The following is a 110,181-nucleotide window of genomic DNA, read 5'->3' as shown; positions in this document are numbered from 1 at the left end:
ATCACCTAAAGATCTTCCCGCCAGATAGGGTGAATGGGCCTTAAAGAAACGAAAAAGACGCGAAAACGCGCATTTTTATGACGCAGTACACAATTTTCAATTTCGCTATTTCTCGTTTATGCTCGTTAACGATAAATTCACATCAACCCTACATTAAAAGCTGGGCGACTCATGGATGAGAACAAAAACTGATAAAATTTAACCTCGCTTCAGGAATGCCATTATGAGTCAAACAACTAACACACTAACAGGTCAGTGCATCGCCGAATTTATTGGCACCGGTTTGATCATCTTTTTTGGTGCAGGCTGCGTTGCCGCACTGAAATTGGCCGGTGCTGCGTTCGGTCAGTGGGAAATTTGTATTATCTGGGGCTTAGCAGTATCCATGGCGGTCTATCTGAGCGCCGGTGTCTCAGGCGGGCATCTTAACCCAGCCGTCACCATCGCGCTGTGCCTGTTCGCAAACTTTGAAGGTCGTAAAGTTGTCCCGTACATCCTGGCGCAGGTTGCCGGCGCCTTCTGCGCTGCCGCGTTGGTTTACGGTCTTTACTACAATTTGTTCGTGGATTTTGAAACCAGCCACCAGATGGTACGCGGTAGCGTCGAAAGCCTCGATTTGGCCGGTATCTTCTCTACCTATCCGAACCCGCACATCAGTGTTGGTCAGGCGTTCCTGGTGGAGATGGTGATTACTGCAGTACTGATGGGCGTGATTATGGCGCTCACCGATGACGGCAACGGTGTTCCACGTGGTCCGCTGGCCCCACTGTTGATTGGTCTGCTGGTGGCCATTATCGGTGGTGCCATGGGTCCACTGACCGGCTTCGCACTGAATCCAGCGCGTGACTTCGGTCCGAAACTGTTCGCCTTCTTCGCCGGCTGGGGCAACGTCGCATTCACCGGTGGCAAAGATATTCCTTACTTCCTGGTTCCGATTTTTGGCCCGCTGATCGGTGCCTGCCTCGGAGCCTTCGGTTATCGCTCACTGATTGGTCGTCACCTGCCAGTTAACGTTGCGGAAGCCAGCACAGCAGAAAAACCGGTTGCACGCGCTCAGCAGCGTAAAGCCTAAGTTTCATTGATACATCATCAGGAAAGCATAATGACTACTGATAAAAAATATATCGTTGCACTCGATCAGGGCACAACCAGCTCACGCGCCGTGGTGCTCGATCATGATGCCAACATCGTTGCGGTTTCCCAGCGCGAATTTACTCAGATCTACCCGAAGGCGGGTTGGGTTGAACATGATCCAATGGATATCTGGGCGTCACAAAGTTCAACGCTGGTGGAAGTGCTGGCCCATGCGGACATTAACTCTGACCAGATCGCGGCAATCGGTATCACCAACCAGCGTGAAACCGCCATCGTGTGGGATAAAGAGAGCGGCAAACCTGTCTACAACGCCATCGTTTGGCAGGATCCACGCACCGCCGATTACTGTAACAAGCTGAAGAAAGAGGGCCTGGAAGAGTACATCCAGCACACCACCGGTTTGGTGATCAACCCTTACTTCTCTGGCACCAAAGTGAAGTGGATTCTCGATAACGTTGAAGGCGCACGTGAGCGTGCTAAACGCGGCGAGCTACTGTTTGGCACCGTTGATACCTGGCTTATCTGGAAAATGACGCAAGGGCGCGTGCACGTTACCGATCACACCAACGCCTCGCGTACCATGATGTACAACATCCACAAGCTGGAGTGGGATGAGCGCATGCTGGAGATCCTCGATATCCCGCGTGAAATGCTGCCAGAAGTGAAAGGTTCTTCAGAAGTGTACGGCCAGACCAACATTGGTGGTAAGGGCGGTACGCGTATTCCTATCGCCGGTATCGCCGGTGACCAGCAGGCGGCGCTGTATGGCCAGCTGTGTGTACAACCGGGTATGGCGAAAAATACCTACGGCACCGGTTGCTTCATGTTGATGAACACCGGTACTGAAGCGGTAACGTCAACACACGGTCTGCTGACCACCATCGCCTGCGGTCCGCGTGGTGAAGTGAACTATGCGCTGGAAGGTGCGGTGTTTATTGGTGGTGCGTCAATTCAGTGGCTGCGTGATGAAATGAAGCTGATCAGCGATTCGACGGACTCTGAATACTTTGCGCTGAAAGTGAAGGACACCAACGGTGTTTACATGGTGCCCGCCTTCACCGGTTTGGGTGCGCCTTATTGGGACCCGTATGCACGCGGTGCAATCTTCGGTCTGACGCGCGGTGCCAACGCCAACCACATCATTCGCGCCACGCTGGAATCGATTGCTTACCAGACGCGTGACGTGCTGGAAGCAATGCAAAACGATGCCGGCACCCGCCTGCAATCGTTGCGCGTGGATGGCGGTGCGGTTGCCAACAACTTCCTGATGCAGTTCCAGTCAGACATTCTCGGCACGCGCGTTGAGCGTCCGGAAGTGCGTGAAGTGACTGCGCTGGGTGCGGCTTATCTTGCTGGCCTGGCGGTCGGCTTCTGGGGCGATCTGGAAGAAGTGCGTGCTAAAGCGGTGATTGAACGCGAGTTCCGTCCAAGCATCGAAACCACCGAACGTAACGTGCGTTACGCCGGTTGGAAGAAAGCCGTTGCCCGTGCGAAAGCATGGGAAGACGAAGAGTAAAATCCTGCTGACCCGCGGCGCCCTGCCGCGGGTTTTTCCCCCGTCACTCTTCCCCGCTGTGGTAAACTGCCCGCCTGTTTTTTGTCAGGTGCAACCATGAAACGAGAACTCGCGATTGAATTTTCCCGCGTGACCGAAGCCGCCGCTCTGGCGGGCTATCACTGGTTAGGACGCGGCGATAAAAATGCGGCCGACGGCGCAGCCGTTCATGCCATGCGCATTATGCTCAACACTATTGATATCGACGGCCAGATTGTGATTGGCGAGGGCGAAATCGACGAAGCGCCGATGCTGTATATCGGTGAGAAAGTCGGTACCGGTCACGGCGACGCGGTGGATATCGCCGTTGATCCCATTGAAGGCACGCGCATGACGGCAATGGGCCAGGCCAACGCGCTGGCGGTGCTGGCGGTGGGCGATAAAGGCAGCTTCCTGCACGCACCTGATATGTACATGGAGAAGCTGATTGTCGGACCAGGCGCACGCGGCGCCATCGACCTCCATCTGCCGCTCGATATCAATCTGAAAAATATCGCGCTGGCGCTCGGCAAACCACTTAGCCAATTAACCGTTTCGATTCTGGCTAAACCGCGCCACGATGCGGTGATTGCTCAGCTGCAGCAGCTCGGCGTGCGCGTGTTCACCTTCCCGGATGGGGATGTTGCAGCCTCGATCCTCACCTGTATGCCGGATAGCGAAGTGGATGTGATGTACGGCATCGGCGGCGCGCCAGAAGGCGTGGTATCAGCGGCGGTCATTCGTGCAATGGATGGCGATATGCAGGCGCGCCTGCTGGCGCGGCATGTGGTAAAAGGCGACAGCGAAGAGAATCGCCGCCTGGGTGAAAATGAACTACAACGCTGCGCCGAAATGGGCATTGAAGCGGATCAGGTGCTGAAGCTGGATCAGATGGCGCGTAACGATAACGTGCTCTTCGCCGCCACCGGCATCACCACCGGCGATTTGCTGAAAGGCATCACGCGTAACGGCAACATCGCCACCAGCGAAACCCTGCTGGTACGCGGCAAATCGCGCACCATTCGCCGCATCCAGTCAATCCACTATCTGGACCGCAAAGACGCGGCGCTGCATCAATTTATCCTGTAATCGCCTGCTTGCCGCTCTCCGGATGACGCGAGAGCGGCCACCAGCACAGCAGCATCACCAGCGATGTCACAAACATCAGCATGCCGAGACTGGATTGATCGTGCTGCGGCAGCAGAGCTGACAGCCACGCAACCACGCCAGAACCGAGGTTCTGCAAGCCACCAATCAATGCACCGGCACTGCCCGCCAGCCACGCGTACGGCTCCATCGCCCCCGACGTTGCCAATGGGAACAGCATGCCCGCGCCAAAGAAGAACAGCGCAGCCGGCACCAGCAGCGTCCAGATATTCATCACGCCAAACCAGGCGGGAACCCACATCAATAAACCCGCCAGCAGGCAGCTGTTCACGCCGTACCACATCAGCGTGTGCCAGGATTTCTGCTCGCGTCCGGCAAACCACGCCCCAAAGAATGCCGCCGGAATCGGCAGGATAAACAGGACGCTGACGGTCAAACCATCCAGCCCCAATACGCCGCCCATCAGCACGCCGCAGCTGGCTTCGAATACCGCGATGCCCGCCAGCGCGCCAATCAGCAGCAGCAGATAACGCACGAAATTGCCGTCGCTGAGCAACGTGGCATAACGCTTCAGGAACGGCGTCGCAGGCGTATCCACTGGACGGGTTTCCGGCAGCCAGCGCGCCATCGACGCGGTAACGCCGAGGCACAGCAGCAGCAGGAAGGCGAAACAGGCGTGCCAGCCAAACAGATGCGTCAGCAGCGCGCCAATCACCGGTGCCAGCAGCGGGCTAACCAGAATGCCCATATTGAGTAAGCTGTTCGCCTGGCGCAGTGCGATGCCAGAGTAAAGGTCACGCGGCATGGTACGCGCCATCACGCCTGCCACGCCGGTACCTAAACCTTGCACTGCGCTGCCCAGCACCAGAATATCCAGCGAGGGCGCGAACATGGCGATCAACGCACCGCTAGCAAAGATCGTCATGCCGATAAGGATCACCGGACGTCGGCCAACGCTGTCCGAAAGTGGACCATAGATCAGCTGCGATCCGCCGTAGGTCATCAGATAGGCGGCCATCACCTGCTGAATGGCGCCGCTGTGCACATTGAGCGTCTCAGCCATATTGGCCATCGCCGGAACATAGATGGTTTGCGCCATCTGCCCCACCGCCACCAGCACGATCAGCATGAATAATAGAAAGCGATTTTGCGTTTTACTTATCAACATGGAACAAAATGTCTGCCTGAGAAACAAAGATTAAGCAGCACAAAACAGGCCGCTTCGGATTGATGGCGGCAAAAATATCAGGATTCAGTGACAAATCGAGAGGCAGCGTCAAAGCTGTAAGTCTTAAGCCGTCAAGCTGGTTATCCAGATTGTAAACTGCCCGCTACAGTTGCTGATCTGTGCGCTGCGTTTGTCGCTAAGAGCCCTTTGCTGGACGCGAGGGTGGTAATCCGTGAGATCAATAGCGATCATATAGCCTAAATAATTCGAGTTGCAGGAAGGCGGCAAGTGTGTGAATTCCCGGGAGCTTACATGAGTAAGTGACTGGGGTGAGCACACGTAGCCAACGCGGCTGCAGCTTGAGGTATGACGGGTAATCAACACTAAGGAGCCAACATGGCAGAGTGGATCAATGCTGAAGTGAAAGAAGTAAAAAACTGGACCGATGCACTGTTCAGTCTGCGCGTCGAAGCGCCCATTGATACCTTTACCGCAGGTCAGTTTGCCAAGCTGGCACTGGAAATTGACGGCGAGCGTGTGCAGCGCGCCTACTCTTACGTCAACGCACCGCAGGATCCGCTGCTGGAGTTTTATCTGGTCACCGTGCCGGAAGGCAAACTGAGTCCACGTTTGCAGGCATTGCAGCCCGGCGAACAGGTGATGATTACCAAAGAAGCCGCCGGGTTCTTTGTGCTCGACGAAATTCCTGACTGCCAAACGCTGTGGATGCTGGCGACCGGCACGGCGATCGGTCCCTATTTATCGATTCTGCAACAGGGCGAAGATCTGGAACGCTTTGAGAACATTGTGCTGGTACACGCCGCGCGCTTCGCCGATGACCTGAGCTTTCTGCCCTTAATGCAGCAGCTGCTGCAGCGTTATCAGGGAAAACTGCATATCCAAACGGTGGTGAGCCGCGAAGAGATCGCCGGTTCGCTGCACGGTCGTGTACCGCAACTGATTGAGAGCGGCGAACTGGAGCGTGCGGTCGGCCTGCCGCTCACCGCAGAAACCAGCCATGTGATGCTGTGCGGAAATCCGCAAATGGTGCGCGATACCCAACAGTTGCTGAAAGATACCCGTGAGATGCGTAAGCATTTCAAACGCAAACCCGGCCATATGACCAGCGAGCATTACTGGTGATACGTGCGAGGCGAAGAATGTCAGATTTTTCCCAATGTGGGTTTTGACTTTCCCCGGTAAAAACCGTTCTAATCGTGGGCTAAGTGAATGATTTAGGGCCGAAGCAATGAACAACCTGCCAGTCGCGCTGCTGCTTGGCCTCGCACTGACATTTCCCGCCTGGGCGGAGGATGCACCTGCATTGGATCGTAGCGATCATCTGCCTGCTGCGCCCTATCTGCTGGCGGGTGCGCCGACGTTCGATATGACCGTTGCGCAGTTTCGTGAAAAGTACAATGCCGCCAATCCCAATGAACCGCTGCAGGAATATCGCGCCATTGATAATCGCGGCGATAAAAGCAATCTGACGCGTGCTGCCAGCAAAATCAGCGAAACGCTGTACGCGTCTACGGCTTTGGAACAAGGCACCGGCAAGATCAAAACCTTGCAAATCACCTGGCTGCCCGTTCCTGGCCCCGATATGAAAGCCGCGCAGGCGCGCGCCATGGATTATATGACCGCCCTACTGCGCTTCTTCATCCCTGGCTTGTCGGCCGAGGATGGGCGCAAAAAGCTCGATTCTCTGCTGAGTGCGGGTAAAGGTGCACGTTATTTTTCCCGCACCGAAGGCGCACTGCGTTTCGTGGTCGCGGACAACGGCGACAAGGGTTTAACCTTTGCCGTTGAGCCGATAAAACTGGCGCTCGCGACCCCCTGATCACACCGGCAAAAATGACGAAAAGCAAAGCCAGCAACCCATTTGATCTCTATACTGTCTCGCAGACATCGCTGCCCGATGGCAGCGCTATTTCATGAATCGCGTTATGCGGAGGAAAGAATGCGACATCCACTGGTTATGGGTAACTGGAAACTGAACGGTAGCAAGCAGATCACTAAAGAGCTGATTGAAGGCCTGCGCAAAGAGCTGTCTGGTGTTGATGGTTGTGGCGTAGCGATTGCCCCGCCGGCTATCTATCTGGACCTGGCGAAACACGCCATTTCCGGTAGCCACATCGCTCTGGGTGCTCAGAACGTCGACGTGAATCTGTCTGGCGCATTCACTGGCGAAACGTCTGCAGACATGCTGAAAGACGTCGGCGCGAAATACATCATCATCGGCCACTCTGAGCGCCGCACCTACCATAAAGAAAGCGACGAGTTCATCGCGAAGAAATTTGCCGTGGTGAAAGAAGCTGGCCTGGTGCCGGTTCTGTGCATCGGTGAAACCGACGCAGAAAACGAAGCAGGCAAAACTGAAGAAGTGTGCGCACGTCAGATCGATGCCGTGCTGGAAACGCAGGGCGCAGCAGCGTTCGAAGGCGCAGTCATCGCTTACGAGCCAGTTTGGGCCATCGGTACCGGTAAATCCGCTACCCCAGCGCAGGCTCAGGCCGTGCACAAATTCATTCGTGACCACATCGCGAAGAAAGATGCCGCTATCGCACAGCAAGTGATCATTCAGTACGGCGGCTCAGTGAACGACAAAAATGCCGCTGAGCTGTTCACCCAGCCCGATATCGATGGCGCGCTGGTTGGCGGTGCATCCCTGAAAGCGGATGCTTTCGCCGTGATCGTGAAAGCCGCAGCAGCAGCGAAAAACGCATAATCTTTCGTTGTTGATGCAGAAAAGGCGGCTGATTAGCCGCCTTTTTTATGGGTCGCCATCAATGCCGCCCCTACAAGATCCTGCATTGATGATCCTGCAACTCTTCCGCTGAACCGCGGTTCAACTTCAACCAGTTACGTTCCAGTGCCAGCAGCGCTAAGCGCCCATCCGGCAGTTGTGCCAGCGCCATGCCATATTTGCCCATTTCCCTACGTGCGTTAGGCACTTCATCCGCCAGACGAATAAAAGCACTTTGCTGCGCCAACTCCGCCGTAGAAAGCGTTCGCACCCAATAGCGATGTTTCAGCAGCGTTTCGTTCTGCCACTGCGCATTAAGTCTTGGGGCCAGTGTATCCAGCTGCTGACGGACATCCGGTCGCAGGCAGGAAATATGAATATGCAGCTGATTCTGCGTGCGCCCATATTGCGCATTGATCGCCAGCGACAGCGCGCTGTCAGCAATGGGTGCGCCGCGCTTCTGCGCGAGCAAAACACGCTGTTGCCAGGCATCGGCAAACAGATTCGGCGTTGCGGGATTGAGAATGATGGGGCTTTCCATGCCGGTGATTTTTTCTATCGGCATCAGCAGATACTGCAATGGACCATTGAGATCTTTCAGCGTGACGTAACCCTGGGCGGTATTCACCTGTTGGCAAGGCGCAGGTTTGCCGCTGGCTGCCATATTCGGCACGCATTTCTCGCTAATGATCTGCCATAAGGCATCGCTGTTTTTCTGTAGGTGAAGGGCACCGCCGATCAGTCCAACAATCAACAGCACCAATAATGCGGTAAGCAACTTCAGGGTACGATGACTGCCCTGCATAGCCCGATTCCTCTGTTCATCATCTGCCAGCATCCTCGCCTGGCAGATGATGAAAGTCACGGACTAATCCTCAGCGCCTGTCTTCAGACATAAAAAAACGGCCAGCATTATCGCTGGCCGTTTTTGGATTTGTTAAGGCTTCATCACCTGGTCGTAACTGCCGCCATCGGCGAAATGGGTTTTCTGGGCTTGCGTCCAGCCACCAAACTTGCTGTCGATCGTGAACAGTTTCACCGGCGCGAATTTATCAGCAAACTTCTTCGCCACGGCTGCATCACGTGGACGGTAGAAATTCTCGGCGGCAATGGTCTGGCCTTCTGGTGAATAGAGATACTTGAGATAGTCTTCAGCCACTTTACGCGTGCCTTGCTCATCTACCACTTTATCCACCACGGAAACCGTCGGTTCAGCCAGGATCGATTCGCTTGGCGTGACGATTTCAAACTTGTCTTTGCCCAGTTTATTGACCGCCAGATACGCTTCGTTCTCCCACGCAATCAGCACGTCGCCGATACCGCGCTCAACGAAGGTATTGGTCGCACCACGTGCGCCAGAATCCTGTACTTCAACGTTCTTAAACAGCGACTTCACGTAAGCCTGCGCTTTGGCCTGATCGCCATGGTTCTGATCCAGCGCCCAACCCCATGCAGCCAGATAGTTCCAGCGTGCCCCACCCGAGGTTTTCGGGTTTGGTGTGATAACGGAAACGCCCGGTTTGATCAGATCTGGCCAATCATGAATGCCCTTCGGGTTGCCTTTGCGGACCAGGAACACGATGGTTGAGGTGTAAGGGGCGGAGTTATCCGGCAGGCGTTTGATCCAATCTTTATTAATACGACCACGGTCAGCAATAGCATCCACATCGGATTGCAGCGCCAGCGTAACCACATCAGCACGAATGCCATTGATCACGGAAGTCGCTTGTTTACCTGAACCACCGTGCGACTGGCGAATAACCACGTTGTCGCCGGTTTCCTGCTTGTAATGTGCGCTAAACGCTTTGTTGTACTGTTCGTACAGCTCACGGGTAGGATCGTATGAGACGTTTAACAGCTGAATATCCTTTGCCAGAACACTGGTTGAGGCCAGTAACAAGGTGACACCAATACTCCACTTATTCATTGCTTGCTCTCCCGAGGTCGTTATAGAACAAGACTGACACAAAGTTATCCACGGATTAAAGAATTAAAAATAAGCTGTTATAACCGGACGGTATATGAGCAGGCATAAAAAAGGCGCGATTTACGTCGCGCCTTAATGCTGAAGAATCAGTAGAGTTTTTTCGCGGTATCCAGCCAGTCGCGTTTGAATGGACGCTTCATGTTTTCAATTGCGTCGATGATATCGTGATGCACCATCTTTTCGTTCTGAATACCCACGCAACGACCGCCGTAACCCTGCAACAGCAGTTCAATAGAGTATGAACCCATGCGGGACGCGAGGATGCGGTCATACGCGCAAGGCGCACCGCCACGCTGGATGTGGCCAAGCACAGTAGCGCGGGTTTCGCGTTTGGTTTCTGCTTCGATGAAGTGCGCAAGATCGTCGATGTCACAGATGTGCTCGGTGATCGCGACGATGGCGTGCTTTTTACCTTTGGCAATGCCAGCCTTGATTTCGGCAACCAGCTCTTCACGGGTATACGGAATTTCCGGCAGAACAATGAACTCACAGCCACCCGCGATGGCCGCCGCCAGCGTCAAATCGCCGCAATAACGACCCATCACTTCCACGATAGAGATACGCTGGTGGGAAGAAGAGGTATCACGCAGACGGTCAATCGCTTCCACCACGGTTTCCAGCGCAGTGAAGTAGCCGATGGTGTAATCAGTGCCCGCTACATCATTATCAATGGTGCCCGGTAAGCCGATGCATGGGAAACCCATTTCGGTCAGGCGCTTAGCCCCCATGTAGGAACCATCACCGCCGATAACCACCAGCGCATCAATGCCGCGCTTTTTCATGTTATCGATCGCGGTCTGACGTACTTCGTCATTACGGAATTCTGGGAAACGTGCGGAGCCAAGGAAGGTGCCGCCGCGGTTGATCATGTCAGACACGCTGTAGCGGTCGAGATTGATCATGCGATCTTCATACAAGCCCAGATAGCCGTCGTAAACACCAAAAACTTCCAGTCCTTCACTCAGCGCGGAACGTACAACTCCGCGAATGGCTGCGTTCATGCCTGGGGCGTCACCGCCGCTGGTCAGTACTCCGATTTTTTTGATCATGACAACCTCTGGATTGTTCAAAACTAAGGATTATTCCTGTCATGTGCCCGGCGTAGACCAGCTCGCGATCGCATGACTTAATAGTTGCAGAATAGTATATCAAAGGCCTGAAGCTGAATTGATTCAGGTCAGACAACTTTTCGCTAATTTTTTACAGAGTTGTTAGCGCTACGTCACTTTTTTTGTGTAATCGCATGATTTTAAAACGCTAACCTTGAAAAAATCCGTGTTGGTTTCCTGGCACAACAGAACAGGGATCTTGATGGATAATCACATCCGAGCCGGGAAACTTCTTCAGTAATGCTTGCTCAATTTCATCGGCTACCTGATGCGCTTGCACCAGAGGTAGCTGATCTTCCATCTCCAGATGCAATTGAATAAAACGCGTGGGGCCAGATTGCCGCGTGCGTAGAGCATGGGCACCACGAACCCCAGGCCAGCCGGTCACTACGTGAATAATCTCCAGCGTTTCATGCTCTGGCAAGGCACGATCTAATAGCGCCTGTACCGCATCATACCCCATCCGCAACGCGTTATAGAGAATGTAAATGCCGATGCCGAGCGCAAACAAAGCATCCGCCCGCACAAAACCATAGCTGCTTAAGCCGAGAGCCACCAGGATTGCGCCGTTCATTACGACATCCGATTGATAGTGCAGCATGTCAGCACGAATCGCCTGACTCCGCGTGCGCCGCACCACCCACCGTTGAAAGGTCACCAGAACCAGGGTTGAAAACAGTGCCACCACCGTCACCACAATACCTACCAGCGGCGCGTTTAAGGTCGCTGGTGATGCCAAATGCTGAATGCCCGTCAGGAAAAGAAATAGCGCTGAGCCAGAAATAAACATGCTCTGCGCCAGTGCAGCCAGCGACTCTGCTTTACCGTGACCAAAAGTATGATCGTCATCGGCCGGCTGGAGCGAATAGCGCACTACCAGCAAGTTAGTCAGGGATGCCGCAATATCCACCAAAGAATCCACCAATGCCGCCAACATACTGACCGAACCGGTATGCCACCAGGCAAAAATTTTAACAATCAGCAGCAACGTTGCCAGCGTAGTTGCCGCCACAGCGGCCCGGTTAACTAATTTTGCATAGGAAGAATCCATGCTTTGCCTCGCCAGATGGCCCACACCCAAAATGCAGCCTGATGGTCTCAAGATGGCTAAAGTTTATCACTGGAAGGAATATGCTGTGAAAAATCAATATTAAGTTAAGAGCGTGAGGAGAAAATAACAGGCAAAAAAAACCCCCGCATCATGCGGGGGAAGACAGGGATGGTGTCCATTTAATTATTATATTCACATGAAATAAAAGGATTTATTTCTCGCAGTGTCCACCTATTGACCACGTCATAAAAAACCCCGCTTATCTGGCGGGGTATGCTTTAGCTAATTAACCATACTTTCTGGCGAAGTCTTCGTCAGAAGAGCACAGGTATAGAATGAATTCGACAAAGGCAATAATTGCTGGAATAAACGTCCAGCAGAAAATGAGATAAAGCAGCCCCTGACCAACTCGACCTAAATAAAATTTATGAACTCCAAACCCTCCAAGGAAAAATGCCAGCAGCGCTGCTGCAATACGGCTCTTATTTCCCTGTGTTTGAGTTGATTGAGTTGCACCGCAGTGTGGGCAAGCCTTTGCAGACTCGTGAATTTCCTTACCGCAACCACGGCAAAAAACCATTCCAGACATAATCACTCCATAATTAATTTGTTTTAAGTCATCCGATTATCGGCAGGCATGCGCCAAACCTTTACTCAAAAAAAAACGCCCCTCTTAAGGGGCTGGGTTTACTTCAAAGAGTCAAACTCAACTGGTTTTCACCGTAGTTAGAACGCGGAAAAGCACCTGCGGGAATAATGTGTGCCTTGGCGGAAGGGGTTACATTGTTGAGGTAATTTTCTACGCTCTCCAGAGTAGTGAATGACTGCCCGCACAGCATGTTCGTGCACTGGTGATAGCTGCGACGTGTTTCTCTGCTGAGCATCAGGCTGGTACGGGTTCTTGCGGCGGCGTTACACTTTGGGCAGGTGAACATAAGACCTCACCACTTCTGATTAAACTCGCCGCATAGTTTAGGAGATGTCCGATTTATAATCTATTCAGAATTTTCATCAGACTGCTCAGCATCCCAGTCGGTAATCCGCACTTCCAGTTCTAGCCCGGTTATAAAGCCGTTTTCATCGATAGTGTTATTCACCCGTTTTATCACCCAGTCAGCGGCATCAATCGTAGGTTTAAAACCTGACACGTTGGCGTGCAGCTCGGGAAACAGATCCGCGCGCCCGCGTGCCAGGGTGATATTAAATTCCGCCGCACCTCTCTGAAGCTCATTCCATTTTGCCGCAGCTGCGCGCCGGGCAGCCCGTTCGGTTTTATACGTCTGGCGCATCACGAACACGTTACCTTCAGCACCCTCGACATAGTCACCCTCTTTCTTGCTGGAAGCGGGCGCGGTCTGCACCTTTTTCTTTTTACGCCGGCGCTTAACCGTAGTGGGCTTTTTCTGCCCGAAATTGAGATCAAGCCAGTAAGCCTGCACGCCGGTATAAGCATCCCTGTCTGCCACCCGGAATGAATGACTGTCACCGCTGGCGCGGTTAATGGTAATGGCCGGCAGCACGCGCCCGCTGGCGGATACTCCCTTACCCGGCACGATAAATAACAATGCGCCGTTTTTTACAGTGGCAACCGCACCCAGCATTTGCGCCATACGCGTGAGAAAACTGATATCTGACTCACTGGTCTGGTCAGCGTGGTCAATAGCAATATCCTTGAGCGTCACGCTCACAGCCGGCTTCAGCCCATAACGCCCGGCGATGGCGGAGACCACATCACCCACACTCACGTTGTGCCAGCTGTACTCACGCTTAACGTTAAAATCATCGCGAAAATCTGCGCTGCGTGCAGTGACGATCAGCCGGTCAGGCGGCCCTTGATGCGACACTTCATCAACGACAAACTCCCCTTTGCTGACCAGCGCCTGACCCTGCCAGCCAAATGCTACTGAGACCTTTGCACCTCGCGCCGGCATCGATACCAGACCGTCAGAATCATCAATGGTCAGTTCAACGCGATCAGCTTCAAACCCTCGGTTATCGGTGTGCGTCAGCGACATCAGACGCGCATCAAGATTCGCGGACACTTCGCCATCAATCGTCAGCCGGTAAGCAGGTCGCGGTGTTAAATCGTCATCCAGAATATTCAGCATAATTTCCCCCTGTCGCATCCTCCCGCGTGCGCGAGAGTTACGCCAGCCAGCACCGGTTGTAAGGAGTATGTGACAACCGCCTGCGCGTGAAATCAGGGGGGCAGAAGTTGATGATTAATTCACTCATCAACGAGAGGCAATGAGACCATGAGCGACACTTATCACCACGGCGTGAAGACGACGGAAACCACCGACCTCAGCACGCTAATCCGTGATATCGACACATCAACCATTGGTGTGGTCTGTATCGCGGATGACGCAGACGCGACAACGTTCCCGCTTAACACGCCGGTTCTTGTTACCCGCGTGAGCAGCGTACTCGGCAAAGCCGGAAAAAAAGGCACGCTGTATACCACCCTGAAAGCCATTTCTGACCAGGCGAGCCCGAAGGTTATCGTTATCCGCGTGCCGGATGCTACAACCTATGTGCCGGCTGATGGCGAAGCTGCACCTACGCAGGAACAGCTGATCATCGGCGGTGTTAACGCTGCTGGCCGCTATGAAGGCATGTTTGCGCTGCTTTCTGCACCGGCAAGCGTTGGCGAAACGCCGCGCGTGCTGGCCGTTCCGGGACTGGATTCCGAAGCGGTTGCCGCACAGCTGGGCGTCATTGCGGAAAAGCTCCGCGCGTTCGCCTATGTCAGCGCTTACAACTGCAACACCATCGCCGAAGCAAAAGCCTATCGTGAGACATTTGCGCAGCGTGAACTGATGATCATCTGGCCGTCATTCATCGCTTATAACTCTGCGAGCGCCAAAAACGAAACCATTCCCGCCACCGCATACGCTATCGGCCTGCGCGCAAAAATTGACGCTGAGCAGGGCTGGCACAAGACAATTTCTAACGTGGTTGTGAATAACGTGCTGGGTATTTCCGCTGATGTGTACTGGTCGCTTCAGGGCACAGACACGGATGCAGACGAACTTAACAGCAACGGCATCACCACGCTGATTAAGCGCGGCGGGTTCCGCTTCTGGGGTTCGCGTACCTGTGACGCCGAAACCTACACGTTTGAAAGCTATACCCGCACCGCGCAGATCATGGCCGACATGATTGCTGAAGCGCACTTTGGCTACATCGATAAGCCGCTTACGCCATCACTGGTGAAAGACATTATCGACGGCATCAATCAGAAAGGTTCAGCGCTGGTTACTGCGGGGCGCTTGCTGGGCTTCAGCTGCTGGTATGACAAAAACGATAACGCCACGGGCGATCTGCGCGATGGCAAGCTGAAGATTCGCTACAAATATACGCCGGTTCCGCCGCTTGAGCAGCTGGGTCTGGTACAGGAATTCACCGATGAATACTTTGCGGTATTCGATCAGCTTGCGGCGTAACGGGAGCCATCAATGTCATTACCCAAAAAACTATTTCTGTTTAACACCTTCCTGAACGGCCTGAGCTTTCTCGGCCAGGCTGAAGAGCTGAGCACACCAAAGCTCACACGCAAGATGGAGGAATATCAGGGCGGCGGCATGGTTGGCGCAGCGTCTGTATTCCTTGGCTTTGAAGCCGGCGCACTGGATATGGAACTCACCATGGGCGGCCTCTCAATCGAGGTGCTGAAAACCTACGGTGCCAACATCGACGGGACACAGCTGCGATTTGCCGGCTCGTACTCCGATGACGCCACCGGTGAGACCGTCGCCTGTGAAATTCAGACACGCGGGCGCGTGACTGAAATGGACTGGGGATCAGCCAAGCAGGGTGATAACACTCAGCACAAATACACGCTGAAAAACACCTACTGCAAGATAACCGTAGGCGGCGATGAATTGTTTGAAATCGACCTACTTAACATGATCTGGAAGGTTGACGGCACTGACATGCTGGCTGAGCACCGCGCCAATATCGGTCTTTGATTTACCCCTGATTAATTAACTCTCCGGCAGCACTGCTGCCGGTCAAAAAAAAGGATATCTGCCATGGGCAAGGTTGTTCTGATTACCCCGATTATCCGCAAAAGCGGCGATGTTAAAGAAGTCTCTGTCACCGAAACCATGAAACACGCGGGCTCACTGCGAGGCCTGAAGCTGTATGACGTGATGATGAGTGACGTTGACTCCCTCATTAAACTGCTGCCACGCGTGACCAGCCCGGCGTTGACTGAAGCCGAAGTGACCATGATGGACGTACGCGACTTTGGTGCCCTGGCGAAAGAGGTTGCTGATTTTTTAGCGCCGTCCTCGGAGACGAACACGACCGAAGCGGCAGACGCGTAATTAAGTGCCCGGCGGTTCTGACCGATGAACTGATCGCAGATATCGCCGTTATCTTTCACTGGCCACCGTCCGCATTTGATGCCATGCCTGTGAATGAGCTTATGGAATGGCATTCGCGTGCGGTAGCCCGTAGCGGAAGCGAAGAATGACAGACCGTAACCTAAATATCCGCGTTGCCTTTGGCGCGGTAAACAAACTTACCAGCCCGGCCAGCGCTGCGCAGAAAAGCGCGGCTGCGCTGGCCTCCCAGATTCGTGACACTCAATCCTCACTGAAAGGCATGGAGCGCAACGCTTCAAGCTTTGACCGCCTGTCCCGCGCCGCGCAGAAGACCACACAACAGCTGGCTGAAGCCAAGAACAAAGCTAAAGAGCTGCGTGACAGCTACGGCCCAGCCAAACAGCGCACCGATGAACAGACCGCCGCACTCAAGCAGCAATCTGAAGCCATTCGCCAGCTGACGCGTGCGCAGAATGAAGAGCAGGCAAAGCTGGGCGCCCTCAGTTCTTCCATGGTTCGCCATGGCATCGTGCTGAAAACGGGTGCCAGCGCCACCGATCAAATCAGCCGTCGAACGGGTGAGTACAACCGACAGCTTTCCGAGCAGCAGCGCCGCCTGGCTGCGGTCAGCCGTGCCCAGGCTAATTACGATCGCGCCAAAGAGCGCCGCGACAGCCTGACCGGTGGCGGCATTAAAGCCATCGCCGCCGGCACAGTGGCTATTGCGCCTGAAGTCAAAGTGCTGATGAATTACGCCAGCATGGAAGACGCCATGAAGGATGTCGCCAAACAGGTTAATGACCTGCGGGACGGCAACGGCCAGCGCACGGCGCAATACTACGACCTGCAAAAAGCCATTAAGGCGGCCAGTGAGCAGCTTCCCCTTCAAAACGGTGCAGAAGACTACGCTGCGTTAGTGGCAGGTGGCGCACGTATGGGCGTATCGAACGGCGATGACCCATGGGCAAAACAAAAAGCAGACCTGATGAGCTTTGCCACAACCGCAGCCATGGCGGCAACTTCATTTGACCTCCCTGCCGGTGAGCTTGCGGAAAACCTCGGGAAAATAGCTGGCCTCTATAAAATCCCCACGCAAAACATTGAGCAGCTTGGCGATGCCCTGAACTACCTGGACGATAATGCCAAGTCTAAGGGTGCAGACATAATTGACGTTTTGAAACGCGTGGGCGGCATTGCCGACAAACTGGACTATAGAAAAGCCGCAGCACTGGGTTCTACTTTCCTGACGCTCGGTGCCGAGCCCGAAATTGCCGCCAGTGCAACAAATGCAATGGTGCGAGAACTTTCGATCGCCAAAATGCAGGGCGGCGATTTTATGGCAGGCCTCAATGCTTTGGGTCTGAGTGCAGATAAAATTCAGAAAGCGATGCCGGTTGATGCCATGGGCACAATCATCACCGTGCTTGAAGCGGCCAATAAGCTAAAAGACTCTGACCGTACATCTGTGCTTACTCAGATTTTTGGTAAGGAGTTCGGCAAAAACGCATCCACGTTAGCCAACCAACTCCCGGAGCTTTATAGGCAGCTTGCGCTGGTGAATGGAGAAGCCGCAAAAGGTTCAATGCGCCGCGAATCCGACATCAACAAAGATTCGATTTCAGCGCAGTATCTGATTGCTAAAGCGGCGATGAATAACAGCTTTAGCAGCCTGGGGGAAACCTTACGCGGCCCCGCACTGGGCATCATCAATTACGTTACCAAAGTCACGCAAAGCTTCCGCGCATGGGTTGAAGCTAACCCTGCGGTAGTCGCTGTACTCATGAAAACCGCAGCGATCATTGGCGTCATCATTGCCACCCTCGGCGCTCTTGCGCTGGCAGTGGGATCGGTCATCGTGCCGATTGCGGCGATGCGACTCAGCCTGACGCTGCTTAGCGGTGCCGGAGGATTCAGCGGGCTTGCTAAACTTGCCGGCGGCGCATTCCGCTTGATGTCTGGCGGCTTCACTGGCCTCGTGACAATGGCACGCGGATCACTCAGCCTCATCAGTGGTGGATTCAGCGGATTGGGTGCCGTGGTTAAAGCATCCGTCACCGCGATGGCCGGCGACTTTTCCGGCTTCGCCGCGATTGGGCGCGGTGCGATCAGCCTCCTGAGCGGTGGCTTTACCATGCTGCTTAGCCCCATCGGCCTGATTGCTGCCGCTATCGTGGGCGCTGGCCTGCTCATCTGGAAATACTGGGAGCCGATCAAAGCCTTCTTTGGCGGCTTCTTTGATGGCCTGCTGGCCGGGCTTGCGCCGGTGCGACAGTCATTCGCGGCGCTGGCCCCGATTTTTGACGGCATCGGCACGGCGATTTCCGGCGTGTGGAGCTGGTTTAAAAGCCTGTTTGAACCGGTCAACGCCTCAGCCGAAACCCTGAAGAAATGCACCGAAGCCGGCCAGACGTTTGGCGTGGTTGTGGGCACGGCGGTTTCCGGCGTGCTCAGTGTGATCCTGAAGGTGGCGGAAGGCATCGGCTGGCTGTTGAAAAAACTGGGCGCCATTCCTGAAGCGGCCAACGCTGCCCAGGAGGTTGCCAACACCATGAATGCTGTCGCGCCGGCACAGCCGAAAGCGCCAGTAGTTTACGTGTGGGACGCCAAGCAGAAAAAGATGGTCGCGCAGGAGTGGAAGCCAGAACCACCGCCGGCAGTAATTTCCGCAGGCCAGTCTGCGCCGCAAAACGGCCCTGCCGTTACGCCACCGGCTAAGCCACCGATCCCCGCGCCTGCCACACCGCCGGGTGCCGTAATTGCGCCACCTCCCGGCAAGGTCACTTACGACTCATTGAAGGGCACCAACCCCGGCAAAAAGAAAAAGAGCGCAGCCGACAGCGCCACGGAAGTCAGCGCAGCCGCCCGCGATCCCAACAAGCTCGGTGACATCGTCTTTAAAGACCATCCGCCGGTGATGCCGGTTGTGGGCGACTGGCGGGAGCCGACAGTAAACGCCGGCGCATCGAGCATGGCCGGAATTACCCAGCGCGTAGGCGATATGGTGCGCGGCATTGCGACATGGCCAACACGGGCACTTTCAGCCGCGATGCCCGTTCCGATCACACCTGCAGCAAGGTCAAAACCGGGCGGCTTTAACTCGGCAGCCATCAACGCGGCAGCTGGCGGCGATGTCTTCAACCTGACCATGAATTTTTACGAAAGCGCCAGGATGGATGAAAAGAGCCTGGCAACAACCCTCCGCCGCGAGCTGGATAACCTGCTGCGCGAGCGTGACAACCGCCGCCGCTCCCAGCTGCGTGACAGAGAATAGGTGATTTTATGATGATGATTTATGGCATGTTCGTTTTCATGCGCCAGACCGCGCCTTATCAGTCGCTGGAACAGCAGACCGAATTCCGCCACGTTAAAAATGACCGGGTCGGTAAATCGGCAAAATGGCAGTACATCGGGGCGGGGGAGGATACGATCACGCTCACCGGTACGCTGTACCCTGAAATTACCGGCGGTGATGTTTCACTCGCCGCACTTCGTACGATGGCATATGGCGGCAAAGCATGGCCCCTGATAGAAGGAACCGGCACAATTTACGGCATGTTCGCTATTACCAGCATCCGGGAGAACCGCACGGAATTTATGCAAGACGGCAAAGCACAGAAAATTGAATTTACGCTGACGCTGAAAAAGCAGAGCGAGGATATTCGTGAAGGGCTAGGAAGCATAACGATCAGTGACGTATTGTCGATGGTGAATCCCTGATAAAATAAAGCCCGCTACCTACGGGCTTTTATCATTCTCACTACATACTTTGAAGCTCTCGCCGCCGAGCTGCTGGAATGTACTTGTAAAGTGTTTTAACTGAAACATCTAAAACCAGTGCAACCTGATGCAATGTTGCTCCCTTTATCAGCATTCTTTCCGCCCTGGCAATTACTTCTTCAGTCATTACTCTTTTTCTGCCGCCAATACGCCCTTTTAAGCGCGCCGCAGCCAATCCGGCGCGCGTTCTCTCAACAATCAATTCGCGCTCCATTTCAGCAAGCGCGCCCATGACGTGGAAAAAGAATCGCCCCATGGGCGTGATGGTATCAATGCTATCGGTCAGGCTGCGAAAGTTAACGCCTCGTGTGCGCAACTCCTCGGTAAGCATAACCAGATGCTGCATACTGCGCCCCAGCCGGTCAAGCTTCCACACAACGAGAGTGTCTCCCTGCCCGAGCGTGTGCAGCGCCTTTTTGAGTCCCGGTCTGTCACGGGATTTCCCGCTAATTTTATCCTCCAGAATCAGGTCGCAATTTGCGCTCTTCAGCGCGTTACGCTGTAAATCCGTATTCTGTTCATTTGTTGACACCCTGATATAGCCAATAAGCATGGACTCATCCCGTTAAAAGCCTCGAAGTGTGCCAGCGGGCCGCCAATCAGTACCAGGAGTATCTTTCTCAAAAACCTTGGTTTAAGCGAAGGCTCACCCGTAATAGGTTCGCCGTTTCCCTGGCCCCATACGAAAATGCCCAATGAGCTGTTTGCATCCATGTCTGGCATGGTATTTCTGAAAAGCAACGGAGCAAGTTTCAGCGGCACGTTATATCCAAAACTGGCTCTGGCTTATCCGGGGCTGACATTGACCGATCTTCGCGGCGAGTTTATTCGCGGCTGGGATGATGGACGCGGCGTCGACTCAGGGCGTGCGCTTCTTTCTCAACAGGGCGACGCGATTCGAAACATAACCGGCAAGTTCTTGGGTTACGACTATGGTGGGGATTCAAAAGCAGCGTGGGGTGGCGCTTTCACGTACATCAATACGGCGGGTAGCACGAGTGCTGCGGGGACAGCAGGAGGAGAAGTTAATACCACTTTCGATGCATCTCTCGTAGTACCTACTGCCGTTGAGAACCGCCCGCGTAACGTGGCGTTTAACTACATTGTGAGGGCTGCATAATGGCCGCAATAAAAAAAGTAACACTGGATAATGACGGGCTGGCGAAATCATCCGGGCTGATGACGATTTATAACTTTAATCCTGAAAGCGGGCTTTTTACAGGCTCGTCTGACGAGTATCTTCCTCAGGGAGTAGGCATTCCGGCTAACTCTACGAGCGATGCGCCGCCTGCAAACGTTGCGGGCATGGTCAGCGTGTATTCAGGCGTGGGCTGGCAGCAGGTTGCCGATCATCGCGGTGAAATGGTTTACCGCACGGCAACGGGGGAAAAGGTTGTGGTTACTCAGCCCGGCGACTACCCGGAAGGCACGACGTCCATTCCACCTGCGACAGCATTTGACGTCTGGAACGGGGAAGCATGGATAACTGACGTACAGGCGCAGCAGGCGGCGGCTATCATCGCGGCGCAGGCAGAGAAGTCAGCCCGTATTAGTGAGGCCAGCAGCTTGACGCAGGCATGGCAGACACAGTTGCTGCTGGGCCTAATCACTGACGGTGATAAGGCATCACTGACAAAATGGATGCAGTACATTCAGGCCGTACAGGCAATAAATATTCATGGCGCAACCGATATCAGCTGGCCGCAAAAACCTCTTTAAAAAAAGCCCGCGATAGTGCGGGCTTTGTTCTTATGCAGGCTTTTCAGGCCAGTCAATATCAGGTGCTTTAGTTGTGTCAACCCGGCTCAGTGCCACCCGGTATCGTTTCCACTCAGCAAGGCGCGCCGTCTCTTCGACTGTCGCTATGCTTATGTCCACTGCATCCTGCAACGGTGCAATTGTCCGGTTAGCTTCGTCCATTTCAGCTGCAAGTCGGCTGTTAGCAATAAATACGGCGTCTTCTGTTTCAATGACAGGCGCGGTAAATACGCCGTCGCTGTAGAGGTAGTTCAAGTCTGGTTGCTCAGCCAGTGCGGTAATGTCCACCCATACCAACGATGGGTGATAGAGCTTTTCAGGCTTCACGTCGAGAGAAACGATTTCCGCGACGCGCTGCTCCTCAATACGGGCATAAGTTTTCATCAGGTGTACTCCTCAATATAAATCACGCCGTGGGAGCCGAAGTTTCCGATAAAGGGATTATCTCGAGTACTGCCGCCCCCGCCTGCACCAAAAGTTACCTGGCGGCCAAGCGTTGCATTTTCAGTACTGCGCATACTTCCGCCCCAGTAGCTCACGCCACCATCACCTGAGCCACCACGATACACGTTTGTTGTTGTGCTGATGAGACCGGGTGAATCACTGCCGTCACCACCCTGAAGATTGATGTCTCCGCCTACGGCGACGCCACCACGTCCGCCGTCACCGCCAGTTGCAGGGACGGCACCGTTTGCAGCCGTCAGCACGCCATTAAATGTGCTGCTGGTTGGGGTCACTGTATCGTCACCGCCTCGACCCACCACGCCCGGATACGTTTTGGTATCGTCAACATCCAGCCATGCAATAGCTGTCGCGCCCGCACCACCACCGGCACCACGCGCACGATAATCCGAACCCCATCCAAGGAAACCATAACCGCGCGCACCGCCGCCGGTTATGATGATCTTGATTCGTTTTGTTCCTGCCGTGGGTTTGTAGTTAATTGCGCCGGGTGTGGTAAAAATCTGCCGGTTGATAAATCGGCCGGAGAACCTTTCGCTAATACCAAGGTTTTTGAGAACGGTGGCAATCAGGCCTGCATCATCTTTAATTTCACTCAGTGCATTCGCTATTTGCAGATACTGACTGTGCGGGTTAGACGCATCGACGTGGTTTTTGATTACGTTGTCGGTGTAGCCCTTAACCTCAATCACTGCATCATCTACATATTTTCGCGTCGCCAGCACCACAGACGGATCAATTTTCAGCGTTACGCTTTCAGTACTGCTGACGATGATAATCATGCGTACAGTCTGCGTACGCCCGGACCCCTCAGCAAGAAGCGGCTTATATGTTTCCGGGCAGTTAGCGACCGCAATCAGTGTATCCGTATCATCATAAAGGCCTATTTCACGAATGAACCAGCCGCCCTCACTCTCCGGGATTATCTGCTCAGCAATTATCTGATTACCGTTATCAGGGTCGATACTGAGTGAATTAAGTGCAGCCCGGCGCACCTCCCGCATAAGCGCATTTTTTGCGGGGTCTGGCGTTGGTAAAACCCCATTACCATCACCAACGCCCATTTTTGTAATTTTTACCTGAGTGCCAAGCGCAGCTGCGTTGGCAAGTTTTGCCGCGCCTGCATTGGTCAGAATTGCAAAATACTTTGCTGTCATGCGTTCACCTTAACTTCATCGATAATGTGGACAGTGCCGCCCTGCCAAGCCGTCCCGCCCACAGAAATTAATTCCGGCGTATACGGGTAAACCGTCACGCTGTCGCCGCTGTAGCTCGCCACCGATACAGGCAGCGATCCTGTTACCTGAAGATTGATAGACATTCCCAGCAGGTGTCGGCTGCACGGCTTCGCGTCACTGATAAGCCGTTCAAGCTCCTGATAGGTCTCTTCAGTGATGCCCTGCTCTTCAACGCCGATGTCCAGCCTGAACGTGCCCGGCTCATCGTCCGTCAGCCACCATTCCTTAACCCGGATCAGAAAGCCGAAAGGCTCAACAACCCGGCGGATGGCGCTGATGGTTCCCTTGAAGCGGTGGACAAAAAACGCATCGATTACGACCTGACGCTTTACAGCTTCAGTCCAGCCTTCATCCCAGCGATCAACCGATCGTGACCACGCCAGATAGGGAAGTAATGAGACGTGGCAGGTGTAAGGATTCCAGATATCGCGCAGCGGCACTTTCAGCGCACTCAGCCCGCTACGCGCTTCCGCCAGGCGGATTTCAGTCTCAGTCGCAGTCGGTGGCAGCAGGCCGCTTATCAGGCTCATGTGATCACCTCATCCGCTGCCAGTTCGATGGAAACCGCCGTGCAGTTCCCGGACTGCGTACGGTCAAAAATGAGATCCTCAGCTGGCTCGGCAAGCTCAACCCAGTCCACACCGGCCACGCGCATCACGGCGCTATAGGAATCCCGGCGCACGCTGCGCCCCAGCTTTCTCTGCTCAACCAGATACGCCGCCAGTGCTGCCTTCGAAGCTGCAAGGCAGGGGGCACTTGCCACGTTGTCAAACAGATGCAGCTTGGCTTTTACCTGATAGCTCTGAATACCCGCGCTCTGTACTTCCAGACGATCAGCCACGGGGCGCACCTCTTCACCGTTCAGTGCAACGTTCACTGCACTCAGCAAATCATCCGGTGCTGTGCCATCGCCTTCACGGTTCAGCACAGTGATCACGACCACCGCAGGGCTCGGGCTTGTCGCCGAGATGTCCAGCACGCGGCCATCGACGCTGCGTCCGTGGAATTCATAGGCCGCAGTCGGCCCCGCAACTGACAGGCCTTCAAACGCTGCCGGCACGCGCGGGCGCAGATCACTGTCACCCTCAAGCACTGCCTCAACCGGCGGCACTGCCGTTTCATCTGCCGGCGTAATCACCAGTCGCTTCACGTTGTTGTTAGCGGCCAGATTGTCCAGGTCAGCACCCGCAGAAAAAGCCACCATGCCTGCCACTGCCGCCTCATTGATGCGCTGGCACAGCAGAATTTCCCGATAGCACCCTTCCTGTAACAGCTTCGCTGCCGGCTCCGATTCCAGCTCCAGCGTTTGCGCCACGGCCGTCTGCCGATCGGCTGGAAAGAGCGAGACGTAATAGGCTTTGCGCTCAGCCAGCAGCGCCTCATAATCCGGCACCTCAACGACATCCGGCACCGGCAATTGTGATAGGTCGATAACTCCGCTCATGAGCCCTCCCTCAGCGTGATATCAGTTGAAATAGTTGATGCGGCCTTGGTCTCCGCCTTGAGTTTGTTGTTCTGGATGCCACGAAAACGGTTTTTATCGATGCGCAGGCGATGAAGCATCTGCTCATAGGCCGTAAGGTCTGCCAGCGTGTTTGCGGCAGTGCCGCGGTTCTGCGCCATTACCGATTCAAAATGGCGGCGTGCAGGTGTCAGCATGTTTCCCCCAGTCCGCCGGGGTTCGCCCGGCGGCTCAACGTGGTTTACGCGCCACCTGCGGCAGCTTCTGCCCAGGTGATGTTTTCGATCAGGCAGCCGTAGCCGTAGTCTTCGATCACGTAGGCATCATTCGATGACTCATAGGTCGAAATACGGTTGAACTCAGGCTCTTCTTTCAACATCCGGCGCTGCTTTTCTTCCTGCCAGTAAATCGACAGGTTACGCAGAGAGGTCACGAGCATGGCGTGCTCAGGGAAGAACGGCGCAATCAGGGTTGGCAGGTTGTTAATCGACTTGCGCGACACAATCAGCTGACCGGCCAGCGCTTCGCTGTTCGGGTTGTTATCGCTGATGCCGTTAATCAGCGGGTACTCACGCGCCGTCATGATATTGCGGCCGGTAATGACCACCAGATCAGGCGCGGTTTTGTACCACTCATCCAGCAGTGACGTGGTGGCGTCATAAACCAGCGCATCAAGGTTGCTATAGTCACCTTTGCCGATGATTTTGTTTGACTCATCGCGGCTGGTCAGCGTGACGCCAGACATCACGCGCTGCGGCGCGTTGGCGCGGTATTTCTGTAGCCAGCCGATGTTCACATCCTGCAATAGCGGGTTAGCCGTCAGGTCTGATTTATCTGCATGTCTCGTACCGTTGAAGCCGACCATGATGCGATCCAGCGCACGGCGGTTAACCAGCTGATTGGTAATGCGCTGCTGGAAGTCAGGAAACTTGGCCCACATATCCAGCTGCGCGTAAGAAATGTAGGTGTCAAAGTTGGTCTGCTCGCAGCGGTATTTATCGCTGTCCAGCGTCTGAACTGAGCGCGGATCACGGCGCACGGTGCTGCCGGCATTGGTGCTGGATACCGGGCCACCCACGCCTAACCCTAACTTTTCGCCTTCCTGCTCAGGCACAGGGTAAATACCAATCTGTTTCAGAAACTCACTGGATTCCTGCACCTTATTTTCCAGCGTCTGCGATACGCTCGGTGCAATCGCAAAGTGGGTGTTTACATGGTGAATCGGTACGCCGTTAAGCTCAGCCTGACGCTGGCTGTAGCCATCCCACAGCTTGCGGGTTTCTAATTTCATCTCACTATTCCTTAATCGTTTTTTCGGTTTTACCTGGCTGCCGGATTAGCAGTCAGCCAGTTGCGATGCATCCACGCCGTTACCGCCTGAAGACGGAGGACGCTGGCTGAAACTGCCATCCTGAGACGACAGCTGCGTTTTCAGCTCGGCCAGTTCACTGGTCAGCTTTGCAACATCGGCCGCCTTTGCCATGCCGCCCTGCTGCTGGCTCAGCGCTTCGACGCGGTCAAGCACCTGCCCCTGTGACTCAGCAACGATCTCTACCGCCTCGCGGATCACGCCAGCTTCTGCGGAGAAACGGCGCTCGCCACCGGTGATAAGGTCTTTAATTCTGGAGAAGAACTTCTTCCCGCCGTCTGTCTCCGAAACTTCAGCTTCGAACTCAATCGCGGTTTCGTACGCTTCGCTGAAGAAGCAGTTTTTGTTGGTTTTGCGGTTAGCCAGCGGATTGACTGCGGCCTTTGAGGAGAACTGAAGCATTTCAGTGCCCAGGCTTGCCGGGCTGTCAGTGAAGGCCAGCCCCATCAAGTAGGCTTTGCCGCTGTCAGCAAAATTCGGATCAAACTCAATGCTGCTGTAAACCTTCTGGCGGGACTTATTGAGGGTGACCAGATCATCAGTGCCGTCGTTCAGGGCATACAGGCCAAGCTTGCCGGCAAGCGGCCCCTCTTTAATTTCGATGGCCTGAACGCTATCGACATCACCGTAGATGCGGAATGTGCTGTCAGGGCTGAGGCTTTTCAGGTGCTCAAGATTGATGCGCGCACCGTAAACCTGCGGGTTGTAGGTATCTGCGATTTGCTGAATGTGCTGGCGTTCCAGCTGGCGCCCATCGCATGTCGCACCCTCGACGGCTACGCGGAATAATTTCGACTTCGGCATTCTCTTTGCTCCGGTTGATTAAGGTGCTTTCACCCTGTGCCCCTATCTTCCGAAACCGGGCAAAGCCGCGCCACATAAGGGAATTGTGAGGCGCCTGTGACAACCGCCGGCGATATTCGACCTCGCGCGGGCGCGATAGCCTGTACCCATGAAAACAGCACTCGATCCCCGCACAGAAGCCAAAGCCCTCTACTGGCAGGCATACAGCATCCCGCAAATCGCCCAGCGACTTGGGGTGAAGGCGAACACGCTTTATTCCTGGCGCCGCCGCGATGAATGGGACAAATCAACGCCCATCCAGCGGGCGCTTGAGCGTACCGATGTCCGCTATCTGCGGCTGATTGAGAAAGAGGATTTATCCGCCCACGACTTCAAGACGATTGACCTGCTTGGGCGACAGCTGGCACGCCTTGCGCGGGATGAAAGGAAGGAACAGGACAAGGAGCAGAAGAAAAAGACGCCGAAGAACCACTTCACGGCGGAGCAGATCACAGAGCTGCGCACTCTGGTGCTGGAATCGCTGTTTGAGCATCAGAAACGCTGGTACAAGCAGCGCAATCTGCGTAACCGCTTCATCCTTAAGAGCCGCCAGATAGGCGCAAGCTGGTACTTTGCCCGCGAAGCGCTGTTGCGTGCGCTGGAGACGGGTACGAACCAGATTTTCCTGTCTGCATCGCGTGCGCAGGCGTTCCAGTTTAAAAAATTCATTATTTTCCTGGCTCGCAGCATCGGCGTTGAGCTGAAGGGTGGCGATGCGATCATTCTGTCCAACGGCGCAACGCTTTATTTCTTGGGCACCTCAGCGGCAACCGCGCAGTCTTACACCGGTGACCTGTATTTTGATGAGGCGTTCTGGGTCGCCAACTTCCTCAACCTGCGTAAAGTCGCCGCCGGTATGGCAACGCAGGTTGGCCTGCGCCGTACCTACTTTTCCACGCCGTCCGGAGAAGAGCACGAAGCCTATAAATTCTGGAACGGTGACCTTTACAACAAGGGCAAGCCAAAGAGCAAGCAGGCGCAGATAGACCTGTCACACAAGGCGCTGAAGAATGGCGTGCTGTGCGGTGACAATATCTGGCGTCAGATTGTCACCGTGCAGGACGTTATCGATCAGGGCTTCCCGCTCATCGACCTGGAAGAGATCCGCAGCGAAAACAGCGATGAGGATTTCGACAACCTCTACATGTGTAAATTCGTCGTCGCCGGCGAACGTGCGTTTAACTACAACGCCCTGATTGGCTGCGGCGTGGATGGATACAGTGGTATCTGGCCTGACTGGAACCCCTACGCCCCGCGACCCCTCGCCAGCCGCCCGGTATGGATTGGGTACGATCCCAACGGCAATAGTGACAAAGGCGACAGCGCCGGCCTTGTCGTACTCTCGCCACCACTGGTTCCCGGAGGCAAATTCCGTGTGATTGAGCGTCACCAGCTGCGCGGCATGGAGTTTGAAGAGCAGGCAGCATTTATTGAGCGCCTCACCCGCATGTACAACGTGCAGCACATCGACATCGACGGCACCGGCATTGGCGCAGCGGTACATCAGCTTGTGCTGAAGTTCTTCCCTGCTGCGCAGATGCACCTGTATACCCCGGCGGTTAAACGCCAGCTGGTACTCAAAGCGCAGATGGTTATCCGCGCCGGCCGCTTTGAATATGACGCCGGCATGATGGATATCGTCAGCAGCTTCATGACCATCCGCAAATTCATCACGCTGAGCGGCCAGACCTCTTACGCATCTGACCGCACACGCGGCAGCAGCCACGGCGACTTAGCCTGGGCAACGATGCACGCACTTATGAATGAACCGCTGGGCAATGACGCCGGTAGCGGCACAGACAGCTTTGTTGAGGAATTTTGACCATGAGCCGCAGGAATAAAAAAACGTTCAGCACAACCACCACGCCAGCAAACAGCCAGCCTGCCGCTGAGATGGTTGAGCCGATTGAGGGGATTGAATCTTTCAGCTTTGGCGAACCTACGTCGATCATGGACAAGCGCGACCTTCAGGACTGTATGGAGTGCGCCAGCAATGGTCGCTGGTATGAACCGCCGATCAGCCCTTACGGACTTGCCCGCCTGCTGGCCGGCGCGGTTCACCATGAATCGCCGCTGGTCTTTAAACGCAATGTGATTATGTCGTGCTTTAAACCGCATCCGATGCTTTCACGTCAGGACGCGAGCGCATTCGTTATGGATTATCTGGTGTTCGGCGATGCCTATCTTGAGCGGCGCGATAACCGTCTAGGTCAGCCGCTGAAGCTGAAGCACACGCTGGCGAAGTATACCCGGCGCGGCGTGGATCTCGATCAGTACTGGTTTGTGACTTACTACCAGGAGGATTACGCCTTTGAGCCCGGCAAGGTATTCCATCTGCGAAACGCCAGCATCCACCAGGAGATTTACGGCGCACCGGAGTACATGTCTGCACTTCAGTCCATCATGCTGAACGGCGAGGCCACGCTGTTCCGCCGCAATTACTACATCAACGGCAGCCATGCTGGCGTGATTGTGTACCTCACCGATCCCGTGGCAAACACCGCAGACGTTGAAAAGCTTAAGCGCTCACTGAAAGACGCGCGCGGCGGTGGCGCGTTTAAGAACCTGTTTGTTTACGCCGCCGGAGGCAAGAAGGACGGCTTACAAATCCTGCCGTTCAGCCAGATTGCAGCTAAAGATGAGTTCACCGGCATCAAGGACGCCACGCGTGATGACATGCTGGCCATCCACCGCGTACCGCCTCAGCTGATGGGCGTCATGCCTAACAATACCAGCGGGCTCGGTGACATCGTGAAGGCTGCCAGGGTGTTTGCGATTAACGAACTCTACCCGATCATGGAATCACTAAAAGCAGTCAACGACTGGCTCGGCGTTGAGGTGTTCCAGTTCAACCCTTACGCCCTGGCTGAAGAGAAAGCCGGCGACTGACGCCCGATCCCGCCACCGCAGATCACACCCCATCTCACCAGAGCCCCTCAGCTCCACGCTGCGGGGCTCTTTGTTTTTCCCCCGTCTCGCTACGCCAGACGCCTGCGCGCGTCAGGGCGCTCCGTTTTTCGCCCGAATTTCAACGAATAAAAGGGGTATACCTACCCCCTTGAGAGCGCGACTGCTCCCCCGCCTCGCCCGCGCACAAAAATAGTGCCTTTTTTTGCACTTTTGCAGTCAACCTAATACCGCGCCGGTGTAGGTCTCACACGGATTTGGAAAGCCACTAGAATCTGTGCATTTAAATGCAATTTTTTGCAGCGAATTCACTTGTTTTCAAGGTAAGCCTTCTTGGAGTCAGCTTTTACCTTTTTAATGAACTCCTCAGTTGTAGCACCTGTGAACAAAGGCTGTTGGGGCCATGGCATGTCTCTCATGCTTTGGAGTGCGCTTAATGCCACCCCTCTTACCAACCTTAATTCCTCAGCGGTTTCAGCTTTCTCAAGGGGTTTCAATCCATTAATAATCTGGCCCAAATCCTTTTCAAGTTGGGTTCTTAATGAAAGTATCTCTTTGTTTTCCTCAGCAATCCGAGCTGATTCTTTCTGAATTTCTAAGGCTTCGGTAACAATCATTTGCGTGTTAGCTTCAATTCTCTTTCTGCGTGCATCCTGAATGGCCTGTCTGGTTTTCTGCCTTAAATCCTCCAGATTATCTTCATTTCTGAGTACCACTCTGTCCTTGACTAACTGACGCTCTGACTGAATCCGTCGTTGAGCAGTATTTGTTGCATTTTTATCCTTAGCCCTGAGAGCGCGATTATGGACCCACTGTAATCCGAGATGTAGATAAGGGGACACAGATGCCAGCGCCACGCCCAGCATTAAGGGCAGCCAAAAATGCCAGCTAAGGTCTGGTGATTCATCAATAAACTTAATTTTCTCGACTACTGGCCTTTTATCAAACCCCAGCACAGCAAGTGCTCTCCAGTTGAATCCAACCCATGAAAAAAACAGGTAACCGAATAAAGGACCCGATAATCTGTCTTCAAAATATTTTTTAAGCGACTCTTTTAAATCATCCATGTGAAGAACCTGCACTAAGTTAAGAATCAAATAACCAGCAGTTCTTCTATATAAAATTCGCTCAAAATAAAAGCCCCTGATTAGGGGCTTTCTTGTTTTAATGTAGGACTCTGCTCAAAGCTGCTTTATCAGCGCTGCTATCGGTAAATCTCACTGCGAGTTTCGACTCGTCACTTTGTGATTTGGGGATCACCCGGATAAGCACCGTGTCCACTTCATCAGCGCATTCAGATATCTGACTGATAACAACTGTATATGTATCCTGCACAACACCTTTGAACATGCAGCTGATACGAAGGTGATCACCTAGTTCGGGCTTCAGGTAACCCTCGTATGTCAGAAACATCTCGGTAATCAGACCCATACGGATTCGACCGAATGTGTCAGGGCCATAATACGTATCGTAGATTTTCATGGGGATTTCGCCGGGGGGCGGATTGGACTCAGCTACGGTATAACGGGGAATCAAAAAACGTTCAACCTTGCCAGCCTACAAGCGAAGCCATTTAGGAATATTCCTGAAACTCCAGTACCACTCGCACCACTATGTGCCAGCCGTTCCCTTCCGCTTCCTCGCCCGACAGACTCGCAAAGCTCGCTAATCGGCGCTGCGGGGAGCGGTCACATCATCGACACAAACCCGCGCCGGAACCATCTATGTAATCTGGCCTCGCGGCGAAAAATGGGACTTACGTTACAAGCGTCATAAAGGCTGGGAAGAAATTCATAATGCGATGTTTGATACCGAAAATGAGGCGTTTCTATTCGCACATCAACATTTTATTGATGATGGTAAACCGCGCCATTCTGTCCGCCGTTCCGTGCCAATCTAGAGGAGGCGTAATTCACTACACCCTGTTAATCCGTGCAGCTACACGCTTTTACTTTTTCGCGCCATCACCAAACAGCCGATCCCACGCGCATGGATCTACCTGCTTGAGCATTTGTGCGTAACTACCTACAGGGTCATTTCTGATACCGTCACTATCGATTCCATGCTGAGATTTCATATGCTTCCAGATTCCTGCGGCTTTCACTCCAGCAGTATCATCTTTGCGGCGCTTCAATTCACCCTGGTTTGTTGCAGAAACTATGTACCCATCAATTCTCATCTCTGCCCCACCCAACATTAGTCGCAACTGGCTATCACTCATGTCCATCCCAACTGATTTTGCAAAATCACCCAGCTGCTGAACCCTCGGGTCAGTTTTAGCCTGGCGGATTGGAGCAGCACGGCGTTCTCTATCGGCATTTCTTTCTTCACGAACTTCAGAAAGCAGCCTTCGATTTAGATCCCTGCGCTCTTTGCGACTGAGTTTTTCGAAGTTAATAGCCACCACTTCACTAACCGGCGCATTTACCAGCGCACTATCACCCACAGAATCATGAATTACCGCCTTTGAAATAGGCGATTTTTCTTCCTGTATCGGCTCCCGCGTACAGTTATTGACAGAACTCCGAGGGGCGGCGATGCCGCCTGAAACGTCAAAAGCCTCATCCGTGCCGGTTTTTAATTTCGCCACGATTTTGTATTCAGTGGTGCGGGTGTAGATGATGTGAAGAGGGGCGAAGGGCGAATAAACCCCGGAAACCCGGCTGACGTGATCACCGTAGTCATTACCGTTTTCGGTTGTTTCATAATTCAGGCGTACGCGAAGATCCTCGCGCGATACAAGAGGGCCACCCTGCGCCATGGTGTAACCCGGCCAGTCATATGCGCCCGCAGCTTCCTGAGCAGGTTTAATTTCCGGGTGCAGCACCAGCTCACGATCACGCAGTCGTCCCAGCTCACGATAAACCGTGACAGGCGCGCCGCCGATTTGCTGAAACTGACGGATACGCCAGCGTGAAGCCCATGCACAAACGCGCTTCGCCATATCCCGGATATCTTCGCCAGTCTCATCATCCGTCTCACCGTCCATCCCGTGACCGTCGATATTTTTTGAGATGTATTTAGCGATATAACCGGTTGCTGAACCGAACTGCTCATCCATAGGCACCACAGTAAAGCGAGCCTCTTTAGCACCTTTCTCATGTCCATCTTCAACAAGGGCATATTCGCGGAAAATCGCACGAGCTTCAGCTATGCGGTCAGGCTGGAAAAATAAAAGTAAATGCCAGTGCGGCGTGCCATCGTGGTGCGGTTCTGTGACACGGAATCCAAAAGCGCGTATACCCTTGCGCGCCCATGCCGCACGCACTTTTGACCAGACGTTACAAAGATAACGCTGGGTGTCACGCGGGCTTGCTGACTTGTATTTGTTGTTACGCTTACCAGACATCTGCATAGAGTGATATTTGGATGGCGCTGTGAGGGTATAGAAATCACCCGCCAGCCCGTCAGCTTTAGCCATATCTTCAAAGCCACGCATACGATTCATCAACTCAGCACGGCGAACAGCTGGGTTAGCGACACTGCCATTTACTTTTTCAGCTAGCGACGAGCGTTCTCCAGTAGCCTGGTCTTCGAGATCTCTGGAATTTATAAACTCACGGTTTGCGCGCTTTTGTGCGACCCATTCATTGAGAGCAGGATCACTGCAGTACGGAGCCGCTTTTTTATGGACATATCCTGAAGCGATCATCAGATGCTCACGCCACTGGTCATGCATTTTGCGCAGCCGGCGCATCCACCATGAAGGCGACTCAATACGCGCAGCTGAGCAAAGCGCTTCTTCTGCGGTTAACTCTTCTGCGCAATAACGCTGCCAGCCGGGCGCGGTCATGTTGAGGTGAGTTATCAGCCAGCCAGCACGGCCATAGCCAGAGATAATGGAAAACTCTGCGTCACCGGTTTGTTCCATCTGATAATTAGTTTCGCGCATCAGCTCGTTAGTCAAAGCATCAGCCAGGCGGTAAGAAAGCTTTTTCAGCTCACGCTTTCCTGCCCATGGTATGCGGTGAAAATCATCGCGAAATACCATGAGCACCGCCGGCATATTACTGTCTGGCTGATACTGCTCGTTTACTGAATCAACGCGAGGAAGAACAAAGCGGCCGAAAGAGCCTTTCAGCCATTCAGCCGCTTTTTTATTACCCTGTTGTTCCTGAATTTCGGTCAGACGCTGCGCGTAGTAACGGCGTATATATTGCGGCAGAGACTCCAAGCGCCGGCGTAGTAATCTCTCTTCAGGATCACGCACACTGCGTTGACCAAACAGGTCGAACACATCAACCGAACGAGACTTACCTTCATGACGGTAGCGAATTACGCCCGGAGCGCGGTCAACCTCAAATTGGGCTGAATCTCTGGCAGCATTCCATGCATAAGCCCCGGCAGGCTCAGGCGCTTTGCCGGGGAAGGATGGCGGAGGTGTTGGGGCGGTTCTGCCGCGTGCTGCCTCACTCATAAAGCGATGACATCACCGGGCTTAACGCTTCTCGCTAACTCTTCGGTTTCTTTTAAAAGCTCCGTAGTTTCAAGCCGCCCATATGCATTGGCTTCGACTTCAACTAACCAGAAATGACGATAAGGTCTGATATCAATAACTCTGGTGATCACTGCATCAACGAGATTCATGCTGCAACCTCGCCTAAATTAGCCTGGCGACTAACCGCGATAATCTCATTCGCTTTTTTACCCTTGCCAGCTGCAACACCGATGCTGCGAGACGCGGTTATGAAGTGATGATCAAATTCGGCATAAATGTCCTTAATCAGGGTGGTTTCGCTATTTGAAGCAACAACATTCACGCCTGCATTTGCCAATTTGTTCAGCTTCTGTGCCAGTTGGCGCTGCTGAATTTCGGCGAAAGCATTGGTGTGATATTGGGTGAACGTGCCGTCATAAGGGGGATCGCAATAAACGACATCACCGGCTTCGACCTGCGCCAGCGTTTCGGTGAAATCGGCGCAAATGAACGTGGCGCGTTTCGCCTTAATCGCAAACGCCTGAATTTCTTCAACCGGGAAGAATGGCTTAGCCTGTTTTTCGTAAGGTGTGTTGAAGCCACCGCGCTGGTTAAAACGACAAAGCCCGCGGTAAGCGTGGCGAGTCAGATACAGAAAGTATGCGGCGCGGTAAATCAGAGTCATGCCGGCGTCATCGTTGAATGACTTGCGGATACTGTAATAACTCTCTTCATCGGCGTTCTGAGCAAATACGCTGGCGGCCAATGCGGTGAACGGCTTTTCAAACTCCTGAATCTGGCGATAAAGATTGATGAGATCAGGATTGATATCAGCAACGAGGTAGGCCGGATAATCCGTATTCATCATCACGGCACAGGATCCCGCGAACGGCTCAACCAGACGTTTACCAGCTGGCAGGTGCTTATTTAGTTCACCCATCACCTTGGCCTTGCTGCCTGGCCATTTCAGAATGGTTTTATTCATGAGCGGCCACCCTGACGCATACCGGTGACCTTAGCGCGGTGTTCAATTACTTCCTGACAGGTAGCGCAGGTTGAAACGCCAATAACCGCACGGCGGCGTGCTTCCGGGATAGGCGCATCACATGACTCACAAAAAGTGCTACTTACAGCGGCTGACTTTGGCCTTGCTGCAGCAATCTGAAGCGCCAGCATTTCTGCGGCGTGCTCTTGCGCAATATCAATGATGTCCGGCATCACAACCCCCCTACAGCCTGAGCTTCATACTTCGCGGCTTCTTTCATCAGAAGCTCAGAAGTTGCAGCGGGGCTAAGCTGGTTTTTAACGATGATGATCGCCAGTGCATTGAGGCGGATTGAAACGGAGTAGGCCTTATCCTGCTGGCCCTCCTGATTGGCTTGGGAAAGCATGGAGGTCATGACGTTTTCACAGTTCGTCACTTTCGCCCGAGGTATTGATTGCATGTAGTCACCTTTTTTCAGGTTGCACGAAGCCCGGCGAGTAATTCGCCTAATTAAAAAATGAGTGTTTATTTAATTCAGAAGCCGAGAACGTTCAGATGTATATCCGGCGGTTCAGTAACGTTGGTAACACAGGAAATCGGCACCTCTTCGGGCTCTTCTCCTTCTCTGCCGTCATGCTCCGTAAGCCTTGCGGCACCTTCTTCACCGGGCCGGCTATATGGAATCTTGTCGGACAATTCCTTCAGGGATTTCATGCCGGAAATTAGCGTTAATTTTTCCTGCTCTGAAAACTGACTGTATTCAAATTCAATCTGGTTATGTCCAAGCTTCGCCATTTTCCCCGGCCATATTTCCGCTTTGGCATTTCCAAGCACAAACACGGCCTTTTTTTCTGGTGCTGACAACTTATTAAAAGCTCGCTCTAGAGGCGTTCCCGCGCATTTCTCAACTCTCGTTTTATGAAATTTGCGGAGGTATGGGGCAGCTATCGCGGCATAAGGGTTTGCCGCCCCTTCTCCATTTTCGATATCAGCCATACTCACCTCACTAAGACTTATCAGGCGCACCGCTCGCAAACGATGCCTCGGATAAGCACCGGCTTTTTAACCATGCCCGGCCCATGGTGTGTTATGTTTTCTCTTGCTGCACCTACATGCCCTGCGGGTGCAAGAGACTACACACACGGAGAGTACATAATGAAAAAACCACTAAGTCACTACGAGTTATTTCTCTGCTTAGAAGAATCCATCTTGAAAGCCCACTCGTTAGATGAATACGGCATTAATAGCTTTCAACGCCAGCACATTAAACATCGCGCTTTCTTCCTAATGAAATTCGATGTACTGCTGGACCTCTACAGAAAAAGCAATAATTCAAAAGCAGATCACCTTCATGGAAAAAATGCTGCAATCGTTATGTGTTGCGAAAAGCTGAGAATTTCACCTATTGAAGCCAAAAAGTTTTCTTTAGATGACATCATTACAACTCTTCACACAGACATTAATAATTTAAATCTGGCTTCGGAAGTAATGGACGACATCCGAAACCCTTACCAAAGTGATATTCCTGAAATGGAATATTCACAGCATCAACTTGGTTCATTCATTGATGCTGAATGGGATCCTGAACTTCGTTACAGATTGACTTCTCGCGCATCATATTAAGCTCAGCTAATTTCTCCTGAGTCTGGTTTAAAGACTGCTGCTGCTGCGCAGCAGCCTTTTCAAGTTGCTCAGGCATTTCCAGCGCTAAAACTAATTTGTTAAGCCATGAAATCAATTGCATGTCTGAATAGTCGCCGCGAAATAACCTTGGCTCCCGTTGTAAATTTTTTTCAGTCATAAATTCTCCGTTACTCATCAGCCGCATCACTCTAAAATGATGCCCCTGATAAGCCCGGCGCACCGCGCCGGATTATCACGCAATGGCCGGCAGTGGAATTTCACCGCGACTGCACTGAGCAACAACCTTTTCCAGCTCATCAGCAGATTCCGCATCACCCGAGGCGTTTGCGACAGTTACCAGACCTTCCAGACCGATACTCAAGCGGAAAGCGTGATCAGCGATGGAGTTCTCACGCACCTGCGGCGCAACAGCAGTGGCAGCTTTGAGCACCATCACTTTGTTGTGGTAGGAGTTGAGAAGGTTGTTTTTTAATACCTGGTATTCATTACGCATTTGCTTTGATTCCCTTTTTACTTGACTTGTAGCGCTTTGCTCGTTGTCGCCGGCAGATGTCCTGAATGATCAGCTGCATCGACTCAATTAATCCCCACGCCAGAACTGTGAGGTAAACCGCTAATTGCCATTCATCGGCTCTGAACAATTCGTCACCTCGCCAACCACTACCGAAACCCCGAGACGCTCACACCAGACTTCATGATCATGATGCAGGCCATCAATGGTGCGTATCGCTTCGGCCTGGGCGAATTCTTGCCCGTAATACATCCCATCTTTTGTCACCTGATAACGGTGATTCTTATCAACCGCGCTGCGCGGCAAACGCTGAATTGTGAAACCGCGATACAGGCTGACGTGCTTATTTACTTCAACCACCTGATGCGCCGCTGACATTTAAAGACCCAGCCATAGCAACCAGGCATCGCGTTGTTCAGTCGGACGGGAGTAATATGCATCGCGCATAGCACGATTAAATTCAGGCAGATACACCATTTTTTCACCAGCTCGGCCGGTAGGGTTTTCCGGGTTACGCCATTCAATCAGCGGCAGCTTATTGTTCTCAGCCATCGCTTTAATTGCGCTGGCCGGCTTTCCGATCATCTCGCCAAACTTCTGGTACGTAACTGCGTCAGCGAGGCTTTTGACCTCCAAACCATCACTCATCGTGCTCATGTGATAATCTCCTGTTTTTGGGTTCCAGCTGCTTCTAACTGCTTCCTACGGCTTATATTGGCGACTGGCTATTGCTTAACTTTCATAATCTCCTTTTGGAGATGATGAGTAATCTAATCTCCAAGAGGAGATCATGTCAACAACGTACAGTGAAAAATTAAGATTAATCCGTATTGCCGAGGGGCTTACTCAAACGCAACTTCGTGATTTAACAGGGCTTGGCCTTAGCACCATTAGAAATTATGAAACGCACTTAAAAGAGCCTGGACTGAAGGTTGTAGACAAATTTCTATCAATCGATTTATTCCAGAAGTACACCCTTTGGCTCATGACAAATCGGGTCGCGCCTGAAGCAGGACAGATAGCCCCTAAAGGTGCTGAAGATTTAGACGACGAAGGCGATAACGCCGATGCTGCTAATCAGTAGCCTCGTTAATAAATCCGGTACTTTTGGGAGTTCAAATGACTCAGGACTATGGAAATAAAATACGCGCCATCAGGATGGCAGAAGGGATCACTCAAACCGCGATGGCTAAGGAATGCGGCATCGCTTTAAGCCGCTTGAGAAATATTGAATCAGGTGGTGATGGTGTTGGCCTGAAGACGATTGAGAGGATTGTCAGCACAGCAAGACTCGAGAAATACACGTTATGGATGATGATCGGCAAAACCACTGAAGCAGCCGGCCAGATTTCGCCGGCTCTCTCACACAGTGGGCCAGAAAAAACAGAGTAACGCCAATTAACAGGCTGGGATGGTTAGCTGTACATTCCGCCTGGCTGCTGAGCCACACCGGCCCGGCAAACGACGAAGCAACACCATCAATCAGGAGGGCTCAGCCATGAGCATTAAACCAACTGATGATGGTCAATGGATGGTGGACATCCGCCCTACCGGTAAAGCAGGAAAGCGATACCGGAAGAAATTCAGCAGGAAATCAGACGCGAAGGCGTATGAACTTTGGGTAATGAGCAAGGCCAGCGAGCCGGAGGAATGGTCTAAACAACCTTCAGACCGCCGGCGTATCTCTGAGCTACTGGCTAACTGGTGGGAAGTACACGGTATTACGCTGAAGAATGGGAAAATTGAGAGGATGCACCTGCTCAAGACCATTGCGCATATTGGTGATATGCCGGCTAGCGCGCTCAGCAAAAAGAATCTGCTTCAGCTGAGAACGTCCAGGCTTGCAGATGGGATTTCGCCAGCCACGATAAACCGTGATGTTTATCGCCTTTCCGGCATGTTCACGACTCTCATTAAGCTCGGTGAGTATCGCCAGCCTAACCCGGTTCAGAAGCTGCCTCCGTTAAAACAGGCAGACCCTGAAGTCATTTTCCTGATGCCGGATCAGATCACTGCACTGCTGGCCGTTCTGGAAGGGGATGAAAGAAAGGTTGCACTGGTTTGCCTGAGCACAGGTGCACGATGGAGTGAAGCGGCAGAACTGGATGCAATGCGCGTGCGTATGGGACGCATCCACTTTTTTGCCACGAAGAACGGCAAAAACAGGGTTATCCCGATTTCTGATGAGCTGGAAAAACTCATCGGCTCGCGTAGAAGTGGCAAGCTGTTCAAAGTGGATTACGAGAGTTTCAGGGAAAAGCTGAGAACCGCCGTACCGGAGTTACCGCGCGGCCAGGCAACACACGTTCTCAGGCATACGTTCGCGAGTCATTTTATGATGAACGGCGGAAACATCATTACCCTGCGTGACATCCTCGGACATGCAAAAATTGAGCAGACGATGATTTACGCCCACTTTGCGCCAGACTTCCTCCAGCACGCTGTGACGCTCAATCCGCTGGGCGGAGGACTGGAGGCGATTGAGATAGGGAAAAGCCGTCAGGAAGCCGCTGAGCCGGCCATAAGTTGAGATGCGCGGGTCATTCACGAAAGCGTGTCCACCTTGTGTCCACCAGTGACCACAATGCGACCCTTTTCCAGTTGCTTTGAACTGGTTCCTGTTGGTTAATAACTCAAACTAACTGACTGTTTTAGCGTGGTTTTGTTGGTAAGTTATTGATAAAAAAAACCCCCGCATCATGCGGGGGAAGACAGGGATGGTGTCTATGGCAAGGAAAACAGGGATACTATGTTACTGGTTACTGCTGGTACTACTCACTGCTTGCAGCGGTGATGATGGCTGCAATCCTGAGAGCCGACGCATTTCTGCAAGTCGTCGCTCATAATTCTTCTGCAATTTCGCTTGCTGTGCAGGCGTTAGCAGGTGATACATCTGATTGCGAACCCGGGCCATCTCAACTTGCTGTTCGATTGCTGCGCGGGCCTGTTTTTCAGCCTGCTCTCGGATAGCCGGTTCGTTAAATTTGTCAGCAATGACAAGGTCATGCATAGTTTCGATATCTTGAACGCTGAGTGTTGGGCGTTCGTGGCGCGCTTGCTGCATTAGATCTCGCATCTGTTGCCGCTGTTGTTCAGTCAGCTCAATGCCATCGAACATGTAGCTTTGCGGATTTTGCGTCATACTGCCTGTCGCTAATACGCCGTTCGGATGCATCTCGTCAATCGTCGTCGTGTCTGCTGCTTCTGCGCTGGCGTGACTGAGAACCATCGCTGAGGCAATGACGACGGCGGTTAAGTAGCGCATCGTTAACTCCCAGTTCGTTCCGTTTTGCGATTCAACGAGAGCCAGTGTACGGCGGTGGCTGCAAACATCCGTCAGGGGGTGTAAAACTACGTAAAGCGTTGGATTGCAAGTCAAGGAACACGGTATTTTGCCTGCGGAGGGCAATAAAAAATGAATAAAATCCTGTTGGTTGATGACGACCGCGAATTAACTTCGCTGCTTAAAGAACTGCTTGAGATGGAAGGTTTTGAAGTCATTGTGGCAAGCGATGGTGAGCAGGCACTAAACCTGTTAGACAACACCGTGGACTTGCTTTTGCTGGATGTGATGATGCCGAAAAAGAACGGTATCGACACATTGAAAGAACTACGCCAACAGCACCAAACGCCGGTCATCATGCTGACCGCGCGTGGCAGTGAACTGGACCGTGTTTTGGGCCTTGAGTTAGGTGCAGACGATTATCTGCCTAAACCCTTTAACGATCGCGAACTGGTGGCGCGTATCCGTGCCATTTTGCGCCGTTCAAACTGGAGCGAGCAGCAACAACAGCACGATAACAGCTCACCAACGCTGGAAGTGGATTGCCTGCGCCTGAACCCTGGTCGCCAGGAAGCGAGCTTTGATAACGAAACGCTGGATCTTACCGGCACCGAATTCACTCTGCTCTATTTGCTGGCGCAGCATCTGGGCCAGGTGGTTTCACGTGAGCATTTGAGTCAGGAAGTGTTGGGTAAACGTCTGACACCGTTTGACCGTGCTATCGATATGCACATTTCTAACCTGCGCCGTAAATTACCGGAACGTCGCGATGGCCACCCGTGGTTTAAAACGCTACGTGGACGCGGCTATCTGATGGTTTCGGCATCATGATCGGAAGTTTAACTACCCGCATCTTCGCTATCTTCTGGCTCACGCTGGCGCTGGTGTTGATGCTGGTTTTAATGGTGCCCAAACTCGATTCGCGCCAAATGACGTCGTTGCTGGAAAGTGAACAACGACAGGGCACGATGATTGAACAGCACGTCGAGGCTGAATTATCTCAGGACCCGCCAAACGATCTGATGTGGTGGCGCCGTTTGTTCCGTTCTATCGACAAATGGGCGCCCCCAGGCCAGCGCTTACTGCTGGTCACCAGCGAAGGCCGAGTGATTGGCGCGCAGCACAACGAAATGCAGATCATCCGCAACTTTATCGGTCAATCCGACAATGCCGACCATCCGCAAAAGAAGAAGTATGGCCGCGTTGAAATGGTCGGGCCGTTCGCCGTGCGCGATGGTGAAGATAACTACCAGCTTTATATGATTCGCCCTGCTACCAGCTCGCAGCTCGATTTCATCAATCTGATGTTCGACCGCCCGCTTCTGCTGCTGATCGTCACCATGTTGATTAGCTCACCGCTGCTGCTGTGGTTGGCATGGAGCCTGGCGCGTCCCGCTCGTAAGCTTAAGTACGCCGCAGATGAAGTAGCGAGTGGCAATTTACGTCAACATCCGGAACTGGAATCAGGCCCGCAGGAGTTCCTTGCAGCCGGCTCAAGTTTCAACCAGATGGTGAGTGCGCTCGAACGTATGATGACGGCACAGCAGCGCCTGCTGTCCGATATCAGCCATGAATTGCGCACCCCGCTGACCCGTTTACAGCTGGCAACGGCATTGCTGCGTCGGCGCAACGGTGAAGGTAAAGAGTTACAGCGCATCGAAACCGAAGCGCAGCGTCTTGATGGCATGATCAACGATTTGCTGGTGCTGTCACGCACTCAGCATAATAACGCCCTGGTCAGCGAAGCGATGAAGGCCAATCAGCTGTGGAACGGCGTGCTGGAAGATGCCAAATTTGAAGCCGAGCAGATGGGCAAGGTTATGGATGTACCCTATCCGCCGGGTCCCTGGCCGTTATATGGTAATCCTCACGCCCTGGAAAGCGCGCTGGAGAATATCGTACGTAACGCATTGCGCTATTCAAACTCGCATATCAGCGTCAGCTTCTCGGTAGATATTGAAGGCATTACCATCCATGTCGATGATGATGGTCCAGGCGTGAGTCCAGAGGATCGCGAGCAGATTTTCCGTCCGTTTTACCGTACCGATGAAGCACGCGATCGCGAGTCGGGTGGCACCGGTCTGGGTTTAGCGATTGTCGAAACCGCAGTGCAGCAGCATCGCGGCTGGGTTAAAGCCGATGATAGTCCGTTAGGCGGCTTACGCTTAACGCTGTGGTTGCCGCTGTACTCCGCCCGTCAATAATTTGTTATGCTTCGGCCCTCGTTTCCGGGGGCCTTATGCTAAACATTGTCTTATTTGAACCTGAAATTCCGCCAAATACCGGCAACATTATCCGCCTGTGCGCAAATACCGGTTTTCAGTTACACCTGATTGAACCTCTGGGTTTTGCCTGGGATGATAAGCGCCTGCGTCGCGCGGGTCTGGATTACCACGAGTACACCGCGTTAAAAAAGCATGCTAACTACGCGGCATTTTTGACGTCCGAAGCACCGCAACGCCTGTTCGCACTTACGACCAAAGGCACGCCTGCACACAGCGCGGTGAGCTATCAAAAAGGTGATTATTTGATGTTCGGTCCGGAGAGTCGGGGTTTACCGGCAGAGATTCTCAACGCGTTACCGGCTGAGCAAAAAATCCGTATACCCATGATGGCGGAAAGCCGCAGCATGAACTTATCGAACGCGGTATCGGTGGTGGTATATGAAGCGTGGCGCCAACTCGACTATGCTGGCGCCCTGATTAAAGGCTAGATGCCGTCGCCATACTCAAAGCCAGCGCCGTTAAAGTGCTGATCCATATCCATCGACGGTTTATCACTGGTCGGTTTGCCAACAATACGCGCTGGCACACCGGCCGCCGTAGTGTGCGGAGGTACGGGCTGCAGGACAACAGAACCGGCTCCGATTTTCGCGCCGCGCCCCACTTCAATGTTGCCCAGAATTTTGGCACCCGCACCAATCATCACGCCTTCACGGATCTTCGGATGACGATCGCCGCTGGTTTTCCCGGTACCGCCCAGCGTTACCGATTGCAGAATTGAAACATCATTTTCGATGATGGCCGTTTCGCCGATGACGATGCCGGTGGCGTGATCCAGCATAATACCGCGGCCAATGCGTGCCGCCGGATGAATATCGACGGCAAAGGAGACGGAGATTTCATTTTGCAGATAGACCGCCAACGCACGGCGCCCCTCTTTCCACAGCCAATGCCCAATACGATAAGCCTGCAATGCATGGAAGCCTTTCAGATAGAGCAGCGGCGTGGAGTATTTGTCGACCGCCGGATCGCGCTGGCGCACCGCTTGAATATCATAGGCCGCAGAGACGATCATCTCCGGGTCTTCACGATAGGCCTCTTCCACGATTTCGCGGATGGCAATCGCGGGCATAATCGGGTTCGCCAGCTTGTTGGCAAGCATATAGCTGAGGGCGCTGCCGAGGTTTTCGTGTTTTAGCAATGTCGCATGGTAAAAGCTGGCCAGCATCGGTTCACAGTCGGCCAGGGCTCTGGCTTCGGCTTTGATATGGTTCCAGACCAGTTCTAACTCTTCAGACGACATTGCTGTTTGCTCCCGATAAAAAAAGCGCCTGATGGGGCGCTACAGGTGATGACGCTGGCGCATCCTGCTTCAGCTTTGGCTGTTTTCGTCCTTCCTTGCACGGCCAAGTAACGTCAATGCTGCCTCTCGCGCCGATTTTCCGCAATAGAGCACCTGATAAATCTGCTCGGTAATGGGCATTTCGATGCCAACTCGAGCGGCCAATGCTTTGACTTCTTTAGTATTTCTGTAGCCTTCTACAACTTGTCCGATAATGCGTTGCGCATCATCCACGCTCTCACCTTGCCCCAGCATCATGCCGAAACGTCGGTTACGTGACTGATTGTCGGTACAGGTCAGCACCAGATCGCCTAAGCCCGCCATGCCCATAAAGGTGGTGGGATCGGCCCCCAGCGCGGCGCCAAGACGGCTCATTTCAGTGAGGCCACGTGTGATCAGTGCGGTCCGGGCATTAGCCCCAAAACCAATTCCGTCAGAAATTCCTGCGCCAATCGCAATGACGTTTTTCACCGCGCCGCCTAACTGCACACCGATGAAATCCTGATTGTTATAGACGCGAAAACTTTTACCGCAGTGTAATTTCTGCTGCAGATCTTCAGCAAACTGTCCATCGGTCGAGGCCAGCGCGATGGCGGTTGGCATCCCAGCCGCCAACTCTTTGGCGAAGGTTGGCCCAGAAATAACGGCTAAAGGAATCGCATCGCCAAGGATCTCGCGCGCCACATCCTGCAGTAAACGGCCCGTCTCTTTCTCCAGCCCTTTGGTCGCCCAAACAATCCGCGAATCCGCCCGCAAATGCGGTTTGAGCTGCGTAAGCACATCGCCAAACACATGGCTCGGTACCACGATCAGCAAATCGCGGCTCGCGCTCACCACCGTAGCTAAGTCGGCTTCAGGAACAAGATTCTCGGGGAAAGGAACATCGGGCAGGAAAGCAACATTGCAGCGGTCAGCTTGCAGCTGCGCCACACTTTGGGGATTATGCCCCCACAGCAGAACCGGATGGCCATTACGGGCCAGCGTGATGGCCAAGGCGGTGCCGTACGAACCGGCACCGATGACGCTAATTGAAGCGTTGAGGGTAGTCATCAGGCATCCTGATGTGGCGCTTCGCCTTCACCTTGCTGCTGCAGATAGTTCATGAACAGCGCATCAAAGTTAACGGGTGCCAGGTTGAGCTGCGGGAAGGTACCGCGAGACACGAGGCTAGTGACGCATTCGCGTGCATACGGGAACAGAATGTTCGGGCAGTATGCGCCCAGGCAATGTGCCATTTGCGTGCCTTCAATGCCGCTAATGGTGAAAATACCGGCCTGCTGTACTTCGCACAGGAATGCCGTTTCTTCGGCAACGGTTGCCGTTACGGTAACACGCAGCACAACTTCAAAAACGCCATCAGCCAACTGAGAAGATGCCGTGTCGAGATCCAGTTTCACTTCCGGTTCCCACTCTTTCTGGAAAACCTGCGGCGCGTTCGGCGCTTCATAAGAGACGTCTTTGGTGTAAACACGTTGAATCTGGAACTGCATTTCGTTGGTGCTATGTTCTGACATGAGACTAAATCCTTTGAGTTAAAATTGTCTGATCGAAAAGTTATGCCTGGAGTAGAGGATCAAGTCCCTGACGTCCATCCAGCGCGTAAAGATCGTCACAGCCGCCAATGTGCTGCGCGTCTATAAAAATCTGAGGCACCGTAGTACGGCCACTTCGTTGGATCATCTCTTCGCGTTTCGCTGCGTTCCCGTCAATGGGAATCTCCTGGTACGACACGCCTTTTTGATCCAGCAACGCCTTTGCCCGGTGGCAATAAGGACAAGTGACTTTGGTGTAAATCTCAACATTCGCCATACGGTTACCCCTGAGAAGTTATTTACCGCGTACCAGTGGCAGATTTTCACCACTCCAGCCGCTCACGCCGTCTTTCAACACGGATACTTTTTCAAAACCAGCAGCGCTCAATTTAGCCGCTGACTCACCTGCGCTCTGGCCGGTGGCACAAACTACAATTATGGGTTGTGCCTTGTGCTTTTCCAGCTCGCCAAAACTCTCTTTTTTAATGTCTGCGGCCGCTACATTAATTGCCCCTGAAATGTGTCCTTTGCGGTAATCGTCGCGTGAACGAACGTCTACCACCACCGCGTCCTCTTTATTAATCATGTGGGTTGCTTCACCACGACTGATGGTTTTTACTTTAGAGAACATACCTTTAACGGTGGTCACAATCACGAGAACGAGTAAAGCAACCCATGCCAGACTGAGGATGGGGTGATTGCTTGCAAACTGCATAATTTCTTGCATGAGGGGTAACGACTCCAAACCGGGCTGATAAGCTAAAACAAGGGTTCTGAGTATACCTGCGCCACTTCGCATGTACAGTCGCGAAGGGGCCAGAGTTACGATTTGTGCGTCATTTTCCAAAAAAAGTGTTCTAATCGCAAAATTAAGACAAAGTTTATGCCAGTAAGCTCGGTACAGACATTTTTAGCAAAGTAAAACCCGGCCGGGCTAACTGGTAAGCGGCTGTTCATCGTGGAATAATTATCGACTATGAAGGGAAAAGCGACCGTTACACACACAAGGACCCGTTACAGCGGCACCACACTTCCGTTGTCATTCCGCTGGTCCGAAATCTCCCTGAGTCTGCTCGTCGCGGGCGCGCTGTTAATGCCCGCAGCCGCGCGCAGCGCAGATGATAATAAAACGCAGCTAAAATCTATTCAGCAGAACATTGCCGAGAAAGAAAAAAGCGTAAAGGCGCAGAAACTGCAGCGCAGTAAGCTGCTGGATCAATTACAGAGTCAGGAAAAAGTAATTGCGCAAGCCAGCCGCCAACTGCGTGAAACGCGCAATAGCCTGCGCGCGCTTGAGGGCGAAATTGCGCAGGTTACCGCTTCAATTACTCGTCTGGAAAAGCAGCAAGCACAGCAAGAAAAACTGCTCGCGCAACAGTTAGATGCCGCCTTCCGTCAGGGTCAGCATAACGGTTTACAACTGCTGCTGGGCGGTGAAGAAGCACAACGCAGTGAACGCATCCTTGCCTATTTCGGCTATCTCAATGCCGCCCGACAGAAAAATATCGACGATCTCAAACAAACGCAGCAGCAATTGGCGGAACAGCGTCAATCCCTGCAGGGTAAACAAGAGCAGCAAAAATCCTTGTTAGCGCAACAACAGACACAGCAAAGCAAATTGGAAGTGGCCAGCGCGGCACGGAAGAAGACGCTTACCGTGCTGGAGAGTTCGCTGGAAAAAGATCAGGCCGATCTGGTTGAGATGCGTGAGAACGAAAGCCGCCTGCAGAGCAAGATTGCTAAAGCAGAACGTGAAGCACGTGAACGTGCCGAACGCGAAGCTCGCGAGGCGGAAAAAGTGCGTCAACGTCAGGCGCAGGCGAAAGCCAAAGGATCCAGCTATCAGCCAACGCAGAGTGAACGCGAGCTGATGGCGCGTACTGGAGGATTGGGCAAGCCGGGTGGCCAAGCGGTTTGGCCGGTACGAGGACGTATTGAACACCGCTTCGGTGAATCGATGCAGGGCGAACTGCGCTGGAAAGGTCTGGTGGTTGATGCGCCTGAAGGCACTGAAGTCAAAGCCATTGCCGATGGACGCGTGCTGATGGCCGACTGGCTGCAAGGCTACGGTCTGGTGGTGGTACTCGAGCACGGCAAAGGCGACATGAGCCTTTATGGCTACAATCAAAGCGCATTGGTGAGCGTTGGTGCTCAGGTGAAGGCAGGACAGCCTATCGCCCTTGTGGGCACCAGCGGCGGCCGCGGCACGCCTTCGCTCTACTTTGAAATCCGACGCCAGGGACAGGCCGTCAATCCACTACCGTGGTTAGGAAGATAAGTTTTGTTTCAACCCTCTAAAGTTTCGGCCGCACTCTGCGGCCTGTTTTTGTCACTTTCCGCCCATGCGGGAAAACTCTCCATCGTCATTGACGACTTCGGTTATCGTCCCGCCGAAGAGAATAAAGTGCTGCAAATGCCCACGGCAATCTCCGTTGCGGTCCTGCCGAATGCGCCACATGCGCGTGAAATGGCGACAAAAGCGCATCAGGGTGGCCGCGAAGTATTGATCCACCTGCCAATGGCTCCGCTCAGTAAACAACCGCTGGAAAAAGACACGCTAACGCCGGAGATGAGCAGCGCGGAGATTGAACGGATCATTCGTGAAGCCACCAGCAAAGTGCCCTACGCGGTGGGCCTGAATAATCACATGGGCAGCAAAATGACCTCCAGCCTGCCCGGCATGCAGAAAGTGATGCAGGCGCTCAATCACTACAATTATTACTTTCTCGATAGCATGACCATTGGCAACAGCCAATCGATCCCGGCGTCTCAGGGCACGCACGTCAAAGTGCTTAAGCGCCGCGTGTTCCTCGATGATAGCCAGAATGATGCCGCCATCCGTACGCAGTTTACTCGCGCGGTTAAGCTGGCACAGCGTGACGGTTATGCCATCGCCATCGGTCATCCGCATCCCACCACGGTACACGTGTTGCAACAAATGCTGCCAACTTTACCAGCCGATATCACGTTGGTGCGCCCCAGTCAGTTGTTGAATGAACCGCTGCATCAGGGCACCACGCTACCGCCATCCAAGCCGGATAAACCTGAGAATCCGCGCTTCCGCGCACCGGGTCTGTGTAAGCCGAGCAAGCCCGTTCCGCCGGTGCCGCAGAGCCGAGCCGTTGAATTAGTCACGGAAAGTATTGAGCAAAGCCAATTGGTTAAGTCAATTAAACAGCTCTTCTGATAGCGGGATGAATGAACTCAATGAGAAGAAAGATTTTGCTGTTGGATACCGGACGTGAATGGGGCGGCGGCACTAACAGTATGTTAGAACTGCTTAAACGCATCGATCGGCAGAAGTTTGCTGTCACCTGTTGTTTTTATAACAACTATTCTCGTGGCAACAGCGAAACCATTGAGTCCATCTTAAATTCAATCGGCATTCCCGTTATTTTTATCCCGCAACGTCGCCAGCCAATGTGGGCAAAACTGAGTAAAGAGCTGTTACGTACGCTGTTTTTTTTCAACCGCTCGCTGAAAAAAGAGATGATCGCTCGGGTGGACGAAATATGGCGTGTCTTACCCAATGCCAAAGCAATTTCATCAATTATGCGGGCTGGGCAATACAACGCGCTTTATATGAATAACCAGCCCAGCACCAACGTTGAAGGCTATTGCGCCGTCAACAATTTAGATGTGGCGCTCATCCAGCACTGCCGAATTGAACCGCAACTGAACGCCGCGCTGGTGAAGAGGGTTAATGAACGTGTTGATGCCGTTATCGCGGTCTCGCACGGCGTCAACCAGTCATTACGTCAGAGCGGCGTTGATGCGCAGCGCTGCTTCACCGTTTCAAACGCGATTGATATTCACCAGACATTGCCTGACCGCGCAGAAGTACGTGAGCGCCTGGGCTACGCCCCAGAAACATTCATTTTTGGTTCAATAGGCTCACTTATCACGCGTAAAGCGAACCATCATATTTTTCAGGCGTTAGGCCAGTTCAAACGCGCTCATCCAGAGGCAAAATGGAAAATGGTGGTGGTGGGTAGCGGACCCGAACAGGAAAAACTGGCTCAGCTCGCTGGTACAGAAATGATTGAATCACATATCGTTTTTACCGGTTTTCAAAACAACCCGCTGGATTATCTTGCCGCGTTTGATGTCTTTATTCTTGCCTCGCGCAGTGAAGGCTTACCGCGTGTGGTGCTGGAAGCCATGCTGGTGAAAACGGCGGTGATAGGTTCGAATGTGGTAGGTACGGCGGAGTTAATTAATCACAATGAGACCGGCTTGATTTTTGAATATGGCGATATTGATCGGTTAAGCGGCTATCTGATGACATTATGGCAAGATGCCACACTGCGCCAGCGCCTCATCGAGGCGGCTGAATTACGCGTGCGTGAGCAATACGCCATTGAGAACTATGTTTCTGGTGTCGAAATGATATTAGAAAAATGTATTGAAAGGAGAACGCATGTTTGAATTTTTAAATAAAAACTATCGACACATCCGCGCTCGCCACAATATTTCATACACGCAGAGCGATACGCAAGGTAATACACCATTAACTTCAGTGATCATTCCTTGCACAGGTTCCGACTATATCGAAGAAGCGTTATTGAGTGCAGAATTTGCCAGTCGCTTTGCATCCGGTATTGAGGAGATAGTGATTGTCAGCGATCAGCCTGAGCAGGCTTTCGGTAAACTGCCGAAAAATACCCGCGTAACGACATTGGATATTCCTTTTCGTGAGGAAAGCTATCGTTATAAACAGATTTACCGCAGTCGATTAATCAAAATTCAAGCCCCTTTACAGGCTAAAGGCGAAGGGATTTTGATGATTGACTCGGACCTCAATCTGCTTAGATCACCCACAATAAATATGCATGAAGGGCATCTTTATTCCAGTTTCCGCAAAGGAAAAATGATCGCTAAGCTGGAGGGAGCCGATGAGCATGCCATCCCTGCATATTACAAACCATCAATAAGACCGTATTTAGAAGATCACGTAAATGGTGCCTATTTAGCCGCCACGCGAAAAACCTGGAAACGCATTTGCCCACTCTGGTTAACGCTCTTTCAAGACACGTGGGAACTCATGAACGACAATCAGCCGCCAACCGATCAGCTGCCACTCTCAGTATTACTGGATATGCTAGACCTTCGTACGATCAATCTGGGAGAGTGGGCAAACTGGCCCGTTTCCAAAAAGATTGGCGGCCACGCGGCGCCCATTCCCTCTGAAGTCATTGGCGCACACGGTGGTTTTCCTTTAAGTGAATGGCAGAAATACCTTCAGGATCCCACTCAGCCGCTCACCTTCAAGGGGCAGGATTACACACGCAAAGTGCGCTACCTGACGGACGCAGAAAAAATACAGCAATGAAACTCTCCGGCCGTCTGGCCGGAGAATCGTTTAATCCCAGCTCAACACCACTTTGCCAGATCGACCCGAACGCATCTCATCAAAGCCCTGCTGGAACTCATCAATGTGATAACGATGGGTGATGATAGGCGTAAGATCGAGGCCAGATTGAATCAACGCTGCCATCTTGTACCAGGTTTCAAACATCTCACGCCCATAGATGCCTTTGATGAACAGTCCTTTGAAGATCACCTGATTCCAGTCAATCGACATTTCACCCGGCGGAATACCCAATAGGGCAATGCGGCCGCCGTGGTTCATCACCTCTAACAAGGTGCGGAATGCCGGCGGTGCGCCTGACATTTCCAACCCGACATCAAACCCTTCGGTCATGCCGAGTTCAGCCATCACGTCACGCAGATTCTCCTGCGCTACGTTCACCGCACGCGTTACGCCCATCTTGCGCGCCAGATCGAGGCGATATTCATTGATATCGGTAATCACCACATGACGCGCGCCGACGTGCTTACACACCGCTGCCGCCATAATGCCAATCGGACCGGCACCAGAAATCAGCACGTCTTCGCCGACTAAATCAAACGACAGCGCCGTATGTACCGCGTTGCCAAAGGGATCAAAAATGGCCGCCAGTTCATCAGAGATGTTGTCAGGAATTTTGAAAGCGTTGAACGCCGGAATGACCAGGTATTCGGCGAAGCAGCCCTGACGATTAACGCCCACGCCAACGGTGTTGCGACAGAGATGAGTGCGTCCCGCACGGCAGTTACGGCAATGACCGCAGGTGATGTGGCCTTCACCAGAAACGCGATCGCCAATGGCAAAGCCTTTTACTTCCTGCCCCATTCCCACCACTTCACCCACGTATTCGTGGCCGGTGATCATCGGAACCGGAATGGTTTTGCGCGACCAGTCGTCCCAGTTATAAATGTGCACGTCGGTACCGCAAATAGCGGTTTTACGTATTTTAATCAGCAGATCGTTATGGCCCGGCTCCGGAATCGGCGCGTCTTTGACCATCCAAATACCTTCTTCGGCTTTTAATTTGGCGAGTGCTTTCATTTCCCTGCTCCTGAAATAACGCCCAGCTGCTGACCAATGCGGGTAAAGGCGGCAACAGCGTGTTCCAGCTGAGCCTGGGTATGGCCGGCAGAAATCTGCGTACGAATACGCGCCTGACCTTGCGGCACCACCGGGTAGAAGAAGCCGGTGACGTAGATGCCTTCCTGCTGCAGCAGGTTCGCGAATTGCTGTGCCACTTTGGCATCGCCCAGCATCACCGGAATAATGGCGTGATCGGCTCCAGCCAGGGTGAAGCCTGCCGCGGTCATTTGTTCTCGGAAGAAGCGGGCGTTTTCCCACAGGCGCTGACGTAACCCATCGCCTTCACTCAGCAGTTCCAGCACGCGCAGCGAGGCGGCAACAATTGCCGGTGCCAGCGAATTGGAGAACAGATACGGGCGCGAGCGCTGGCGCAGCCATTCCACCACCTCTTTTTTCGCCGCCACGTAACCGCCAGACGCGCCACCCAGCGCTTTACCCAGCGTGCCGGTAAGGATGTCAACGCGATCTATCACACCACAATATTCGTGCGTGCCGCGTCCGGCCGAACCGACAAAGCCCACCGCATGCGAATCATCCACCATCACCAGTGCATCAAACTCATCGGCCAGGTCGCAAATCCCCTGCAGATTGGCGATCACGCCATCCATAGAAAAGACGCCGTCGGTGGCGATCAGAATGTGGCGCGCGCCCTTGTCGCGAGCTTCCTGCAAGCGCACGCGCAGCTCGCTCATATCATTATTGGCGTAACGATAGCGCTGCGCTTTGCACAGGCGTACGCCGTCAATGATCGATGCGTGATTAAGCGCGTCCGAAATAATCGCGTCTTCCGCGCTGAGCAGCGTTTCAAACAGGCCGCCGTTGGCATCAAAGCAGGACGAGAACAAAATCGCGTCTTCCATGCCGAGGAATGCGGCCAGCTTGTGTTCCAGCTGCTGGTGAATATCCTGCGTGCCGCAAATAAAGCGCACCGAGGCCATACCAAAGCCGTGCGAATCCATGCCGTCTTTCGCCGCCTGGATCAATGCCGGATGATTGGCTAAACCCAAATAGTTATTGGCGCAAAAGTTAATGACGGCTGGGCTGTGAGCGACATTGATTTCCGCCTGCTGTGGCGAGGTAATAGTGCGTTCTTGTTTGAACAATCCGTCCTGACGTGTTGTCTCAAGCTGTTGGCGGATTTGCGAATAAAACTGACCGGACATGATTCTGCTCCTTAGATAGCAAAATTTTGGCACATATTACTGATCGAAAAGCAAAGACACGATATTTCAGCCAGCAATATCTCGGTTTTGCAGCATAGTTCACGCTGCGAACAGGATTTGTGCAGCGCTTACGGAGTCATCTGGCTGCCTGCGTCTGGTTGAAATGTTATGATGGTAGGTATTCGTGGCTGAAACCTCCTGTTTCACCCTAACTCTTTAAAGGCAAAGCATATGATTATCGTAACCGGTGGCGCTGGCATGATTGGCAGCAACATTGTTAAAGCGCTGAACGATCGCGGTCTTACCGACATTTTGGTGGTGGATAATCTGAAGGATGGCACCAAATTCGTGAATCTGGCCGATCTGGACATCGCTGATTACATGGATAAAGAGGAGTTCCTCAGCTATATCATGTCCGGCGAAGATCTGGGCCCTATCGAAGCCGTGTTCCACGAAGGTGCGTGCTCCGCGACCACCGAATGGGATGGCAAGTACATGATGGACAACAACTATCAGTACTCGAAAGATCTGCTTCACTTCTGTCTTGAGCGTGAAATCCCGTTCCTGTATGCCTCTTCCGCCGCGACCTACGGTGGCCGCAATGAAAACTTCATTGAAGAGCGCCAATACGAGCAGCCGCTGAACGTCTATGGCTACTCGAAAATGTTGTTCGATCACTATGTGCGCCAGATTCTGCCAGAAGCCGAATCACCGGTGTGCGGTTTCCGCTACTTCAACGTGTATGGTCCGCGCGAAGGCCACAAAGGCAGCATGGCGAGCGTGGCCTTCCATCTCAACACGCAGATCAGCAACGATGAAAATCCAAAGCTGTTTGAAGGCAGCGACGCTTTCCGCCGCGACTTCATCCATGTTGATGACGTGGTCGCCGTGAATCTGTGGTGCTGGGAGAACGGCGTTTCTGGTATCTACAACTGCGGTACCGGCCGCGCTGAATCTTTCCAGGAAGTGGCGGATGCGGTGCTGAACTTCCACCAGAAGGGCCAGATTGAGTACATTCCCTTCCCTGACAAGCTGAAAGGCCGCTATCAGGCATTCACTCAAGCCGATCTGACCAATCTGCGAGCGGCCGGTTACGACAAGCCGTTTAAAACCGTGGCGCAAGGCGTGGGCGAATATATGGCCTGGCTGAATCGTAACGCATAAGGAAACCGGCACCAGCGATGAAAATTCTGGTTATTGGCCCATCATGGGTCGGCGATATGATGATGTCGCAAAGTCTCTATCGCACGCTCAAGACGGAACATCCTGACGCGGTAATCGATGTAATGGCCCCAGCCTGGTGCCGCCCTTTGCTGTCGCGTATGCCGGAAGTGAATCAGGCACTGGCGATGCCGCTCGGTCATGGCGCTCTGGCGTTAGGTGAGCGTCGACGCCTTGGGAAAACGCTGCAGGCGAGCGGTTACGATCGCGCCTATGTGTTGCCGAACTCCTTTAAATCCGCGCTGGTGCCCTTCTTCGCCGGCATCAAGCGTCGCACCGGCTGGCGCGGCGAGATGCGTTATGGCGTGTTAAATGATCTCCGCGTGCTGGATAAAGCCGCGTTTCCGTTGATGGTTGAGCGCTATGTGGCGCTCGGCTATGACAAGCCTATCGCCTCGGCGCAGCAGCTGCCGCAGCCTTTGTTGTGGCCGCAGCTGCGCGTGGATGACGACGAAAAACGCATGACGGCGGCACAGTTTGCGCTGTCAGCCGATCGTCCAGCAATTGGCTTTTGCCCGGGTGCAGAGTTTGGTCCGGCCAAACGCTGGCCACATTATCACTATGCCGCGCTGGCAGAACAGCTGATCGGCGAAGGCTATCAGGTGGTGCTGTTTGGTTCGGCAAAGGATCGCGAAACCGGCGATACCATTGTACAAACGCTGTCAGAACCAGCGCGTGCGCACTGCAAGAATCTGGCCGGCGATACGCAACTGGAACAGGCGGTGATTTTGCTGGCCAACTGCACGGCAGTGGTTAGTAATGATTCGGGCTTAATGCATATTGCGGCGGCTCTTAACCGTCCGCTGGTGGCGCTATATGGCCCAAGCAGCCCGGATTTCACCCCGCCGTTGTCCCATCAGGCGCGCATTATTCGCTTGATCACCGGTTATCACAAAGTCCGCAAAGGGGATGCCGATCAAGGCTATCACCAAAGCCTGATTGATATTCAACCGGCGCGAGTTCATCAGGAGCTTAGCGCGCTGTTGCATCCGGTGCAGGAGTAAAGATGCACGTTTTGATAGTAAAAACCTCCTCAATGGGAGACGTGCTGCATACGCTTCCGGCGCTCACCGATGCGATGCAGGCCATTCCAGGCATTCGCTTTGATTGGGTGGTGGAGGAGAACTTCGCCCAGATTCCAGGCTGGCATCCGGCGGTGGATAAAGTGCTCCCCGTCGCGATTCGCCGCTGGCGCAAACACTGGTTTGGCAGCCAGCAGCGCGAAGAGCGCGTGCGCTTCAAACGCGATCTGCAATCGCGCGACTATGATGTGGTGCTGGATGCGCAAGGCCTCATCAAAAGCGCCGCGCTGGTGACGCGCCTGGCAAAAGGGGTGAAGCACGGTCAGGATAGCCGCAGTGCGCGCGAGCCTTTCGCCAGCTGGTGGTATGACAAGCGTCATGAAATCGACAAGCAGCAGCATGCCGTGGAACGTACGCGCGAGCTGTTTGCCAAAAGCCTCGGCTATGAAAAACCGGCTACGCAGGGTGATTATGCCATTGCCGGTCATTTCCTGACGTCACTTCCGGCGGAGAGCAGCCCTTATCTGGTGTTTCTGCATGCGACCACGCGTGACAACAAACACTGGCCGGAATCGCACTGGCGCGAGTTAATCGAATTAATGCAACCTACGGGCCTGCGCGTGAAGTTGCCGTGGGGCGCAGAGCACGAGCATCAGCGCGCGCAGCGTCTGGCGGAAGGCTTCTCACATGTTGAAGTGTTAGCCAAATTAACCCTCGAGCAGGTCGCGCAGCAATTAGCGGGCGCGCGCGCGGTGGTATCGGTGGATACCGGCTTAAGCCATCTGACCGCGGCGCTGGATCGGCCCAATATCACCTTATACGGCCCAACCGATCCGGGACTCATTGGTGGATATGGGAAAAATCAGTATGTGCTGCGCCCTGCACAAGGCCACAGCATGGCAGATATCCAGGCAAAGGATGTCGCGGCAATGATGAAAGAAATCGCGGTATAGAGGTATACCGCGTCTTGATTCAGCTCGGCTGGCGATCGCGCTTTAATAACGCATATTCTGTTAGCGTCATGCCCTGGGTACGTGACTGGAGCCAGCTGAAAAGCTGCTCTAAATCATCATAAAGACGTTCAATATCAGCCTCATTTTTAAACGTGGGGCTGCCATCCGGCATGAATTCGGAAGAGTGCAGCATAAATTCAACGTAGTCATTTCCACGCCTGAGCGTCTGCTCAGCCACCTGCTTCATCTGCGCCACATTGCCACCAACCGGCCGCAGCCAGTTGACTGAATGGCCGCGTTTCTTGCCGCGAATGTCATTCCACACTTTTTTTAACTGATTGGTCAGCGCACCGTAGCGATATTCGATGCTCATCGGCAGCTCTAAAAGCCCGCTGTCGCACTCTTTGGAAATATCATTCGCATCAAGATAATAAGCGTGGTCGGGAAAGTGGCGATAATCGGTGCCGCCTTTGCCCTGAGGCGCGCCAGAAGAGGTACGCCAGTCAACGCGCGGTGTGACGGAACAATCAACCAAATAACCGTGGTCGAGCAGTGCGCGCGCATAGATTTCATTGAAAGCCCAGCGTCCAGCGCGGTGGCTGGTCATCTTCTGCTGAAAGGCCGTTTCCAGTAAATCTGTCATGAAAGCGACTTTTTCACGCAGCACATCTTCAGGATATTCAATTAAATAGGGCTGATAGCGCCAATCATCATCCGTTAGCGCATAGTCTGGCGGGCTATACCATGCGTGCAGATGCATGCCGATTTCACCCTGCCCCCGCGCCAGCAGATCGCGGCCAAACTCTACATAAGCGGGATCGCTCGCCATTTCAAAATTGGTTAGCCAGGTTGGTTTAAAACCGTATTTCTCACATAACGACTGAAAACGCGGCAGGAATCGAACATTATGCGTGGTAACCTTGCCGCTGCGATTGCGCCAGAGGTTATCCCCTTCAGTATCGAGAGTGATTAAAAACGCAGGCTTATCCATAACTTATCCGATAAAATGAGCAATTTCTCGTCGTTATGGTACGCAAGCCCGGGAATGAGGGCAAACATTTCATCGGACAGGCGCGGCGATAAGTGTGTAGCAGTATAAGCACGGTTAAACTAGAGTGAATTAAACTACATAAGGTTCAGAATACGCTGGGTACTCAGCTAAAATGCCCTGCGAATTTATTTAATACCAAACACATCTAATAAATTGATTTATCTTATATTCAGTCCTGTTTTTAGCGGGGATGATAGTTTTTGTATCATTAAAAACAGGCTGGCGATTAGGAGTAACGAATTTGTCAAAGCGCATTCTGATGGTGATTGATGGCCTGCCGGGAGGAGGGGCCGAAAAAGTCGTCCTGACGCTGGCAGAAGGTTTTATAAGTCAGGGACATCGGGTGTCGCTTTTTTCATTGCGTAAGGTGTGTGATTACCCCATTCCATCCGGCGTTGATTATCAGACCATCATTGATAGCAGCTCTCGTCCCTGGCGTAAGTTGACTGAAACTTATCGTCGAGCGCATCTCCTTGACGCCGCCGTGCGTGCAAGCGAAGCAACGCACGGAAAATTTGACCTGGTTCTTTCACATCTACACAAAACCGATCGCATTGTGCGGCGCGCGCACGCGCTGGATACGAATAAAACCTGGTATTGTCTGCATGGCGTATTCTCAGCCTCGTACCTTAAGCGTAAATCAGGATTCTCGCTGTGGCTTAAACGGCTCAAAATACGCCTGACTTATCAAGGCAAACAATTGATTGGTGTTTCACAATACGTCATTGATGATGTTGTTCAGAATATTGGCGTAAAGCCCAGCAAAACGCGTGTGATAGTCAACCCCTTCGATTTCAATCTTATTAGTCGCCTTGCCGCCGAACCCTGCCCCATGGCCGGCAGTGATTTCGTCCTGCACGTCGGGCGTTTTCATGAAACAAAACGCCACGATCGCTTGCTGGACGCCTATGCTATGAGTGGTATCAGCGCTCCCTTAGTGTTATTGGGTCAGGGAAGTGAAAAAATCACGGAAAAATTACGTCAGCAAACCGCTGATTTAGGTATTGCTGAGCGCGTGCGCTTCGAAGGCTTTCACGCCAATCCTTACCCGTGGATTCGCCACGCACGTCTGTTAGTGCTTAGTTCAGATAGCGAAGGATTCGGTAATGTGCTGGTAGAAGCCCTGAGCTGCGGCACTTCCATCGTCAGTACACGTTGCCCTGGTGGCCCGGCGTCGATAATGAGCGGTGACCTTGCGCGTGGGCTTGCTGAATTAAATGCGCAGTCACTGGCGGAAAAAATGCGCGAAATTTATGCGAACCCGCCAGAGTTGCAACATCTGGACTTAAGCATTTATAGTCTCAACGTGGTTTGTCAGCACTATTTGCAACTGGCTGAAGCGGCAAAACCCTCATATTCACATACTCAGCACGTTTCAGGTTAAACAGGTCCCCATGTCGGTGTGGCCGAACATGGGGATAGATCGTTGACGTATACCATTCTCTTCATTCTTTTTTTACCGGTGAAATGGTTGATGAAAATCTTCCATGCCAGGACCGGTAAAAATCTCGTGATTCAAACAGCGAAGATTGGTGATTTTATTAACATCACTCCGCTATTAACCCATTTGGGAAAAAGCGATGCGCTGCTAAGCCATAGCGTAGCGGCTCTGGCGACGCGTGACAGCACGCTAGAAAATATCTGGTACATCGAAGATCATCGTTCAGGACTGATTAAGAAATTCAAATTAATATGGTTATTACTTAATCGTTACGACAATATCTATCTGCTGCATCCAACCAATCTCAATCTATTTATTGCCTCTTGCTGTAACGCCAGTAACAAGCAATTTCTTTCCAGCTATCGTCGCCGAAGCTATCAGAAGCTTTTTTACCTCACCGCTTCAGGTGTCGTGCAGCACGAAAAAAATACGCTCACGTTGGAAAATTATTTAAAGCTCGCCGATCGTTCTTTTACTAAAGAGAGCTATCCGAAACATGCGACACAACCGCTTTGGCAACCTCACGCGCTGCCTGCAGAAATTTTCCAGCATGATGGGATCCGAATTGGTATCAGTATCACCGCCGGTAACCAGGCGAAAACGATTCCTCCGCTGATTTGGCAGCGACTGTTTGACCATCTCAGCGATTTGCCCTGTCAGTTCTTTGCCTTTGGCGCACCGAATGAACAATCACGTCTACAAGAGCTGTATAAAGTTGTCGGCGCGCGTGAGAATGTGATCAGTTTGGTAGGTAAAGTGCCGTTAGAAGACGTTCCCGCCGTTATCAACGAGATGGATTTCTATATCGCGTCTGATTCGGGGAACGTTTATATTGCCGATGCGCAGCATGTTCCCATTATTTTGATTTACGGTCCTTGCTGTGTAGAAGAACAGCGCCCTCTTGGCGATGTCTTGCTGATTGGCCCAAATCATATTGCGCCTTCATCATTTGTTTTCGCAGCGCAGTACAAATTTAAGCATCCCACTGAACAGCTGTTTGAACTGGATCAGCGGAAGCTGGACGATATTCATGATTTTATTACCGCGAGGCAGCAACAACGCCTGGCGCGACGGAAGAACACAAAAACAGCATGACAATGCCCCCTGCTCAATCTGCCCCTTTACTCAGCCTTATCATTCCCATGTTCAATGCGGGCAGCGATTTCACTGTCTGCATGCAGGCGCTGCTGGCACAAACGCTTAGCGACATGGAAATCATCGTTGTCGATGACGGATCTACCGACGGCTCCGGCGAGCGTGCCGACGCCTATGCACAACAGCACCACCATGTGCGCGTTGTTCATCAAGCCAACGGGGGCGTGTCTCGCGCCCGCAATGCCGGACTGGCCGTCGCGCGTGGTAAGTACGTGTCATTCCCGGATGCTGACGACACCATGGACCCGGCGATGTATCAAACCCTGGTCGAAATGGCAGAGCGCGATAATCTCGACGTCGCGCAGTGCAATGCGGAGTGGTTCTTTAAGGCCAGTCAACAGGTCAAGCCGCTGATTCCCCGCGATCGCCTCACCAGCACCGGCGTGCTTAGCGGCCCTGAATGGCTCAATAAGGCACTGCAAACGCGGCGCTACATGCACGTGGTATGGCTGGGGATTTATCGCCGTGAACTGATCGAGCAGCTGCAGCTCTATTTTGAACCCGGCCTGCATCATCAGGATATCCCCTGGACCACCGAGCTGATGCTTAACGCTAAACGCGTGCGCTACACCGATCAAATCTTCTATCGCTACCACATGCACGATGCGTCAATCAGCAATCGTAAGCGCACCGGCCAGCGCAACGTTGAGTATCAGCGCCATTACCTGAAAATTGCGCGATTGCTGGAAGAGATTAACGTGCGCTATCGCGATAAAGTGAAAATCTATCCGTCATTTCACGCCCAGATTACGCATGAGGCGCTCAGCGTCTGCCACTGCATTCGTCGCGAACCCGAAGAGAGTGCGCGTCTGGCGATGATTGAAGACCTGTTTGCCACACAAACGCATAAACGCATGCTGCGTAACGCACGCGGCCTGCGGCAATGGTATCAACTGCTGTTGTGGCTGAGTCGGATTTATCGCTGGCGTAAGAAATAAGCGCTGCACCCGGCTTTCACGCTTTTGGGGTTTGCCCTACAATCAGCTGACTGAATTCTGAGATCATTTGAGTATGGCAAGCCCGATTCCAGACCCATTTACACCGAAAAATATTCTATTGATCAAGCTGCGCCATCACGGCGATATGCTGCTGACCACACCCGCTATCAATGCGCTTCGCCAGCGCTATCCGCAGGCCAATATCGACGTTCTGCTGTATAAAGAGACCCGTCCGATGCTGGAAGCGCATCCGGCCATTCGCCAGTTACACTTTATCGATCGCAACTGGAAGAAAGAGGGCGGCTGGCAGAAATTCCGTCACGAAATGCGCCTGATTTCTGCGGTACGCGCCTGCCATTATGACCTCGTGATCAACCTCGCCGATCAGTGGCGCAGCGCCATTATTACCGGCCTTTCCGGCGCCAACGTGCGTATCGGTTTTGCTTTTCACAAGCGCGACAATGTTTTATGGCGCCGAATGCACAATCAGTTGGTTAGCACCGCCAATCATAACCAGCTGCATACGGTTGAACAGAATATGGCGGCGCTGACGCCGCTCGGTATCAGCGCCGCGGGCGCGAAAGCCTCAATGCACTTCAGCGCGGCCGATTGGCAAAAGGTGCAGGACATGCTGGCACAGCACGCGGTCAGCGCGCCTTTTATTGTGGTGCAACCCACTTCTCGCTGGCAGTTTAAATGCTGGGAAGATGACAAAGTCGCACAGGTGATCGATGCGCTCACCGCTGAAGGCCGTACCGTGGTGCTTACCGCAGGACCAGACCAGAAAGAGCTGGCGATGATCGCCAATATTCAGTCGCTGTGCCGCAGCCACAATGTGGTGTCGCTGGCGGGTCAACTCTCCTTGCCGCAATTGGCCGCACTCATCAATGCGGCGCAGCTGTTTATCGGCGTGGATTCTGCTCCCATGCACATGGCCGCTGCGCTGGAAACCCCCTGCCTTGCGCTGTTTGGCCCAACTAAGCTGCAACACTGGCGCCCGTGGGGCGAGAACAACCGCGTGATTTGGGCCGGCGATTATGGGCCGCTGCCGTCGCCAGACGCAATCGATACCAATACCCAACAGCGCTACCTTTCTGCTATTCCCGTTGAGGATGTGGTCGCTGCCGCCAGGAGTTTTTTGCATGAGTAAGTTACGCCTGGCGATAGTCCGGCAGAAATATCGTCCCGACGGCGGCGCCGAGCGCTTTATCTCACGTGCGCTGGAAGCACTGGATAGCGAACAGCTCGATCTCAACATTATCACCCGCAGCTGGCAGGGCACGCCGAATCCGGCCTGGCATCTGCACATCTGTAATCCGGCGAAATTCGGCCGCATCTCGCGCGAACGGGGTTTTGCCCGCGCCGCCCGGGCATGCTGGGAACGTGAGAAGTTCGATATTGTGCAGAGCCACGAACGCATTGCCGGCTGCGATATCTTCCGCGCGGGAGATGGCGTGCATCGCGTATGGCTGGAACAGCGCGCGCGTATTGTATCGCCGTGGCAACGTTTGAGCGCCAGCCTCAGCCCTTACCATCGCTACGTATTGCAGGCGGAAGCCGAGATGTTCAATGCGCCTGCGTTGAAGGCGGTGATCTGTAATTCCGAGATGGTGAAGCAGGATATTTTGCGGCACTTCACGCTCGATGCCAGCAAGATTCATGTGATTCACAATGCGATTGATAGCCAGCGTTTCCAGCCCGCCAGCGAAACATTGCGCCACACAGCACGTCAGCAGCTCAACCTGCCGCACGATGCCACAGTGATGATTTATGTCGGTTCGGGCTTTGAGCGCAAAGGACTTAAGGCCGCGATTGAGGCGGTAGCGAAAAGCGATCGCTATCTGGTGGTGGTTGGCCAGGATAAGCACCTGTCGCGTTATCAGCAGTTAGCGAATCAGCTTAACTGCCTGGATCGAATGCGTTTTGTTGGCGTGCAGCAGGATGTACAGCCGTTTTACCATGCCGCTGACGCGCTGCTGCTGCCCACGCTTTATGACCCCTTTCCCAATGTGGTGCTGGAAGCAATGGCCTGCGGCCTGGCGGTGATCACCAGCACCGGCTGCGGTGGCGCTGAATTTATCACTGCAGGCCAGGAAGGTTTTGTTTGTGATGCGTTAGATATCAAAGCGTTAAACGAAGCCGTAATCGCCACGCCAGCACTTTCACACAATTCTGCCATGGGTGAAGCCGCACGACGTAGAATTGAACCTTTTGGTCCGCAGCGACTGGCGCTGGCGCTGACTTCACTTTATCAGCAAGTGCTGCAGAGCCGCTGACGAAGTGGTATGAGCAGGCGGCTAGTTTCTGATAACATGCCGCCTTTCATCTGTTTTTTGACGCGATTCTGTCGTAACGGTAACTATGACGACTCTATACACAGCCTTGCTCTATCTGATTCAGCCACTCATCTGGCTGCGCCTGTGGCTGCGCGGTCGAAAAGCACCGGCCTATCGTAAGCGCTGGGCAGAACGCTACGGCTACTGCGCTGGAAAAGTACTGCCGCACGGTATTGTGCTGCACTCCGTATCCGTCGGCGAAACGCTGGCGGCGGTGCCGCTGGTGCGCGCGCTGCGCCACCGCTATCCCACTTTACCGATCACCGTCACCACCATGACGCCAACCGGCTCCGAGCGCGCGCAATCAGCATTTGGCAAAGATGTGCACCACGTTTATCTGCCATATGATCTGCCTGGCTCCATTAATCGCTTCCTTGATAACGTCAATCCACGGCTGGTGATCATTATGGAAACCGAGCTGTGGCCAAACATCATCCGTATTTTGCATCAGCGCCAAATCCCGCTGGTGATTGCCAATGCGCGCTTGTCTGAGCGTTCAGCCAAAGGCTACAAAAAGCTCGGCGGCTTTATGCGCGATTTGCTGCAACGTATCACGCTGATTGCTGCGCAAAACGCTGAAGATGGCGACCGTTTCCTTAGCCTTGGCCTGAAACGTTCGCATCTTACCGTCACCGGCAGTCTCAAATTTGATATCTCGGTCACGCCGGAATTGGCGGCCAAAGCGGTGACGCTGCGTCGTCAGTGGGCATCGCGTCGCCCGGTATGGATCGCCACCAGCACCCACGAAGGCGAAGAGGCGATTGTGCTCGATGCCCATCGTCGTCTGCTGCAGCAGTTTCCCGATCTACTGCTGATTTTGGTGCCGCGCCATCCAGAGCGTTTCAAAGATGCCTGTGACCTGGCGCAAAAACGTGGCTTCAGTTTTATCTTACGCAGCAGCGGTGAAATTCCATCAAGCTCCACCCAGGTCGTGATTGGCGACACCATGGGTGAATTGATGATGCTGTACGGCATTGCTGACCTCGCCTTTGTTGGCGGCAGTTTAGTGGAGCGCGGCGGGCACAATCCGCTCGAACCGGCCGCACACGCGATCCCCGTGCTGATGGGTCCGCACATCTGGAACTTCAAAGATATTTGCGCCAAGTTGCAGCAGGCCGAAGGTTTGATTACCGTTACTGACGTGGTGTCGTTACAAAAAGAGGTCGCTAACCTGCTGCAGGATGACGATTATCGCCGCTATTACGGTCGCCATGCCGTGGAAGTGCTGCATCAGAATCAGGGCGCCTTACAGCGTCTGCTACAGTTACTCGAACCTCACTTACCGCCGCGAGCACACTAACTCATGTCGCAACGCCAACGCCTCTCTGTGGTGATGATCGCCAAAAATGAAGCTGAGCTGCTGCCAGAGGCGCTGACCTCCGTTAGCTGGGCGGATGAGATTGTGGTGCTGGACTCCGGCAGTTCAGACCACACCGCACAAGTCGCGCGGGAGCATGGCGCACAGGTGTACCAGGCTGAAGGCTGGGATGGATTTGGCAAACAGCGCCAGCGCGCGCAGGCACATGCCAACGGCGATATGATTTTGATGATCGATGCTGATGAGCGGGTGACGCCAGAACTGCGTCGTGCCATTGAACAGGTTTTAGCTCAACCGCCGTCAGACACCGTTTACAGCCTGGGGCGCAGCAACCTGTTTCTCGGTCGCTTTATGCGCCACAGCGGTTGGTATCCCGACCGCGTGATGCGCCTCTACCCGCGCAAGCTGAATTACAACGACAACCTGGTACATGAATCGCTGGAGACGCAGGGCGCGCCGGTGGTGACGTTGCCGGGCGACCTGCAACATCTTACCTGCCGCGATCTCATCGCTTTCCAGCGCAAGCAAATGAACTATGCCGAAGCCTGGGCGCAAGAGCGTTTCCAGCGCGGCAAACGCTGCGGCTCGTTCTCTATCTTTAGCCATACGCTCGGCGCGTTTGTGAAAACGCTGCTGCTGCGCGCCGGTTTCCTTGATGGCAAACAGGGCTGGATTCTGGCGGTAGTGAACGCGCAATACACCTTCAACAAATACTCGGCGCTCTGGGCGCTGCATCACACCTCAACAAAAGGCCGCGTATGAGCACCAAAGCGATTTATCCCGGCACCTTTGATCCTTTCACCTTGGGTCATCTGGATATTGTGACGCGCGCGGCGCAGATGTTTGACCGCATCGTGGTGGCGATTGCCGCCAGCCCGAGCAAGAAACCGCTGTTCAGGCTGGATGAGCGTGTGGATATGGCGCGCCAGGTAACGGCACATTTGCCCAATGTGGACGTCGTGGGTTTCAGCGATTTGATGGCGAACTTTGCGCAAGCGCAGAACGCCAACGTGCTGGTGCGCGGGTTGCGTGCGGTTTCCGATTTCGAATATGAGCTGCAGCTGGCGCAGATGAACCGTCATCTGTTGCCCACCCTTGAAAGCGTATTTCTGATGCCGTCCGAGGGCTTCTCGTTCGTCTCTTCTTCGCTGGTAAAAGAAGTGGCGCGCCATGCCGGTGACGTGCAGGCATTCCTGCCTGCCGTGGTGCACAAGGCTTTACTGGCGCGACTGGCGCAGCCTTAACTCAGTGCTGGCAGCGTGGACACCAGAAGGTGCTGCGCTGGCCATGCTTGCCGCTGACAATCGGCGTACCACAGGCGCGGCAAGGTTCTCCGGTGCGGCCATAAACCTGCAACTCCTGCGCGAAATAGCCGGGTTTACCATCCGTTTGCAGGAAATCGCGCAGCGTAGTGCCACCCTGCTCAATCGAGCGCAGCAATACGGCTTTGATGGTATTCACCAGCAGCTCGGCCTCTTCCTGACTCAAACTCATCGCCGGACGATCGGGTAAGATCCCGGCGGTAAACAGCGATTCGCTGGCGTAGATGTTACCGACGCCAACCACCACTTTGTTATCCATCAGCCACTGTTTGATCAGCGTGCGTTTGCCGCGTGACTTTTCAAACAGATAAGCGCCATCAAATTCGCTGCTTAACGGTTCCGGACCGAGATGCGCCAGCACGCTGCTGCCGGCCAGATCGCTGCTCCACAGCCAGGCGCCAAAACGCCGCGGATCGGTGTAGCGCAGCACTTTGCCGTTGCTCATCACCAAATCGACGTGATCGTGTTTGGCTGCGGGCTGTTCGCCGGGCAGCACGCGCAGGCTACCGGACATGCCGAGGTGAATGATGATCCAGCCATGTGGCAGCTCCAGCAGCAGGTATTTGGCGCGACGCTGCACGCTTAATACCGGTTGGTCGCTCAGCGCATGGATTTCATGCGAGACCGGCCAGCGCAAACGGGAATTGCGCACCACCGCATGCAGAATGGTGGCACCCACCATATGGGGTTCAATACCGCGTCGACTGGTTTCTACCTCAGGTAATTCAGGCATCTCATCTCCTCAACGAATCGCAGAAACAAAAAACCCGGCCGAAGCCGGGTTTTTCTAAGAACACTAAAATTACTTAATTTTAGCTTCTTTGTAGATCACGTGCTGACGTACAACCGGATCGAACTTTTTCAGTTCTAATTTCTCTGGTTTAGTACGTTTGTTCTTCGTGGTGGTATAGAAGTGACCTGTACCAGCAGAGGAAACCAGCTTGATCTTCTCACGAATACCTTTAGCCATGATTCAGTTCCTTAGTACTTCTCACCACGGGCGCGGATTTCGGTCAGAACCGTATCGATGCCCTTTTTATCAATAACACGCATACCTTTAGCAGATACACGCAGAGTAACGAAGCGCTTTTCGCTCTCAACCCAGAAACGGTGAGAGTGCAGGTTCGGCAGGAAACGGCGTTTCGTCGCGTTCATTGCGTGGGAACGGTTGTTACCCGTTACCGGACGCTTTCCAGTTACCTGGCAGACTCGTGACATTTCTATTCTCCAAAAATCAAATCAGCTCGAGCTTTAAAAACTAGGTTTTGGCCGCCTCGTCAGGCCTTAGCCCGCCCAGGCGAGTTCCATGTGAACCCGCTAAGCTGGCCCAAACGCCAAACCCGAGATTCTCAAAGGTGGCGTAGTATACGCCGCTCAGCCTGAGTGCTCAAGTCCCGAACAGATAAAGATCCCTCTGGATCGCGCAAAAATGCCTCATTTCTGTTCAATTGAATCGATGAATTACAACCAACCCCGCTCAGCGAAAGAGGTAAACTCGCCGTGACCGATCACCAGATGATCAAGTAAACGGATATTGAGCAGCGCGCAGGCCTGGCCAATTTTCGCGGTAATATCGCGATCGGCCCGGCTCGGTTCAGCGACGCCCGAGGGGTGATTGTGCGCCAGAATCACCGCCGCAGCGTTAAGCTTCAAGGCTTCGCGCACAATTTCACGCGGATGCACCTCCACGCTGGCAATCGAACCCGAAAACATCTTTTGTGCCTGCAACACGCGATGCTGATTATCCAGAAACAGCGCCATAAACACTTCTCGTTCCTGATGGGCCAGCACGCTTTGTAGGTAATGGCGCGTCACCTGCGGATTTTCCATCACATTTTCCCGCGCCAGCTGGCTGGCAAAAAAGCGTCGCCCCAATTCAGCGATGGCGTAAAGCTGCGTCATCTTGGCGCTGCCCACACCTTTAATTTGCCCCAGCTCCTCTTTGCTGGCGGTCATAATGCGATACAGCGAACCAAACTCGTTCAGCATCTGATGCGCCAGCAGCAGCACGCTGGTGCCGCGCGTACCGGTGCGCAAAAAAATCGCCAACAGCTCAGCATCATTCAGCCTTTCCGCGCCTATTAACAGTAGCTTTTCCCGTGGTGCCAGTTCCGTCATGACATTGCTCTCCCTGCGTTGCGGCGATTCTGCGCGTCTGCCGCACGGCGCGCCAGCAAGCAAAACGGAATTTCAGAGCCGGCTCGCAAAGGCCGCAGGCAGTGAAAAGGCGCGTTGCGGATTTTGTGATAAAGTTGCCTGCATCTGCCGCCTGTGACGCGGCAATCTGCTTTGAGGCGAAGAACATGATGGGATTAGCCGGAAAGAAAATTCTGCTGGGCGTCAGCGGCGGCATTGCGGCCTATAAAGCGCCAGAACTGGTGCGTCGGCTGCGCGATCGCGGCGCAGACGTCCGCGTAATGATGACCGAAGCGGCCAAAGCCTTTATTACGCCGCTTAGCTTACAAGCCGTTTCCGGGTATCCGGTATTTGATGACCTGCTCGACCCCGCTGCAGAAGCCGCGATGGGGCATATTGAACTGGCAAAATGGGCCGATTTGATTGTGCTAGCACCTGCAACAGCCGATTTAATTGCCCGCGTCACCGCCGGTATGGCGAACGATTTGGTCACCACCGCGTGCCTGGCAAGCGATGCGCCTCTCGCCATCGTTCCTGCTATGAATCAGCAGATGTACCGCGCGGCCATCACGCAAGAGAACCTGCTGCGTCTGCAGCAACGCGGCGTGCTGATTTGGGGTCCCGACAGCGGCAGCCAGGCGTGCGGCGACATCGGTCCTGGCCGTATGCTCGACCCGCTGGCGATTGTTGCCCACGCGCTGGAATGGGCTGCGCCCGTCAACGATCTGCAACATCTCAACATTATGATCACCGCCGGCCCAACGCGTGAAGCGCTGGATCCGGTGCGATATATCAGCAACCACAGCTCCGGTAAGATGGGCTTTGCCATTGCCGCCGCTGCGGCAAAACGCGGCGCGAATGTGACGCTGGTTGCCGGTCCGGTTGCGCTGCCAACGCCAGCGGGCGTACAGCGCGTAGATGTTGATAGCGCACTGGAAATGGAAGCCGCGGTGATGGCGCAAATCCAGCAACAACATATTTTCATTGCCAGCGCAGCCGTGGCAGACTACCGGGCGGCGACGATTGCCGCAGAGAAAATCAAAAAACAGGGTGGCGACGATAGCGTCACGCTGCAGTTGGTGAAGAACCCCGATATTGTCGCGGGCGTGGCGGCGCTGCAGGAACATCGCCCTTACGTTGTGGGATTTGCTGCCGAAACCCAGAATGTGGAAGAATACGCGCGGCAAAAACGGGTGCGAAAAAACCTGGATCTGATTTGTGCCAACGACGTGGCGCAGGCGGGTCAGGGATTCAATAGCGACACCAATGCTCTTCACCTTTTTTGGCAGGAGGGAGAAAAAGTCTTACCGCTCAGTGATAAGACGCTCCTTGGCCAACAATTAATAGACGAGATTGTCAGCCGTTATGATGAAAAAAATCGACGTTAAAATTCTTGATGCACGCGTAGGCAATGAATTCCCGCTGCCAACGTATGCAACCTCTGGCTCCGCAGGTCTCGATTTGCGCGCCTGTCTGGATGACGCACTGGAAATCGCGCCGGGCATGACCACGCTGGTGCCCACAGGCCTGGCCATTCACATTGCCGATGCCAGCCTTGCAGCGGTGATTTTGCCGCGTTCTGGCCTTGGCCATAAACATGGCATCGTGCTGGGTAACCTGGTGGGTTTAATCGACTCCGATTATCAGGGCCAGCTGATGGTTTCCGTCTGGAACCGCGGCCAGGACAGCTTCACTCTGCAGCCAGGCGACCGTTTAGCACAGCTGGTTTTCGTGCCAGTTGTGCAGGCGGAATTTAACCTGGTGGACGATTTTGACACCAGCGACCGCGGCGCGGGCGGCTTCGGTCACTCAGGCCGTCAGTAACACGCGACACTTTTCGCTTAGCCATCTTTTTATTTCTTGTCGCCACAGGCCGCTTTGTCTGTGGCAGATGAGGCAGTATTGCCTGTTTTTGGTGAATTTCAGGGGTGTTGAAGGTCATGGCAGAAAAAAAAGTCGCGAAACGGAATCGTCGCGAAGAGATTTTGCAGGCGCTGGCGCAAATGCTGGAGTCGAGCGATGGCAGTCAGCGCATCACCACCGCCAAGCTGGCAGCCAATGTAGGCGTTTCGGAAGCGGCATTGTACCGCCACTTTCCCAGCAAAACGCGCATGTTCGATAGCCTCATTGAGTTTATTGAAGACAGTCTGATTACCCGCATCAATTTGATCCTGAAAGACGAAAAAGAGACGCTGACGCGACTGCGTTTAATCGTGCAGCTGATTTTGGGATTTGGTGAGCGTAATCCAGGGCTGACGCGTATTTTGACCGGCCACGCGCTGATGTTTGAACAGGATCGCCTGCAGGGGCGGATCAATCAGCTGTTTGAGCGCATTGAAGTGCAGCTGCGTCAGGTGATGCGCGAAAAGAAAATGCGTGATGGAGAAGGTTTCCAGAACGACGAAACGCTACTGGCGAGCCAGCTGCTGGCGTTCTGTGAGGGACTGCTGTCGCGCTATGTGCGTTCCGAATTCCGCTTTCGTCCAACCGCTGATTTCGATAGCCGCTGGCCGTTGATGGCTGCGCAGCTGGTTTAAAACATCAGGTCGGCATCAATGCCGACCTGATGTCGTAGGGTTGCCATTCATGGCAACCTCATAACGAACCGCACAATTGTCTGGTGGTTAAATCCCATACTCTTTGCGATACGCGCGTACTTTCGCCAGATGGTCGGCCATCTCCGGCTTCTCTTCCAGATAATCAATCAGCTCGGCCAGCGTGATAATCGCAGTGACTTTGCACTTGTAATCGCGCTCGACTTCCTGAATCGCTGAAATATCGCCGCGACCACGTTCCTGACGATCCAGCGAAATCAATACGCCCGCTAACGTGGCGTTGTGCGCGCTGATGATATCCATTGATTCACGGATCGCTGTGCCAGCGGTGATCACATCATCCACCAACATCACTTTGCCCTGCAGCGGGCTGCCCACCAGCAAACCACCTTCGCCGTGATCTTTGGCTTCTTTACGGTTGAAGCAGTAAGGCACGTCGCGCTCGTGATGATCGGCCAGCGCCACTGCGGTGGTGGTGGCAATCGGAATGCCTTTATACGCTGGGCCAAACAGCAGGTCGAAATCAACGCCGCCATCCACCAGCGCCTGCGCATAGAAACGTCCCAGCAGCGCTAAATCACGGCCGGTATTAAACAGGCCGGCGTTAAAGAAATAGGGACTTTTACGCCCCGATTTTAGGGTGAACTCTCCAAACTTCAGCACCCCTTTGTTCAGGGCGAATTCAATAAACTGACGCTGCCAGGCTTTCATTTCTCACTCCTCAAATAAAGAAAAGGCGACTCTATGGTCGCCTGTTACATCAATTGGTTAGCGCCGCTTTCTGCGCCTGAATCAACTGCTCAATGCCGCCTCGCGCCAGCGCCAGCAGCTGCAGTAATTCGTCGTGGCTGAACGGCTCGCCTTCAGCGGTGCCCTGCACTTCAATCATGCGGCCATCTTCGGTCATCACCACGTTCATGTCGGTTTCTGCGGCGGAATCTTCGACATACTCCAGATCGCACAGCGCTTCACCGCCGACGATGCCAACGGAAATCGCCGCTACCATGCCTTTCAGCGGGCTGGCTTTCAGTTTGCCTGCCGCAACCAATGCGTTTAACGCATCAGCCAGCGCCACGCAGGCACCGGTAATAGAGGCGGTGCGGGTGCCGCCATCGGCCTGAATCACATCGCAATCCAGAGTAATGGTGAACTCACCCAGCGCCTGCAAATCGACGGCGGCACGCAGTGAACGGGCGATCAGACGCTGAATCTCCAGCGTACGTCCGCCCTGTTTGCCCTTGGCGGCTTCACGCGCCATACGGCTGTGGGTGGAACGCGGTAGCATGCCATATTCCGCGGTAATCCACCCCTGACCTTTGCCTTTGAGGAAACGCGGCACGCTTTCTTCGACGGTTGCGGTGCACAGCACTTTGGTTTCGCCGAACTCAACGAGCACAGAGCCTTCTGCGTGTTTGGTGTAGTGACGAGTAAGGGTGACGGGACGTGTTTCTGCTGCACTACGGCCTGCTGGACGCATGGTTTCTCTCCGGCTTGCTTGGGTTTGGCTGCGCATTATACGGACTTCATCTCCGGCTGTCCTGCCCGCGATCGGCACAATCCTGGATGAAATTCCGCGGCGGCTGTGGCTAAATGCGCGTTTCCTCCCTTAAAAAGATAAATGATGATAGCGATACTGCATTTCCTGCTGGCGCTGGTGGTGATCTTTGCCCTTGCGCTGTTGGTCAGCCATGACCGTAAACGGATTCGTCCACGCTTTATTATTCAACTGTTGGTCGTTGAAGCCGCGCTGGGTTGGTTCTTCCTTCACTCAGCGGGCGGGCAATCGGTGGTTACCGCGGTGGGCGGCTTCTTCGAGACCTTATTAACCTTTGCGGCACAAGGCACTAACTTTGTGTTTGGCAATATGGCGAATCAGGGCCTGGCATTCATCTTCCTTGGCGTGCTCTGCCCCATCGTGTTTATTTCTGCGCTGATCGGTATTTTGCAGCACTGGCGTATTTTGCCGCTGCTGATTCGGCTGGTCGGCACCCTGCTGTCGAAAGTGAACGGAATGGGCAAGCTGGAATCCTTTAACGCCGTCAGCACGCTGATTCTTGGCCAGTCTGAAAACTTTATCGCGTATAAAGGCATTCTCGGCGATATCTCCGCACCGCGTATGTACACCATGGCGGCCACGGCGATGTCGACGGTTTCACTGTCGATTGTTGGCGCTTATATGTCGATGATTGACGCGAAATATGTGGTTGCGGCGTTGCTGCTCAACATGTTCAGCACCTTTATTATTCTTTCGATCATTAACCCGACGCGTCCGGAGAACGAAGAACATATCGCGCTGGATAAGCTGCACGAAGATCAGAGTTTCTTTGAGATGCTGGGCGAATACATTCTCGCCGGCTTTAAAGTGGCGATGATCATCCTGGCAATGCTGATTGGCTTTATCGCGCTGATTGCGGCTATCAATGCGCTGTTTGCCACGGTATTTGGCTACAGTTTCCAGCAGCTGCTCGGTTACGTTTTCTATCCGTTTGCCTGGCTGGTGGGGATTCCGTCCGCCGATGCGCTACAGGCGGCAAGTATTATGGCTACCAAGCTGGTGGCGAACGAGTTTGTGGCGATGATTGAGCTGAAGAAAGTGGCAGCGGAGATGACGCCGCGCGGTCTGGGGATTCTGTCGGTGTTCCTGGTGTCGTTTGCTAACTTCGCTTCGATTGGCATTGTTGCCGGTGCCATTAAAGGCCTGAACGAGAAACAGGGCAACGTGGTCTCACGATTTGGCTGGAAGCTGGTTTATGGCTCCACGCTGGTGAGTTTGCTCTCCGCCGCATTCGCTGGGCTGTTTATCTGATGTTTTTGGGTGCGCAGCAATGCGCACCCTACCAAAGCCTCGCGATATAAATGTCGGGTCAAGCTCAACCGTTAAAACGCCACGCATACCAGTGAATCAACGCGCATCACGGATTCCTGCTCAAAGCGCTTTTTGTAGACCTCACGCAATCCATTAATACTGTCAGAACTGCTGCGATCTGCGTTGTGAATCAGCATCAGCGCTTTACTGTTTTCCCGCGCCAGCTTGCCGTTATCGCCCAGCCATTGCCCTTTGGCATCGTAGACTGATAATCCATCTTTGAAGCGCGGCGTGACGTCGTTATCCACGAACTGCTGCCATTCAAGGTTACTCACGGTGCCACCTTTCGGTTTATTCATGCCAAACCACAGCGTGGTTTGCATCATCACGTCACCAGAACCGCACACCGCCACCGGTGCCGTATTCGGCGGGATCTGCTGATGCGAGGTAACAGGCGTCTGACATCCAGCCAGCAGTAACGTCAATAAAGCAGGGAGAGCCACGGAGCGGAACATCACGAATCCTCAAAAGTGAACGAGGGCTAAGCATAAAGGCGCGTTGCGAAAAGCGGTAATATTTTGTTATTCAAGCTTAAGTGCGCTTATGCCTGTTAGCCTCGAGCCGGCCTCGCTATACTTCACCCAACATTTCTGAAAATGAGAAGACGACTATGATCCGCAGTATGACCGCTTACGCCCGCCGCGAAGCCAAAGGCCACTGGGGCAGCGCCGCGTGGGAACTTCGTTCTGTTAACCAGCGCTATCTGGAAACCTACATCCGTCTGCCGGAACAATTTCGTGGTCTGGAGCCGGTAATCCGCGAGCGCATCCGCAACCGTTTGACGCGCGGTAAAATTGAGTGCTACCTGCGCTACGACGCCGATGCCAGCGCGCAAGGCGAATTACAGCTGAATGAATCGCTGGCCAAACAGCTGGTGCAGGCCGCCAACTGGGTAAAAATGCAAAGCGATGAGGGCGCGATCAACCCGCTGGATATTCTGCGCTGGCCTGGCGTGATGTCCGCGCAGGAGCAAGATCTGGATGCGATTAACGCCGAACTGCTGGTAGCGCTGGATGGCGCATTAGATGATTTTATCGAAGCGCGCGAAAGTGAAGGCACCGCGCTGAAAGCGATGATAGAACAGCGCCTGGAAGGCGTATCGCAAGAAGTCAGCAAAGTGCGCGCGCAGATGCCGGAAGTGATCAAATGGCAGCGCGAGCGCCTGGTGACCAAACTGGCAGAAGCCGAAGTACAGCTGGAAAATAATCGCCTGGAGCAAGAGCTGGTGATGATGGCGCAGCGTATCGATGTGGCGGAAGAGCTGGATCGTCTGGATGCGCACGTTAAAGAGACCTACAACATCCTGAAGAAGAAAGAAGCCGTTGGCCGCCGCCTCGATTTCATGATGCAGGAGTTTAACCGTGAATCGAACACGCTGGCGTCGAAGTCTATCAACGCCGAGATCACCGCATCAGCGATTGAGTTGAAGGTGCTGATCGAACAGATGCGCGAACAGATTCAGAATATTGAGTAACACTGCCGTGGCATGAATTAGCCGAAAGCTAAAAAGCTCGCTCAGCGCGGGCTTTTTTTATTTGCACGCTATCCTGGATGTTAAGAGCAAATCGGCACCCTGAAATGTTTCACTGTGACTCCTTACTCAAAATCGACCAAACGAGGGCGAACAGAAAGCAAGCAGTTTATATACTTCTGCTCGTCTCTACGCATGAATTGCACTGGAGACCATATAGGACGATTGAATACACAAGGAGTGTAAAACGATGGCCGCACTGCAATTTCCCTGCACAATATTTACTACGCAAAAAAGAATGGACGACTATGGCGCCAGCGATATGTCCGGCCCTTACCGGTATATTGAAATTACTGGAGCCCGTAATGAAAGCCAGTAAAAAAAGGCTTCTATGGGTACTGATACTGCTTCCAGCTATTCTGACATCTTATGTCTTCTGGCTATCTCAGCGCTCGGTAGAAATTGTTGGCGTCCATCAGAATGGTAACCACAGCTATATTTTAGTAAAGAACTTTCCCTTTAGTGATCGAGGGAAGATAAGCTGGTGGTTAGAAAATAAAGATATGCTTAGAGTTAAGTATAAGATACCCAAGCCTGCAACATATGGATCTTACACTATTATTTTCTGGTTATTTGGTGAGGGCTATAAAGAAGAAGGTAAATATGACAGGCTCTGTTTTAATGATATGCCCCCGCCGAAAAACTGCATAGAGAAGGAAGCCATTTTTGCGGTAGAAAAAAGCACAAATTTGGGGACGATTTTCACCGTCTATAATGGTGGCGACTATCGATTAAATAATAAAGGAACCGTCGTTGAAGTTCACCGTAAATAAAATCGATTTTTCGGTATTGATTGAATACAACGCAGCAAACGCGCTGTGTTGCTTTATCCAGGCCCAACGGCCTAATGCCGCTCAAATAAGCATATATTCCGTAGCGGCGCGATTTATCGCGCAATAAATTATGTTTATATGCAGGTGCGCATGAATGCGCACCCTACGAAAAACCAGCTAAATAGATGTAGGGGAGCCATTCATGGCGACCGATTAACCTTAACTGACAAGCATTGCGCAATAAATTGCGCCGCTACAGTTCGTGCGCGCTATATCTGAAAGGTTCTCACTTATCCAACGTAGAGCACATGGCGCGCGGGAACTGGCTGCTCCCTGCGGCATAACCTCCGCGATTGATTTTAACGATCATGCCAAACGAGGTGTGGCCCACTTTGAAGCCGGGATAGACATATTTTTCCGCATCGGCATCGCTGATTTCATCTCCCTGAATACGGCTCGAAGTGAGAGTGGTGGATTTGAGCATGCCCGGTAACAGTTGATATGAGAACTCCATGGCGCGATGAATGGATTGCTTCTTCAACACCTTACCTTGTCCATCCAGGTGAAAAAGGTGCCCAACATACGTTCCCACGCCATTTCCGCTCTGATAATACGTTAGCTGCATGCTGCCTTCAGAAGCCACCGCTGCTTCGCCCGTTGCACTGATGTATTTAAAGCCAAAGCGTGATTCGCAATGATACGGATAGCTGATTACCGAAAGGGTATAAACCCGTTCAACGATCCACGGCGCAAGCGCGATAAAAAAGGTAATCCCCAGCAGCCAGACTCGCTTATGCATCATGTTCCTTCCTGGATAGAGGTGTAAGCTTCGCAACCCTTCGCGTGCTGCTGTATCTCCTCGCGACAGAGAAAATAGCTAAAAACATCAGGGTTGTAGGAGCCGTTGATATAGATGAAATGCACCTCGCCCTCGAGTATGCGATGAAACCACTCATCACTCTCTAGCTGCTTAAGGGCATTCGCAAGATAGTCATTTTGCGTATCGATACTCTGGTTATAGAAGACCTGCAGCTGGTTTAAACGCGTCACCAGCGGCAGATAATGCACGGTGTGATATTGGGTGAAAATCTGCTGTACGGTGCTTTTATTGACGACCCAGAACAGTGAAAAACTGACAAGCACGACAATGGCTGATAGCAAAGCAAGGCGCATGCGCCCCATCAGACGCGATGTTGGCTGGCGGGAAGGCGCCGCACGATAGCGTTCCTGGCGTGATGATTTTGCCATGTCATGAGTTTCGTCCTCTTCGGCCATGGCGCTGATTTCTGACAAACCTGTCGACGTCGCGACTCCCGCGCATTCAATGCTGAACATGCGCGAGATCTTATAGCCCAGCCGCGGAACCGTCATGATCAACTCGCCGTTCAGCTCCAGCTCTTTCAGCACTTTGCGCAGTTGGGTCACCGCCTGATTTAAGCTGTTCTCACTGACAATGTGTCCCATTGCGCCCCATCCGGCATAAATTAACTGCTCGCGACTCACGGGCTCACCCGCTGATTCAATTAATGCCACCAGGCAACGTGCCGCTGCGGCGCTGATGGGGATATTAGGCTGCGCGCTGCCTAAGCCCGCTAACGACGGCATATCCGTATTAAAGGCAACCTTGCTTTCAATGATGTAAACAGACATCTCGATTTCCCGTGAAAATACCGCCACTCATAAATAAATGCCGCTATGAAAGCGATGCATAGCGATTCATAACGCTCAGCTAACCTATTGAAAACGATCCTTTTTCAATAAAAATCAGCACTCTTTTTCATCCTTCACCCCCGTTACGCTTAAACAGGCGCTGCGTCTTTTATTAATCATTATTAATTAGCGATGAAGCGGATGAAAACTTATGCAAAATAATGACTGATTTGGATGAATGATAATATTGAAAGCCAAAAAGCGGCTTATTCGAGACTGTTCTTAAATTTTTGTCATTAAGAAATTAAAGGCCGCCACCTTTCTTAGCAAATAATAAACAAACCATTAACCCACTTTATATGAAACCCTTTATAGCACAATGAGTTAACTTCTTTTCACCGCTTCACAGGGGCAATTTTGACAGCCTGATACCGCTTATTGATAATCGGCCCAACTTCAGCAGGCCGTAATACGTTGCTTAGCGAAGGGTAAAAAAACATCAATGCAATATTGGCTTAAGTCAGTTATCAGGAGCACGCCTTTAACTATTCCATACAGCTTTGCATTGAACATATCCGCGTTAATTCGCGTACATATAGGAAATCGAAAATGAAGTTGAATAAGATCATGGTTGCAATGGGTTTTGGTTTAGTGATGGCGACAGGTGCAGCAAATGCCGATCAGGGCCACGGCACTGTAACCATTCAAGGTTCCGTGGTTAGCGCACCTTGCTCAATTGGTTCTGAAACCGTAGATCAGACCATTGAAATGGGTACGATCGCTGATAAGCAATTGGACGACGGTAAAAAAACCGGCAATAAAGCATTCAATATCAAACTGGAAAACTGTGCACTCGAAACGGGTAAAAACTCTGTTGCTATCACCTTCAGCGGCCTAACTTCTGAAACCAATCCGAAAATGTTCGCGACCGAAGGCTCCGCGAAAGGTATCAACATCGGTTTAATGGATGGTTCAGGTAAGGCAATTGAGCCCGGTCAAGCCACCACATTAACTATCGGCGCCGACAGTAATACTTTGGCCTTCTATACCTTCTTACAAGGTGATGCGGCTCCTACAGGCGGTGGAGAGGATACTTTAGCCGCTGCTACCGTTACCCCGGGTGATTTCAAAAGCACGATCAACTTCAGCATGGTTTATCCATAAATCAGCTTGATGATTTAAAAGGTATGCGTATTGGCGCATACCTTTCTATCCAGTGGGCACCTTAATAATGCTAAAGAAATATACAGGAAATAAAAAAAACGGGCGAAATGCGTAATTAGCCCGCTGACCCTGGCTATTTCTTTAGCATTATTTTTTTCACAAACAGTAATGGCAAAAGAGGTTGAGTTTAATCTCGACAACCTCGACGTTAGCGATCGCGAAAATATCGACATGACACAGTTCGCGCGCGCTGGCTTTATTATGCCGGGCCAATACGACATGGTGGTACGGGTAAATAAAGCCGAAATCCCCACCATGCCAATTACCTTTTTGCCACCAGATGATGATCCCAAGGACAGCGTGGCCTGTCTGACACCCGAACTCATGCAGCAAATGGGGTTGAAGCAAAATTCACTGGCGAAGGTCAGCTACTGGCATCAAGGACAGTGCGCTAACCTCTCCTCCTTACCCGGCACGACTACACATAGCGATCTGGCTAGCTCCGTACTCTCTATCAGCGTGCCTCAGGCTTATCTTGAATATCAGGCGACGGATTGGGATCCGCCGGCACGCTGGGATGATGGCATTCCTGGTGTGCTGTTCGACTACAACGCAAACCTGAATTACACCGCTGCACAACGGAATGGTGAGGATACCAATTTAAGTGGTAATGGCGTAACAGGGGCAAATATCGGTCCGTGGCGCCTACGGGCCAACTGGCAAGGCCAGTACACACGTGATCAACGTGGCAGTAGACATCAACTCAACTGGAACCAGTATTACGCTTACCGCGCAATCAAAGCCTGGCGCGCCAAACTGCTACTCGGTGAAAACTATTTGAGCACCGATATGTTTGATAGCGTGCGCTTTGTTGGTGCCAGTATTATTTCCGATGATAGCCAGCTGCCACCTAATCTGCGCGGCTATGCACCGGAAGTGGGTGGTGTGGCAAAAACTAACGCAAAGGTGACCATCACGCAGAAAGGACGTGTGATATATGAGAGCCAGGTCGCGCCGGGCCCTTTTCTAATTCAGGATTTAAACGAAGCCACCAACGGTACTCTCGACGTGCGCGTTGAGGAGCAGGATGGATCGGTACAGGAGTTTCAGGTCGATACCGCCACCATTCCCTATTTAAGCCGTCCTGGACAAGTTCGCTATAAACTCTCTACTGGCCAACCGGCCTATCAACAGTTCAAACCGCAGGGAACGCTGATGCATACCGGCGAATTTTCCTGGGGTATCAGCAACGGCTGGTCACTGCTAGGCGGCGTGATGACGGCAGGTAAATACAACGCCTTTTCGCTAGGCTTTGGCCGCGATTTACTGGCATTCGGTGCTGTTTCTCTTAATGCCACGCAATCACACGCAGACCTGCCGCACACAGGCAAACAGATCGGCAGCTCTTACAGTATCAACTATTCAAAACGCTTTGATGAGTACGATACACAGGTCACTTTCGCTGGCTATCGCTTCTCTGAACGTAACTATATGACGATCAGCCGCTACTTAGATGAGATCAAATATCAGGATCGCTACTATCAGCGCGGTGAAGATAAACAAACCTACTCGGTAACACTAAATAAGCAGTTTCGCTCGCTGGGAATCAGTGCCTATCTCAATTACTACTATCAAACCTACTGGAATCGCCCCGCCACCGGCCGCTGGAATATGTCGCTGGCACGCTATTTTGATATTGGCAGCATTAAGAACATGAGCGTCAACTTATCGGCTTACCGCAACGAAGTGCGCGGCAAAACTGACGACACCCTCTACCTTAGTCTTAATATTCCCCTCGGCAGTGCCGCCTCTATCCACTACAGCGCACAAAGTGGCAGCACCGGATCTACGCAGAATGCTGGCTGGTATCAACGACTTGATGAACGCAATGCCTATCAGATTGGTACCAGTACCAGCAGTGGCGAAGCCCCAACGTTCAGCGGCTACTACACGCGGACTGGCGATATTGCACAAATCAATACCAGCGCCAGTTACAAAGCGGGTTCCTATCGTTCTGCGGGTCTGTCTGTGCAAGGGGGCGCCACGGCCACCACGCAGGGCGCGGCGCTGCACCGTACTAATATGGCAGGCGGTACGCGATTGATGGTGGATACCGAAGGCGTCAGCGGCGTGCCGGTGCAGGGCGGAGGTTCCGCCGCCACGCACACCAATCTGTTTGGCAAAGCAGTGATTACCGACGTCAACAACTATTACCGCAACCAGGCCGGCATTGATCTCAATAACCTGGCCGATAACGTGGAAGCAGAACGTCCGGTGACCCAGTTTACGCTCACCGAAGGCGCCATTGGTTACCGCAAATTTGGCGTAATCACCGGGCAAAAACTGATGGCGGTGATTCGTCGCGCAGACGGCAGTTTCCCGCCGTTTGGCGCCAGTGTCCTCACTAACGGGCGCGAAACCGGCATCGTCAGCGATAGCGGCACCGTATGGCTGAGCGGCGTTAATCCTGGCGTGAAGATGGCCGTACGCTGGAGCGGCGCAACGCAATGCACCATTACGCTGCCAGAGGTACTGCCTGAAGATCCGACCGGTGAAAACCACTTACTGCTGCCGTGTATCGACAGCAATGATTAACACCCGATGACGCAAATGTGTCATTAACTCTTCTGAATGAGATAGAAACTATGCTTGTTAACCGCCGTTTTATTGCCTGGGCCTCGCTGCTGATCGGCACGCTTATCACCCATCAGGCGCTGGCCGCCATCGCCATGGACCGCACCCGCGTTATTTATAACGGCAGCGAACGCTCGATCAGCCTGAGCATTAGCAACGAAAATAAAAGTCTGCCTTATCTGGCGCAGAGTTGGCTGGAAGATGCGCAGGGCAAAAAAGTGAACTCGCCGCTGCTGGTACTGCCGCCGGTACAGCGTGTGGAACCGGGCCAGAAAGGCGCCATCAAAATCCAGGCGCTGCCGGTGACAAAAACGCTGTTGCCGCAGGATCGTGAAAGCCTGTTCTACTTCAACCTGCGTGAGATTCCACCGCGCAGCGAAAAACAGAACGTGCTGCAGATTGCGCTGCAAACCCGCATCAAGCTGTTTTATCGTCCGGCATCCATCATCGTTACCAGCGAGTCGGCCACGCCGTGGCAAACCCAGCTGACGCTGAGCCAGCAAGGCAATGGCTACACGGTGACGAATCCCACACCTTATTACGTCACGCTGGTCGGCGCCGCCCGCAGTAAAGACGCCGTGAAGAGTGATAACGATTTTAAGCCGCTGATGCTGGAACCGAAAGGCAGCGCCACGCTGGGCGTTAGCGCGGCCGCGTTAGGTGCGCATCCGGTGCTGGTCTACATCAACGACTACGGCGGCCGTCCAACGTTGACCTTCAACTGCGTCGCAGGAAAATGCAGCGTGGATAAAAGTGAGTAGCGTGGTGAAAGGGTGGATGGCTCTGCTCGCAGTCGCCCTGTTAGGTTCAAAGGCAGCAACTGGCGCCGACTCTTTGCCTTCTTTGCCAATTAACGTCTCGGGAACGATCATTGCGATGCCCTGCAAAATCAATAACGACCAGACCAAAGTTGTTGAGTTTGGCGAGGTTGTCATTCAATCCATTGATGGTGTGCACTATGAACGCGATGTACCCACAGAGATTACCTGCGAAAACAAATTTACCGGTGACCTTACTTTAACCATTAAAGGTACGGCATCGGGTTTTGATGATAACGCCGCTGCCAGCAATAAAAGTGAATTAGCCCTTCGGTTTACGCGCAATGGCACAGTCGTGCCACTTAACAAACCGAACAATATTAATTGGCGCATGCCAATTGAGCTGAAAGCGGCGCCGGTAAGAGACCCGAAAAGTATGCCCACGACCGGGGAATTTAAGGTCAACATCACCCTGGTGCTAGGTATTCAATAAGGAAATATCATGCAGATACGGCACTTGTCTTTCATTCTCGCCCTTAGCCTGTTGGTTTCAAATCCGGTTTGGTCCAATACCGAGCTGACATTACGCGGCACCTTAATTAATCTCGACTGCAAAATCGGTGACGCCGAAAAGCGAGATATCAACTTCGGTGATGAAGTGGTCGCAGAAGCGTTAGATGGAACGCGTTACGCGCAAAATATGCATTTGCAAATTGATTGCGGCACGCAATATACCGGACGCTTAAAGTTCACCGTTAAGGGTATGGAATCAAGCTTTGAAAATACTGCGGTTAAAACCAATATTGAAAACCTGGGCATCCGCTTTATGTATGAAGAGAGCCCTGGCTCGGGCGTCAAGCCGATGGAGCTGAATAAACCCTATTATTATAAGCCTTCGGACTCCATTACCCTGGCAGTCGCACCGGTAAAAGCACCGAAAGCCACATTAATAGGCGGTAAATTCGAAGCAACGGCCACCTTAACGTTGGAGCCGGAGTAATGATGAACCGACGTATTTTGCTATGGGTATTAATCCTCCTCGCCTTACCTCTTCGCATCCAGGCAGCAGTCCCGATGAATATGAAAGGTACGCTGCTGGCACTGAGCTGCAAAATTAATAACGAAAAGCCGGTAGATGTTAGCTTTGGTGATGCCGTGGGCGTTAATTTGGTGGATGGCGTAAATTATCGACAAAAATTAGCGCTGGAAATTATTTGTACCGATCCACCGGGTAAACTTTTGCATTTGAAGTTTTTGGGGAATCCAACTGATTTCGACCCAAGCGCCATTATGACTAACATCGACGATCTGGGTATCCGGCTGTTAAAGAATGATAAACCCATCCTTATTAATGAAACTCTGCCGCTGGATAACGATCGGTTACTTGAGTTTGCAGCCGTACCGGTTAAAGGCGTGGGCAGTCAGCTTAACGGCGGAGATTTCCATAGTAAGGTGACATTGCAGATTGTTCTGGAGTAATGATGAAAACCGCAACCGCTATTATTTTTTGTTTGATGCTGTTAACAGCAGCGAGGTTTGCAGTCGCCGATACTGATGTGAATTTTAGTGGCACCCTTGTAGAGACGCCGTGCGTGCTGGATCCAAAAGACAAGGAAATTGAGATTGATGTAGGTTCAGTTATCGTTAAATACCTCTACAGCTATCAACGTTCGCCAGCCACCCCCTTTGCCGTACATTTACTCAATTGCGATCTTTCGCTAGGTAAAGCGGTAAGGTTTCGCTTTAGCGGTACAGAAGATTCTTCGCAGCCGGGATTTTTCGCACTGGCCCCTAATGACAACAGCGCCCAGGGCGTGGCATTAGGGTTGGAAACATCAGAACATGTTTTTATTCCGATTGAGAGTACAGGCGAGTTTATCGACTTACGACCGGATGAGAATAGTTTTAATTTTCATGTGTTTATTTCCGCAAGCAAGGCGGCAATAGCTCAACAAACGATTAGGCCAGGGGCAATAGTGGTGAACATACTATTTCGAATAGAGTATCAATAACAGAATATATTATAACAACCCTAAGTAAATAAAAATTAGAGATTTTTATGAAAATATTTATTAAACTTTCATTGATGTTTTTAATGCTTTTTTTATCATTAAATTCTCAAGCAGTTATCGTAACGCATGTCGCTGATATAAAGAGGGCTGGCGGTATATACAACCTTAGGGGATATATTGATAGTTGGGATGAAAACGACAACTTACCTAATCCTTGTTTTGGAGTTCCGTCCTCTACTGATTGTGAGCTTAGGGTAGTTTTCTATGATTTAGTAACTAAACAATACGCTAATGTTAGTAGTTCGCTGTTTATAGGTGGAGTTAATAATATAAAAACCATCGGGGAATTAGGTACCAGATTCAAACAAAGATTCTCTATCCCTCTGGAGTTAATTTTTGTAATATTGGCTAATGAAGACCCAACGACAAAATGTTTTAGTTTAGCATTATATACCCAAGGCACACTATTTAGCCCCGTTGAAGGGGTAAAGTGTGCAACTTCACCACCGGACACCTTAACCTGTGAAATTCAAGGCAACGCCAATCTTGAACATGGTGAGATGACAACTAACGAAGTTAATGGTCACAAAGCTAATACAAAGTTTGATATTTCATGTAATAACGACGCCACTCTATTTTTAAAGGCTTATGGCGAAGCCGGAAGTAAAAACATCACATTGAAATCAGATAAGTCCCTGGAGTCAGCTATCTACATCAACGATGTGCGAAGTGACGCAGGATTAAAGATAAACATCAAAAAGAACATTCCAGCTGCAATACAGATTACTTCTGAATTAATTAAAAATGGTGAATTGGAAGAAGGTGCATTTCATGGTTCCGGCATATTTATCATAAGCATGGATTAATTTCATTTCACATTCTTAGTTATATTCATAGCGAAAATAGCATTAAGGTTATCACCGGGAAAAACAGCCCGTCGTGATAGCCTTTTTTCATTATTACACAGGCCTGTTAAATGTATATTGTAAGGATAGTGCAGTATCAATCACGTCGATACTAATTCTCACCTTATGCAGCATTTGCTTCTATTTACCCCACAACGCTATAAACATGGACTTCCTGGAAATACGGGGTATTAGGTTATTCATAGGCCAACGTTAACTGACTCATAGCAGAACCAGAAATCTTCGTGTTATTCATCCCTTTCAGCGTCGCGGTAAAATCCAGCGTATTGTTTTTGCTTAATACCAGCTGCGGTTCCGGCGTGTTACGCATTTTAATCACTTTACCGTTGCTGTGTTGCAGCATCACTGCAGCATCGTCAGAGAGCGCCAGTAAACTCTCTTCGGTCTCAGGGCCGGTAAAGGTCGCCGTGATGTTTTCCAGGGTTTCATGCGCGCACTGATTTATCTTGAGGGAAAACTTGATGGCCTTCGCATTGGAAAGCTCAATCGCCTGGTCGCTGTTCTGGTGAACGATTTTGCAGGGCTCATCGCCCTTAACAATCTGGCCACGAATAGTGACGCGTCCGCTATCAATCGCTGCCATTAATGAAGAAGAAAAAGTAAATAACGCCATCATTGCCACCGATTTAATCACATTAATTTTCATTTTAAATTCCTTGCCAAATAATCAATCAATTTCCAGGCACGCTAATTTAATGGTTTTCAACCATGCGTGATGATATGCGCTAACAATAGCGGACATCATGAATAAGTAATGCCAGGACACGTCTTAAAGAGGGAGCGCATTCTGCTGTTTTTAACGCGGCAATTTTATGTTCTAGCGCAATAAAACTCACTATTAACCCACAACGCAAGAAATGTCTTAAATATTGGTAGGTTAGATCAATATAGCCATTATTTCCGCCCTAAAACTCTCATCGCTTACTTTTCATTTTAATATCCATACGGTGGCAACACGTTTGTATGGGAAAATAAAAACAGGTAATGCATGCCTATATTAATATAGCTGCCCATGCTATTTTCTCGCGCCGCTTAATTTCATCAGCAACCGATGGTGAAATAAATCAGCGCCAGGAGAAACCAGAGCGGTTATTGATCGCTATACGAATACGGCTTACTGCACTACACTGTAAATTGTGATGAAGATCACAAATCATACCCTTCACAGGTTGCCGACGGCCTTTCGTCATGGCATCGCATCAGCGCTTTAGACGATATTGTGATTTTTTCAATGTAAAGAATGTGAAAGCGTGTATGTGCATCCATGTCATTTTCTGACTGAAAATGCGGCGGGAAACGGATAGAAAAGCATCAATGCATCAGCCTAATTCATTGTTTAGCAAACAGATTAGCCTACCTAACAACCTTGCACGCTAAACTTAAGCCCTCATTCAATGAAACCTCTCAATCCTAAAGATTGCAGAGTTTACATAACTTTGAAGGCACTATTTGCTAAAGTGCTGGTCGTATTCAATACAGTTGTACCGCATCAGGATTCCAGGGAAATGCTTCTTGCGCGATACATTCACTTTTTACTGAAGGCGCCATGAAGAAAACTGGTAAGTTCCGCTCAAAACTGCTCCATCCCCGCTACTGGTTGACCTGGTTTGGGCTGGGTGTGTTATGGCTGCTGGTGCAGCTTCCTTATCCTGCTTTGATACGGCTTGGCGCTTCTGCCGGCAAACTGTCACGACACTTCCTTAAGCGCCGTGAGCGCATTACCCGCCGCAACATCGAACTCTGCTTCCCGAACATTAATGAGGAAGATAAAGAGTTGATGATTGCCGGTAACTTCGCATCGCTGGGCATGGCGCTAGCTGAAACTGGCATCGCCTGGTTCTGGTCCGATGCGCGCGTGCGTCGCCTGTTTCAGGTGAACGGCATCGCCAACCTGCAGAATGCGCAGAGCCACCAGCGCGGTGTGATGGTGATCGGCGTGCATTTTATGTCACTCGAGCTGGGCGGCCGTATTACCGGACTGTGCCAGCCGATGATGGCGATGTATCGCCCGCACAACAATCAGGCGATGGAGTGGGCGCAAACCAAAGGTCGTATGCGTTCTAATAAGGCGATGATTGATCGTCGCGATTTGCGCGGCATGGTGCATGCGCTGAAACAGGGCGAAGCGGTATGGTTCGCGCCGGATCAAGATTACGGCCCGAAGGGCAGCGTGTTTGCGCCGCTGTTTGCCGTTAAGCAAGCCGCCACCACCAACGGCACTTTTGTGCTGTCGCGTCTGGCTAAGCCGGCCATGCTGACCATCGTGCTGATTCGTAATGCGGATAAAAGCGGTTATCAGCTGATCATTCAGCCGGAGCTGGAGAATTATCCGTACGAAGATGAAGCAGCAGCAGCGGCTTATATGAACAGAGTGATTGAGAAAGAAATCCTGCGCGCTCCCGATCAATATCTGTGGCTGCATCGCCGCTTTAAAACCCGTCCACCGGGCGAAGCCTCACTGTATATCTAATCTGCTCTCGGCTGGTATTCTGCCCCTCATTAATGAATGATAGTCCGCACGGAATAATCACCTGCGGACTATCTTGATGGAGCAGAATATTACAGCTGGCTGGTTGCGGCCTTTAATTGCCGACCGACTCACACCTTATCTCGAAATTGATGCACCGCGCCTGCAGCGTAATCTGCAGCTGATGCAGCAAAAAGCCGATGCCGCGGGCGTCGCGCTACGTCCCCATATTAAAACCCATAAAAGCGTCTGGATTGCCGGGCAACAACGTGCGCTTGGCGCGCGCGGCATTACCGTGTCGAAGCCGAGTGAAGGCGTAGCCTTTATTTTGGCAGGTGAGCGCGATCTGCTGCTGGCTTATCCCATTGTGCACGCCGACACGCTGGCGGAACTGCTGGCGGTGGCGGCAGAGCATCAGGTGCGCATTACCTGCATCGTGGATGCCGAGATGGGCGTTACGGCGATCGCGGCGGCACATCAGCGCCAACCCGATTGCTCACTGGCGGTGGCGATCAAGGTGGATGTGGGATTGCATCGCATCGGCGTTGATCCCCACAGCGAGATGGCCATCACGCTGGCTCAGCGCCTTAAAAGCGCAGGCCTGCCCTTTGCCGGGTTGGTATCCCATGCCGGTCACGCTTATGGTGCGGGCAATCCTACGGCGATTGCAGAAGTCGCATTGCAGGAAATCGCCTTGATGCGCGATGTGCAGCAACGCGTGGCCGAAGCCGGTTTTACACCCTGCCCGATTTCAGTGGGTTCCACCCCAACGGCGCTGGCGGCCCCCGTGGCGTCAGGCAGCGATGAAATTCGTCCCGGTAATTACGCGCTATTGGATCTCACCGCCTGGCGGCTGGGTCTGTGCTCGCCGGATGCGCTGGCGCTGAGCGTGATCACGCGCGTGGTGGCGGTGAATCCACACTTTGCCATCATCGATGCCGGTTCCAAGATGCTCAGCTCCGACAAAGGTCCACACGGCACCAATGCCAGCGGATTTGGCATCGCGGTGGATGAGCAAGGTAATCACTATGAGGTGCTGAAGCTGTCGGAAGAGCATGGCTTCCTGCAATACGGCGATCAGGCTCCGCCTGTTGGTGCGTTGCTGCGTATTTTCCCTAATCACAGCTGCGCCGTGGTTGCACAGTCCGATCGCTTTGTCCTGCGTGCAGCAGACGGAACAGCGCAAGAGCTGGATATTCAGGGGCGCGGCAAGTTTATTTGATTACAGCATTTTCACGGAAACCGCTGTTGACCCACACTTCCACTACCGGGCAATTTTCTGCCCGGTATCACCGTGCTTTAATGGCTGTCTCACATCAGGAGGTTCCATGCTGCCATCACAGACAGTCACACTGACCGTTCCACGCAACTGGTTAGATTTGTATGAAACCATCTGGAAACCCGAGTGCTTTGCCAAATGGGCAAGCGGGCTCAGTAGCAGCACGCTGACGCAGGAAGGGAACAGCTGGAAGGCCAAAGGTCCCGAAGGCACGGTGAAGATTCGTTTTACGCCGCATAACCCGTTTGGCGTGATGGATCACTGGATTGATACCGGCAGCGGCAAAGAGATTTATATGCCCATGCGGGTGATTGCTAATGAGCAAGGCGCCGAGGTTGTGATGGTGGTTTACCGCCAGCCGCTGATGTCCGATGAGAAGTTTGCGCAGGATGTTGCCTGGGTAAAACGCGATCTCGAACAACTACTGCATCTGTTAACTCATTAGAATCAATACATTATGCAAACTCCCTCTCTGTAACTTGCGCTGGAATTAATTGATAAAAAGCGGTTTCTTTTTTGCACAGTAGCGTTTAACTGTTTTGCCGAAATCTTCACTCATCACTGTGTTAATCAACAATGCTGCTTAAGCTTCCTCACCGGGAAAATTCCTGGTGGGGCTTCGCGATAAAATGCTGAGTGCCTATGATTTATCGAAGTTTTTTGTCCATTCAGTTGATGTGGCTTCATTAGTCGATGCTGAAAGGCGTAAAAGACTAATAAATGGCACATCACTCGCCTTATATATTCTGATGCATATTATGAAACCATTTATTTCTGCAGTCTATTTATAGGAGTTTTCTGATGGTGTTAATTTAATTAAAACACGGTATAACTCTTCCACACACAGCAATACCCATAATAACAACAGCAGGGAAATAACATGGATCGCTCAACCTATCCTTTGTTATCAGAAAAAGAATTTGTTGAGATTGCCAGGAGGACGCTGGCCGGGGAATATATAAACTCAAAGGGATTTTATAATGATCTTATGGATTTCCTCCGCACCGGAGGTGATACCATTAAGACAAAAAAAACATTATGCGCCAGGGGCATCTTTTTAAAATCAGAACATCACTTAATTGAGTGCATCTATACATGGCTGAATCTGAAAGGTATTTCAGGATTGCGCCAGGAATCGCTGCATTAATGTGATCTGTGCCCGAGCCTATGGCTCGGGTAACCCCTTAATTGCACTGGTACATGTACCATAAAGAGCAGGGTATGGCGATAAGAGAAAGAAATTTGACCAACGCTAAGTGGTCAGTTTTGTCATCGATTAAAATCGTTGGTATTGGTGTTTTGCAGCTTTCACTTTTGGCACAAATACTTCAGGCAAATGAGTTGAATTTGCTCGCCATCGCGATTGTGATGCTATTGGTTATTGATACGTTGGCGGACCGAGGTTTTGGCAATGCCATTATCAGAAATAAAAGCCTGAATAATAGCGATCTCTCGATTTTATATTGGGGCAATGTATTATGCGGAATGGCCATTTTTGCCGCACTGTTTATTGGTAGCGATATTTCCAGTCGTATTATGAATCAACCCGAAATGGCGATTATGCTCGAGATGATTTCGGTGATATTCATTATTATTCCGCAAGGACAGCATTATCGCGCCATATTGCAACGGGAAAATCAATTTTCACGCATTGCCTTCACGGAAACCGCTTCTGTGTTAGCAGGGCTGGGTATCACACTGTTTACCGTGTGGCTGACACCTTCGGTGTTGTGCGCAATCTGGGGCTACCTCGCCATGGTATCCATCAGAATGCTGATCTACTGCTATTACGGTCGTTCCTGGTTCCAGCCAGAATACCGTTTTAGCCTGAAAAGTTTCGCCAATGTGCGAGCAAGAAACGGATAATAAAAACAAGTCTGTATGGTGGGCTCTGGGCATCTGAGAAGATGCGTTCGCGTGCTGGTAACCAGCACGCTTTTTTCTTTTTACGCTTCCAGCAATACGTCCTCTAACTGAACGATGGCTTCGCCTGCGTTGTCGCTGTGCTGCAAGTGTAACCAACTCGTCAGCATGCGTAATTCATCAATCACCATGAAGAGATCGACCATATCGTTCTTACTTTTGATTTGCAGTCGTGACAGCGCAATGAGCTTATGTGCATTGACCGTTTTATGGCTGAGCCCTAAGCACGTGCCAATGTGCTCTGTACTGTAACCCCAGGCAATCATCAGCAGCACGCGCAATTGTCGATCCGGCAGCAGAACGTCAACACCTTCCACTAAATGAACCGGGCTCTGCCTGTTCATGCACGCCTTCAGGCTTCGGATAAGCTTTTGCCGCGATGATTTTAAATCCAGCACGCTGAGCGTAGGCAGATAACGACTGAGTCCATGCATCAGCGGTAATAGACGCTGGGTTAGCACCAGTATTTGCATGTCGGGGAACTGCTGCTGCAGGCCATAAAATAACTTTAACGTACCGGCCAGCGGCATGTTTTCATGAAAGATGCACACCAGCAGCCGCGGCCTGAGCGTCTCGCACTGGGCGATTATCGTGCTGAGCGACCACACTTGATGAATCTTGCTGGCAACCGGTAACGAGGTCAAAAGACTCTCCAGCCCTAATGCTGCCAGTTTGTCAGAAGAGAAAAGGAGAATGTCTTCGTTACGCTTTTTCATGCCTGTCCAATAGTTGCTTAATGCTGATAAGTTAAGCCGCATCGTGCGTGCTTCTGCCCGGTGCACATTAATGCGCACCCTACAACGGGCCGGAGAGAGAAAAGCCTGGTTAGCAGGCAATAATCAGGTACGACACAAACAGAATGGAACTTAAGAAGGCGACTTTTAGCCCTCTTCGCATCATTTTTACTCATGCCTGATTCGCACAAAATCCCGATTTATCACGCCAGCTAGGCCTGTTAGCATGCATGCCATCAAAATGGCTAATCCGACGACACTTTCTTTAGAAAATCTCAGTGGTTTACACTCTGGGAAATCTTTAGCCTTGCCGCCAATCTGTTGGAGTGCTCTATGTTATTAACCGTTCTCTATATTATTGGTATTACTGCCGAAGCCATGACCGGCGCACTGGCGGCGGGACGTCGTAAAATGGATCTGTTTGGCGTGATCATCATTGCCTCGGTCACCGCCATAGGTGGCGGATCGGTGCGCGATATCCTGCTGGGCCACTATCCACTGGGCTGGGTGAAGCATCCGGAATACATCATGATTGTGGCCGCCGCCGCCGTAGTGACGACCTTTGTTGCCCCGCTAATGACGCACCTGCGCAAAGTCTTTCTGGTACTCGATGCGCTAGGTCTGGTGGTATTTTCAATTATTGGTGCCCAGGTGGCGCTCGATTCAGGCCACGCAGCGATCATTGCCGCCATCGCCGCGGTCATCACTGGCGTCTTTGGCGGCGTGCTACGCGATATGTTTTGTAATCGCATTCCACTGGTGTTCCAGAAAGAGCTGTATGCCGGCATCGCGTTCGCCTCTGGCTGGATCTACATTCTGCTATTGAAAACACCGCTGCCCCACGAGGCGGTAGTGATCATCACGCTACTGTTCGGCTTCTTTGCCCGTTTGCTGGCGCTGCGTTTCCGCCTCGGTTTGCCGATTTTCAACTATCCCCACCCTGAACACTGAGTTCGCAGCGGGAATATACTGCTGCTGCAAAAAGTGAATCAACTGCTGCAGGTCTGCATCCTGCAGCATCGTCACGATGCGCTGTGCCAAAATCGTGCCGACGCCTGGCAACTGCTGCCAGCTCTCTGCCGTTCGCGACAATAGCTGCGACCATTGGGAATCCGGCAATGCCTGTAGCGCCGTGCGCGGCAGCGGTATTCCCAACGCATTCACCCAGCGCCGCAGCGGCTGTTGGCGCGTAAGGTTAAAGCGATGCCAGATAAGCTGGGCACGAGCGGTCGTAATGCCGTTGGCCTGCGCGATTTGATCGGGCGTTAACATCAGCCAGGAGAAGAGATGCGTAATTGCACCGTTATCCAGCAAGCGCTGCCAGGTACTGCGCTGCACGCCCGCAATATCCAGCACCGATTTCTGGCTCAGCCAACTGAGCCGTGAAAGAAACTGTGCCCGGCAGGTTGCGCTAATTTGCAGGCAGCTTAAATGATCGAATTCGCCTTTCTGCGGCGATGCCGGATAGTCGCGCTGCGCCACTCGCCAGATCACGCGCTCCAGCCGGGGAATACCTAAACCTGCCAGCGTAAGGGTTACCTGATCGCCCGCAATAACGTCCAGCTCCCGCCAGCGCCGCAGTGAGCCAAGATTGACCCGGCGTACGGTTTTATCTTCTAACTGCACCGGAATCAGGTTAAGCACAACGGCCACTTTGCCGGTACGCCCGACATTAAAATCTACTGACAGCACCTCGCTGCTGACTTCCGCCGGCTGGTATTTCCACGCCGCTGACCAGCTGCCCTGCCCGGGTTGCCAATCGCGACCTGCGCTGACAGGGGATTGATGGATCACGACGCCATCGGTGACAAACGGCAGCGATTCACGGAACCAGCGATCGCGCCATACTGCTACTTCCTCTTCATTACTCACCTGACGACTCCAGCTCTGCGCCAGACCAAATCCCCACTGCGCCAGCTGTGTTAGCCGCTCAGGCATCAACGCCGGGCCGTCTGGCCACGCCCAGATAAAAATGCCCAGCTGTGCCAGCAGCGGGCTGTTGTCATGTCGCATCATGGCGCCAGCCACCTGAGCACGGGCATTTTTCCCTCCGTCGCGCGCCTGTTGATGATCGGTCATTTGCAGAAACAGCTCACCTTGCAGCACCACTTCTTCGAGCAAGGTCGCGATGCTCTTGGGAATGGCAGGAATGTGCTCGGCTTTGGCGCGCCACTCTTCTCCACGTAAGCCATCGCCGCGGCTGATTAATGACACCAACTTACCTTGCCGATACACCAGCGTGACGGCAACGCCATCAACTTTAGGCTGCAACCACAGTGCTGATTTGTCCTGCATCCAGTACGCCACCGCGAGCTTGTCGCGCAGTTTGCGCACACCAGTGTGCGCCACAGGATGATGCGTGCTGCCATCGGTGCTGAGCTGCGCATCGTAAGCGGGCTGAGCGGGGATGAAGCAGCGCTGCCACTGCTGTAATCGCTGCTGCAGGCTGTCGTAATCCGTATCAGTTATCTGATTGATGCCTTGCCGATAGTAGGCATCATCCCATTGGCGTAGCTGGGTTTGCAGCTGCGTTATCTCCTGGCTGGCACGCACCGGCGACCAGTTCGGACACAGCGCTTCGGCCCAGCAACCGATACTGAATAAACAACCTAGTAGACTCAGACATCCTTTCATCTTCGCTCTCCTTTTTCGTTATTGGAGAGCGCTGGACGATCCTTTACCAGCGGCAAAAGCGATGCGCTGGAGACAGATTCCAGGCTTTTCATCCGGATTGCAGCTTGCTACATCAGCCTCTGGCGCGGCTTCACAGAAAAAAGAATTGCCTCAGCCAAGCGGCAAACGCTGCGCCACCACCCCAAGCCGTGTATACTGTGCAGGAAATCGACTCCGCTCTTTACTCAATTCAAGATAACCATGGCTCAAGGCACGCTTTATATTGTTTCCGCCCCTAGCGGCGCGGGTAAATCCAGCCTGATTCAGGCGCTGTTAAAGACACAACCGCTGTACGATACGCAGGTGTCTATTTCGCATACCACCCGTGGCGTGCGTCCCGGTGAAGCTCATGGTGAGCACTACTTTTTCGTCTCTAAGGGCGAATTCGAAACCATGATTGCAGCAGACGACTTCCTCGAACATGCGGAAGTGTTTGGCAATTATTACGGTACGTCACGCGCTGCGATTGAGCAGGTGCTGGCGACCGGCGTTGACGTCTTCCTGGATATCGACTGGCAGGGCGCGCAGCAAATTCGCAAGAAAATGCCGGCCGCACGCAGCATCTTTGTGCTGCCGCCTTCTACCGAAGAGTTGGATCGCCGCCTGCGTGGTCGCGGTCAGGACAGCGAAGAGGTGATTGCCCGTCGTATGCAACAGGCCGTGGCGGAAATGAGCCACTACGCCGAGTATGACTATTTAATTGTTAATGATGATTTTGATCTGGCGTTGTCAGATCTCAAAACCATTATCCGCGCAGAACGTCTGCGCATGGGTCGCCAAAAATCGCGACATGATGCTTTAATCAGCAAACTATTGGCAGTCTGAATTCACTTTCAGTATTATGCCCAGTCATTTCTTCATCATCTGTGGAGTAGCACACCTATGGCACGCGTAACCGTTCAGGACGCAGTAGAGAAAGTTGGTAACCGTTTTGACCTGGTGTTGGTCGCTGCACGTCGTGCACGTCAGATGCAGGTAGGCGGTAAAGATGCGCTGGTTCCAGAAGAGAACGATAAGCCGACCGTTATCGCCCTGCGCGAAATTGAAGAAGGTCTGATCACGACCCAGATTCTGGATGTGCGTGATCGCCAGGAACAGCATGAGCAGGAAGCCGCTGAGTTACAAGCCGTTACCGCTATCGCTGAAGGTCGTCGTTAACAGCACGCGGCAGGTCGCCCTTGTATCTGTTTGAAAGCCTCAATCAACTGATTGAAAAATACTTGCCTGAGGAGCAAATCAAGCGCCTCAAGCAAGCTTATCTTGTCGCGCGTGATGCCCACGAGGGACAAACACGCTCCAGCGGCGAGCCTTACATCACCCATCCTGTTGCGGTTGCCTGCATTCTGGCCGAGATGAAACTCGACCATGAAACGCTAATGGCAGCGCTGCTGCATGATGTGATTGAAGATACGCCCGCCACCTACCAGGATATGGAACAGCTGTTTGGTAAAAGCGTTGCCGAACTGGTGGAAGGCGTATCCAAGCTCGATAAGCTGAAGTTCCGCGATAAGAAAGAAGCGCAGGCTGAAAACTTCCGCAAAATGATCATGGCGATGGTGCAGGATATTCGCGTCATCTTGATCAAACTGGCTGACCGCACGCACAACATGCGCACGCTCGGCGCGTTACGCCCGGATAAAAAACGTCGTATCGCGCTGGAAACGCTGGAGATTTACAGTCCTCTGGCGCACCGCCTAGGTATTCATCACCTGAAAACAGAACTGGAAGAGCTCGGCTTTGAAGCGCTCTACCCGAACCGTTTCCGCGTGATCAAAGAGGTGGTGAAAGCGGCGCGCGGTAACCGTAAAGAGATGATTCAGAAGATCCTCGCTGAAATCGATGGTCGCTTACAGGAAGCAGGCATTCCCTGTCGCGTAAGTGGGCGTGAGAAGCATCTCTACTCGATCTACCGCAAAATGCACCTGAAAGAGCAGCGTTTTCACTCGATCATGGATATCTATGCCTTCCGCGTTATCGTGAAAGATTTGGATACCTGTTATCGCGTGCTCGGCCAGATGCACAGCTTGTATAAACCGCGTCCCGGACGCGTGAAAGATTACATCGCTATTCCCAAGGCCAACGGCTATCAATCGCTGCATACGTCAATGATTGGCCCGCACGGCGTGCCGGTTGAAGTGCAGATCCGTACCGAAGATATGGATCAGATGGCTGAAATGGGGGTGGCAGCACACTGGGCTTATAAAGAGACCGGTGAAATCAGCGGCACCACCGCGCAAATTCGCGCTCAGCGCTGGCTGCAAAGCCTGCTTGAGCTGCAGCAAAGCGCCGGTAGCTCGTTTGAATTTATTGAAAGCGTGAAATCCGATCTCTTCCCGGATGAGATCTACGTGTTCACGCCGGAAGGCCGCATTGTCGAATTACCGGCTGGCGCTACGCCGGTTGATTTCGCCTATGCGGTGCATACCGATATTGGTCATGCCTGCGTCGGCGCACGCGTCGATCGCCAGCCTTATCCGCTGTCACAATCGCTGGCCAGCGGCCAAACCATTGAAATTATCACGGCTCCAGGCGCACGACCGAACGCCGCCTGGCTTAATTTTGTCGTGAGTTCTAAAGCGCGCGCCAAAATTCGTCAGCTGTTGAAAAACCTCAAGCGTGAAGACTCCGTAAACCTTGGTCGTCGCCTGTTGAGCCACGCGCTCGGCGGCAGCAAGAAACTGGCGGAGATTCCGGCCGAGAACATCCAGCATGAGCTGGAGCGCATGAAGCTGACCGCCATTGATGATTTGCTGGCGGAAATTGGTCTGGGTAACGCCATGAGCGTGGTGGTAGCGAAGAATCTGTTGCAGTCTGGCAGTGAAGAGCCACAAAAAAACAGCAAACGCAAAAAGCTGCCGATCAAAGGCGCGGATGGCGTGCTGATTACCTTTGCCAAGTGCTGCCGTCCCATTCCCGGCGACCCGATTGTCGCGCACGTCAGTCCCGGCAAGGGATTGGTGGTGCATCACGAATCCTGCCGTAACATTCGCGGCTACCAAAAAGAGCCTGAAAAGTTCATGCCGGTAGAGTGGGATAAAGTGACCGATCAGGAATTTGTCGCCGAAATTAAAGTCGACATGTTCAACCATCAGGGCGCGCTGGCCAACCTGACGGCGGCAATCAATACTGCCGGTTCCAATATTCAGAGCCTGAATACCGAAGAGCGTGATGGTCGCGTATACAGCGCCTTTATCCGCCTCACCGCGAACGATCGCGTCCATCTGGCGAATATTATGCGCAAAATCCGCGTAATGCCGGACGTGATTAAAGTTCACCGAAATCGTAACTAGTCCATGAACGCTCAACGCTTTGCTCGTATTCAGGAGATGCTGGCCCTGCGCCAGCACGACCTCACCGTCTGCATGGAACAGGTGCATAAGCCGCATAACGTTTCAGCGGTAATCCGTACCGCCGATGCGGTCGGCATCCACGAAGTGCACGCCGTGTGGCCCAGCGTGCGTATGCGCACTATGGTGTCCGCTTCGGCTGGCAGCAACAGCTGGGTGAAGGTGAAAACCCATCGTCATATTGCCGAAGCGGTGCGTCATCTGAAAGAGAGCGGCATGCAGGTGCTGGCGACCAATCTGTCGGCCAAAGCGGTTGATTTTCGCGAGATCGATTACACCTTGCCGACCTGCATTCTCATGGGTCAGGAAAAAACCGGGATTACCGCAGAAGCGTTGGCATTGGCCGATCAGGACATCATTGTGCCGATGGTGGGCATGGTGCAGTCGCTCAACGTCTCAGTGGCGTCCGCGTTGATTCTGTATGAAGCGCAGCGTCAACGACAGAACGCGGGGATGTATCAGCGCACCTACAGCCTGCTGGATGAAGACGAGCAGCAGCGTTTGCTGTTTGAAGGCGGCTATCCGGTGCTGGCGCGCGTGGCAAAGCAGAAAGGCCTGCCTTATCCCCGCATCAATGCCCAGGGCGAGGTGGAAGCCGACGCTAATTGGTGGGCCACCATGCAATCGACGGGTAAAAAATGAAAGGCCGTCTGCTGGATGCCATCCCGCTCAGTACCCTGACCGGCGTCGGCGCCAGTCAGTCGAGCAAACTGGCCAAACTTGGCCTGTTCACCATTCAGGATTTGCTGCTGCACCTGCCACTTCGCTACGAAGATCGCACCCAACTTTATAAAATTAATGATCTGCTGCCGGGCGTTTATGCCACGGTGGAAGGCGAAGTACTGAGCAGCGAAATCAGCTTTGGTCGCCGCCGCATGCTGGTTTGCAATATCAGCGATGGCAGCGGCATGCTCACCATGCGCTTCTTTAATTTCAATGCCGGAATGAAAAACAGCCTGTCACCGGGCCGCCGCGTTACCGCCTATGGCGAGATTAAACGCGGCCAGCGCGGTGCGGAAATCATTCATCCCGAGTATCGCGTACAGGGAGAACAAGGCGGCGTTGAGCTGCAGGAAACGCTGACGCCGGTTTATCCCACCACCGAAGGCATTCGCCAGGCCACGCTGCGCAATCTTACCGACCAGGCGTTGACGCTGCTGGAGAGTTGTCCGATTGCCGAGCTGCTGCCCGCTGAACTGAGCGGCGGGTTGATTAGCCTGCCGGATGCACTGCGCACGCTGCATCGCCCACCGCCGGATTTACGTCTGAGCGAGCTGGAAACTGGCCGCCATCCGGCCCAGAAGCGTTTAATTCTGGAAGAGCTGCTGGCACATAACCTCAGCATGCTGGCGGTGCGCGCGGGTGCGCAGCGCCATCATGCGCTGCCGATGACGGCGCGCCATGAACTGGTTAATCAGCTGCTCGCGGCGCTGCCCTTCTCACCAACCGGTGCGCAAAACCGCGTGGTGGCAGAAATCGAAAAGGATCTGGCCAACGATTTTCCGATGATGCGTTTGGTGCAGGGCGATGTGGGTTCCGGCAAAACGCTGGTGGCCGCGCTGGCGGCGCTAAATGTCATCGCGCACGGCAAACAGGTGGCGTTGATGGCACCGACCGAACTGCTGGCCGAACAGCACGCCAACAATTTCCGCCAGTGGTTTGCGCCGCTGGGCATCGAAGTAGGCTGGCTAGCGGGCAAGCAGAAAGGCAAAGCGCGCGAAGCGCAGCAGGAAGCGATTGCCAGCGGCCAGGTTGCGATGGTGGTTGGCACCCATGCCCTGTTCCAGGAACAGGTGAAATTCAACGGCATGGCGCTGGTGATTATTGATGAGCAGCACCGCTTTGGCGTGCATCAGCGTTTAGCGCTGTGGGAAAAGGGCGAGGAACAGGGCTTCCATCCGCATCAGCTGATCATGACCGCGACGCCGATTCCCCGCACGCTGGCAATGACCGCTTACGCCGATCTCGATACCTCGACCATCGATGAATTACCGCCTGGACGTACGCCGGTGACCACGGTGGCAATTCCCGACAGCCGTCGTAGCGAGATCATCACGCGCGTGCAGAGCGCCTGTCACGAAGGGCGCCAGGCTTATTGGGTCTGTACGCTGATTGAAGAGTCGGAAGTGCTGGAAGCGCAGGCGGCGGAAGCCACCTGGGAAGAGCTGAAAGTGGCGCTCCCCGATTTGCAGGTGGGCCTGGTGCACGGCCGCATGAAGCCAGCCGAAAAGCAGGCGGTGATGGCAGCGTTTAAAGCCAATGAAATCCAGCTGTTAATCGCCACCACCGTGATTGAAGTGGGCGTGGATGTGCCGAATGCCAGCCTGATGATTATCGAAAACCCGGAACGTCTCGGTCTTGCACAGCTGCACCAGCTGCGCGGTCGCGTGGGCCGTGGCGCGGTCGCCTCGCATTGCGTGCTGCTGTACAAAGCACCGCTAAGCAAAACCGCCCAAAAGCGCTTGCAGGTGCTGCGCGATAGCAATGATGGCTTTGTAATTGCCCAGCACGATTTAGAGATTCGCGGTCCGGGTGAGATGCTTGGTACGCGGCAAACCGGAAACGCCGAGTTTAAAGTGGCCGATTTGCTGCGCGATCAGGGGATGATCCCTGAAGTTCAGCGCGTGGCGCGCCATATCCACCAGCATTATCCTGAGCAGGCGCAGGCGCTGATTGAGCGCTGGCTGCCGGAAACCGAACGCTACAGCAACGCTTAATCCGTGGTTTTGCGGTTATCGATGGCGATGAAATCCCCAACAAATTTTTGCAGCAAACGCGCCAGCTCGGCGCGTTCTTCATCCTGCCAGTTGGCAAACAGGTTCTGATAAATCTGCGCACGCGCCGCATCGATTTTATCTGTCATTGCCTTTCCCGCTGCGGTAATAATCGCTTCGTTTACCCGTTTATCTTTGGCATTTTTCTGCCGCTGCGCCAGTCCTGACTGTTCCAGCTTTGCCACCTGACGACTGACGGTGGTGTAATCCCGCCCGACACGCTCCGCCAGTTCTACCACGCCAATCGGCCCAAATCGCCCAATCTGGATGAGCAGCGGAAACAGCGCGCGATCGAGCTGAATATTGGATTCTTTTATCAATAATTCATCACGTTGCGGCCGGTTGAAGGTGCCGACAATCATTAGCAGCGCATTATGCAGATCATCAAATGCTGCACTATTATGTGTATTTTGCACACTTTCCATTGACGTTATCCCGAGGCAAGCCTAATGTGTGCATATTACACATATTATCTAGTTAACTGAAGGTGAAAGCATGAAAGCAGCATTTGTTTCCGCAGCCGGTGAACAGCCGGCGTACGGTGATTTCCCTGAACCGCAGGCCGATGACAGCCATGTGGTCGTCACGGTGAAAGCCGCCGCGGTCAGCCAACTGGCAAAAGCACGCGCCGCTGGCACCCATTACAGCGCAACAACGCAGTATCCCTTTATTACCGGCATTGATGGCACCGGCACGCTGAGCAATGGCGATCCGGTTTATTTCCTCGCCTTCAATTCGCCGTGGGGCAGCATGGCGGAAAGAACCTTAGTACCCGCCGACAGTATCGTTGCGCTGCCCGCAACGCTTGATCCGGTGCTGGCCGCAGCGCTGGCTAATCCGGGCATGTCATCCTGGGCGGCACTCACCCGCCGCGCACAGCTGCGTGCCGGTGAGACCGTATTGATCAATGGCGCCACCGGTACTTCGGGCGGTTTAGCGGTGCGTATTGCGCAGCATCTGGGAGCCGGAAAAATTATTGCCACCGGCCGTAACCGCGCAGCCCTCGATCAGCTGCGGGCGCAGGGCGCCGACATCACCTTAACGCTGGATGAATTATCAGGCGCGTTACCGGCGCTGATGAAGGAAGGCATTGATGTGGTGCTGGATTATCTGTGGGGCCAGAGCGCGCTCGATATCATGCAGGCGGCGGTTGCGGGCGGTGAAAAAACAGTGCGCTTTGTGCAAATCGGTTCACTGAGCGGCCAGGAAATCACGCTGCACAGCAAACTGCTGCGCTCATCCGGACTGACGTTGATGGGTAGCGGTTTGGGTAGCGTATCCGATAAAGAACTGATCGCCTGCATCAGTGAAATGCTGGCCGCCGCCGCAGAGAGTGATTTTTCCATCCCGTTCCAGATGCGTCCATTAAACGAAGTGGCGCAGGCGTGGCAGGAAGATGATAGCCGCTGCCGCACCGTGTTTACGCTCTAGATCAACGGAAGTAAAAAGGGGCATTGCAAACGATTGCTTTCACAACGCAACCGTTTAAAATCGCCCCTTTGTTGTAATTGAGAACGTCCACCATGTCCGTCAACACCACTGAATCATCTCAGCCTGCCAGCGCTGCAAGCCCAAAAAGTGAACTGATTTACCGCCTCGAAGATCGCCCACCGCTGCCGCAAACCCTGTTTGCTGCCTGTCAGCATCTGCTGGCGATGTTTGTCGCGGTGATTACGCCCGCCCTGCTGATTTGTCAGGCGCTGGGTTTGCCGGCGCAGGATACGCAGCACATTATCAGCATGTCGCTGTTTGCTTCTGGCGTGGCCTCGATTCTGCAAATCAAAACCTGGGGACCGGTCGGTTCAGGCTTGTTGTCGATTCAGGGCACCAGCTTTAACTTCGTGACCCCGCTGATCATGGGCGGGATGGCGCTGAAAAATGGCGGCGTTGATGTACCGACCATGATGGCCGCGCTGTTCGGCACCTTGATGGTGGCATCCTGTACCGAAATGGTGCTGTCACGCGTATTGCATCTGGCGCGTCGTATTATTACGCCGCTGGTTTCCGGCATTGTGGTGATGATTATCGGCCTGTCACTGATTCAGGTCGGTTTGACTTCGATTGGTGGCGGCTTTGCTGCAATGAGCGATCACACCTTCGGCGCACCGAAAAACTTACTGCTGGCTGCGGCGGTGCTGGTGGTGATTATCCTGCTCAATCGTCAGCGTAATGCCTATCTGCGCGTCGCCTCATTGGTGATCGCGATGGCGGTGGGTTATGCGCTGGCCTGGGCGCTGGATATGCTGCCCGCTACCGCTGCGCCAACCAATCAACCGCTGATTGCGGTACCTTCACCGCTCTATTATGGCCTTGGCTTTGACTGGAATCTGCTGATCCCGCTGATGCTGGTGTTTATGGTGACGTCGCTGGAAACCATCGGCGATATCACGGCAACCTCTGATGTTTCCGAGCAGCCGGTAAGCGGCCCGCTGTATATGAAGCGCCTGAAAGGCGGCGTGTTGGCCAACGGCCTCAACTCGTTTGTTTCTGCGCTCTTCAATACCTTTCCGAACTCCTGTTTCGGCCAGAATAACGGCGTGATTCAGCTGACGGGCGTTGCCAGCCGCTATGTCGGTTTTGTGGTGGCGCTGATGCTGATCGTGCTGGGTCTGTTCCCGGCAGTGAGCGGATTTGTGCAGCACATTCCAGAACCGGTGCTGGGCGGTGCGACCATTGTGATGTTCGGGACCATCGCCGCATCCGGTGTGCGTATCGTTTCACGCGAGCCACTTAACCGTCGCGCCATCATGATTATCGCGCTATCGCTGGCGGTAGGTCTGGGTGTTTCTCAGCAGCCGCTGATTCTGCAATTTGCCCCCGATTGGCTGAAAACCCTGCTCTCATCTGGCATTGCAGCCGGTGGTATTACCGCCATTGTATTGAACCTGATCTTCCCGCAAGAAAAGTAAAGCACCAGGCAGGCTTCGGCCTGCCTGATATTTATCCGCTTTTACATCCAGGCTGTTGAGGTGTAACGGTAATTCAGGCATAACAACCACTCACCGGATAAATATCGGGATGGATGAGTGCGATGAAATTTTTAGGCAAGTTTTTCCTTAGCTTACTGCTGCTGATTCTGCTGGCGCTGGTTGTGCTGTATGTGTTGCTGCAAACACAATGGGGCGCTGGCTGGTTTAGCCGTTGGGTTAGCGATAAAACCGCCTGGCATCTCTCTCTCAGCAAGATTGAGCACGACTTTACCTCCCCTTCGCACATCATCCTCGACGATTTCAGCTTTGGTCATGATGGCCAGCCCGCGGTATTAGTGGCAAAGCGCGTCGACCTTGGCCTTGCGCTGGTGCAGTTCAGCGATCCGCTGCATTTCAACAGCATTGAAGTGCGCGACGGTGAGATCAATCTCGCCAATCAAGCGCCCGATACCACGCTACCGATGCAGGCTAATCGCCTGCAGCTGAACAATGTGCGTATTGAGAATCCGCATAGCACCATGCCGATGACCGCTCAGCGCGTGAACGGCGGTCTTCTGCCGTGGAAGCCGCTGCCTAATGACGTGCTGGGCAGCGATGCGCAGTTCCAGATCAGTGCCGGAACCCTGACGCTGGATGGCGTACCGGGCAACAATGTGTTGCTGCAGGGCAGCATTAAGCAACGTCGTCTGGTATTGAGTAATATTGGTGCCGATTTAGCGCGCGGTTCTATGACCGGCAACGCCGAGCGTGATGCGCAAGGCAACTGGAAGATTGACCAGCTGCGCCTCAACGATATCCGCCTGCAAACCCATCAAAGCCTGAGCGACTTCCTCAATCCGCTGCGCGATGTACCTTCGGTGAGCATCAATCGTCTGGATATGACCGATGCGCGCCTGCAAGGGCCTGACTGGGCAGTCACCGACCTTGATTTGACGCTGAAAAACGTTACCTGGCGCGGTGATGACTGGCAAAGCGAGGGCGGTTCAATTTCGATGAATGCCGGGAATTTTATCAACGGTGGATTTGAATTGAACGATCCTATCGTTAATGCCGATCTTTCAGCACAGGGCATCGCATTGACGCAGTTTAGCTCACGCTGGGTCAATGGCGTGATTCGCGCCAGCGGGAGCTGGACGCGCAGCGATAAGCGTTTGACGCTGGATGAACTGGCAATTGCTGGGCTGGAATACACTCTGCCACAAAACTGGCGTGAACGCTGGCAGGAGACTTTACCGAGCTGGCTGGATAGCGTGCTGGTAACGCGCGCCACTGCTAACCGTAACCTGATAATCGATATCAATCCCACCTTCCCCTTCCAGATGACGTCGCTGGATGGCAGTGCAGATAATCTGCTGCTAGCACGCCAGCATCAATGGGGAATCTGGAGCGGCAAAGCCAGCTTCAATGCGGCCGAAGCCACCTTTAATCGCACCGATTTGCGCCACCCTTCCATTGCGCTGAATGCCAATGATCAACAGATTCAGGTCACTGAACTGAGCGCCTTTAACGGCAGCGGCTTACTGGAAGGGACAGCAACGGTGGGCCAGGATGTGCAACGTCCGCTGACGCTGAATCTGAAAGGTCAGGCGGTGCCAGCAAACGTGCTGGGGAATTGGGGTTGGCCAACGCAGCTGAGCGGCAACAGTAATTTGCAGCTGCAACTGAAAGGCTCGCTGAATGCCAGCGCGCCGCTTCGCCAGAGCGTGGATGGCACCTTGTCGGTGACCACCGATGCACAAGCGGTGCAGCAGACGATGCGTGGCGGGCAGGTTCAATAGATTAAAAACCAGGTCGCCATGAATGGCGACCCTACGATTATATCGCTGGGTTTTCGTAGGGTGCGCATTCGTGCGCGCCTGCATAAATAGGCAATTTATTGCTTAAATGAGCGATATTAAGCCATGAATGACGACCCTACGATTATATCGCTGGGTTTTCGTAGGGTGCGCATTTATGCGCCTCTGCATAAATAAGCAATTTATTGCTTAAATTAGCGGTGTTAAGCCATGAATGGCGACCCTACGATTATATCGCTGGGTTTTCGTAGGGTGCGCATTTATGCGCACCTGCATAAATAGGCATTTTTTTGCTTAAGTGAGCGGCATTAAGCCATGAGCGGCGATAATACGTTGCTAGTTAATACGCGCCCCGGAACCGCCTTCTTCCAGCGAGCCGTCAGAATCAGCCGGCAGCACGATATACACGCCTTCAAACACCGCGCCTAACTCCTCGTCACCGAACAATTCGACTTCCATCTGTACACGCGCTTTACGACCACGCGCCAGACGATCGAGATCGCCACTCAGCGAGCCAAGATCGGCAATCGCCCCCGGACGACCGCTGATGGGCTTGCTATAGCGGATATGCGCATCCGCCAGAATGATGGTCCCGCCAAGATGACGCTCGCGCAGCAGCAGCCAAATTAAGCCCCAACCGGTGAGCGTGGCGAGAGAAAAAAGGCTACCCGCAAAGAGCGTATGGTGAGGGTTCTGGTTGCCCGCTTCGGGCATAGTGGTCACAAATTTCTGCCCGGTATATTGCAGAATGCGCACGCCCATTTTTTCACTCAGCGGGATGTGCTCGTACCAGGCTTGCTGCAGCTGCCCGCACCAATCTGCACGATGCAGAATATCGTCGAGCGTGACTACCGGTTTGATCATCAGGAAGTGGCGCACTGGCGTGGTTTGCGGCGCAGTGATTTCGCCCTGGTTGACGTAGCCCAGCTTGGCAAAGAATTCGACGGCGTCTTCGCGCGCGCTACAGGTGACGCGTTTGGCGCCTTCCTGACGCGCGACCGACTCCAGCGTCATCGCCACCAGCGTGCCCAGGCCTTTACCCTGTACGGAAGGATGCACTGCAAGGAAGCGAATCGCCGCTTCGTTTTCCGCGTTGATGTACAGACGGCCCACCGCGACGGGTTTGCCCTGCTCATCCACCACCATTTGATGATGCGCCAGCGCATCCCAGGCATCACGCTCAGAACCCTGCGGCTGACGCAGCGGCTTTCGTAACATTTCCCAACGGAACTGGTAATACATATCCAGCTCTTCCGCCGTTTGCGGTACGCGAAGATGATACATAAAGTGATTCTCTCGTTCGGAGCTTGCGTGGCTAAGTCCTTGCCGCTCGGCTGTTAACCTCACACCTGTAACCAGAAGGTCACCGGACCGTCGTTTACTAACGAAACCTGCATATTGGCGGCAAAACGCCCATTTGCGGTGGTCACACCCTGTGTTCGGCAGCAATCGCTGAAGTAATCATAGAGACGCTCGGCTTCCGCCGGTTCTGCACCACCCGAGAAGGAGGGACGCATACCTTTATTCGTATCAGCGGCGAGGGTGAATTGCGACACCACCAGCACGCTGCCGCCGGCCTGCTGCACGTTGAGATTCATTTTGTCATTCTCATCCGCAAAGATGCGGTAGCCGAGAACGCGTTCGGTCAAACGCTGCGCCTTTTGCTCGTCGTCGCCCTTTTCCACACCCAACAGCACCAATAACCCATTGCCAATTTCACCCACTGTCGCGTCATCAACGCTGACACTGGCGCGACTGACGCGCTGAATCAAAGCAATCATGTTTCCTCTCGTTCTCTTTCGCGTTCCTGCTGTTTTAACTGGCGATAGTCATCCAGCGTGACGGTGATTTCCGCGCCTAACAACACAATACACCACGACCAGTAAACCCAAAGGAACAGAATCGGGATGACCGCCAGAACGCCGTAAATTAACTGGTAAGAAGGGAACATCGTAACATAGAGCGCAAAGCCTTTTTTGCCCAGCTCGAACAGCAAACCGGCAACGATGGCGCCGATCAGCGCATCGCGCGTGGGAACGCGCCGCGTCGGCACAATGCTATACAGCAGCCAGAAGGCGAGGATGGAGAGAAACAGCGGGAAAATACGCAGCAGCTGATCGACCAGGCTGGTGACGCCGGTGACGTTCACCCAGCGCAGCGACAGCAGATAGGAGCTGAGGGCTAAGCTGGCACCCGCTAACAGCGGGCCCAGCGTTAGTATCATCCAGTACACAGCAAAGGAGTAGACCATGGGGCGCGGCTTATCGCTGCGCCAGATGGTGTTTAGCGCGCTATCCACCGAATGCATCAGCAGTAGCGCCGTGACAATCAATCCGACAATACCGACCGCCGTCATTTTGTTGACGTTGGCAACGAACTGGTCGAGATAGCGCTGAATGACGTCGCCCGTCGCCGGTATAAAGTTGGTGAAAATAAAGTTTTTCAGCTGCACGCTGATATCCGAGAACATCGGAAAGGCGGCAAACAGGGCAAAAACCACGGCAATGAGCGGCACCAACGCCAGCAATGAAACGTAGGCCAGATTACCCGCCTGCGTCGTCATGTTGTCTTCGTCAATGCGGCGCCACAGCAGTTTAATCCACAGAAAAAAGGCATGCGCCGAGTGGCGCAGTTGTCTTGGCTTTAGCACTCAGAGACGACCCGCAAACCAATCCGGCACGGTTTTCTCATCGACCACCAGCACGCTCTCAATGCCCAGCGCACGCGCCGCGTCAATGTTGGCCTGATTATCATCGAAGAATACTGCCTGATCGGCCTGATAACCTTCGTGCTGGAGTACATAGTTGTAGATGCGCGCTTCCGGCTTACGCATGCCGATATCCTGCGACATATAAAGATGATCGGCCGCCTGCTGAACATCAGGATAGTGGGTTGGCCAGAATTCGAAGTGCAGCTGATTGGTGTTCGACAGAATCACCACGCGCTCGCCATTGGCACGCAGCTTGTTCATGATCGCCAGCGTTTCCGGACGCACGCCGACGAAGACCGCCTGCCAGCCTGCCGTAAATTGCGGGTAGCTCAGCGCGATATCCAGCTGATCGCAAATGCGTGCCGCGAATTCGGGATCGCTGATTTCGCCACGTTCGTGTTTCTCAAAAGCCTCATCCATGCGGAAACGACTTTGCAGCGTTGCCAACGGCACCCGCCCTAAATCGCTCCAGACGCCGAGCACACGATTAAAATCGATATCAACAATCACATTGCCTAAATCAAAAATGTACAGCATGACGCCTCTCCTTTATGTTCCCTGGATCGTTAACTCTAGCGGTAAAAGCGTGAGCTGAACAGGGATGAGAGGCGGGAAATCAGCATTCTGGAAGCGAAAGCAAAGTTCATCAGGCGAGCGTTGCAGCGGGTTGCAGGCATAAAAAAGCCCCGCAGTGCGGGGCTCAATATCAGACTGATTCGCTTAGTCTTTGCTGCCACGAGAAGAACGCTTACGATCGTTCTCGGTCAGGTGACGTTTACGAATACGTACTGACAGCGGAGTCACTTCTACCAGTTCGTCATCATCGATGAACTCGATAGCCTGCTCCAGCGTCATTTTCTGCGGTGGAACCAGAGTGGTTGCTTCGTCAGTACCTGACGCACGCATGTTGGTCAGTTTCTTACCGGTCAGACAGTTTACTGTCAGGTCGTTAGAACGGCTGTGAATACCGATGATCTGGCCTTCATACACTTCCGCACCGTGACCCAGGAACAGCTTACCGCGATCCTGCAGACCGAACAGGGCGAACGCTACCGCTTTACCCTGACCGTTCGAGATCAGTACGCCGTTCTGACGCTGGCCCACTTCGCCTGGACGCACGTCGTCGTAGTGGCTGAAGGTGGAGTACAGCAGGCCGGTACCTGAAGTCATGGTCATGAATTCGTTACGGAAGCCGATCAGGCCACGGCTTGGGATCATGTAGTCGAGACGTACACGGCCTTTGCCATCTGGATCCATATTTTTCAGATCGCCTTTACGCTCACCCATTGCCTGCATCACAGAACCCTGATGGGTCTCTTCGATGTCGAGGGTGACGTTTTCGAATGGCTCCTGCTTACGCCCTTCATGCTCACGGAAGATAACTTTCGGACGGGATACCGCCAGCTCGAAACCTTCACGACGCATGTTTTCGATCAGCACCGACAAGTGCAGCTCACCACGACCTGACACGCGGAACGCATCAGAATCTTCAGTTTCTTCAACGCGCAGTGCCACGTTGTGTACCAGCTCTTTATTCAGACGCTCCAGGATCTGGCGCGACGTCACGAACTTACCTTCTTTACCGCAGAACGGCGAGGTGTTGACGTTGAAGAACATGGTTACGGTTGGTTCATCGACGCTCAGGGCCGGCAGCGCTTCCACATTCTGCGTGTCGCAGATGGTGTCAGAGATGTTCAGCTCGCCCAGGCCGGTGATAGCGATGATATCGCCCGCTTCCGCCAGGGTGCTTTCGATACGTTCCAGACCCAAATGGCCCAGTACTTTACCGACTTTACCGTTACGGGTTTTGCCTTCGCTATCAATGATAGTGACCTGCTGGTTCGGCTTAACGGTACCGCGCTTGATGCGGCCGATGCCGATCACGCCCAGATAGTTGTTGTAGTCCAGCTGCGAGATCTGCATCTGCAGTGGCGCTTCAACTTCAACCTGAGGTGGAGAAACGTGGTCGACGATCGCCTGATACAGCGGGGTCATGTCGTCAGCCATGTCGGTGTGTTCCAGACCCGCGATACCATTCAACGCCGAAGCGAAGATGATCGGGAAGTCCAGCTGCTCGTCAGTCGCATCCAGGTTAACGAACAGGTCAAATACCTGATCAACAACCCAGTCAGGACGCGCGCCCGGACGGTCAACTTTGTTGATAACCACAATCGGCTTCAAACCATGAGCAAATGCTTTCTTGGTTACGAAGCGGGTTTGCGGCATAGGGCCATCCATCGCATCTACAACCAGCAGCACCGAATCCACCATGGACATGACGCGCTCCACTTCACCACCGAAGTCGGCGTG

122 protein-coding genes (1 of these 122 cut by a window edge) are annotated in these 110,181 nt (G+C 53.0%); 67 read left to right on the top strand and 55 right to left on the bottom strand.

Annotated elements, in window-relative coordinates; translation table 11 throughout:
• The first annotated feature begins 223 nt into the window (after positions 1-223).
• The 3 genes from CRO19_RS09695 to glpX all read left to right on the top strand — a co-directional run bounded on the left by CRO19_RS09695 (position 224) and on the right by glpX (position 3,718).
• On the top strand, positions 224-1,072 hold the full coding sequence (locus CRO19_RS09695) for an MIP/aquaporin family protein (protein WP_097095648.1): 849 nt from the start codon (positions 224-226) through the stop codon (positions 1,070-1,072).
• Between the two features lie 27 nt (positions 1,073-1,099).
• Complete coding sequence (glpK, locus tag CRO19_RS09690) at positions 1,100-2,611, top strand: glycerol kinase GlpK (RefSeq protein ID WP_097097626.1); 1,512 nt, start codon at positions 1,100-1,102, stop codon at positions 2,609-2,611.
• A 96-nt stretch (positions 2,612-2,707) separates the two neighbouring features.
• Entirely contained in the window at positions 2,708-3,718 is a 1,011-nt protein-coding gene (gene glpX / locus CRO19_RS09685) for a class II fructose-bisphosphatase (RefSeq protein WP_097095647.1), read from the top strand.
• Here glpX and emrD read toward each other — a convergent pair.
• Positions 3,708-4,904, bottom strand: coding sequence for a multidrug efflux MFS transporter EmrD (gene emrD, locus CRO19_RS09680; RefSeq protein WP_097095646.1), 1,197 nt, complete (start codon positions 4,902-4,904; stop codon positions 3,708-3,710). The genes glpX and emrD overlap by 11 nt on opposite strands.
• Positions 4,905-5,300: 396 nt before the next feature.
• On the opposite strand from emrD, the gene fpr reads away from it, so the two are divergent.
• From fpr to tpiA, 3 genes are all read left to right on the top strand, one after another.
• Positions 5,301-6,047 carry a ferredoxin--NADP(+) reductase gene (gene fpr, locus CRO19_RS09675; protein ID WP_097095645.1) on the top strand — a complete coding sequence of 249 codons (747 nt, stop codon included), beginning with the start codon at positions 5,301-5,303 and terminating at the stop codon, positions 6,045-6,047.
• Between the two features lie 106 nt (positions 6,048-6,153).
• Complete coding sequence (locus tag CRO19_RS09670; RefSeq protein ID WP_097095644.1) at positions 6,154-6,744, top strand: YiiQ family protein; 591 nt, start codon at positions 6,154-6,156, stop codon at positions 6,742-6,744.
• Between the two features lie 120 nt (positions 6,745-6,864).
• Entirely contained in the window at positions 6,865-7,632 is a 768-nt protein-coding gene (gene tpiA / locus CRO19_RS09665; RefSeq protein ID WP_008109693.1) for a triose-phosphate isomerase, read from the top strand.
• A gap of 70 nt (positions 7,633-7,702) precedes the next feature.
• Here the strand turns inward: tpiA and CRO19_RS09660 are convergent, their stop codons facing one another.
• The 7 genes from CRO19_RS09660 to CRO19_RS09630 form a co-directional block, all read right to left on the bottom strand.
• Entirely contained in the window at positions 7,703-8,455 is a 753-nt protein-coding gene (locus tag CRO19_RS09660) for a CDP-diacylglycerol diphosphatase (protein ID WP_097095643.1), read from the bottom strand.
• 132 nt (positions 8,456-8,587) lie between these two features.
• Complete coding sequence (locus tag CRO19_RS09655; RefSeq protein WP_097095642.1) at positions 8,588-9,577, bottom strand: sulfate ABC transporter substrate-binding protein; 990 nt, start codon at positions 9,575-9,577, stop codon at positions 8,588-8,590.
• A gap of 146 nt (positions 9,578-9,723) precedes the next feature.
• The gene (gene pfkA / locus CRO19_RS09650) at positions 9,724-10,686 is read right to left on the bottom strand and encodes a 6-phosphofructokinase (RefSeq protein WP_097095641.1); all 963 of its coding nucleotides are present in this window, start codon (positions 10,684-10,686) and stop codon (positions 9,724-9,726) included.
• A gap of 208 nt (positions 10,687-10,894) precedes the next feature.
• Positions 10,895-11,797: a CDF family cation-efflux transporter FieF gene (gene fieF, locus CRO19_RS09645; protein WP_097095640.1), complete on the bottom strand. Its 903-nt coding sequence runs from the start codon at positions 11,795-11,797 to the stop codon at positions 10,895-10,897.
• Positions 11,798-12,083: 286 nt separating this feature from the next.
• On the bottom strand, positions 12,084-12,386 hold the full coding sequence (locus tag CRO19_RS09640) for a TM2 domain-containing protein (protein ID WP_097095639.1): 303 nt from the start codon (positions 12,384-12,386) through the stop codon (positions 12,084-12,086).
• Positions 12,387-12,489: 103 nt separating this feature from the next.
• Positions 12,490-12,681, bottom strand: a complete 192-nt coding sequence (locus tag CRO19_RS09635; protein WP_370659814.1) for an ogr/Delta-like zinc finger family protein — start codon at positions 12,679-12,681, stop codon at positions 12,490-12,492.
• Positions 12,682-12,792: 111 nt separating this feature from the next.
• A complete protein-coding gene (locus tag CRO19_RS09630) occupies positions 12,793-13,905 on the bottom strand; it encodes a phage late control D family protein (protein WP_097095637.1) in 1,113 nt (370 codons plus the stop codon).
• Positions 13,906-14,052: 147 nt separating this feature from the next.
• Between CRO19_RS09630 and CRO19_RS09625 the strand changes: the two genes are divergently transcribed.
• The 6 genes from CRO19_RS09625 to CRO19_RS09600 all read left to right on the top strand — a co-directional run bounded on the left by CRO19_RS09625 (position 14,053) and on the right by CRO19_RS09600 (position 19,845).
• Positions 14,053-15,243, top strand: a complete 1,191-nt coding sequence (locus CRO19_RS09625) for a phage tail sheath subtilisin-like domain-containing protein (RefSeq protein ID WP_097095636.1) — start codon at positions 14,053-14,055, stop codon at positions 15,241-15,243.
• Positions 15,244-15,255: 12 nt separating this feature from the next.
• Complete coding sequence (locus CRO19_RS09620) at positions 15,256-15,768, top strand: phage major tail tube protein (protein ID WP_097095635.1); 513 nt, start codon at positions 15,256-15,258, stop codon at positions 15,766-15,768.
• Positions 15,769-15,831: 63 nt separating this feature from the next.
• Entirely contained in the window at positions 15,832-16,128 is a 297-nt protein-coding gene (locus tag CRO19_RS09615; RefSeq protein WP_097095634.1) for a phage tail assembly protein, read from the top strand.
• A gap of 32 nt (positions 16,129-16,160) precedes the next feature.
• Complete coding sequence (locus CRO19_RS09610; RefSeq protein WP_097097625.1) at positions 16,161-16,277, top strand: GpE family phage tail protein; 117 nt, start codon at positions 16,161-16,163, stop codon at positions 16,275-16,277.
• On the top strand, positions 16,274-19,399 hold the full coding sequence (locus CRO19_RS09605; protein WP_097095633.1) for a phage tail tape measure protein: 3,126 nt from the start codon (positions 16,274-16,276) through the stop codon (positions 19,397-19,399). The genes CRO19_RS09610 and CRO19_RS09605 overlap by 4 nt, the downstream gene beginning before the upstream one ends.
• 8 nt (positions 19,400-19,407) lie before the next feature.
• On the top strand, positions 19,408-19,845 hold the full coding sequence (locus tag CRO19_RS09600; protein WP_097095632.1) for a phage tail protein: 438 nt from the start codon (positions 19,408-19,410) through the stop codon (positions 19,843-19,845).
• 40 nt (positions 19,846-19,885) lie between these two features.
• On the opposite strand, the gene CRO19_RS09595 is transcribed toward CRO19_RS09600, so the two are convergent.
• Entirely contained in the window at positions 19,886-20,458 is a 573-nt protein-coding gene (locus CRO19_RS09595) for a recombinase family protein (protein WP_097095631.1), read from the bottom strand.
• A gap of 159 nt (positions 20,459-20,617) precedes the next feature.
• Between CRO19_RS09595 and CRO19_RS09590 the strand changes: the two genes are divergently transcribed.
• On the top strand, positions 20,618-21,025 hold the full coding sequence (locus CRO19_RS09590) for a phage tail protein (RefSeq protein ID WP_320204471.1): 408 nt from the start codon (positions 20,618-20,620) through the stop codon (positions 21,023-21,025).
• Positions 21,025-21,624, top strand: coding sequence for a tail fiber assembly protein (locus CRO19_RS09585; protein WP_320204470.1), 600 nt, complete (start codon positions 21,025-21,027; stop codon positions 21,622-21,624). The genes CRO19_RS09590 and CRO19_RS09585 overlap by 1 nt, the downstream gene beginning before the upstream one ends.
• A gap of 30 nt (positions 21,625-21,654) precedes the next feature.
• On the opposite strand, the gene CRO19_RS09580 is transcribed toward CRO19_RS09585, so the two are convergent.
• Genes CRO19_RS09580 through CRO19_RS09550 form a run of 7 tightly spaced genes read right to left on the bottom strand, consistent with a single transcriptional unit; the run spans position 21,655 to position 26,998 of the window.
• Positions 21,655-22,047 carry a tail fiber assembly protein gene (locus CRO19_RS09580; protein WP_097095629.1) on the bottom strand — a complete coding sequence of 131 codons (393 nt, stop codon included), beginning with the start codon at positions 22,045-22,047 and terminating at the stop codon, positions 21,655-21,657.
• On the bottom strand, positions 22,047-23,282 hold the full coding sequence (locus CRO19_RS09575; protein WP_097095628.1) for a phage tail protein: 1,236 nt from the start codon (positions 23,280-23,282) through the stop codon (positions 22,047-22,049). Before CRO19_RS09575 ends, CRO19_RS09580 begins: the two co-directional genes overlap by 1 nt.
• Positions 23,279-23,884, bottom strand: a complete 606-nt coding sequence (locus CRO19_RS09570) for a phage tail protein I (RefSeq protein ID WP_320204510.1) — start codon at positions 23,882-23,884, stop codon at positions 23,279-23,281. Before CRO19_RS09570 ends, CRO19_RS09575 begins: the two co-directional genes overlap by 4 nt.
• Positions 23,885-23,889: 5 nt before the next feature.
• Positions 23,890-24,807, bottom strand: coding sequence for a baseplate J/gp47 family protein (locus tag CRO19_RS09565; protein WP_097095626.1), 918 nt, complete (start codon positions 24,805-24,807; stop codon positions 23,890-23,892).
• Positions 24,804-25,022 (bottom strand): phage terminase small subunit, encoded by a 219-nt coding sequence (locus tag CRO19_RS09560; protein WP_097095625.1) that lies wholly within the window; start codon positions 25,020-25,022, stop codon positions 24,804-24,806. Before CRO19_RS09560 ends, CRO19_RS09565 begins: the two co-directional genes overlap by 4 nt.
• Positions 25,023-25,066: 44 nt before the next feature.
• Positions 25,067-26,116, bottom strand: a complete 1,050-nt coding sequence (locus CRO19_RS09555) for a phage major capsid protein, P2 family (protein WP_097095624.1) — start codon at positions 26,114-26,116, stop codon at positions 25,067-25,069.
• Positions 26,117-26,161: 45 nt separating this feature from the next.
• Positions 26,162-26,998, bottom strand: a complete 837-nt coding sequence (locus CRO19_RS09550; protein ID WP_097095623.1) for a GPO family capsid scaffolding protein — start codon at positions 26,996-26,998, stop codon at positions 26,162-26,164.
• A 148-nt stretch (positions 26,999-27,146) separates the two neighbouring features.
• Here CRO19_RS09550 and CRO19_RS09545 point away from each other — a divergent pair, with 148 nt between their 5' ends.
• The gene (locus CRO19_RS09545) at positions 27,147-28,859 is read left to right on the top strand and encodes a terminase large subunit domain-containing protein (RefSeq protein ID WP_097095622.1); all 1,713 of its coding nucleotides are present in this window, start codon (positions 27,147-27,149) and stop codon (positions 28,857-28,859) included.
• 2 nt (positions 28,860-28,861) lie between these two features.
• A complete protein-coding gene (locus CRO19_RS09540; RefSeq protein WP_097095621.1) occupies positions 28,862-29,926 on the top strand; it encodes a phage portal protein in 1,065 nt (354 codons plus the stop codon).
• Between the two features lie 326 nt (positions 29,927-30,252).
• Here the strand turns inward: CRO19_RS09540 and CRO19_RS09535 are convergent, their stop codons facing one another.
• The 8 genes from CRO19_RS09535 to CRO19_RS09505 form a co-directional block, all read right to left on the bottom strand.
• Positions 30,253-31,011: a hypothetical protein gene (locus tag CRO19_RS09535; RefSeq protein WP_097095620.1), complete on the bottom strand. Its 759-nt coding sequence runs from the start codon at positions 31,009-31,011 to the stop codon at positions 30,253-30,255.
• A gap of 97 nt (positions 31,012-31,108) precedes the next feature.
• On the bottom strand, positions 31,109-31,426 hold the full coding sequence (locus CRO19_RS09530) for a hypothetical protein (protein WP_097095619.1): 318 nt from the start codon (positions 31,424-31,426) through the stop codon (positions 31,109-31,111).
• Between the two features lie 466 nt (positions 31,427-31,892).
• A complete protein-coding gene (locus CRO19_RS09525; RefSeq protein WP_097095618.1) occupies positions 31,893-34,361 on the bottom strand; it encodes a replication endonuclease in 2,469 nt (822 codons plus the stop codon).
• Positions 34,358-34,531: a hypothetical protein gene (locus CRO19_RS26090; protein WP_176519145.1), complete on the bottom strand. Its 174-nt coding sequence runs from the start codon at positions 34,529-34,531 to the stop codon at positions 34,358-34,360. Before CRO19_RS26090 ends, CRO19_RS09525 begins: the two co-directional genes overlap by 4 nt.
• A complete protein-coding gene (locus CRO19_RS09520) occupies positions 34,528-35,346 on the bottom strand; it encodes a DNA adenine methylase (protein ID WP_097095617.1) in 819 nt (272 codons plus the stop codon). Before CRO19_RS09520 ends, CRO19_RS26090 begins: the two co-directional genes overlap by 4 nt.
• Positions 35,343-35,579 carry a TraR/DksA family transcriptional regulator gene (locus CRO19_RS09515; RefSeq protein ID WP_097095616.1) on the bottom strand — a complete coding sequence of 79 codons (237 nt, stop codon included), beginning with the start codon at positions 35,577-35,579 and terminating at the stop codon, positions 35,343-35,345. The genes CRO19_RS09520 and CRO19_RS09515 overlap by 4 nt, the downstream gene beginning before the upstream one ends.
• The gene (locus CRO19_RS09510) at positions 35,579-35,806 is read right to left on the bottom strand and encodes a DUF2732 family protein (protein WP_097095615.1); all 228 of its coding nucleotides are present in this window, start codon (positions 35,804-35,806) and stop codon (positions 35,579-35,581) included. The genes CRO19_RS09515 and CRO19_RS09510 overlap by 1 nt, the downstream gene beginning before the upstream one ends.
• A gap of 74 nt (positions 35,807-35,880) precedes the next feature.
• Complete coding sequence (locus CRO19_RS09505; RefSeq protein WP_097095614.1) at positions 35,881-36,342, bottom strand: hypothetical protein; 462 nt, start codon at positions 36,340-36,342, stop codon at positions 35,881-35,883.
• A 159-nt stretch (positions 36,343-36,501) separates the two neighbouring features.
• Between CRO19_RS09505 and CRO19_RS25850 the strand changes: the two genes are divergently transcribed.
• Positions 36,502-36,969 carry an ECs1072 family phage-associated protein gene (locus tag CRO19_RS25850; protein WP_176519144.1) on the top strand — a complete coding sequence of 156 codons (468 nt, stop codon included), beginning with the start codon at positions 36,502-36,504 and terminating at the stop codon, positions 36,967-36,969.
• Here CRO19_RS25850 and CRO19_RS09500 read toward each other — a convergent pair.
• From CRO19_RS09500 to CRO19_RS09485, 4 genes are all read right to left on the bottom strand, one after another.
• Positions 36,908-37,147 carry a hypothetical protein gene (locus CRO19_RS09500; RefSeq protein ID WP_097095613.1) on the bottom strand — a complete coding sequence of 80 codons (240 nt, stop codon included), beginning with the start codon at positions 37,145-37,147 and terminating at the stop codon, positions 36,908-36,910. The two genes, CRO19_RS25850 and CRO19_RS09500, sit on opposite strands and share 62 nt — an antisense overlap.
• A gap of 75 nt (positions 37,148-37,222) precedes the next feature.
• Positions 37,223-37,483 (bottom strand): hypothetical protein, encoded by a 261-nt coding sequence (locus CRO19_RS09495; protein WP_097095612.1) that lies wholly within the window; start codon positions 37,481-37,483, stop codon positions 37,223-37,225.
• A gap of 120 nt (positions 37,484-37,603) precedes the next feature.
• Positions 37,604-37,879 (bottom strand): hypothetical protein, encoded by a 276-nt coding sequence (locus CRO19_RS09490; protein ID WP_176519143.1) that lies wholly within the window; start codon positions 37,877-37,879, stop codon positions 37,604-37,606.
• The gene (locus CRO19_RS09485; protein ID WP_097095611.1) at positions 37,880-38,158 is read right to left on the bottom strand and encodes a Cox family DNA-binding protein; all 279 of its coding nucleotides are present in this window, start codon (positions 38,156-38,158) and stop codon (positions 37,880-37,882) included.
• Between the two features lie 133 nt (positions 38,159-38,291).
• Here CRO19_RS09485 and CRO19_RS09480 point away from each other — a divergent pair, with 133 nt between their 5' ends.
• From CRO19_RS09480 to CRO19_RS09470, 3 genes are all read left to right on the top strand, one after another.
• Positions 38,292-38,585, top strand: a complete 294-nt coding sequence (locus CRO19_RS09480) for a helix-turn-helix transcriptional regulator (protein WP_097095610.1) — start codon at positions 38,292-38,294, stop codon at positions 38,583-38,585.
• A 35-nt stretch (positions 38,586-38,620) separates the two neighbouring features.
• Positions 38,621-38,893: a helix-turn-helix transcriptional regulator gene (locus CRO19_RS09475; RefSeq protein WP_097095609.1), complete on the top strand. Its 273-nt coding sequence runs from the start codon at positions 38,621-38,623 to the stop codon at positions 38,891-38,893.
• 106 nt (positions 38,894-38,999) lie between these two features.
• Positions 39,000-40,031, top strand: a complete 1,032-nt coding sequence (locus CRO19_RS09470) for a phage integrase (protein WP_097095608.1) — start codon at positions 39,000-39,002, stop codon at positions 40,029-40,031.
• 222 nt (positions 40,032-40,253) lie between these two features.
• On the opposite strand, the gene cpxP is transcribed toward CRO19_RS09470, so the two are convergent.
• Complete coding sequence (gene cpxP, locus CRO19_RS09465; protein ID WP_097095607.1) at positions 40,254-40,766, bottom strand: cell-envelope stress modulator CpxP; 513 nt, start codon at positions 40,764-40,766, stop codon at positions 40,254-40,256.
• Between the two features lie 150 nt (positions 40,767-40,916).
• On the opposite strand from cpxP, the gene cpxR reads away from it, so the two are divergent.
• Genes cpxR through trmL form a run of 3 tightly spaced genes read left to right on the top strand, consistent with a single transcriptional unit; the run spans position 40,917 to position 43,497 of the window.
• A complete protein-coding gene (gene cpxR / locus CRO19_RS09460; protein ID WP_084877909.1) occupies positions 40,917-41,615 on the top strand; it encodes an envelope stress response regulator transcription factor CpxR in 699 nt (232 codons plus the stop codon).
• Positions 41,612-42,988, top strand: a complete 1,377-nt coding sequence (gene cpxA, locus CRO19_RS09455; protein WP_097095606.1) for an envelope stress sensor histidine kinase CpxA — start codon at positions 41,612-41,614, stop codon at positions 42,986-42,988. Before cpxR ends, cpxA begins: the two co-directional genes overlap by 4 nt.
• A 35-nt stretch (positions 42,989-43,023) precedes the next feature.
• On the top strand, positions 43,024-43,497 hold the full coding sequence (gene trmL, locus CRO19_RS09450; protein WP_097095605.1) for a tRNA (uridine(34)/cytosine(34)/5-carboxymethylaminomethyluridine(34)-2'-O)-methyltransferase TrmL: 474 nt from the start codon (positions 43,024-43,026) through the stop codon (positions 43,495-43,497).
• Here trmL and cysE read toward each other — a convergent pair.
• The 5 genes from cysE to CRO19_RS09425 all read right to left on the bottom strand — a co-directional run bounded on the left by cysE (position 43,494) and on the right by CRO19_RS09425 (position 46,607).
• Positions 43,494-44,309 (bottom strand): serine O-acetyltransferase, encoded by an 816-nt coding sequence (gene cysE / locus CRO19_RS09445; RefSeq protein ID WP_007885334.1) that lies wholly within the window; start codon positions 44,307-44,309, stop codon positions 43,494-43,496. The two genes, trmL and cysE, sit on opposite strands and share 4 nt — an antisense overlap.
• Before the next feature lie 69 nt (positions 44,310-44,378).
• Positions 44,379-45,398 carry an NAD(P)H-dependent glycerol-3-phosphate dehydrogenase gene (gene gpsA / locus CRO19_RS09440; RefSeq protein WP_097095604.1) on the bottom strand — a complete coding sequence of 340 codons (1,020 nt, stop codon included), beginning with the start codon at positions 45,396-45,398 and terminating at the stop codon, positions 44,379-44,381.
• Positions 45,398-45,862 (bottom strand): protein-export chaperone SecB, encoded by a 465-nt coding sequence (secB, locus tag CRO19_RS09435; RefSeq protein ID WP_097095603.1) that lies wholly within the window; start codon positions 45,860-45,862, stop codon positions 45,398-45,400. Before secB ends, gpsA begins: the two co-directional genes overlap by 1 nt.
• A 40-nt stretch (positions 45,863-45,902) precedes the next feature.
• Positions 45,903-46,157: a glutaredoxin 3 gene (gene grxC, locus CRO19_RS09430; protein ID WP_097095602.1), complete on the bottom strand. Its 255-nt coding sequence runs from the start codon at positions 46,155-46,157 to the stop codon at positions 45,903-45,905.
• An 18-nt stretch (positions 46,158-46,175) separates the two neighbouring features.
• Positions 46,176-46,607 (bottom strand): rhodanese-like domain-containing protein, encoded by a 432-nt coding sequence (locus CRO19_RS09425; RefSeq protein WP_097095601.1) that lies wholly within the window; start codon positions 46,605-46,607, stop codon positions 46,176-46,178.
• A gap of 249 nt (positions 46,608-46,856) precedes the next feature.
• Between CRO19_RS09425 and envC the strand changes: the two genes are divergently transcribed.
• From envC to CRO19_RS09405, 4 genes are read left to right on the top strand one after another with little or no spacing between them, the layout of a single operon-like run.
• The gene (gene envC / locus CRO19_RS09420) at positions 46,857-48,158 is read left to right on the top strand and encodes a murein hydrolase activator EnvC (protein ID WP_097095600.1); all 1,302 of its coding nucleotides are present in this window, start codon (positions 46,857-46,859) and stop codon (positions 48,156-48,158) included.
• Positions 48,159-48,161: 3 nt separating this feature from the next.
• On the top strand, positions 48,162-49,067 hold the full coding sequence (locus tag CRO19_RS09415; protein ID WP_097095599.1) for a divergent polysaccharide deacetylase family protein: 906 nt from the start codon (positions 48,162-48,164) through the stop codon (positions 49,065-49,067).
• Between the two features lie 11 nt (positions 49,068-49,078).
• On the top strand, positions 49,079-50,308 hold the full coding sequence (locus tag CRO19_RS09410; protein ID WP_097095598.1) for a glycosyltransferase: 1,230 nt from the start codon (positions 49,079-49,081) through the stop codon (positions 50,306-50,308).
• Complete coding sequence (locus tag CRO19_RS09405) at positions 50,301-51,212, top strand: hypothetical protein (protein WP_097095597.1); 912 nt, start codon at positions 50,301-50,303, stop codon at positions 51,210-51,212. The genes CRO19_RS09410 and CRO19_RS09405 overlap by 8 nt, the downstream gene beginning before the upstream one ends.
• A 30-nt stretch (positions 51,213-51,242) precedes the next feature.
• Here CRO19_RS09405 and tdh read toward each other — a convergent pair whose 3' ends face one another.
• Together tdh and CRO19_RS09395 are read right to left on the bottom strand one after the other, a co-directional pair.
• Positions 51,243-52,271 carry an L-threonine 3-dehydrogenase gene (gene tdh / locus CRO19_RS09400; RefSeq protein ID WP_097095596.1) on the bottom strand — a complete coding sequence of 343 codons (1,029 nt, stop codon included), beginning with the start codon at positions 52,269-52,271 and terminating at the stop codon, positions 51,243-51,245.
• Positions 52,268-53,476: a glycine C-acetyltransferase gene (locus tag CRO19_RS09395; protein ID WP_097095595.1), complete on the bottom strand. Its 1,209-nt coding sequence runs from the start codon at positions 53,474-53,476 to the stop codon at positions 52,268-52,270. Before CRO19_RS09395 ends, tdh begins: the two co-directional genes overlap by 4 nt.
• A 231-nt stretch (positions 53,477-53,707) precedes the next feature.
• Between CRO19_RS09395 and rfaD the strand changes: the two genes are divergently transcribed.
• The 3 genes from rfaD to rfaC are packed head-to-tail and all read left to right on the top strand — an operon-like array spanning position 53,708 to position 56,672.
• Complete coding sequence (gene rfaD, locus CRO19_RS09390) at positions 53,708-54,640, top strand: ADP-glyceromanno-heptose 6-epimerase (protein WP_097095594.1); 933 nt, start codon at positions 53,708-53,710, stop codon at positions 54,638-54,640.
• 17 nt (positions 54,641-54,657) lie between these two features.
• Positions 54,658-55,701: an ADP-heptose--LPS heptosyltransferase RfaF gene (gene rfaF, locus CRO19_RS09385; RefSeq protein WP_097095593.1), complete on the top strand. Its 1,044-nt coding sequence runs from the start codon at positions 54,658-54,660 to the stop codon at positions 55,699-55,701.
• Between the two features lie 2 nt (positions 55,702-55,703).
• Complete coding sequence (gene rfaC / locus CRO19_RS09380; RefSeq protein ID WP_097095592.1) at positions 55,704-56,672, top strand: lipopolysaccharide heptosyltransferase RfaC; 969 nt, start codon at positions 55,704-55,706, stop codon at positions 56,670-56,672.
• Between the two features lie 19 nt (positions 56,673-56,691).
• Here the strand turns inward: rfaC and CRO19_RS09375 are convergent, their stop codons facing one another.
• Entirely contained in the window at positions 56,692-57,663 is a 972-nt protein-coding gene (locus tag CRO19_RS09375) for a polysaccharide deacetylase family protein (protein WP_097095591.1), read from the bottom strand.
• 319 nt (positions 57,664-57,982) lie between these two features.
• Here CRO19_RS09375 and CRO19_RS09370 point away from each other — a divergent pair, with 319 nt between their 5' ends.
• The 8 genes from CRO19_RS09370 to coaD all read left to right on the top strand — a co-directional run bounded on the left by CRO19_RS09370 (position 57,983) and on the right by coaD (position 66,155).
• The gene (locus tag CRO19_RS09370) at positions 57,983-59,107 is read left to right on the top strand and encodes a glycosyltransferase (protein WP_097097623.1); all 1,125 of its coding nucleotides are present in this window, start codon (positions 57,983-57,985) and stop codon (positions 59,105-59,107) included.
• Between the two features lie 42 nt (positions 59,108-59,149).
• Positions 59,150-60,259, top strand: coding sequence for a glycosyltransferase family 9 protein (locus tag CRO19_RS09365; RefSeq protein ID WP_097095590.1), 1,110 nt, complete (start codon positions 59,150-59,152; stop codon positions 60,257-60,259).
• Entirely contained in the window at positions 60,256-61,257 is a 1,002-nt protein-coding gene (locus CRO19_RS09360) for a glycosyltransferase (RefSeq protein ID WP_097095589.1), read from the top strand. The genes CRO19_RS09365 and CRO19_RS09360 overlap by 4 nt, the downstream gene beginning before the upstream one ends.
• A gap of 73 nt (positions 61,258-61,330) precedes the next feature.
• Complete coding sequence (rfaQ, locus tag CRO19_RS09355; protein WP_097095588.1) at positions 61,331-62,407, top strand: putative lipopolysaccharide heptosyltransferase III; 1,077 nt, start codon at positions 61,331-61,333, stop codon at positions 62,405-62,407.
• Positions 62,400-63,533 carry a glycosyltransferase family 4 protein gene (locus CRO19_RS09350; protein WP_097095587.1) on the top strand — a complete coding sequence of 378 codons (1,134 nt, stop codon included), beginning with the start codon at positions 62,400-62,402 and terminating at the stop codon, positions 63,531-63,533. The genes rfaQ and CRO19_RS09350 overlap by 8 nt, the downstream gene beginning before the upstream one ends.
• 85 nt (positions 63,534-63,618) lie before the next feature.
• Positions 63,619-64,893, top strand: a complete 1,275-nt coding sequence (gene waaA, locus CRO19_RS09345; protein WP_097095586.1) for a lipid IV(A) 3-deoxy-D-manno-octulosonic acid transferase — start codon at positions 63,619-63,621, stop codon at positions 64,891-64,893.
• Positions 64,894-64,896: 3 nt separating this feature from the next.
• Positions 64,897-65,673 carry a glycosyltransferase family 2 protein gene (locus CRO19_RS09340; RefSeq protein ID WP_097095585.1) on the top strand — a complete coding sequence of 259 codons (777 nt, stop codon included), beginning with the start codon at positions 64,897-64,899 and terminating at the stop codon, positions 65,671-65,673.
• A complete protein-coding gene (gene coaD, locus CRO19_RS09335; protein WP_097095584.1) occupies positions 65,670-66,155 on the top strand; it encodes a pantetheine-phosphate adenylyltransferase in 486 nt (161 codons plus the stop codon). Before CRO19_RS09340 ends, coaD begins: the two co-directional genes overlap by 4 nt.
• 1 nt (position 66,156) lies before the next feature.
• On the opposite strand, the gene mutM is transcribed toward coaD, so the two are convergent.
• The 4 genes from mutM to radC form a co-directional block, all read right to left on the bottom strand.
• On the bottom strand, positions 66,157-66,966 hold the full coding sequence (mutM, locus tag CRO19_RS09330; protein WP_097095583.1) for a bifunctional DNA-formamidopyrimidine glycosylase/DNA-(apurinic or apyrimidinic site) lyase: 810 nt from the start codon (positions 66,964-66,966) through the stop codon (positions 66,157-66,159).
• A 69-nt stretch (positions 66,967-67,035) separates the two neighbouring features.
• A complete protein-coding gene (gene rpmG, locus CRO19_RS09325; RefSeq protein ID WP_001051798.1) occupies positions 67,036-67,203 on the bottom strand; it encodes a 50S ribosomal protein L33 in 168 nt (55 codons plus the stop codon).
• Positions 67,204-67,214: 11 nt separating this feature from the next.
• On the bottom strand, positions 67,215-67,451 hold the full coding sequence (gene rpmB, locus CRO19_RS09320; RefSeq protein WP_007885297.1) for a 50S ribosomal protein L28: 237 nt from the start codon (positions 67,449-67,451) through the stop codon (positions 67,215-67,217).
• A gap of 243 nt (positions 67,452-67,694) precedes the next feature.
• Positions 67,695-68,351 (bottom strand): RadC family protein, encoded by a 657-nt coding sequence (gene radC, locus CRO19_RS09315; RefSeq protein WP_097095582.1) that lies wholly within the window; start codon positions 68,349-68,351, stop codon positions 67,695-67,697.
• 185 nt (positions 68,352-68,536) lie between these two features.
• Here radC and coaBC point away from each other — a divergent pair, with 185 nt between their 5' ends.
• From coaBC to slmA, 3 genes are all read left to right on the top strand, one after another.
• Positions 68,537-69,757, top strand: a complete 1,221-nt coding sequence (gene coaBC / locus CRO19_RS09310; protein WP_097095581.1) for a bifunctional phosphopantothenoylcysteine decarboxylase/phosphopantothenate--cysteine ligase CoaBC — start codon at positions 68,537-68,539, stop codon at positions 69,755-69,757.
• Positions 69,735-70,193 carry a dUTP diphosphatase gene (gene dut, locus CRO19_RS09305; protein WP_141400235.1) on the top strand — a complete coding sequence of 153 codons (459 nt, stop codon included), beginning with the start codon at positions 69,735-69,737 and terminating at the stop codon, positions 70,191-70,193. The genes coaBC and dut overlap by 23 nt, the downstream gene beginning before the upstream one ends.
• 116 nt (positions 70,194-70,309) lie before the next feature.
• The gene (gene slmA, locus CRO19_RS09300) at positions 70,310-70,906 is read left to right on the top strand and encodes a nucleoid occlusion factor SlmA (protein ID WP_097095579.1); all 597 of its coding nucleotides are present in this window, start codon (positions 70,310-70,312) and stop codon (positions 70,904-70,906) included.
• A gap of 87 nt (positions 70,907-70,993) precedes the next feature.
• Here slmA and pyrE read toward each other — a convergent pair whose 3' ends face one another.
• On the bottom strand, positions 70,994-71,635 hold the full coding sequence (pyrE, locus tag CRO19_RS09295) for an orotate phosphoribosyltransferase (protein ID WP_097095578.1): 642 nt from the start codon (positions 71,633-71,635) through the stop codon (positions 70,994-70,996).
• A 49-nt stretch (positions 71,636-71,684) separates the two neighbouring features.
• Positions 71,685-72,401, bottom strand: coding sequence for a ribonuclease PH (gene rph, locus CRO19_RS09290; RefSeq protein WP_097095577.1), 717 nt, complete (start codon positions 72,399-72,401; stop codon positions 71,685-71,687).
• Positions 72,402-72,545: 144 nt separating this feature from the next.
• Between rph and CRO19_RS09285 the strand changes: the two genes are divergently transcribed.
• The gene (locus CRO19_RS09285) at positions 72,546-73,730 is read left to right on the top strand and encodes a NupC/NupG family nucleoside CNT transporter (protein WP_097097622.1); all 1,185 of its coding nucleotides are present in this window, start codon (positions 72,546-72,548) and stop codon (positions 73,728-73,730) included.
• A gap of 71 nt (positions 73,731-73,801) precedes the next feature.
• On the opposite strand, the gene CRO19_RS09280 is transcribed toward CRO19_RS09285, so the two are convergent.
• The gene (locus CRO19_RS09280) at positions 73,802-74,245 is read right to left on the bottom strand and encodes a DUF3574 domain-containing protein (RefSeq protein WP_097095576.1); all 444 of its coding nucleotides are present in this window, start codon (positions 74,243-74,245) and stop codon (positions 73,802-73,804) included.
• A gap of 155 nt (positions 74,246-74,400) precedes the next feature.
• Between CRO19_RS09280 and CRO19_RS09275 the strand changes: the two genes are divergently transcribed.
• The 3 genes from CRO19_RS09275 to CRO19_RS09270 all read left to right on the top strand — a co-directional run bounded on the left by CRO19_RS09275 (position 74,401) and on the right by CRO19_RS09270 (position 76,094).
• Positions 74,401-75,264, top strand: a complete 864-nt coding sequence (locus CRO19_RS09275; RefSeq protein WP_097095575.1) for a YicC/YloC family endoribonuclease — start codon at positions 74,401-74,403, stop codon at positions 75,262-75,264.
• A gap of 247 nt (positions 75,265-75,511) precedes the next feature.
• Positions 75,512-75,640, top strand: coding sequence for a DUF3289 family protein (locus CRO19_RS25845; protein WP_141400234.1), 129 nt, complete (start codon positions 75,512-75,514; stop codon positions 75,638-75,640).
• The gene (locus CRO19_RS09270; RefSeq protein ID WP_097095574.1) at positions 75,627-76,094 is read left to right on the top strand and encodes a DUF943 family protein; all 468 of its coding nucleotides are present in this window, start codon (positions 75,627-75,629) and stop codon (positions 76,092-76,094) included. The genes CRO19_RS25845 and CRO19_RS09270 overlap by 14 nt, the downstream gene beginning before the upstream one ends.
• 286 nt (positions 76,095-76,380) lie before the next feature.
• On the opposite strand, the gene CRO19_RS09265 is transcribed toward CRO19_RS09270, so the two are convergent.
• Both CRO19_RS09265 and CRO19_RS09260 read right to left on the bottom strand, forming a co-directional pair.
• Positions 76,381-76,896, bottom strand: a complete 516-nt coding sequence (locus tag CRO19_RS09265; protein ID WP_097095573.1) for a hypothetical protein — start codon at positions 76,894-76,896, stop codon at positions 76,381-76,383.
• Positions 76,893-77,744 carry a transcriptional regulator gene (locus CRO19_RS09260; protein ID WP_097095572.1) on the bottom strand — a complete coding sequence of 284 codons (852 nt, stop codon included), beginning with the start codon at positions 77,742-77,744 and terminating at the stop codon, positions 76,893-76,895. Before CRO19_RS09260 ends, CRO19_RS09265 begins: the two co-directional genes overlap by 4 nt.
• Before the next feature lie 609 nt (positions 77,745-78,353).
• Here CRO19_RS09260 and CRO19_RS09255 point away from each other — a divergent pair.
• The 8 genes from CRO19_RS09255 (at position 78,354) to CRO19_RS09220 (ending at position 85,178) form a co-directional block, all read left to right on the top strand.
• Positions 78,354-78,908, top strand: a complete 555-nt coding sequence (locus CRO19_RS09255; protein ID WP_097095571.1) for a fimbrial protein — start codon at positions 78,354-78,356, stop codon at positions 78,906-78,908.
• Between the two features lie 114 nt (positions 78,909-79,022).
• A complete protein-coding gene (locus CRO19_RS09250; RefSeq protein ID WP_176519202.1) occupies positions 79,023-81,503 on the top strand; it encodes an outer membrane usher protein in 2,481 nt (826 codons plus the stop codon).
• A gap of 50 nt (positions 81,504-81,553) precedes the next feature.
• On the top strand, positions 81,554-82,303 hold the full coding sequence (locus CRO19_RS09245; RefSeq protein ID WP_097095569.1) for a fimbria/pilus periplasmic chaperone: 750 nt from the start codon (positions 81,554-81,556) through the stop codon (positions 82,301-82,303).
• Entirely contained in the window at positions 82,296-82,793 is a 498-nt protein-coding gene (locus CRO19_RS09240) for a fimbrial protein (protein WP_141400233.1), read from the top strand. Before CRO19_RS09245 ends, CRO19_RS09240 begins: the two co-directional genes overlap by 8 nt.
• A gap of 9 nt (positions 82,794-82,802) precedes the next feature.
• Positions 82,803-83,300 (top strand): fimbrial protein, encoded by a 498-nt coding sequence (locus CRO19_RS09235; RefSeq protein WP_097095567.1) that lies wholly within the window; start codon positions 82,803-82,805, stop codon positions 83,298-83,300.
• Positions 83,300-83,779, top strand: a complete 480-nt coding sequence (locus CRO19_RS09230) for a fimbrial protein (protein ID WP_097095566.1) — start codon at positions 83,300-83,302, stop codon at positions 83,777-83,779. Before CRO19_RS09235 ends, CRO19_RS09230 begins: the two co-directional genes overlap by 1 nt.
• Positions 83,780-83,781: 2 nt before the next feature.
• A complete protein-coding gene (locus CRO19_RS09225; protein WP_097095565.1) occupies positions 83,782-84,312 on the top strand; it encodes a fimbrial protein in 531 nt (176 codons plus the stop codon).
• 47 nt (positions 84,313-84,359) lie between these two features.
• The gene (locus CRO19_RS09220) at positions 84,360-85,178 is read left to right on the top strand and encodes an MrpH family fimbial adhesin (RefSeq protein ID WP_141400232.1); all 819 of its coding nucleotides are present in this window, start codon (positions 84,360-84,362) and stop codon (positions 85,176-85,178) included.
• A 235-nt stretch (positions 85,179-85,413) separates the two neighbouring features.
• Here CRO19_RS09220 and CRO19_RS09215 read toward each other — a convergent pair whose 3' ends face one another.
• Positions 85,414-85,884, bottom strand: coding sequence for a fimbrial protein (locus tag CRO19_RS09215; protein ID WP_097095563.1), 471 nt, complete (start codon positions 85,882-85,884; stop codon positions 85,414-85,416).
• Positions 85,885-86,784: 900 nt separating this feature from the next.
• Here CRO19_RS09215 and lpxP point away from each other — a divergent pair.
• The 5 genes from lpxP (at position 86,785) to CRO19_RS09190 (ending at position 90,850) form a co-directional block, all read left to right on the top strand.
• Positions 86,785-87,708, top strand: coding sequence for a kdo(2)-lipid IV(A) palmitoleoyltransferase (lpxP, locus tag CRO19_RS09210; protein WP_097095562.1), 924 nt, complete (start codon positions 86,785-86,787; stop codon positions 87,706-87,708).
• A gap of 76 nt (positions 87,709-87,784) precedes the next feature.
• Positions 87,785-88,927 carry an alanine racemase gene (locus tag CRO19_RS09205; RefSeq protein ID WP_176519142.1) on the top strand — a complete coding sequence of 381 codons (1,143 nt, stop codon included), beginning with the start codon at positions 87,785-87,787 and terminating at the stop codon, positions 88,925-88,927.
• 106 nt (positions 88,928-89,033) lie between these two features.
• On the top strand, positions 89,034-89,429 hold the full coding sequence (locus CRO19_RS09200; protein WP_097095560.1) for a polyketide cyclase: 396 nt from the start codon (positions 89,034-89,036) through the stop codon (positions 89,427-89,429).
• 435 nt (positions 89,430-89,864) lie between these two features.
• On the top strand, positions 89,865-90,131 hold the full coding sequence (locus CRO19_RS09195; protein ID WP_097095559.1) for a hypothetical protein: 267 nt from the start codon (positions 89,865-89,867) through the stop codon (positions 90,129-90,131).
• A 74-nt stretch (positions 90,132-90,205) separates the two neighbouring features.
• Positions 90,206-90,850, top strand: a complete 645-nt coding sequence (locus CRO19_RS09190) for an oligosaccharide flippase family protein (RefSeq protein ID WP_097097621.1) — start codon at positions 90,206-90,208, stop codon at positions 90,848-90,850.
• Between the two features lie 80 nt (positions 90,851-90,930).
• Here the strand turns inward: CRO19_RS09190 and CRO19_RS09185 are convergent, their stop codons facing one another.
• The gene (locus CRO19_RS09185) at positions 90,931-91,623 is read right to left on the bottom strand and encodes a response regulator transcription factor (RefSeq protein ID WP_097095558.1); all 693 of its coding nucleotides are present in this window, start codon (positions 91,621-91,623) and stop codon (positions 90,931-90,933) included.
• 351 nt (positions 91,624-91,974) lie between these two features.
• Between CRO19_RS09185 and CRO19_RS09180 the strand changes: the two genes are divergently transcribed.
• The gene (locus CRO19_RS09180) at positions 91,975-92,592 is read left to right on the top strand and encodes a trimeric intracellular cation channel family protein (RefSeq protein ID WP_097095557.1); all 618 of its coding nucleotides are present in this window, start codon (positions 91,975-91,977) and stop codon (positions 92,590-92,592) included.
• On the opposite strand, the gene ligB is transcribed toward CRO19_RS09180, so the two are convergent.
• On the bottom strand, positions 92,506-94,275 hold the full coding sequence (gene ligB, locus CRO19_RS09175; protein WP_097095556.1) for an NAD-dependent DNA ligase LigB: 1,770 nt from the start codon (positions 94,273-94,275) through the stop codon (positions 92,506-92,508). The genes CRO19_RS09180 and ligB overlap by 87 nt on opposite strands.
• A gap of 240 nt (positions 94,276-94,515) precedes the next feature.
• Between ligB and gmk the strand changes: the two genes are divergently transcribed.
• Genes gmk through recG form a run of 5 tightly spaced genes read left to right on the top strand, consistent with a single transcriptional unit; the run spans position 94,516 to position 100,378 of the window.
• A complete protein-coding gene (gmk, locus tag CRO19_RS09170) occupies positions 94,516-95,139 on the top strand; it encodes a guanylate kinase (RefSeq protein WP_097095555.1) in 624 nt (207 codons plus the stop codon).
• Positions 95,140-95,196: 57 nt separating this feature from the next.
• The gene (gene rpoZ / locus CRO19_RS09165; RefSeq protein WP_007885265.1) at positions 95,197-95,472 is read left to right on the top strand and encodes a DNA-directed RNA polymerase subunit omega; all 276 of its coding nucleotides are present in this window, start codon (positions 95,197-95,199) and stop codon (positions 95,470-95,472) included.
• Between the two features lie 20 nt (positions 95,473-95,492).
• A complete protein-coding gene (spoT, locus tag CRO19_RS09160) occupies positions 95,493-97,604 on the top strand; it encodes a bifunctional GTP diphosphokinase/guanosine-3',5'-bis pyrophosphate 3'-pyrophosphohydrolase (RefSeq protein WP_097095554.1) in 2,112 nt (703 codons plus the stop codon).
• 3 nt (positions 97,605-97,607) lie between these two features.
• Positions 97,608-98,303, top strand: a complete 696-nt coding sequence (gene trmH, locus CRO19_RS09155; protein ID WP_097095553.1) for a tRNA (guanosine(18)-2'-O)-methyltransferase TrmH — start codon at positions 97,608-97,610, stop codon at positions 98,301-98,303.
• Positions 98,300-100,378: an ATP-dependent DNA helicase RecG gene (gene recG / locus CRO19_RS09150; RefSeq protein ID WP_097095552.1), complete on the top strand. Its 2,079-nt coding sequence runs from the start codon at positions 98,300-98,302 to the stop codon at positions 100,376-100,378. The genes trmH and recG overlap by 4 nt, the downstream gene beginning before the upstream one ends.
• Here the strand turns inward: recG and CRO19_RS09145 are convergent.
• The gene (locus tag CRO19_RS09145) at positions 100,375-100,860 is read right to left on the bottom strand and encodes a MarR family winged helix-turn-helix transcriptional regulator (protein WP_097095551.1); all 486 of its coding nucleotides are present in this window, start codon (positions 100,858-100,860) and stop codon (positions 100,375-100,377) included. The two genes, recG and CRO19_RS09145, sit on opposite strands and share 4 nt — an antisense overlap.
• Positions 100,861-100,930: 70 nt before the next feature.
• Between CRO19_RS09145 and CRO19_RS09140 the strand changes: the two genes are divergently transcribed.
• The 3 genes from CRO19_RS09140 to CRO19_RS09130 all read left to right on the top strand — a co-directional run bounded on the left by CRO19_RS09140 (position 100,931) and on the right by CRO19_RS09130 (position 105,143).
• The gene (locus CRO19_RS09140) at positions 100,931-101,866 is read left to right on the top strand and encodes a quinone oxidoreductase family protein (RefSeq protein WP_097095550.1); all 936 of its coding nucleotides are present in this window, start codon (positions 100,931-100,933) and stop codon (positions 101,864-101,866) included.
• 92 nt (positions 101,867-101,958) lie between these two features.
• Positions 101,959-103,344 carry a nucleobase:cation symporter-2 family protein gene (locus CRO19_RS09135; protein ID WP_097095549.1) on the top strand — a complete coding sequence of 462 codons (1,386 nt, stop codon included), beginning with the start codon at positions 101,959-101,961 and terminating at the stop codon, positions 103,342-103,344.
• A 122-nt stretch (positions 103,345-103,466) separates the two neighbouring features.
• Positions 103,467-105,143 carry an AsmA family protein gene (locus CRO19_RS09130; protein ID WP_097095548.1) on the top strand — a complete coding sequence of 559 codons (1,677 nt, stop codon included), beginning with the start codon at positions 103,467-103,469 and terminating at the stop codon, positions 105,141-105,143.
• Between the two features lie 354 nt (positions 105,144-105,497).
• Here CRO19_RS09130 and fabY read toward each other — a convergent pair whose 3' ends face one another.
• From fabY to typA, 5 genes are all read right to left on the bottom strand, one after another.
• Complete coding sequence (gene fabY / locus CRO19_RS09125; protein ID WP_007885253.1) at positions 105,498-106,445, bottom strand: fatty acid biosynthesis protein FabY; 948 nt, start codon at positions 106,443-106,445, stop codon at positions 105,498-105,500.
• Positions 106,446-106,504: 59 nt separating this feature from the next.
• Complete coding sequence (dtd, locus tag CRO19_RS09120) at positions 106,505-106,942, bottom strand: D-aminoacyl-tRNA deacylase (protein ID WP_097095547.1); 438 nt, start codon at positions 106,940-106,942, stop codon at positions 106,505-106,507.
• Positions 106,939-107,811: a virulence factor BrkB family protein gene (locus CRO19_RS09115; RefSeq protein WP_097095546.1), complete on the bottom strand. Its 873-nt coding sequence runs from the start codon at positions 107,809-107,811 to the stop codon at positions 106,939-106,941. The genes dtd and CRO19_RS09115 overlap by 4 nt, the downstream gene beginning before the upstream one ends.
• Complete coding sequence (gene yihX / locus CRO19_RS09110) at positions 107,812-108,408, bottom strand: glucose-1-phosphatase (RefSeq protein ID WP_097095545.1); 597 nt, start codon at positions 108,406-108,408, stop codon at positions 107,812-107,814.
• A gap of 183 nt (positions 108,409-108,591) precedes the next feature.
• Positions 108,592-110,181 carry the 3' portion of a ribosome-dependent GTPase TypA gene (typA, locus tag CRO19_RS09105; RefSeq protein ID WP_097095544.1) on the bottom strand. It continues 231 nt past the right edge of the window, so 1,590 of the gene's 1,821 nt are visible here — the last part of the coding sequence; its start codon lies off the right edge, out of view; the stop codon is at positions 108,592-108,594.

The sequence above is a fragment of the Candidatus Pantoea floridensis genome, from assembly GCF_900215435.1.
GTDB classification, from domain to species: Bacteria; Pseudomonadota; Gammaproteobacteria; order Enterobacterales; family Enterobacteriaceae; genus Pantoea; species Pantoea floridensis.
Note: the sequence above shows the minus strand (reverse complement) of the source record. Positions and strands in the feature narration are given on the sequence as shown.

What these genes read in the sequence shown, in the direction of transcription:
- CRO19_RS09375 (WP_097095591.1), bottom strand. Translation starts at nt 57,663, where the DNA reads ATGGATAAGCCTGCGTTTTTAATCACTCTCGATACTGAAGGGGATAAC.
- coaD (WP_097095584.1), top strand. Translation starts at nt 65,670, where the DNA reads ATGAGCACCAAAGCGATTTATCCCGGCACCTTTGATCCTTTCACCTTG.
- CRO19_RS09205 (WP_176519142.1), top strand. Translation starts at nt 87,785, where the DNA reads ATGGAGCAGAATATTACAGCTGGCTGGTTGCGGCCTTTAATTGCCGAC.
- CRO19_RS09635 (WP_370659814.1), bottom strand. Translation starts at nt 12,681, where the DNA reads ATGCTCAGCAGAGAAACACGTCGCAGCTATCACCAGTGCACGAACATG.
- CRO19_RS09280 (WP_097095576.1), bottom strand. Translation starts at nt 74,245, where the DNA reads ATGTTCCGCTCCGTGGCTCTCCCTGCTTTATTGACGTTACTGCTGGCT.
- CRO19_RS09140 (WP_097095550.1), top strand. Translation starts at nt 100,931, where the DNA reads ATGAAAGCAGCATTTGTTTCCGCAGCCGGTGAACAGCCGGCGTACGGT.
- mutM (WP_097095583.1), bottom strand. Translation starts at nt 66,966, where the DNA reads ATGCCTGAATTACCTGAGGTAGAAACCAGTCGACGCGGTATTGAACCC.
- rfaQ (WP_097095588.1), top strand. Translation starts at nt 61,331, where the DNA reads ATGGCAAGCCCGATTCCAGACCCATTTACACCGAAAAATATTCTATTG.
- ligB (WP_097095556.1), bottom strand. Translation starts at nt 94,275, where the DNA reads ATGAAAGGATGTCTGAGTCTACTAGGTTGTTTATTCAGTATCGGTTGC.
- CRO19_RS09260 (WP_097095572.1), bottom strand. Translation starts at nt 77,744, where the DNA reads ATGTCTGTTTACATCATTGAAAGCAAGGTTGCCTTTAATACGGATATG.
- CRO19_RS09530 (WP_097095619.1), bottom strand. Translation starts at nt 31,426, where the DNA reads ATGAAAATCTACGATACGTATTATGGCCCTGACACATTCGGTCGAATC.
- CRO19_RS09630 (WP_097095637.1), bottom strand. Translation starts at nt 13,905, where the DNA reads ATGCTGAATATTCTGGATGACGATTTAACACCGCGACCTGCTTACCGG.
- waaA (WP_097095586.1), top strand. Translation starts at nt 63,619, where the DNA reads ATGACGACTCTATACACAGCCTTGCTCTATCTGATTCAGCCACTCATC.
- rpoZ (WP_007885265.1), top strand. Translation starts at nt 95,197, where the DNA reads ATGGCACGCGTAACCGTTCAGGACGCAGTAGAGAAAGTTGGTAACCGT.
- CRO19_RS09265 (WP_097095573.1), bottom strand. Translation starts at nt 76,896, where the DNA reads ATGATGCATAAGCGAGTCTGGCTGCTGGGGATTACCTTTTTTATCGCG.
- CRO19_RS09410 (WP_097095598.1), top strand. Translation starts at nt 49,079, where the DNA reads ATGAACTCAATGAGAAGAAAGATTTTGCTGTTGGATACCGGACGTGAA.
- CRO19_RS09350 (WP_097095587.1), top strand. Translation starts at nt 62,400, where the DNA reads ATGAGTAAGTTACGCCTGGCGATAGTCCGGCAGAAATATCGTCCCGAC.
- CRO19_RS09580 (WP_097095629.1), bottom strand. Translation starts at nt 22,047, where the DNA reads ATGAAAACTTATGCCCGTATTGAGGAGCAGCGCGTCGCGGAAATCGTT.
- CRO19_RS25845 (WP_141400234.1), top strand. Translation starts at nt 75,512, where the DNA reads ATGGCCGCACTGCAATTTCCCTGCACAATATTTACTACGCAAAAAAGA.
- grxC (WP_097095602.1), bottom strand. Translation starts at nt 46,157, where the DNA reads ATGGCGAATGTTGAGATTTACACCAAAGTCACTTGTCCTTATTGCCAC.
- CRO19_RS09595 (WP_097095631.1), bottom strand. Translation starts at nt 20,458, where the DNA reads ATGCTTATTGGCTATATCAGGGTGTCAACAAATGAACAGAATACGGAT.
- CRO19_RS09475 (WP_097095609.1), top strand. Translation starts at nt 38,621, where the DNA reads ATGACTCAGGACTATGGAAATAAAATACGCGCCATCAGGATGGCAGAA.
- pyrE (WP_097095578.1), bottom strand. Translation starts at nt 71,635, where the DNA reads ATGAAAGCCTGGCAGCGTCAGTTTATTGAATTCGCCCTGAACAAAGGG.
- CRO19_RS09500 (WP_097095613.1), bottom strand. Translation starts at nt 37,147, where the DNA reads ATGACTGAAAAAAATTTACAACGGGAGCCAAGGTTATTTCGCGGCGAC.
- CRO19_RS09515 (WP_097095616.1), bottom strand. Translation starts at nt 35,579, where the DNA reads ATGCCGGACATCATTGATATTGCGCAAGAGCACGCCGCAGAAATGCTG.
- CRO19_RS09185 (WP_097095558.1), bottom strand. Translation starts at nt 91,623, where the DNA reads ATGAAAAAGCGTAACGAAGACATTCTCCTTTTCTCTTCTGACAAACTG.
- emrD (WP_097095646.1), bottom strand. Translation starts at nt 4,904, where the DNA reads ATGTTGATAAGTAAAACGCAAAATCGCTTTCTATTATTCATGCTGATC.
- CRO19_RS09490 (WP_176519143.1), bottom strand. Translation starts at nt 37,879, where the DNA reads ATGTCAGCGGCGCATCAGGTGGTTGAAGTAAATAAGCACGTCAGCCTG.
- CRO19_RS09625 (WP_097095636.1), top strand. Translation starts at nt 14,053, where the DNA reads ATGAGCGACACTTATCACCACGGCGTGAAGACGACGGAAACCACCGAC.
- CRO19_RS09485 (WP_097095611.1), bottom strand. Translation starts at nt 38,158, where the DNA reads ATGAGCACGATGAGTGATGGTTTGGAGGTCAAAAGCCTCGCTGACGCA.
- CRO19_RS09495 (WP_097095612.1), bottom strand. Translation starts at nt 37,483, where the DNA reads ATGCGTAATGAATACCAGGTATTAAAAAACAACCTTCTCAACTCCTAC.
- yihX (WP_097095545.1), bottom strand. Translation starts at nt 108,408, where the DNA reads ATGCTGTACATTTTTGATTTAGGCAATGTGATTGTTGATATCGATTTT.
- rpmG (WP_001051798.1), bottom strand. Translation starts at nt 67,203, where the DNA reads ATGGCTAAAGGTATTCGTGAGAAGATCAAGCTGGTTTCCTCTGCTGGT.
- CRO19_RS09190 (WP_097097621.1), top strand. Translation starts at nt 90,206, where the DNA reads ATGGCGATAAGAGAAAGAAATTTGACCAACGCTAAGTGGTCAGTTTTG.
- CRO19_RS09225 (WP_097095565.1), top strand. Translation starts at nt 83,782, where the DNA reads ATGAAAACCGCAACCGCTATTATTTTTTGTTTGATGCTGTTAACAGCA.
- CRO19_RS09340 (WP_097095585.1), top strand. Translation starts at nt 64,897, where the DNA reads ATGTCGCAACGCCAACGCCTCTCTGTGGTGATGATCGCCAAAAATGAA.
- CRO19_RS09360 (WP_097095589.1), top strand. Translation starts at nt 60,256, where the DNA reads ATGACAATGCCCCCTGCTCAATCTGCCCCTTTACTCAGCCTTATCATT.
- CRO19_RS09180 (WP_097095557.1), top strand. Translation starts at nt 91,975, where the DNA reads ATGTTATTAACCGTTCTCTATATTATTGGTATTACTGCCGAAGCCATG.
- slmA (WP_097095579.1), top strand. Translation starts at nt 70,310, where the DNA reads ATGGCAGAAAAAAAAGTCGCGAAACGGAATCGTCGCGAAGAGATTTTG.
- CRO19_RS09470 (WP_097095608.1), top strand. Translation starts at nt 39,000, where the DNA reads ATGAGCATTAAACCAACTGATGATGGTCAATGGATGGTGGACATCCGC.
- CRO19_RS09395 (WP_097095595.1), bottom strand. Translation starts at nt 53,476, where the DNA reads ATGTCCGGTCAGTTTTATTCGCAAATCCGCCAACAGCTTGAGACAACA.
- tdh (WP_097095596.1), bottom strand. Translation starts at nt 52,271, where the DNA reads ATGAAAGCACTCGCCAAATTAAAAGCCGAAGAAGGTATTTGGATGGTC.
- CRO19_RS09660 (WP_097095643.1), bottom strand. Translation starts at nt 8,455, where the DNA reads ATGCAGGGCAGTCATCGTACCCTGAAGTTGCTTACCGCATTATTGGTG.
- CRO19_RS09655 (WP_097095642.1), bottom strand. Translation starts at nt 9,577, where the DNA reads ATGAATAAGTGGAGTATTGGTGTCACCTTGTTACTGGCCTCAACCAGT.
- CRO19_RS09525 (WP_097095618.1), bottom strand. Translation starts at nt 34,361, where the DNA reads ATGAGTGAGGCAGCACGCGGCAGAACCGCCCCAACACCTCCGCCATCC.
- CRO19_RS09145 (WP_097095551.1), bottom strand. Translation starts at nt 100,860, where the DNA reads ATGGAAAGTGTGCAAAATACACATAATAGTGCAGCATTTGATGATCTG.
- CRO19_RS26090 (WP_176519145.1), bottom strand. Translation starts at nt 34,531, where the DNA reads ATGAATCTCGTTGATGCAGTGATCACCAGAGTTATTGATATCAGACCT.
- dtd (WP_097095547.1), bottom strand. Translation starts at nt 106,942, where the DNA reads ATGATTGCTTTGATTCAGCGCGTCAGTCGCGCCAGTGTCAGCGTTGAT.
- rpmB (WP_007885297.1), bottom strand. Translation starts at nt 67,451, where the DNA reads ATGTCACGAGTCTGCCAGGTAACTGGAAAGCGTCCGGTAACGGGTAAC.
- CRO19_RS09555 (WP_097095624.1), bottom strand. Translation starts at nt 26,116, where the DNA reads ATGAAATTAGAAACCCGCAAGCTGTGGGATGGCTACAGCCAGCGTCAG.
- CRO19_RS09135 (WP_097095549.1), top strand. Translation starts at nt 101,959, where the DNA reads ATGTCCGTCAACACCACTGAATCATCTCAGCCTGCCAGCGCTGCAAGC.
- trmH (WP_097095553.1), top strand. Translation starts at nt 97,608, where the DNA reads ATGAACGCTCAACGCTTTGCTCGTATTCAGGAGATGCTGGCCCTGCGC.
- fpr (WP_097095645.1), top strand. Translation starts at nt 5,301, where the DNA reads ATGGCAGAGTGGATCAATGCTGAAGTGAAAGAAGTAAAAAACTGGACC.
- CRO19_RS09230 (WP_097095566.1), top strand. Translation starts at nt 83,300, where the DNA reads ATGATGAACCGACGTATTTTGCTATGGGTATTAATCCTCCTCGCCTTA.
- dut (WP_141400235.1), top strand. Translation starts at nt 69,735, where the DNA reads ATGATGAAAAAAATCGACGTTAAAATTCTTGATGCACGCGTAGGCAAT.
- radC (WP_097095582.1), bottom strand. Translation starts at nt 68,351, where the DNA reads ATGACGGAACTGGCACCACGGGAAAAGCTACTGTTAATAGGCGCGGAA.
- CRO19_RS09200 (WP_097095560.1), top strand. Translation starts at nt 89,034, where the DNA reads ATGCTGCCATCACAGACAGTCACACTGACCGTTCCACGCAACTGGTTA.
- CRO19_RS09540 (WP_097095621.1), top strand. Translation starts at nt 28,862, where the DNA reads ATGAGCCGCAGGAATAAAAAAACGTTCAGCACAACCACCACGCCAGCA.
- gpsA (WP_097095604.1), bottom strand. Translation starts at nt 45,398, where the DNA reads ATGACTACCCTCAACGCTTCAATTAGCGTCATCGGTGCCGGTTCGTAC.
- CRO19_RS09565 (WP_097095626.1), bottom strand. Translation starts at nt 24,807, where the DNA reads ATGAGCGGAGTTATCGACCTATCACAATTGCCGGTGCCGGATGTCGTT.
- rph (WP_097095577.1), bottom strand. Translation starts at nt 72,401, where the DNA reads ATGCGTCCAGCAGGCCGTAGTGCAGCAGAAACACGTCCCGTCACCCTT.
- CRO19_RS09670 (WP_097095644.1), top strand. Translation starts at nt 6,154, where the DNA reads ATGAACAACCTGCCAGTCGCGCTGCTGCTTGGCCTCGCACTGACATTT.
- cpxR (WP_084877909.1), top strand. Translation starts at nt 40,917, where the DNA reads ATGAATAAAATCCTGTTGGTTGATGACGACCGCGAATTAACTTCGCTG.
- CRO19_RS09550 (WP_097095623.1), bottom strand. Translation starts at nt 26,998, where the DNA reads ATGCCGAAGTCGAAATTATTCCGCGTAGCCGTCGAGGGTGCGACATGC.
- CRO19_RS09285 (WP_097097622.1), top strand. Translation starts at nt 72,546, where the DNA reads ATGATAGCGATACTGCATTTCCTGCTGGCGCTGGTGGTGATCTTTGCC.
- gmk (WP_097095555.1), top strand. Translation starts at nt 94,516, where the DNA reads ATGGCTCAAGGCACGCTTTATATTGTTTCCGCCCCTAGCGGCGCGGGT.
- CRO19_RS09535 (WP_097095620.1), bottom strand. Translation starts at nt 31,011, where the DNA reads ATGGATGATTTAAAAGAGTCGCTTAAAAAATATTTTGAAGACAGATTA.
- CRO19_RS09235 (WP_097095567.1), top strand. Translation starts at nt 82,803, where the DNA reads ATGCAGATACGGCACTTGTCTTTCATTCTCGCCCTTAGCCTGTTGGTT.
- CRO19_RS09505 (WP_097095614.1), bottom strand. Translation starts at nt 36,342, where the DNA reads ATGGCTGATATCGAAAATGGAGAAGGGGCGGCAAACCCTTATGCCGCG.
- CRO19_RS09560 (WP_097095625.1), bottom strand. Translation starts at nt 25,022, where the DNA reads ATGCTGACACCTGCACGCCGCCATTTTGAATCGGTAATGGCGCAGAAC.
- CRO19_RS09220 (WP_141400232.1), top strand. Translation starts at nt 84,360, where the DNA reads ATGAAAATATTTATTAAACTTTCATTGATGTTTTTAATGCTTTTTTTA.
- CRO19_RS25850 (WP_176519144.1), top strand. Translation starts at nt 36,502, where the DNA reads ATGAAAAAACCACTAAGTCACTACGAGTTATTTCTCTGCTTAGAAGAA.
- CRO19_RS09480 (WP_097095610.1), top strand. Translation starts at nt 38,292, where the DNA reads ATGTCAACAACGTACAGTGAAAAATTAAGATTAATCCGTATTGCCGAG.
- lpxP (WP_097095562.1), top strand. Translation starts at nt 86,785, where the DNA reads ATGAAGAAAACTGGTAAGTTCCGCTCAAAACTGCTCCATCCCCGCTAC.
- rfaC (WP_097095592.1), top strand. Translation starts at nt 55,704, where the DNA reads ATGCACGTTTTGATAGTAAAAACCTCCTCAATGGGAGACGTGCTGCAT.
- coaBC (WP_097095581.1), top strand. Translation starts at nt 68,537, where the DNA reads ATGATGGGATTAGCCGGAAAGAAAATTCTGCTGGGCGTCAGCGGCGGC.
- trmL (WP_097095605.1), top strand. Translation starts at nt 43,024, where the DNA reads ATGCTAAACATTGTCTTATTTGAACCTGAAATTCCGCCAAATACCGGC.
- cpxP (WP_097095607.1), bottom strand. Translation starts at nt 40,766, where the DNA reads ATGCGCTACTTAACCGCCGTCGTCATTGCCTCAGCGATGGTTCTCAGT.
- CRO19_RS09600 (WP_097095632.1), top strand. Translation starts at nt 19,408, where the DNA reads ATGATGATGATTTATGGCATGTTCGTTTTCATGCGCCAGACCGCGCCT.
- CRO19_RS09405 (WP_097095597.1), top strand. Translation starts at nt 50,301, where the DNA reads ATGTTTGAATTTTTAAATAAAAACTATCGACACATCCGCGCTCGCCAC.
- CRO19_RS09130 (WP_097095548.1), top strand. Translation starts at nt 103,467, where the DNA reads ATGAAATTTTTAGGCAAGTTTTTCCTTAGCTTACTGCTGCTGATTCTG.
- CRO19_RS09605 (WP_097095633.1), top strand. Translation starts at nt 16,274, where the DNA reads ATGACAGACCGTAACCTAAATATCCGCGTTGCCTTTGGCGCGGTAAAC.
- secB (WP_097095603.1), bottom strand. Translation starts at nt 45,862, where the DNA reads ATGTCAGAACATAGCACCAACGAAATGCAGTTCCAGATTCAACGTGTT.
- rfaD (WP_097095594.1), top strand. Translation starts at nt 53,708, where the DNA reads ATGATTATCGTAACCGGTGGCGCTGGCATGATTGGCAGCAACATTGTT.
- fabY (WP_007885253.1), bottom strand. Translation starts at nt 106,445, where the DNA reads ATGTATCATCTTCGCGTACCGCAAACGGCGGAAGAGCTGGATATGTAT.
- pfkA (WP_097095641.1), bottom strand. Translation starts at nt 10,686, where the DNA reads ATGATCAAAAAAATCGGAGTACTGACCAGCGGCGGTGACGCCCCAGGC.
- CRO19_RS09615 (WP_097095634.1), top strand. Translation starts at nt 15,832, where the DNA reads ATGGGCAAGGTTGTTCTGATTACCCCGATTATCCGCAAAAGCGGCGAT.
- cysE (WP_007885334.1), bottom strand. Translation starts at nt 44,309, where the DNA reads ATGTCGTCTGAAGAGTTAGAACTGGTCTGGAACCATATCAAAGCCGAA.
- CRO19_RS09275 (WP_097095575.1), top strand. Translation starts at nt 74,401, where the DNA reads ATGATCCGCAGTATGACCGCTTACGCCCGCCGCGAAGCCAAAGGCCAC.
- CRO19_RS09545 (WP_097095622.1), top strand. Translation starts at nt 27,147, where the DNA reads ATGAAAACAGCACTCGATCCCCGCACAGAAGCCAAAGCCCTCTACTGG.
- CRO19_RS09510 (WP_097095615.1), bottom strand. Translation starts at nt 35,806, where the DNA reads ATGCAATCAATACCTCGGGCGAAAGTGACGAACTGTGAAAACGTCATG.
- tpiA (WP_008109693.1), top strand. Translation starts at nt 6,865, where the DNA reads ATGCGACATCCACTGGTTATGGGTAACTGGAAACTGAACGGTAGCAAG.
- CRO19_RS09575 (WP_097095628.1), bottom strand. Translation starts at nt 23,282, where the DNA reads ATGACAGCAAAGTATTTTGCAATTCTGACCAATGCAGGCGCGGCAAAA.
- CRO19_RS09695 (WP_097095648.1), top strand. Translation starts at nt 224, where the DNA reads ATGAGTCAAACAACTAACACACTAACAGGTCAGTGCATCGCCGAATTT.
- fieF (WP_097095640.1), bottom strand. Translation starts at nt 11,797, where the DNA reads ATGGATTCTTCCTATGCAAAATTAGTTAACCGGGCCGCTGTGGCGGCA.
- CRO19_RS09620 (WP_097095635.1), top strand. Translation starts at nt 15,256, where the DNA reads ATGTCATTACCCAAAAAACTATTTCTGTTTAACACCTTCCTGAACGGC.
- CRO19_RS09195 (WP_097095559.1), top strand. Translation starts at nt 89,865, where the DNA reads ATGGATCGCTCAACCTATCCTTTGTTATCAGAAAAAGAATTTGTTGAG.
- recG (WP_097095552.1), top strand. Translation starts at nt 98,300, where the DNA reads ATGAAAGGCCGTCTGCTGGATGCCATCCCGCTCAGTACCCTGACCGGC.
- CRO19_RS09370 (WP_097097623.1), top strand. Translation starts at nt 57,983, where the DNA reads ATGGTGATTGATGGCCTGCCGGGAGGAGGGGCCGAAAAAGTCGTCCTG.
- rfaF (WP_097095593.1), top strand. Translation starts at nt 54,658, where the DNA reads ATGAAAATTCTGGTTATTGGCCCATCATGGGTCGGCGATATGATGATG.
- glpX (WP_097095647.1), top strand. Translation starts at nt 2,708, where the DNA reads ATGAAACGAGAACTCGCGATTGAATTTTCCCGCGTGACCGAAGCCGCC.
- CRO19_RS09425 (WP_097095601.1), bottom strand. Translation starts at nt 46,607, where the DNA reads ATGCAAGAAATTATGCAGTTTGCAAGCAATCACCCCATCCTCAGTCTG.
- CRO19_RS09245 (WP_097095569.1), top strand. Translation starts at nt 81,554, where the DNA reads ATGCTTGTTAACCGCCGTTTTATTGCCTGGGCCTCGCTGCTGATCGGC.
- CRO19_RS09590 (WP_320204471.1), top strand. Translation starts at nt 20,618, where the DNA reads ATGTCTGGCATGGTATTTCTGAAAAGCAACGGAGCAAGTTTCAGCGGC.
- CRO19_RS09640 (WP_097095639.1), bottom strand. Translation starts at nt 12,386, where the DNA reads ATGTCTGGAATGGTTTTTTGCCGTGGTTGCGGTAAGGAAATTCACGAG.
- CRO19_RS09585 (WP_320204470.1), top strand. Translation starts at nt 21,025, where the DNA reads ATGGCCGCAATAAAAAAAGTAACACTGGATAATGACGGGCTGGCGAAA.
- cpxA (WP_097095606.1), top strand. Translation starts at nt 41,612, where the DNA reads ATGATCGGAAGTTTAACTACCCGCATCTTCGCTATCTTCTGGCTCACG.
- CRO19_RS09520 (WP_097095617.1), bottom strand. Translation starts at nt 35,346, where the DNA reads ATGAATAAAACCATTCTGAAATGGCCAGGCAGCAAGGCCAAGGTGATG.
- CRO19_RS09270 (WP_097095574.1), top strand. Translation starts at nt 75,627, where the DNA reads ATGAAAGCCAGTAAAAAAAGGCTTCTATGGGTACTGATACTGCTTCCA.
- envC (WP_097095600.1), top strand. Translation starts at nt 46,857, where the DNA reads ATGAAGGGAAAAGCGACCGTTACACACACAAGGACCCGTTACAGCGGC.
- CRO19_RS09215 (WP_097095563.1), bottom strand. Translation starts at nt 85,884, where the DNA reads ATGAAAATTAATGTGATTAAATCGGTGGCAATGATGGCGTTATTTACT.
- CRO19_RS09255 (WP_097095571.1), top strand. Translation starts at nt 78,354, where the DNA reads ATGAAGTTGAATAAGATCATGGTTGCAATGGGTTTTGGTTTAGTGATG.